Source organism: Gordonia sp. w5E2, assembly GCF_036540975.1.
In the GTDB taxonomy this organism is placed as follows: Bacteria; Actinomycetota; Actinomycetes; order Mycobacteriales; family Mycobacteriaceae; genus Gordonia; species Gordonia jacobaea.
The window spans coordinates 2,994,179-3,109,521 of record NZ_CP144213.1; the positions used below are offsets into that span (position 1 = coordinate 2,994,179).

Sequence of the window (115,343 nt, forward strand, 5' to 3'; positions counted from 1 at the left end):
GGGGTACATGGTTGCCGCAGGCGACTTCATCGAACCCGTCGGACCCGCATTCTGGGAGCGCAAGTCATGAGCAATCGTCTCGCGAAGCAGGCCGAAGAGGTCGATTCCCGGTACCACCTCGCCGCAGGAATGCGGCGCCAGATCAACAAGGTGTTCCCGACACACTGGTCGTTCATGCTCGGTGAGGTCGCGCTCTACAGCTTCGTCATCCTGCTGATCTCCGGTGTGTACCTGACCTTCTTCTTCGACCCGTCGATGGCCGAGGTCACCTACCACGGCGCATATCAGCCGCTCAACGGCGTGATGATGACGCGCGCATACGAGACCACCCTGAACATCTCCTTCGAGGTGCGCGGCGGTCTGTTCGTCCGTCAGATCCACCACTGGGCAGCACTGCTGTTCGCGGCGTCGATCATCATCCACATGGCCCGCATCTTCTTCACCGGCGCGTTCCGTCGCCCGCGTGAGGCCAACTGGATCATCGGCTGCCTGCTGCTGGTCCTGGCCATGTTCGAGGGCTTCTTCGGCTACTCACTGCCCGACGACCTGCTCTCGGGCACGGGCGTCCGCGCCGCGATGAGCGGCATCGTGCTGGGAATCCCGCTGGTCGGTACCTGGATCCACTGGGCGCTCTTCGGTGGGCAGTTCCCCGGCGACATCATCATCCCGCGCCTCTACGTGCTGCACATCCTGCTGTTCCCGGGCATCATCCTCGCGCTGATCGGTGCCCACCTGGCGCTGGTGTGGTACCAGAAGCACACCCAGTTCCCCGGCCCGGGACGCACCGAGAAGAACGTCGTCGGTGTCCGAATCCTGCCGGTGTTCGCCGCCAAGGGTGGAGCGATGTTCGCTTTCACCGCGGGCATCCTCGCGATCATGGCCGGCATCTTCCAGATCAACCCGGTGTGGGTGATCGGTCCGTACAACCCCGCACACGTGTCGGCCGGTTCTCAGCCCGACATCTACATGATGTGGACCGACGGCTTGGCCCGTCTGATGCCTGCGTGGGAGCTGTACCTCGGTAACTACACGATTCCCGCGATCTTCTGGGTCGTCGTGATCATCACGATCATGTTCGCTGTGATGTTCGCCTACCCGTGGATCGAGAAGAAGTTCACCGGCGACGACGCCCATCACAACCTGCTGCAGCGTCCGCGTGACACCCCCGTGCGCACGGGCATCGGCGCGATGGCGTTCTCGTTCTACATCATCCTGACGTTGAGCTGTATGAACGACATCATCGCTTTGAAGTTCCACATCTCGCTCAACGCGACGACGTGGATGGGTCGCATCGGTCTGATCATCGTGCCGCCGATCGCCTACTTCATCGCCTACCGCTGGGCCATCGGCCTGCAGCGCAGCGACCGCGCGGTCCTCGAGCACGGCATCGAGACAGGCATCATCAAGCGTCTGCCTCAGGGCGAGTACATCGAGATCCACCAGCCGCTCGGCCCGGTCGACGATCACGGTCACGCGATCCCGCTGCCGTACGAGGGTGCCGCGGTCCCGAAACGGATGAACAAACTCGGGTCGTCGGGTGCACCCGGCACCGGTTCGATCATGGTGGCCGACCCGCCCGAGCAGCAGAAGCGCAACGTCGAGTTCGAGCACGAGCAGGAACGCGAAGAAATCGATGCCCTGCGCGAGCTGCAGGCCAAGGGCGGCAACCCGCTCGACTGACCGGCTCTCGAATCAGCAGTCACACACGGCTGCCGTCGCACTCCGCGACGGCAGCCGTGTGTTGTTGTGGGCCGTGTGTGATGTGGGCCGTGTGTTGTTGTGGGACAAGCACTCCCCTCCCCCGCCGACCGCTACGGTTGAACGATGACACGAGTGCGACACATCGGACATCGCGACAAAGACCCACTACATCAGCTGACGAAGGAGCTCGGCACACTCGACGCCAACCTCTTCCAGGCGATCGCTCGTTCACCGAGCCCGTTGCTCGATGAGACAATGCCCAAACTCACCGCGGCAGCCGACTATTCGAAGCTGTGGATGGGCATCGGAGCCGGACTCATACTCAGTGGGCGCCCTCGCTGGCAGCGAGCCGCGGTCCGTGGCCTGGCATCGCTCGCAGTGTCCAGTCTCGTCACCAACCAGGGCGCGAAACGAATCCGGCAACGCAAGCGACCCTCACCGTCGGTCGTGCCATTGGTGCGGCGGGCGGCGCACCAGCCGACGTCGAATTCGCTGCCGTCGGGCCATTCAGCAAGCGCCGCAGCCTTTTCCGTCGGCGTGGCGCTCGAGTCGCCGCCACTGGGCCTGGTGATGTCTGCGCTCGCAGGCCTTGTCGGATTGTCCCGCGTCGCGACCGGAGCGCACTATCCGGGCGACGTGTTCATCGGGTTCGGGATCGGCGCCGCCGTCGCCACGCTGGGCGGCAAGATCGCTCCGCCGATCATCCCGCACAACATCGCGGTTCCCGCACCCACCACCGAGGCCGCACCGCTACCCGTCGACGGTTCGGGTCTCGTGGTCCTCGGAAACCCGGCGTCGGGAGACGGCAACAGCGAGAAGGTCCTTGCGGCCGTCCGGACAGAGCTTCCGGGCGCCGAGATCATCGAACTCGGGCCGGACGACGACTACGCGTCGGTCGCCGATGACGCGGCCCGACGGGCCACCGCGCTCGGGGTCTGTGGCGGAGACGGCACGGTGGCCACCGTCGCAGCGGCAGCGCACGCCGCGGACCTCCCGCTCGCCGTCTTCCCCGGTGGCACGTTCAACCACTTCGCACGCGACATCGGGTGCGACACCGTCGACGCGGCGCTCGCCAAGATACGGGCAGGCGTCACCACCTCGGTCGACGCGGCGACACTCAACGAGGAACGGCTCATCCTCAACACGGCGAGCATCGGTGCATACCCCCATTACGTACGCGCCAGGACCAAATGGGAGCACCGCGTGGGCAAGGGTGCTGCCAGTGCACTGGCGATGCTCCAGGTCGCACGACACTCCACACCGGTCGAGATCACCATCGACGGTAAGACCGTCAAGACATCGCTGTTCCTGGTGGGGACGTCGATGTACGGTTCGGCAGGGTTTGCACCGGCACGACGCGAGCGGCTCGACGACGGGCTGCTCGACGTCCGCTTCCTCGAGGCCGGCAAGCGGTTGGCGACGCTGCGAGTACTGGGAAGCCTCGTGACAGGGCTCCTACAGCGATCGAAGCTGTACCACGAGATGCAGGTACCCGAGTTCACCTTCACCACAGCCGAACCCACCACCATCGCCCACGACGGCGAGGTCGGCGAGTCGTATACATCCGCCCGTTTTCGCGCTGAATACCGGACGCTGAAGGTCTACGGCCACAGCATCGTCGGCGACGACTGAGCTCTGGTCGCAGCACCGGACCAAGCGCTCAACCGCAGGATCACCAGACGTCGCCGGCTCTCCAATCGCAGGAGAGCCGGGCGACGGCTGAATCGAGTCCTCCTATGTTGCGAACCAGGACAGCGCCTTCGTCGTCGGGGGTCGGCGCCCATCCGTCCGGGCTGAGCACACCGAGCGTGCCGACCCACGGAATCCAGCCCCGCGACTCGTACAAGCGCATGCCCGCGTCCGACGCGCCGAGTGCGCCCAGGTCGTAGGCGTTGTCGATGACGTCCTCGATGGCAGCCATCAGCGCACCTCCCAGCCCCTCACGTTGATGTGTTGGCGAGACGGCGACGGCCTCGACGTAGCCGCATCGTCGTGGTTGGTCGTCGACGAGGACCGACCGGGCGACGACGGCCGCGTGGCCGATGAGTTCGTCGGATTCGTCGACGATGAGTGCGTGCATTCCGCCGAGCGCGTGGTCGAGGTCGGTGTCGTCGAAGTCACCGTCGAACGCGGCGTCGAGCAGGCGCATCAACTGGGGCATTCGTCCCGGCTCGAGGTGCGCGGTATGACAAAGCCGCACCCGGTGGTCGGATGCGGCTGTCATGGGATGCGAAGGGTTGTCCAGCGTGAAAGGGCTGCTATGTCAGTGCTTCTCGGGTCCGACGATGTACTCGAAGACCATTCCGGCAGCACCACCGATGATGCACGCCGCCGCGAAGATCGCGAGCCAGAGGTTGCCGGTGGCGAATGCGACGGCAAACAGCGCTGCGCACCCGGCGATCACGATCGGCCACCACGAGCCCGGGCTGAAGAAGCCGAGTTCGCCGGCGCCGTCCTCGATCTCGGCGTCCTCGTAGTCCTCGGGACGGATCTCGACGCGTCGTGAGACGAACCGGAAGTAGGTACCGGCGATCAGCGTCAGTCCGGCGCTGAAGAACATGCCGGTGACACCGACCCATTCGACGCCGTTATTGGTGAGTGCGGTCAGCACGGTGTAGACGACACCGCAACCTGCGAAGAAGAGCGTGAGCAGTTCGAAGAGTCTCGCTTCGATTTTCACTGGAGTGCTCCGATCGTGCAGTTCGCAATCTTCGTGTTGCCGGCGTCACCGGACGCTCCGACGGACCCGTCAGTCGCCCGACGCGTATCGAACGGAACCGTCACAACCGACTCGGGCTGCTGGCAGATGTGCTGCAGCGCTTGCGCGTTCGTCTTGCCGGGGTTCTCCTGCCGGTACTTGATGTACGCGTCGAAGTCCTGTGGCGACACTGCACGAACCTCGAAGTTCATCATCGAGTGGTACGTGCCGCACATCTCGGCGCAGCGTCCGACAAAGGCGCCTTCACGGTCGATCGAGGAGATCTGGAAGCGGTTGTCGGTGTGGTTCTGCTTCGGGAACGGCATGACGTCGCGCTTGAAGAGGAACTCCGGAACCCAGAACGAGTGGATGACGTCGGCCGAGGCGAGGTCGAACTCGATCCGCTTGGTTGTCGGGAGCACCAGCACCGGGATGGTCGCAGACGATCCGACAGTCTCGATCTGGTTGAACTTCAGGTAGTCGCGCACGTCGTTGCTGCGGCCGCCGTCGGGACCGGGCAGCTCGATGGTCTCGCCGCCGTGGATCTCACGCGTGTTCTCGGTCTCGAGATCGAACGGGTTTCCGTCGCGGACGAAGCCGTTGTACTTGGTGCCGTCGTCGAACGTGACGTCGCGGTAGCCGAACTTCCAGTTCCACTGGAACGCGGTGACATCGACGACGACCTTCGAGTCGTCGGTCTTCTTCTCGACGTTGGTCTGCACGATGACCGTGAAGTAGAAGAGCACCGCGATGATCACGAACGGGATGGCCGTATATGCCAACTCGAGCGGCACGTTGTACGCAGTCTGACGAGGGAACTCGTCTTTGCCCTTGCCGGGCTTGTAGCGGTGGAAGGTGATCGTCCAGAAGATCAGCGCCCAGACGATGATGCCCATCACGAGTGCGGCGATGACCGACCAGCTCCACAGGTCGCCCATGTCCTTGGCCTCGGGGGTCACGCCATGCGGCCAGCCGAACCGCATCGCGGTTCTCCCGTCGCAACCCGACATCAACAGTGCGCCGACGCCAAGCGCCGCGACAGCTCCGACCCGCTTGAGGCCGACCCGGTTGGCCATCCGCGACGTCGACGCGACACGCCGTACGCGGGGCCGTTCACCGTGTGCCAATTTCACGCCTTCCTGCCAGCTCGGAACCGTCGATCCGACGTCCGAGTCGCATCCCACCTGACCTGCAATGACACGGTCGGCGACATCGGACCCGCAGGCAACTCTCACCGTGCAGCGGGCACCGAAGCGCAGCCTTCGCGCCATGTACTACGCAGCGTAGACCAACTCGCGGGAACTTTTTCGGTTGGGGTGACTTCGCGCGTCGAAATCGTTTCCCGGCCCAGGTAATACCCTCCCGACCGCGTGTTTCGACGACCCGCGAGCCCTATCCGAGGGGTCGCGCCCACCCCGCATACGGCATACTCGTGACCGCGGCGATGACGTCATCGCCGACCATCGTCCCCGCGTCGAAAGAGGCTTTACTGGTGTGTGGCTTGCTCGGTCTGCTGACCTCCGATGAGACGGCGACTGATGCCGTCGATCTCGTCGCCAACGCCTCGCACTGCATGCGCCACCGCGGCCCGGACGAGCCCGGCACGTGGAATGACGCCGACATCGTGCTCGGCTTCAATCGACTGTCGATCATCGACATCGATCATTCGCATCAGCCACTTCGGTGGGGACCGCCGGAGAACCCCGACAGGTACGCCCTCGTCTTCAACGGCGAGATCTACAACTACCTGGAGATCCGCGCGCAACTCGCCGCTGACGAGGGCGCGACGTTCCGCACCGAGGGCGACGGTGAGGCGATCGTCGCGGCCTTCCATCACTGGGGACCCGACGCGGTCCGACGTCTTCGTGGCATGTTCGCCTTCGCCATCTGGGACACCGAGACGCGCTCACTGTTCCTGGCCCGCGATCCGTTCGGCATCAAGCCGATGTTCATCGCGACCGGACCCGGCGGCACCGCGTTCGGCAGCGAGAAGAAGAGCCTCCTGGAGCTGATCGGACGCCTCGGCCTGCCCGACACTCTCGACGAGCGCGCTCTCGAGCACTACGTCGTGCTGCAGTACGTTCCGGAGCCCGAGTCGCTGCACTCGTCGATCCGCCGTCTCGAATCGGGTTCGTACGCGACGGTCCGTCCCGGCAGCGCGCCGTCGGTCACCCGCTACTTCAGCCCGCAGTTCTCGGTCCGTCCCTTCACCGACGCCACACGTCAGAAGCGCTACGACGAGATCGCCGACGTCCTCTCCGACTCCGTCGCCAAGCACATGCGCGCCGACGTCACCGTCGGGTCGTTCCTGTCCGGCGGTATCGATTCGACGGCCATCGCGGCGCTCGCGATCCAGCACAACCCCGACCTGATCACCTTCACCGCGGCGTTCGAGCGTGAAGGCTATTCGGAGGCCGACGTCGCGGCGGAGTCCGCGGCAGCCATCGGCGCCAGGCACATCGTGCGGACGGTCACCCCCGAGGAGTACATCGCCGCGATCCCGGAGATCATCTGGTACCTCGACGATCCGGTCGCCGACCCCGCGCTCGTCCCGCTGTACTTCGTCGCGCAGACCGCCCGCGAACACGTGAAGGTGGTGCTCTCGGGCGAGGGCGCCGACGAACTCTTCGGCGGCTACACCATCTACAAGGAGCCTCTCTCGTTGAAGGGGTTCGACCGCCTGCCCTCCACTCTTCGACGCCTCGCGGGCAAGGTCTCCGACCGCATCCCCGAGGGGACCCGCGGCAAGAGCTTGCTGCATCGCGGGTCGCTGACCCTCGAGGAGCGCTACTACGGCAACGCACGCAGCTTCGACGACGCCCGGCTGCGCGCGGTGCTGCGCGACTACCGACCCGAGTGGACTCACACCGACGTCACCGAACCGATCTACGCGCGCAGCGATGGCTGGGACCCTGTGGCACGGATGCAGCACATCGATCTCTACACGTGGCTGCGCGGCGACATCCTGGTCAAGGCCGACAAGATGACGATGGCCAATTCATTGGAACTGCGAGTGCCGTTCTTGGACAACGAGGTGTTCAAGGTCGCCGAGGCGCTGCCGTTCGACGAGAAGATCAGCCACGGCACCACCAAATACGCGCTACGCAAGGCACTCGAGCAGATCGTTCCGCCGCACGTGCTGCATCGCAAGAAGCTCGGTTTCCCCGTCCCCATCCGCCACTGGCTCGCCGGGCCGGAGATGTACGACTGGGCACGCGAGACGATCGAGAAGTCGCAGACCGAGTACCTGCTGAACAAGCAGCCGATCCTCGACATGCTCGACGAGCACCGCGCGGGCACCGTCGACAACAGCCGACGCCTCTGGACGCTCCTGATGTTCATGATCTGGCACGCGATCTTCGTCGAGAAGACCCTCGTACCCGACATCACCGACCACAGCTACCCCGTGCGGCTGTAGATCCCAACCGCTGGTTGAGCAGGCCGCGAGCGCAGCGAGCAGCCGTAGTCGAAACCACCCCACCCCCACTGTTGAGCCGGCGTTGGCTGAAGTGATCTCGACAAGCTCGATCAGCGGAGGTGGCTCGATCAGCGGAGGTGGCTCGAGCAGCCGCCCCCACCGCTGGTTGAGCAGGCCGCGAGCGCAGCGAGCAGCCGTCCGTCGAAACCACCCGCCGCGCGGCCGCGCTCAGATCGCTGCGGCGATCTCCTTCGCGGCGGCGGGGCCGTACGCGCCCTCGATGCGACTGAGCGCGGAGTCGCGGTCCCACGACCAATCCTGCGTCGACACGGTTTCGAGGACCAGCACGGCAACCATCGAGCCGACCTGTGCGGCGCGCTCGAATCCGAGGCCTGCGGACAGCGACGAAAGGAATCCCGCGCGGAAGCCGTCGCCGACGCCGGTCGGGTCGACCTTCTCCGTCTCCGGCACGACGTCGACGCGCGTGCGCGTGCCCTCGCGGTCGATGATCTCGACGCCGCCGGCACCGAGTGTGGTGACGCGCACGCCGATCAGCTCGGCGACCTGCGCCTCCGACAGCCCGGTCTTCTGACGCAGGAGACCCCACTCGTACTCGTTGGTGAACAGGTAGGCGGCACCATCGATCAGCTCCCGCGCCTGCTCGCCGTCGAGTCGCGCGAGCTGCTGCGACGGGTCGGCGGCGAACGGGATGCCGAGGCGTCGACATTCCTTGGTGTGCCGCAGCATCGCTGCGGGATCGTCGGCGCCGATCAGCACGATCTCCGGTGCACCGACGCGTTCGACGACCTCACCGAGATCGATCTCGCGCGCCTCACTCATCGCTCCCGCGTAGAACGTCGCGAGCTGCGCCATCGTCTGGTCAGTGGTGCACATGAAGCGAGCAGTGTGCTGTGTCTCGGAGATGCGCACGCCACGGCAGTCGACGCCGTGCGCCTCGAGCCACTGACGATAGTCGTGAAAGTCCGAGCCAACCGAACCGACGAGCACCGGCGACTGCCCCAGCTCGCCCATCGCGTACGTGATGTTGCCCGCGACGCCGCCACGTCGGACCACGAGATCTTCCACCAGGAAGCTGAGCGAGATGTGCTCGAGATGATCGGCGAGGATCTGCTCCGAAAACTTCCCCGGAAACTTCATCAGATGATCTGTCGCGATGGAACCACATACAACGATTGCCACGTACTCCCCCAGCCTCTCAGCGTTTTGTGATGACCGCTGCGCGTGTCAGCGCCTTTACCGGCCCGCCGCACGAGCCGACCATGAACCGCATCACACGCTACCGAAAGCCCCGGAAATGACTGACCGCACCCCGGCATGGCCGAGGTGCGGTCAGAAAATCTGGTGCGCCGACGTATCAGTTGAACGAGTCGCCGCAGGCGCAGCTACCCGTCGCGTTCGGGTTGTCGATCGTGAAACCCTGCTTCTCGATGGTGTCGACGAAGTCGATCGTCGCGCCCTGCACGTACGGCGAGCTCATCCGGTCGACAGCCAGCTTCACGCCACCGAAGTCTGCGGTGAGGTCGCCGTCGAGCGAGCGGTCGTCGAAGAAGAGCTGGTAGCGCAGGCCTGCGCAGCCACCGGGCTGCACGGCGATACGCAGCGCGAGGTCGTCGCGGCCCTCTTGGTCGAGCAGCGCCTTGGCCTTGGCGGCTGCAGCGTCGGTCAGGATGACGCCGGTGGTGGTGGCGGTTCCGGATTCGTTCTGAACGGTCATCGATGCTCCTCGTACTGTGATGGTGCCGTTGGTGCTCGGCCTCGGTCGTGCTGCCATGTGTCACACAGCTCTGATGTACGCCGCGCTGTGGCAGCGACTCGAACGCGTCGGCTGACGATGCAGGCCTTTTGTTCGTCTGTTGTCAACGGTACCCCCTATGTGCGTATTCCCGGAGTGTGCACATATCTGCGTGCCGTCAACCGCAGGTTTTCTCACCCGGTCGGGAGCCACGATGCCGCGGCGCGGGCAGCGAGAGCGGTGAGTTGGTTGCGCGCGTCGCTCATCGCGAGTTCGACCGATCCCGCCTGTTCGACGATCGAGTGGGCACCGGCGATCCCGGCCTCGGCGATCTCGTCCGGGGTCAACGCCACCTGACCCGCGAAGACGACGGTCGGCGCACCAACCTCGGTCGCCGCGGCGTTCAGCGCCGACACGACTTTTCCGCGCAGCGTCTGGGAATCGAACTTCCCCTCGCCGGTCAGCACGAGATCGGTGCGCGCGATCTCCGCGGCCTGATCGGTGGCCTCGCCGACGATCGTCGCACCGGACACCCGGCGTGCGCCCAGTGCGAGCAATGCCGCCCCGAGCCCACCGGCGGCTCCGGCTCCCGGCTCACCACTGACGTCACGACCAGCAATCGATGCCAGCACTCGCGACCACTGCGTGAGTCGCTCCTCGAGACGGCCGACGGTCTCGGCGTCGGCACCCTTTTGCGGACCGAACACGGATGCGGCACCCAGCGGTCCCAGCAGGGGATTCTCGACGTCGGACGCCGCGATCAGCGCGACGTCGGCGAAACGCTCCGCAGCCTTCGCCGACCCGCCCAGGGCGTCGATCAACCCGTGGCCGCCGTCGGTGGTGGCACTCCCGCCGAGACCTACGACCACCTCGCGTGCTCCGGCCTTCAACGCGGCGTCGACGAGCAGGCCGACCCCGTACGTGTCGGCCGACTGGGCGGTGCGCGGCGTCGGCCCACCACCGAGTTGGTGCAGACCGCACGCCTGCGCACACTCAATGTAGGCGACGAGCCTCTCGGAGTCCCTGTCGTCGAGCAGCCATCGCGCCGTGACCGCGGCACCGAGCGGACCGACGACGCGCTCGGTCACGGTGCGCCCGAAACGCGCGGCGAGGACGTCGACGAATCCCGGTCCCCCGTCGGACTGCGGCGCGAGCGTGATCTCGTCGTCCGGTCGGCCCGCCGACCATCCCTCGCCGATGGCGTTCGCGGCCTCGACCGCCGTCAGCGTGTCGCCGAACGAATCCGGCGCTATCAGGACCCGCATTCGCCCCACCTCTGTTCGCTCGACACCCTGGCGTCGACGCAGGTGCGCGCGGTTGTCTCCCACACGTGACTGCTCGGGCCCATGCCCGGGAAGTATAGGGAGGTCGGCGAACCGCGGCAGCGCTAGATCACCTACCCTCGAAGGCGTGAGACTGCCATGGAACAAGGACGACGACACCGCCGACGAGGGCACGGTGTCACTCGACAAAGCGACGACGACCGTCGACGAAGCCGAGACCACCTCCGAGACCAAAGGCAGCGCATACACAGCGGGCAAGGGGCGCCCGACACCGTCGCGTCGTGAGGCCGAAGGCCGTCGTCGTGGCCCGGTCGCACCTCCGCCGACCACCCGCGCCGAGGCACGCGCCCGGAAGAAGCAGCTCAAGAGCTCGATGTCGCGTGAGGATCGTCGCAAACTCAGCGATGAACGCCGCAACCAGCGCGCAGAGCAGCGCGAGAAGATGATGGCGGGCGACGAGCGCTATCTGATGCCCCGCGACAAGGGTCCTGTCCGGCGCTACGCCCGCGATCTCGTCGATTCGCGACGCAACTTCGCCGGCCTGTTCATGCCGTTCGCGGTGGTGCTGATCGTGGTGATGTTCCTTCCGTCGATCGCCGCGTACGCGAACTTCGTGTTGCTGGCGTTCGTGGTCCTGATGGCCATCGATGCCGTGATCCTGGGCAGGCTGGTCAACAAGCGCGTTCGCGAGCGCTTCCCCGACACCGACGACACCGGCTTCCGCCTCGGTTGGTACGCATTCACCCGCGCCATGCAGCTCCGCCGCATGCGCGCACCCAAGCCACAGGTCTCTGCGGGCGACGAGGTCTGATCCGACGATGACCACGAGGGGCACCCGCACACTGGTGCTCGGGGGCGTGCGGTCGGGCAAATCGGGGGTGGGCGAGGCACTGCTCGCCGAGCACACCGAGGTCCGCTACATCGCAACCGGGCCGACGCTGACCTCCGATGCGGAGTGGGTCGCGCGAGTCGAGGAACATCGACGACGCCGCGACGAGCGATACACGACCGTCGAGACGACCGATCTCACCACCGAACTGTCGACCACGCCCGACGTCGCCACACTGGTCGACGACCTCGGCAACTGGTTGGCCGCCGACATCGACGCCACCAACGGCTGGGAATCGCCGATCGACCGCTCCGATCGCACGAAGCAATTGTGCGCGGCGATCAGTGCCGTCACCGCGGACCTCGTCATCATCAGCCCCGAGGTCGGGCTGGCACCGGTCCCCTCGACCGCCGTCGGCCGCACGTTCCAGGACGAACTCGGTGCCCTGAATTCGGCCGTCGCAGCCGTCTGCGACCGCGTCCTGCTCGTCGTAGCCGGCCGCGTCGTCGAACTCCCCGCCGACTTCCCGGCCCCGGAGGCGCAGACGGCACAGCAGCAAAGGTCACCACAGAAACCGGCGGCACCCGACGTCGCACCGGCGGCGGCCGTTACTGCAGCCGCTACTGAACCGGCGGCTCCGCACACCGCACCGGCAGCGTCCGGCAGCATGTCGGAGCCTCACGAAGTCGTCGCGACCGATGCCGAGGTTTTCGACCACATCGACCGTCCGGACGAGTCCGTCGCGCAGGCCGCGCGCGACCGTCAGCTCACCTTGACCAAGCCCGCTGGTTCGCTCGGCAGGCTCGAAGACCTCAGCGCATGGATCGCCGCGTGTCAGGGCGAGTGTCCGCCCCGCTCGATCGAGCAGGCGAACGTGGTGGTGTTCGCGGGCGATCACGGCGTCGCGCAGGCCGGTGTCTCCGCGTACCCGCCCGAGGTGACCGCGCAGATGGTCGCGAACATCGCCTCGGGAGGCGCAGCGGTCAACGTCCTCGCCCGCCAGAGCGGCGCGACGTTGCACGTCGTCGACATGTCGGTCGACGCCGACACCCCACCCGAGGTCTCGCGCTACAAGGTTCGACGCGGCAGCGGCGACCTCCGCGTCACCGATGCGTTGACCATCGCCGAGGCTCGCGCGTCCATCGCCGCAGGACGTGCCATCGTCGACGACTTGGTTGACTCTGGTGCAGACCTTCTCATCGCGGGTGAGATGGGCATCGGAAACACCACTCCCGCAGCGATTCTCGTCGGTACCCTGACCCGCCACGAGCCGGTCGAAGTAGTCGGCCGCGGCACCGGCATCGACGACCTCGGCTGGATGCGGAAGACTGCGGCCATCCGCGACGGCATGCGGCGCGGACGACGCTACATCCACGATCCCCTCGCACTCGTGGCTGCTGTCGGCGGCGCCGACATCGCCGCGATGGCCGGGTTCCTGGCACAGGCCGCCGTGCGTCGCACACCGGTGATACTCGACGGTGTGGTGGTCACGGCGGCGGCGCTCGTCGCGGCCGAACTGGCGCCCGGCGCCGTGAGCTGGTGGGTTGCCGGTCACCGGTCGGTCGAACCCGCGCACACCTTCGCGCTCGAACACCTCGACCTCGAGCCCATCCTCGAGCTGCGGATGCGCCTAGGCGAAGGCAGCGGTGCGCTGATGGCGCTACCCGTCGTCTCCTCGTCCGTGGAGATTCTGCGAGGCATGTCGACGTTCGACGAGGCAGGGATCAGCGATGCCGACTCGTCGGCGGCCCTGACCACCAGCGACGCGGGGGTCTGACCCGGGCGTGGGCGGCAGGATGTCGCCGGTCGACGCTCTCGCGGGCGCGTTCTCATGGCTGACCGTCGTGCCTATCCCGTTGCGCAACAACACTTTTGATCGACGATTCGGCGCCGCGGCGATCGCCGCGGTTCCGGTTGTCGGCCTCGCCCTCGGCACTCTTGTCGCGGTCCTTGCGTGGGCGTTGAGTCTGACCGACCTCCCCACCACCCTGATCGGCATCCTGCTCGTCGTCGTCCTCGGTGTGGGGACACGGGGCATGCATCTCGACGGCTTGGCCGACACCGCGGACGGCCTCGGATGCTACGGTCCACCCGAACGGGTCGCCGAGGTCATGCGCAGCGGATCAGCGGGACCGTTCGGGGTGGCGACCATTGCGGCGGTGATGATCGTCGACACAGCGGGATTCGCTGCGCTGACCGGTGATTCGCGATGGCCGGCCATTGCCGCGGCGGTTTTCGTCGGGCGCGTGGCCGCCGTGATCGCCTGTCGACGGTCACTACCGCCGGCACGCTCCACCGGGTTCGGCGCACTCGTCGCGGGTACCCAACGGGCATCAATCGTCGTGTGGTCGGTGTTGGCGATCGTCGCGATGGTGGTCGCGGGCGGTTGGCAATCGTTGTCGCCCAACGTGTTCGACGTCGGATCGGCGTTGGGTGCGGCCGTCACAGCCGTGATCGTGCTCGGCTTCGCGTGGTTGTTCACCCGACACTGCGCGCGCCGTATGGGTGGGATCAACGGCGACGTGCTCGGCGCGGTGATCGAGCTGTCGACGGCCATAGCCCTTGTGGGACTACTGATCTGAGTGCCGCTAGCTGACTACAGACTCCGACGATTCTGACCCGGATACGCCGCGGGCCCCCGAGGCCGGAGCGTCGGGGACCCGTCGGACGTCTGGATCAGGGGATTCGGATCAGGCCGGATACAGCGTCGTCATCCACCCGTGGGTGTCGGCGAATGTACCGCGCTGAATGCCGGTGAGTGTGTCGCGAAGCGCCTGGGTGACCTCACCCGTGGTGCCGTTGCCGATCGTGTAGTCGTCGGTCTCGCTCTTCACGTGGCCGACCGGTGTGATGACCGCGGCTGTGCCGCAAGCGAAGACCTCGGTGATGTCGCCCGACGTGACACCCTTGCGGAGTTCCTCGGTGGAGATGCGTCGTTCCTCGACGGAGAACCCGGCGTCGATCGCAAGGGTGAGCAGCGATTCACGCGTGATACCCGGCAGCAACGAACCCGACAGTTCCGGAGTCACCAGCCGCGCGTCGGCTCCCGAGCCGAACACGAAGAACAGGTTCATGCCGCCCATCTCCTCGATGAAGCGACGCTCCACGGCGTCGAGCCAGACCACCTGGTCGCAGCCCTGTGCGGTGGCCTGCGCCTGCGCGAGGAAGGCCGCGGCGTAGTTGCCGCCGCACTTCGCAGCGCCGGTACCACCGGGTGCCGCGCGCACATATTCGGTCGACAGCCACACGCTGACCGGCTTGATCCCGCCGGAGAAGTAGGCGCCTGCGGGCGAGCCGATCACCGAATAGACGTACTGCGACGACGGCGCGTTGACTCCCAGCCCCGCCTGCGAGGCGAACATGAACGGGCGCAGGTACAGCGATTCCTCACCGCCGGCGGGCGGAACCCATGCGTTGTCGGCAGCCAGCAGTGCCCGCAGCGATTCGATGAAGTCGTCGACGGGCAGAGGCGGCATCGCGAGGCGTTCAGCGGAACGCTGCAGCCGCAGTGCGTTGGCCTCCGGACGGAACGCGGCGATCGAGCCGTCGGGCTGCCGATACGCCTTCAGACCCTCGAAGACTTCCTGTCCGTAATGCAGAACCATCGCCGACGGATCGAGCGCGATCGGTCCGTATGGCGTGACCTTCGCACTGTGCCAACCGCGATCTATGTCGTAGTCCACCAGCACCATGTTGTCGGTGAAGTACTTGCCGAATCCTGGAGCGGAGAGGATCTCCGCCCGACGGGATTCCGACACCGGATGGGGATGCTCGGTACGGGTGAACTGCAAGGTCATTGGCCTATGGTAACGCCGCGAAGAAAACCTACCCTCACCGACCACCCACGCTGATCAAGACGGCCCCACCCGCCGATCGAGACCCTGCCTTCGCTGATCGAGACGCCGCCTTCGCTGATCGAGACGCCCCACCGCTGATCGAGCTTGTCGAGATCACCCGCCGATCGAGACGCCCCACCGCTGATCGAGACGCCCACCCGCTGATCGAGCCGCCCCACCGCTGATCGAGCTTGTCGAGATCACACATGCGACTCGACGAACGGCGGGATCACCACCTCGCAGGTCAGCTCACGCCCGCGGACGTCGATCACGACCTCCGCACCCTTCTTGATGCCCGACGCCGTGTCGATCAGTGCGAGCGCGATGCCCTGCTTGAGGGTCGGAGAGAACGTCCCGGACGTCGTCTCGCCGACGGTCTCGCCACCCGGACCGGCAAGCACCGTCAGTCCCGCGCGCGGAACGCCGCGGCCCGTGGCCTTGAGTCCGTAGAGGCGTCGGGCAGGTCCGGCCTCCTTCTCCGCCACGAGGGCGTCGCGACCGAAGAACGTCGGCTTGTCCCACCCGACCGCCCATCCACTGCGTGCCTGGTTGGGCGTGATCTGCTCGGTGAGTTCGTGACCATGCAGCGCGTAGCCCATCTCGGTGCGCAGGGTGTCGCGAGCACCGAGTCCGGCGGGCTGGCCCCCGGCGTTGGTCACCTCGGTCAGCAGCGCGTCGAAGACCGGCCCGGCATCGCTCCATCGCGGGAGGATCTCGTACCCCCGCTCGCCGGTGTATCCGGTACGGCATACTCGCACCGGATACGACGCGTCGTCGGTCTCGAGGTCGGCATCCGCGTACGCCATGTACTCCATGTCGGTCGGAAGGCCAACGGCGGCAAGCACATCCGGACTCTTCGGTCCCTGGACGGCGAAGACGGCATAGTCACGATGCGCGTCGGTGATCTCGATACCGTCGGGCGCGACCGCCTGCAACGCGGCGACGACCTTCGCGGTGTTCGCGGCGTTGGGAACCAGGAACACTTCGTCGTCGGAGACGAGGTAGGCGATGAGGTCGTCGACCACTCCCCCGGACTCGTTGCAGCACAGGGTGTACTGCGCCTTGCCGGCGTGGATCTTCCCCAGGTCGTTCGTGAGCGTCGAGTTGACGAAATCTGCTGCGCCAGAACCCTTCACGAGCGCCTTGCCGAGATGACTGACATCGAAGATCCCGACGGCCTCGCGGACGGCGTTGTGTTCTGCGACGGTGCCTGCATACGAGACGGGCATGTGCCATCCACCGAATTCGGCGAAGGTGGCACCGAGTGCGTAGTGGCGGTCGGCGATGGGTCCGGCGAGCAATTCGGTCATGCGGGCAGATTACCGATCGACGTCGAGCCCGCGCACCTCGCACGACACAGCGGCCGACTCAGGGGACGCCGTAGCCCTGCACGCCCTCGACCGTCCGCAGATCGAAGTGGTCGACCGTGATCCCCTGCGCTTCGGCGCCGCCCACTGTCGTCACGACGTTGCCGTCGCGGACGGCCAGGCGCGCCTCTTCGAACTCACGCTCACCGGGTCACCGTAGGCAACGTTGCCGGTGTCGGACCCGCTCGGCGGAGATCGTGTCGGTCCGCGGAATGACGTGGCAGAGTTGAGCGGGTGAGTAAGAACGAGAGCGTCGACCGGACACGCGGTCCCAAGATCCAACTGGCAACCTCCCTCGACAAGAACGACGAGGTACTCGTCATCGGGCTCGTGTCACCCGAGAGTTCTGAACCCGAGGACTCCACGAAAACGGACTCCGACGCGGCGCCCACCCTGTTCATCGGCGACGGACTCCTCGACGACGCGCAGGCGTCGGCCATCAGCGACGCGCTCGTCGCGGTCGGTGCCAGCGGCGCACACGGGGATGTCTCGACCGTTCCCGCCCCCGAGTCGCTCGGCGTCGACGCCGTGGTGGCCGTCGGCCTCGGCTCGTCCGACGACGTCGAGAATCCCGAGAAGCTTCGCCAAGCCGCGGGCATCGTGGCTCGAGCACTGAACGGTCACGAGCAGGTCGCCACCACTCTCGCGGCGGGAGGCATCGAGCCCGTAGCCGAGGGCTTCTTCCTCGGCGCCTATCGGTTCGACGAATTCCGTTCTGCCAAAACGCTTCCCACGAAGACTCCGCCGACCTCGGTGCGCCTGCTCGTGGAGAACACCGGCAAAGCTGCGACCGCGCAGCTCGAGCACGCCGTCTCCGTCGCCGATGCCACCGCGATCGCCCGCGACTTCGTGAACACCCCGCCGAGCCACCTCTATCCGGAGGAGTTCGCCGAGCGCGCCCGCTACCTCGGTAGCAAAGTCGGCCTGAAGGTCGAGATCCTCGACGACACCGAGCTGGAGAAGGGCGGGTACGGCGGGATCATCGGCGTCGGCAAGGGCAGTTCACGCCTGCCGCGACTGGTCCGGCTGACGCACACGGGAAAGAAGGACGCCAAGAAGGTGGCGCTCGTCGGCAAGGGCATCACCTTCGACACCGGCGGCATCTCGATCAAACCCGCAGCCAACATGGACCACATGACCTCCGACATGGGTGGTGCCGCCGCCGTCATCGCGGCCACCATCCTCGCCGCTCGTCTCGACGTCGACGTCTCGGTCACCGCCACCGTGCCGATGGCCGAGAACATGCCGTCGGGCACCGCCCAGCGCCCCGGCGACGTACTCACGCAATATGGCGGAACCACGGTCGAGGTCTTGAACACCGACGCCGAGGGTCGCCTTGTTCTTGCCGACGCGATCGTGCGCGCATGCGAGGACGACCCCGACTACCTCATCGACACCGCGACGCTCACCGGCGCCCAGATGGTCGCGCTCGGGGCGCGCACGCCGGGTGTCATGGGCACCGAGGAGTTCCGCGACCGCGTCGCCGAGCTCTCGCAAGAGGTGGGCGAGAACGCGTGGCCGATGCCGCTTGCCGCCGAGTTGCGCGCAGATCTGAAGTCGCGAGTCGCCGATCTCGCCAACGTCACCAATCACCGCAACGGCGGCATGCTCGCCGCGGGCCTGTTCCTCAAGGAGTTCGTCGCCGACGGCGTGCAGTGGGCCCACATCGACGTCGCCGGACCGGCTTTCAACTCCGGAGCGCCGTGGGGTTACACCCCCAAGGGCGGAACCGGCGTTCCGGTCCGCACCATCGCGCGCGTGATCGAAGACATCGCCGAGAACGGCTGAGCGCACCCCTATCCGCCACCATCCCCGACTCGCCAACGCAGTTGCGTCGACACGCCACATGGCGCGGGCCGGTGGCGGGTAGGGTTTAGCGCGTGGGCATCGGCCACCCGCCGACGCCCGTGTCTCGGAGGCGCACACACCACCGCGACAGACCACACATAACCCAGACACATACGTCGAGTCGAGGAGTCAACAACGATGGCCTTCTCCGTCCAGATGCCAGCCCTTGGTGAAAGCGTCACAGAGGGGACAGTCACCCGGTGGCTGAAGGAGGAGGGAGACACCGTCGAGGCCGACGAGCCATTGCTCGAAGTCTCCACCGACAAGGTCGACACCGAAATCCCCGCTCCGACATCCGGTGTGCTGACGAAGATCGTCGCCCATGAGGACGACGTCGTCGAGATCGGCGGCGAGCTCGCGGTCATCGGCGAGGAGGGTGAAGCAGCCCCGTCCGACGATTCGGATTCGGATTCGGCAGGCGGCACCGAGCCGGAGCAGGCCGCCGAACCCGAGCCGGAGCCCGAGGCACCGTCCACCGACGCCGACGCCCCCGCCGAGAAGCCCGCAGCGCAGGCTGCGCCCAGCGGATCGGCATCCGGAACCGACGTCCTGATGCCGGAACTCGGAGAGTCCGTCACCGAGGGCACCGTCACCAACTGGCTCAAGCAGGTCGGCGACGAGGTCGCCGAGGACGAGCCACTCCTCGAGGTCTCGACCGACAAGGTCGACACCGAGATCCCGTCGCCCGTCGCAGGCACACTGATCGAAATCGTCGCCAACGAAGACGATGTCGTCGAGATCGGCGGCAAGCTCGCGGTGATCGGCGACAAGTCTGCGGCCGGCGCGGCGCCAGAACCCGAGCCGGAGCCAGAGCCCGAGCCGGCAAAGGCAGAACCCGAGCCAGAGCCGGAACCCGAGCCAGAGCCAGAGCCAGAGCCAGAGCCCGCCAAGGCTGCTCCGGAACCCGAACCCGCGAAGGCCAGCACTGCGCCAGCGGCCAAGGAATCCTCTGATCCGCCGACCGTCGAATCCACGCCGTACGTGACCCCGCTGGTCCGTAAGTTGGCCTCCGACAACGACATCGACCTCAACTCCATCAAGGGAACCGGTGTCGGTGGCCGTATCCGCAAGCAGGACGTGCTCGCGGCGGCAGAGGCCAAGAAGGCACCCGCGCCCGCTGCTGCACCGGCGGCATCGTCGGCTCCGGCCGCTGCCGCATCGGCGCCGGCCGCACACGGACCCGAGGTCCGCCCCGAACTCGCCAAGCTGCGTGGAACCACGCAGAAGATCAACCGCATCCGGCAGATCACGGCGAAGAAGACGCGCGAGTCCCTGCAGGAGAGCGCACAGCTGACCCAGGTCTTCGAGATCGACATGTCGAAGGTCGCGACGCTGCGCAAGGCCGCCAAGGAGTCGTTCAAGGCCGCCGAGGGTGTGAACCTCACCTACCTGCCGTTCATCGCGAAGGCCGTCGTCGAGGCGCTCAAGGCGCACCCGAACGTCAACGCGTCGATCAACGAGGAGAAGAAGGAGATCACCTACTACGACAAGGTGCATCTCGGAATCGCCGTCGACACCGAGAACGGACTGCTGTCCCCGGTGATCCACAACGCCGACGACCTCTCGCTCGCCGGTCTGGCACGTGCCATCGCCGACATCGCGGCACGGGCTCGCTCGAACGGCCTCAAGCCCGACGAGCTCGCGGGTGGCACCTTCACCATCACCAACATCGGCAGCCAGGGCGCGCTCTTCGACACACCGATCCTCGTTCCGCCGCAGGCAGCGATGCTCGGCACGGGCGCGATCGTCAAGCGTCCGGTCGTGATCACCGGCGACGACGGTTCGGAGTCGATCGCGGTGCGCTCGATGTCGTTCTTCCCGCTGACCTACGATCACCGCCTCATCGACGGCGCCGACGCGGGCCGCTTCCTGACGACCATCAAGAAGCGCCTCGAAGAGGGCGAGTTCGCAGCGGAACTGGGGCTGTAAGGCTCGCATGCTGATTGCCGTCGCGGGTTCCCACGGGCTGATCGGTTCGGCTCTGGTCGCCTCGCTGACCGACGCCGGCCACACTGTCCGACGCCTGGTTCGTCACGAACCACTGTCCGACGACGAATTCGGTTGGGACCCCGAGACCCTCGGGGTCCCGGCCGAAGCCCTCGACGGTGTCGACGCCGTGGTCAGTCTCGGCGGCGTCGGGGTGGGCAACCAGTTGTGGACGGGTCGGTTCAAACAGGAGCTGCGCGACACCCGGATCACTCCGACCGAGGTGATCGCCGAAGCCGTGCGGAAGGCGGGAGTCCCGACCTTCCTCAGCGCCAGTGCGTCGGGTTACTACGGCGACACCGGCGAACACGCGGCGATCGAGTCCGACGGCCCGGGAAGCGGTTTCCTCGCCGACCTCGTCGTCGACTGGGAGGACGCAGCGGTGCGCAATGCGGGCGAGAACACTCGCGTTGTCTTGTTGCGCACAGCTCCGGTGCTCTCCGGCTCCGGCGGCCTGCTCGCCAAGCTCCGCCCCCTGTTCAAACTCGGCCTCGGCGGCACCATCGGCAGTGGGCGCCAATACTTTTCGTGGATCACGCTCGTCGACGAGATCCGCGCCATCGAGTTCCTTCTCTCGTCGACGATCAGCGGACCGGTGAACCTCGCCGCTCCCGACGCGGTACCGTTCGCCGACTTCGTGTCGGCGTTCGGTCGGGCCGTACACCGTCCGACGATCGCGCGGGTGCCCGGTTTCGCCGCGAAGTTCGTCGGCGGCGAGATGGCGCAGGAAATGATTCTGTTCAGTCAGCGCGTTGCCCCCGGAGTGCTCACCGACAACGACTTCACCTTCACCCACCCGGACATCGACTCCGGGCTGGCCCACGCGAACCGGTAGGGATCCCCATGCCACGCGAATCCATCCGTACCGATCCTGAGACCCCTTTCGAGGTACGCACCCTCGGCGTCGTCGACTATCAGGACGCCTACGACACCCAACACTCCCTCGCTGCCGAGCGCGCCGACGGCACGCTCGATCACGATCTCCTCCTGCTCCTCGAACACCCCTCCACATACACGGCGGGCAAGCGCACCGAGCCGTCCGACCTTCCGACCAACGGCGCGAACGTCGTCGACGTCGACCGTGGTGGACGCATCACCTGGCATGGTCCCGGCCAGCTCGTGGGCTACCCGATCGTCGCTCTCGCCCAGCCGCTCGACGTCGTCGATTACGTACGACGCATCGAGTCGGCGCTCATCGCGGTCTGTGCGCGGTTCGGCGTCACGGCCGGACGCGTCGACGGCAGGTCGGGAGTGTGGGTCTGCGACGACGCGGGCGAACGCAAACTCGGCCAGATCGGCATCCGGGTTGCACGCGGAATCACCCTGCACGGGTTCGCACTGAACGTGAACCCCGACATGAGCGCATTCGACGCCATCGTCCCGTGCGGCATCGCCGACGCAGGCGTCACCTCGCTCGCACTCGAAGCGGGCCACGAGATCACCGTCGACGAGGTGCTCGTCGACATCGTCGACGCGGTGCGCTCGGCGTTCGACCACCGTGAGGTCGGCGCCGATGTGATCGGGGTAACGGACCCGCAGGCGAGCGTCGAGCCGGGCGTAGCATCGGTGCGGTGACCGTGTCTGATTCACAAGCCTCCACTCCCACCGCCCCCGATGGCCGCAAGCTGCTGCGTCTCGAGGTCCGCAACGCGCAGACCCCGATCGAACGCAAACCCAAGTGGATCAAGACGCGCGCAACGATGGGTCCCGAGTATTCAGAGCTCAAGGGACTCGTGAAACGCGAAGGGCTGCACACGGTCTGCGAAGAAGCGGGATGCCCCAACATCTACGAGTGCTGGGAAGACCGCGAGGCCACCTTCCTGATCGGTGGCGAACAGTGCACTCGACGCTGCGACTTCTGCCAGATCGACACCGGTAAGCCGGCCGATCTCGACCGCGACGAACCACGACGTGTCGCCGAGAGCGTGCAGGCGATGGGTCTGCGCTACTCGACGATCACCGGCGTCGCACGCGACGACCTCCCCGACGAGGGTGCGTGGCTCTACGCCGAGACGGTGCGAGCAATCCACCGACTCAACCCCGGCACCGGTGTCGAGAACCTGATTCCCGACTTCCACGCCAAGCCCGACCTTCTCGACGAGGTCTTCGACGCACGTCCCGAGGTGCTGGCGCACAATCTCGAGACGGTCCCCCGCATCTTCAAGCGCATCCGGCCTGCGTTCCGATACGAGCGGTCGCTCGACGTCCTCACCCAGGCACGCGACTTCGGACTCGTCACCAAGTCGAATCTGATCCTCGGAATGGGCGAGACACCCGAAGAGGTCCGCGAGTCCATCGTCGACCTGCACGAGGCGGGCTGCGACATCCTCACGATCACGCAGTACCTGCGGCCGTCTCCGCGGCACCATCCCGTCGAGCGCTGGGTCAAGCCCGAGGAGTTCGTCGAGCATTCCGACTTCGCGCGTGAGGTCGGGTTCGCCGGTGTGATGGCCGGACCGCTGGTTCGTTCGTCGTATCGTGCCGGGCGCCTCTATGCACAGGCGATGGCCCATCACGGTCGCGAAATCCCCGCCGCGATGGCTCATCTCGCCAACGAGGGGTCGGCGAGCCAGGAAGCGTCGAGCGTCCTCTCACGCCTCGCGCACTGATTTCCGACGAACCCTCAGGCGTCGGCTCAAAAAGCCCTGACGCCTGAGAGCTCGGCCAACCCCCGGCGTGCCGGTCGGCGGTCGGACGTATCCTAGAGGGCATGGCAAAGGCGTCTGCAGCAAGCAAAGAGGAAAAGGCCGCGGCGAAGAAGGCTCGTCGTAAGGCCTCGCGCGAGCGTTACACGCAGCTCTGGCAGGCGTTCCAGATGCAGCGTAAAGAAGACAAGCGGCTCATCCCGTACATGGTCGGTGTCTTCTTGCTGGTCGTGGCGGTGTTCGTCGTTCTCGGATTCGTGTTCGGCAGTCCGTGGCTGTTCATCCCGGTCGGCGTCATCCTCGGCCTCCTCGCGGCGTTCGTCCTGTTCGGTCGTCGTGTCCAGAAGACGGTGTACACGCGGGCCGAGGGACAACCGGGCGCAGCCGGTTGGGCGCTGGGCAACATGCGCGGCCAGTGGCGGGTCAGCCAGGCCGTCGCGGGCACCAGCCACCTCGACGCCGTGCATCGCGTGATCGGCAAGCCCGGGGTGATCCTCGTCGCCGAGGGCTCCCCCACCCGAGTGCGCTCGTTGGTGGCACAGGAGAAGAAGAAGGCCGCACGCGTCGTCGGCGACACACCCATCTACGAGGTGTACGTCGGCAACGACGACGACCAGGTGCCGCTCTCCAAGCTCGAACGCCACCTCAACAAGCTGCCCCGCAACATCGACGGCAAGCGCATCGACGCCCTCGAGGGTCGGCTCAGCGCGCTGAGCAGCCGCGGCTCCGGACCTGCGATGCCGAAGGGCCCCCTGCCCGCGAACGCGAAGACGCGCAGCATGCAGCGCACCGCGCGTCGTCGTAGCTGACCTCGCGGCACCCCGATGCGTGAATTCAGAGAAGCGGTCGAGCGCGGCGACGAAGCCGCGATGGCCGCATGCCTCGCCGACAATGTCGTCTTCACCAGCCCGGTCGCCTTCACGCCGTACGAGGGCAAGGCCATCACGGCGGCGATTCTGCGCGGCGTGATGCGGGTCTTCGAGGACTTTCACTACGTGCGAGAGATCGGCGAGCCCGACGGGCGCGACCATGCGCTGCTGTTCGAGGCAAAGGTGTCGGGTAAGACCGTGTCCGGTTGCGACTTCCTCCACCTCGATGACGACGGCAGGATTGTCGACTTCACGGTGATGGTGCGGCCGTTGTCGGCCGCGATGGCCCTCTCCGAAGCGATGGGCGCCCAGTTCGACCAGATTCGCGCAGAGGCGACGGCAGAGCTCAGCGGGTCCTGATCATCGCTGTGCCGGTAGCGCGATCATGCAGCGCGCGGCCGTTGTAGTCGTTCATCAGCGCGGGCACGATGAACACGATCAGCACCTGGCGCGCAAGCGCGCGGATCGGGCCGACCGCTGCGAAGTGCTCGGAGCCGCTCACCTCTGCGGAGGTGCGATCGGCGCCGTAGTCGACGCGGGCCACGCGGGTACCCACGGCGAATTGCCCCGGCGTGAAGCCGAACAACGTCACGGTGACGACACCGACGACGAACCACACCGCCAGAATGACCGTGCCCATGTCGGGTGAACCGAAGCGGACGAACAGCAACGAGAGCCCGCCTGCGATCAGCCAGTCGACCATCAATCCGGCGACGCGATGCCAGCCACCCGCGAGCGAGCCGGGACCGGTCTCGGGGAGCCCGAGGTCGGCGCCACGGTATTCGACGTCGACGTCGACGTCGTGCCCAGCCTGAGGCCCCGACAGCCATGATCCGGTAGCGCGGCCCATCGCAGGCACCCTCTCTCCTCGACCCCCGACAGGTGAACCGCCGGCGGAATGTACGCCCGACGAGCCCGTGCAGAGCGCTCGTCCTTGCACGTCAGTGTATGCCCCGCACATGAGAGCACCGGCAGCCCCGCACAGGTCGGCATCGGCACTCGTCGTCGAGCTTCCGTACGTATCGCCGATGAGTGGTCAGATTCACCACGCGCGCAAGGCCGGAATCAGGAATAGTTATGGTGTCCCACGTCCGCGGTGTGTAACACAGGAGAAACACGTCCTTGACGCGCGGGCAACGTCCGATCCATACGGTCTGAGCTGAGATCCGCTGCTGTCTCTCGGTGGCGGACGAGCGTGTCGGGTGACCGTCTCGTGGCCACCCGCCGGCGAAATAGTGAAGGAGTCACCGCACGGTGTACAGCAGCAAAGAAGAACTACTCGAGGGCATCAAGAAGGAAGGTGTCGAGTACGTCGACATCCGATTCTGCGACCTGCCCGGCGTGATGCAGCACTTCTCCATCCCGGCAACGGCGTTCGACGAGAGCGTCTTCGAAGAGGGCCTCGCCTTCGACGGTTCGTCTGTCCGTGGATTCCAGTCCATCAACGAGTCGGACATGATGCTGCTGCCGGATCCGGCAACCGCTCAGATCGATCCCTTCCGCAAGGCCAAGACGATGAACGTCAGCTTCTTCGTCCACGACCCGTTCACCCGTGAGGCCTACAGCCGCGACCCGCGCAACGTCGCCCGTAAGGCCGAGGACTACCTGGCCTCTACCGGTATCGCCGACACCTGCTTCTTCGGTGCCGAGGCCGAGTTCTACATCTTCGACGGCGTGTCCTACGGCTCGGAGATGAATGGTACCTACTACGAGGTCGAGTCCGAGTCGGGCTGGTGGAACGCCGGTTCGCCCGTCGACCCCGACGGTTCGCCGAACCTCGGTTACAAGGTCCGCCCCAAGGGTGGCTACTTCCCGGTGGCGCCGTACGACCACTACGTCGACCTGCGCGACGAGATGTCGACCAACCTGACCAACGCGGGCTTCGAGCTCGAGCGTGGCCACCACGAGGTGGGCACCGGCGGCCAGGCCGAGATCAACTACAAGTTCAACACGCTGCTCCATGCGGCCGACGACGTGCTGCTGTTCAAGTACATCATCAAGAACACGGCGTGGGCGAACGGCAAGTCGGTCACCTTCATGCCGAAGCCGCTCTTCGGCGACAACGGCTCGGGCATGCACGCTCACCAGTCGCTGTGGAAGGACGGCAAGCCGCTGTTCCACGACGAGGCCGGCTACGCGGGGCTGTCGGATCTGGCTCGCTACTACATCGGCGGCATCCTGCACCACGCGCCGTCGCTGCTGGCGTTCACCAACCCGACCGTGAACTCGTACAAGCGTCTGGTGCCGGGCTACGAGGCTCCGATCAACCTGGTGTACAGCCAGCGCAACCGGTCGGCCTGTGTGCGTATCCCGATCACGGGCAACAACCCGAAGGCCAAGCGCCTCGAGTTCCGCTGCCCCGACAGCTCGGGCAACCCGTACCTCGCCTTCGCCGCGATGATGATGGCCGGACTCGACGGCATCAAGAACAAGATCGAGCCGCACGAGCCCGTCGACAAGGATCTCTACGAGCTTCCCCCGGAGGAGGCCAAGAACATCCCGCAGGCACCGACCTCGCTGAGCGCCGTCATCGACAAGCTCGAAGAGGATCACGAATACCTCACCGCCGGTGGAGTGTTCACCGAGGACCTGATCGAGACCTGGATCGCGCTCAAGCGTGAGAACGAGATCGAGCCGGTTCAGATCCGCCCGCACCCGTACGAATTCGCGCTGTACTACGACTGCTGAGTCGCAGCACAACAGCACCACACGCCGCCCGCCCGACCACTTGGTCTGGCGGGCGGTGTGCGTCGGGCGTCATCCACACGGCAGACCCTGACGCCGACAACAGAACTCGACTCCGACCCGCATCCGACCCCATGCGATGCTGTTCCCATGACCTACCCAGGATCGGGACAAAACGGACCGTGGCCCCCGCAAGGACCTCCACCGCAGGGCCCCTATCCCTCCTACCCTGGCGGTCCGGGACCAGGAGGATACGGAGGCGGAGGATACGGAGGTGGAGGGTTCGGAGGACCCCCACAGCCGCCCCGACGCGGCAACGGCGGGCTCGTCGCCATCCTTGCGGCCGTGGGAGTGCTCGTCGTACTCGCGATCGTCGCGGTGGTCGGTGTGGTGATCTGGGCGTCCAATCGCTCCGACGACTCGTCGACCGTTGCGTCGTCGAGCACGACGACCACGACGACGACCGATGACTACAGCGCACCGACGACCCGCGACTTGGATTCGACTGCTACTCCCGGCCTTCCTCCCGCGGCCCCGGCCCCTGCTCCTGTCGACTACTACGGCGCCATCGCGGTCTCGACGCAAACCAGCGACGTCGGCTATGCCGTCAACTCACTGTCGCGGGCGGAGGCCGAGCGTAGCGCGCTCTCTCAGTGCGGGGTGTCGAGTTGTCAGGCTGCGATCTGGTGGCGCAACGCCTGCGGCGCCATCGTTCAGTCCCAGGCCGACCTGTCGTGGGGATGGGCATGGGCAACGACCGAACGGGCCGCGAGCGACGCGGCAGCCACGCGACTGACCGGCGGTTCACCGAAGGTGATCTTCAGTCGTTGCACCTCCAACGCGGGCTGACTCCACGCTGGTGATGCACTTCACAGGGGCCAATGGGGCCTTCGTACCCTCACACGACATGCCAACAACACGTAATCTCTTGGTCATGACCCGCATGCTCTTTGTTGAAGATCTCGTGCCAGGTGACCGCATCAGCATCGACGGGATCAAGGCCGTCGTCCGCAAGCAGGTGCCCCACGGGGAGACTCAGCGACTCATCGAACTCGCACACAGCTCCGACAGTCGCACCGACATGATCGTCGACGTCGGCGTCAAGATCGAAGTCTTCTGAGTTCAGCACTCTCCTGACGATCGGCCACGTCCGACGTCCTCGTCATCCACACCACCAGTAGCGCCGTGGACACGAGCACCCCGACGCCGACCCAGGCCGCGACCGACGCCCCTTCGACAAATGCTCTGCGGGCAGCGTCGAGCACATTCGACGCCTGAACGTTGTCGAGATGTCGTGCGGTCGCCGCTGCACCCGCAAGGCTCGTACCCGCCTGCCCCACCGCCAGATCCGCGGGAAAAGCCATGCGGTACACCAGGTTCAACACACTACCGAGCACCGCGATACCGACCGCCCCGCCGAGTTCGCTCGAGGTCTCCAAGAGTCCCGACGTCGCACCCGCGCGTTCGGCAGGCGCCACACCGATCACATGGTCGGCGATCACCGACGACGCCGAGACGATTCCCGTCGCGATCAACGTCGACCCGATCAGCGCAACGAGAAGCGTGTGCACTCCCAGCAATCCCGCGAGCACACCGAATCCTGCTGCCCCTGTCAGCAATCCGGCGATCATCACCATCGGTCTGCCCCATCGCACCGAGGCGACGGCTGCGAGTGGTGCGGCCACAGCGACCAGCGCGCTGGGCGCGATACTCCACAGCGCGGCCTTCAGCGGCGAGTAGCCGAGGACCGACTGCAGGTACTGCGTCACGATGATCGAATTCCCGAGCAACGCGAACATACACACGACGTTGGTCCAGATCGACACCGAGAAGCGCCGATCGTCGAACAGCCCGAGGTCGATCATCGGATCGCTGAGTCGTTTTTGGCGCGCGACGAAGACCGTCCCGAGCGTGAACCCGACCACGAGTGCGACCCCACGCTCCACCGACCATCCTTCCGCGGCGAATTCCTTGATCGCGTAGATCGTCGGCAGTATCGCTCCGAGGACGAGCAGCGCACTGAGGATGTCGACGCGCCGATCGACGACCGCGGTATCGGCCGGTAGGAGCAGGGGCGCGACAACGAGCAGCACGGCCATCACCGGAACGTTGATCAAGAACACCGATCCCCACCAGAAGTGTTCGAGCAGCAGGCCGGAGACGATAGGGCCCACCGCGACCCCGCCCGCGAGCACCGCGTTCCACGCCGCGATCGCCTTGGCCCGATCGGCGTCGTCGAGGAAGATGTGGCGGATCAACGCCAGCGTCGACGGCATGAGCGTCGCACCGGACACCGCCAGCACCGCTCGTGCCAGGATCAGCAGCGAAGCCGTCGGGGCAAAAGCGGCAAGAATCGACGCGCCGCTGAATCCGACGGCACCGATCATCAGCAAGCGCCGATGCCCGACGCGATCAGCGAGCGAGCCCATCGTCAACAGCAGGCCAGCCAACACGAATCCGTAGATGTCGAAGATCCAGAGCTGTTGTGTTGCAGATGGATTCAGGTCCGAAGCGATAAAGGGAACCGCAAAGAACAGCACCGAGACATCCATCGAGACGATCAGCATGGGCATGCACAGCGCCGCTAGCGCTGCCCACGGTGAACGAGGGGACATGACACCACCTCTTTCTGCGTATTGCATAGACTGTTTATGTAGTACGCAGATACTAAGCGGATAACTGTGTACAGCACAAGCAGTTTGTAGGATGGCGGCATGAGCACCACGGAAGATTCGACGCCCTCGCAGCTCCCCCGCTCGGTCGCGCAACTGTGGGGACGCGAACCCGTCGCCGTCCGACGGGGGCCCAAACCATCGCTGACGATCCGCGAGATCGCACGCGCCGCGGTCGCCATCGCTGACGAGCGCGGCTGGGAGTCGGTGTCGATGAAAGCCATCGCCGACTCGCTGGGTCTCTCCACGATGTCGCTCTATCGCTACGTCGACGGCAAGGACGACGTCGTCGACCTCCTCGTCGATGAGGCTTACGGCCTTCCGGACCCCGAACTGACCGCATCGGGGCCGTGGCGCGACCGGGTCGGTGCGTGGGCACGGTCGGCGGCAACGGTACTGCGGGCCCGGCCGTGGATCACCGAGATCCCGATGTCCCGCCCGCCGATGGGTCCCAACACCGTGTCGTGGACAGAAGCGGGTGTGCGAGCGTTCGACGACGTCGAACTGTCGGGTCAGGAGAAGCTCAACGCGCTGCTACTCGTCGACGGATTCGTGCGCCACCATGTACGCCAGGCGACTCAGATGGGACTGCTCGGACAGCCAAACGACACCGATACGTCCGGGAGTGGCAACGACTACGAGACGACGATGCTTGCCCTGGTCGACGCGGAGCGGTTTCCAGCGCTCACGGCGGCGGTATCTCAGATGCACGATGGTGATGACGACTACTTCACCGAACAGTTCGACTTCGGGCTGCGAGTGCTCCTCGACGGACTCGAGGCAATGATCTCTCGCGCTCAGGCCGGTCTGGCACCCACGCGCGCGGCGTCGAGATCCGCGAACAGCTCCTGATTCAACTCGAACGCCGAGATCGCTTCTGCCACAAGGTTGTCGACGCCGCTCTCGCCGATGTCGAGCGCGTCGATCCGATCCCGGTAGGCATCCTTGTAGCGCTTGAGCTTGTCGATACCGTCGAACGTGTAGAAGCTCAGCGTCGACGCGTCGAGACCGTAGTGCTCACGCATCCGATGAGCGACAACTTGCCCGCCCGACAGGTCGCCGAGATAGCGCGTGTAGTGATGCGCGATGTAGCGTGCCGGCTCGTGGACCGTCGCCTCGATCGCGGCGACGTACCGGTCGACAGCGGGCAGCGGCGTGATGGTCTCCGGGTCGATGCCGAGCGCGACGAGATCGGAGCGGAGCCGCTCCGTCCGACGCAGCCGGTCGTCGAGTACGGCGCCGGCAATCGGATCTCCGGACAACGCGGTGCCGACCTCTTCCAGCGCGCGGTACACGAAGTACAACTGAGCGGCCAGCCGTCCGTACTGATCGGCGTCGAGGCGGCCGGACAGCAGATCGTCGATGAAGGTGGCGCTTTCGGCCTGCTGGTGGGCGACGGCGGTCGCCTCGCGCAATCGTTGGGAGATGGTCGTCATGATGCAACCAGTGATACCACCACGCCGCGGTGATCGGAACCGCGGAGATCGAAGGTATCGACCGACGACGCGGTGAAGCCACGAACGACGACGTGATCGAGCGCGAGGAACGGCATGCCACCCCACTTGTCCGTCGGATAGGTGGGCACGAAACCCGCGCCGGATTGCTCGGCGGTGTCGGCGAATCCGTTCTGGAGGAAATCGCGATAACGAATCTGATCCCACGTCGCGTTGAAATCACCGGCCATGATCGCCCGCCCAGCCGGAATCGACTGCATCCGAGCGTGTAAGAGGTCCATGTCGCGTACCCAGACGTCCGTCCGGCCCCGCAATGGAGCTCCGGGATGCATCGCGAACACCTGGGTGTCGCGCGCTCCCGGCAGGTCGGTCCGTGCCTTCAGATTGTGCAGAACCGTGTTCGGATCTATCTCGCCCTGCCCGCTCAGCGGCGTACGACTGAAGATCGCGGTGCCCATCGCGAACGTGCCGGGCACGGCGTAGGAGTACGGGAGTTCCCTCGCGACACCGCTGGCGTTCAGCCGCGCGAGCGATTCGGGTGTGACCTCCTGCAACGACGCGAGGTCGACGCCTTCGCGCGTCACCACATCGGCGAGCTGGTCGACGTCGGCCTGGCCGAACAGCAGATTGGCCGTCAGCACGGTGAACCTCTCCCCCGCAGGCGGCGTCTGTGCGACCCACAACGGCAACTGGGTGAAACACAGCGCCAGCACCGCGGCAATGGCCACCGGCAGGATCAACCAGCGTCGGAACACGACGAACACGACGACAGCGAGCACACCGGGAACGATCGCGAACGGCACAGCGCTGGTGAGGAAGATGGTCAGCTCGCCGCGCGAGCGCGAGTAGTGCAGCCAGACCGCAACACCGACCGCGACCACCATCGCCCAGCCGACGAGCAGCAGTGCGAACCCGAAAAGCCGTCGCATCAAACCCCGAATACTCTCATCACGCGCCAAAGACCTTGAGCACAACGGCTTTCGCGCGGCGGGTGACCCGGAGGTAGTGGTCGAGGAACTCCGCGGCCTGATCCTCCGGCCAGCCTGCAGCAAACGCTATCTGCCGCAACTGCTTTCCCGGGCCGGGGAGCTGATCGACGGGTTTGCCGCGCACCAGGACGAGGCAGTTACGCGCCTTGGTCGCGGTGATCCACGCGTCCTTGAGTAGCGCGACGTCGTCTTCGGCGAGCAGCTCTGCCGACCCGATCGCGTCGAGCGACTGCAGCGTCGACGTGTTGTGCAGCGACTGATAGCGGTGCCCGTACTTGAGTTGCAGCAACTGGACGGTCCACTCGATGTCGGCGAGTCCGCCGCGGCCGAGCTTGGTGTGGGTGGCCGGATCCGCTCCGCGCGGCAACCGCTCGGCGTCGACACGTGCCTTGATTCGACGGATCTCCTTGACCGCGTCGGCGGAGACGCCGCCTTCGGGGTAGCGGATGCGATCGGCCATGTGCAGGAACTCGATACCGAGATCCTCATCGCCCGCGACCTGGTGGGCGCGCAGCAACGCCTGCACTTCCCACGCCTGCGCCCACTGCTCGTAGTACGCGGCGTACGCGGCGAGCGTACGCACCACGGGACCGTTGCGTCCTTCGGGACGCAACCCCGTATCGACGATCAGCGGCGGGTCGTCGCTGGGCGTTCCGAGCATCGAGCGGACCACCTCGGCGATAGTCTGCGCCCACCGCACGGCCTTGGTCTCGTCCTCGCCGGGGTTCGGTTGGCACACGAAGAGCACGTCGGCGTCGGAACCGTAGCCGAGTTCGCCACCGCCGAGCCGGCCCATACCGATCACCGCGATCCGCGCGGGCGCGGGGCGACCCTCGTCGCGCTCGGAGTCCTGGATCGCAAACGTCAACGCGGCGTTGAGAACTGCGGCCCACACGCTCGACAGCGCCTCACAGACCTGCGGCACGTCGAGCAGGCCGAGAACATCCGCGGACGCGATGCGGGCGAGTTCGGCGCGCCGGTGCGACCGCGCCGCCGCAACCGCACGACGCAGGTCGGGCTGTCGGACCGTCGACGCGACGAGTCCCTTGGCCACGTCCTCTGGACGTACCTCGCACAGTCGTGGGCCGTCGGCTCCGTCGGTGTAGAGATTGATCACCTCGGGTGAACGCATCAACAGGTTGGCGATGTACTCCGACGTGCCCAGCACATGCATCAGGCGAGCCGCGACGACGCCGTCGTCACGCAGCAGACGCAGGAACCAGTCGTTGTCCATCACGTCGCACAGCCTGCGGTAGTTCAGCAGACCGGCGTCGGGATCCGGTGTGTCGCCGATGTATTCGAGTAGCTGCGGCAGGATCAACCGCTGCACCTGGCCACGTCGCCCCGACGCGGATGCGAGCGCACGGATATGACTGAGTGCCCGCTCGGGCTGCGCGTAGCCGAGCGCGGAGAGGCGCCGCTGCGCCGACTCGTCGGTCAGCGTCAGCTCTGTGGTGTCCAGACGCACCGCCGCCTCGAGCAGCGGACGGTAGAACAGCTTCTGGTGCAGTCGTCGCACCCGCAGGCTCTGATGCTTGATCTGCCTGCGCAACACCGACGTGGCGTCGAGGTCGCCCTCGCGCCTGATGTGGGCGGCGCGTGCCAGCCACCGCATGTTGTCGTCGTCGTCGAACTCCGGGAGCAGGTGGGTCCGCGACATGCGCTGCAACTGCAGGCGGTGTTCGAGCAGTCGCAGGAACTGATACGACGCGTTGAGGTTGGCGCCGTCATCGCGGCCGACGTATCCGCCTGCCGTCAGCGCATCGAGTGCCTCGACGGTCGAGCGAACCCGCAACGTCTCATCGACGCGGCCGTGCACCATCTGCAGCATCTGCACGGCGAACTCGACGTCGCGGATGCTACCGCTGCTGAGCTTGAGGTTGCGGTCGCGTTCTTCTTCGGGCACAAGCGATTCCACACGACGTCGCATGGCCTGGACCTCGGGCACGAAGTCGTCGCGCTCGGAGGCCTGCCACACCATCGGGTTGATGGCGTCGTGATAGCGCTGACCGAGCTCCATGTCGCCGGTCATCGGTCGCGCCTTCAACTGCGCCTGGAACTCCCACGTCTTGGCCCACCGGTTGTAGTACGCGACGTGGGAATCGAGCGTCCGGGTGAGGGCCCCGGACTTGCCCTCCGGGCGCAGCGCGGCGTCGACCTCGAAGAAGGCCAACGACCCGACGCGCATCATCTCCCCCGCGATACGCGCCGACGTCCCGTCTGCCGGCTCACTCACGAACACCACGTCGACGTCGCTGACGTAGTTCAGTTCTCGCGCACCGCATTTGCCCATCGCGATCACCGCGAGTCGCACCGGGATCGGCTTGTCGCCACACACCTCGCGGAACGCGACAGCGAGCGCCGAGGTCAGCGCGGCGTCGGCGAGGTCGGCGAGCAGCGCTCCGATCTCGGGAAACCAGATGACCGGTTCATCCTCGACCGTCGAGGCCACGTCGTGCGCCGCGACCTGCAAGACGAGGTTGCGGTAGGCAGCCCGCAGCGCGACCACTGCCTTCGGGCCGCTGAAGCCGGCCCGATAAACCTTGTTGCCGCGCTCGATCTCTCCGGGTTCGGCGACCGCGTCGACGGCCGCGAGCATCTGCCGATTGATCTCCGCGGTGTCGGGGAGCTCCGCCGGAATCAGACGTCGCCACGCCTCCGGCTCGGCAACCATGTGGTCGCCGAGGGCGTCCGACGAGCCGAGAACTGCCAGGAAGCGCCCCCGAAATCCCTTGTCGGTGCGCAGCAGCGTGTCGATCTCCGACCAGTCGTCGCCCAACTGCGACCGCATCCGGACTATCGCGCGCAGCGCGAGGTCGGCGTCGGGAGAACGCGACAGCGACCACAGGAGTTCGATGGACTCCTCGTTGTTCCAGCCGAGGTCGGAGAGATTCTTCTCGGCGTCGGGGTCAAGCAGACCCAGACGCCCTACTGCCGGTACGCCGCCCCGACCTCGAAGTGTTGTCACACCTAGAAAATAGCGTCCCGCACCCCGATACCGGACACGGGTTGCCAACAAGCAGTTAGAGCGGGAGGTAGTTCTTCAGCTCGAACGGCGTGACCAGGCTGCGATAGTTGTCCCACTCAGCCCACTTGTTGCGCAGGAAGTAGTCGAAGACATGCTCGCCGAGTGTCTCCGCCAGCAACTCCGACTTCTCCATCTGGTGCAGCGCGTCGGCGAGGCTGCCCGGCAATTCCTTGTAGCCCATTGCGCGACGCTCGGCGGGCGTGAGCGCCCACACGTCGTCTTCGGCCTCATCGGGCAGTTCATAGTCCTCGACGATCCCCTTCAGCCCGGCGGCGAGCAGCACCGCGAAGGTCAGGTAGGGGTTGCAGGCAGAATCGGGGCTGCGGACCTCGACGCGGCGCGACGACGCCTTGTTCGGCGTGTAGAGCGGCAGACGCACGAGCGCCGAGCGGTTCGCGCCACCCCAGGTGGCCGCTGTCGGGGCCTCACCACCGTAGATGAGCCGCTTGTAGCTGTTCACCCACTGGTTGGTGACCGCGCTGATCTCGTTGGCGTGGTGCAGGATTCCCGCGATGAACTTCTTGCCGGTCTCCGACAACTGCATGGGATCGTCGGGGTTGTGGAACGCGTTGGCGTCACCCTCGAACAGGCTCATGTGGGTGTGCATCGCCGATCCGGGGTGATCGCTGAAGGGCTTGGGCATGAACGTCGCCCACACTCCTTCGCCGATCGCGACCTCCTTGATCAGGTACCGGAAGGTCATCACGTTGTCGGCCATCGAGAGCGCATCCGCGTAGCGCAGGTCGATCTCCTGCTGGCCTGGCGCGCCTTCATGATGCGAGAACTCGACGGAGATGCCCATCGACTCGAGCGCCTCGATCGCGTGCCTGCGGAAGTTGGGAGCGGCGTCGTGAACAGCCTGATCGAAGTAGCCACCGCTGTCGGCGGGCGTCGGCACGCTGCCGTCGAGGGGTGCGTCCTTGAGGAGGAAGAACTCGATCTCGGGGTGGACGTAGCAGCTGAATCCCTGGTCGGCGGCCTTGTTCAGCTGGCGACGCAGCACGTGTCGCGAGTCGGCCCAGCTCGGTGTGCCGTCGGGCATCACGATGTCGCAGAACATGCGGGCCGAATGGTGCCTGCCCGACGACGTGGTCCACGGCAGGATCTGGAACGTCGACGGATCGGGCTTGGCAACGGTGTCGGCTTCGGAGACACGCGAGAAACCTTCGATGGCCGAGCCGTCGAAACCTATACCCTCTGAGAACGCGCCTTCGAGTTCTGCGGGCGCGATCGCCACGGATTTCAGATATCCCAGGACGTCGGTGAACCAGAGACGAACGAATCGGATGTCGCGCTCTTCGAGGGTCCGCAGCACGAATTCCTTTTGGCGATCCATGACCGCCGACATTAGAAGTAGCCTGTTAAATCGGTGTTACGTTCATAATTCAAACTCGACAACCTGCACATTTGGCGCAGTCATCTCAACATGCGAGAGGCCCGTTCAACCCATCGAGATTTAAAAGGTAATCATCGACGGCTTCGTCAACGCACCGATTACCCTCTAGCGCCGCGGTATGGCTGTATCCGTCGACGGTGATCAGCGTGCCGTGTGTCCGCCGAGCGATCTCCTCACCCACGGAGTAGGGCGTCGCCGGATCGTGCGTCACGGCGACGATGAGCGGCGCGGGAGTCGGCACACTCGGCGCCGCCCCCGGCCCCGACCGAGGCACGGCAACGCGCTCCGGCGGCCAGAAGGCGCACGGATCAAGCGGGGCATGCCCGGTCCCGCGACCGTCATCGGTGTAGGGCGCGGCGGCGCGCAGTCTGCGATCGAGGTCGTCGTTCGCGGCACGGTCGGCGATGCGCAGCCCATCTGCACACCCGATCGCGAGATAGGCATCGGCCGAGTTGTCGTAGGTTCCGCCGGGTCCCCGACCTTCCAACAGGTCGGCGAGTGACATCAGCGTCGCTCCGCCGCGCCCGGCAGCGAGGTCGGCGAGTCCCGAGCGCAGCGTCGGCCACAGGTCGGTGCGATACAGCGCCATACTCGTTCCGTCGACGGCCGACTGAAAGTCGAGTGTGCGGCCAGACCCGGCGGGCGCGGGGCTCCGCGTCAACGACCGCACGAGGCGTTGGTACTGCGCCAGCGCTCCCGCGGGGTCGGCGCCGAGCGCGCACCCGGGCGTCCGCGTGCAGTCGCGCGCAAAGGCGTCGAATACCTCCTGGAACGATGTCGCCTGCGCCACGGAGGTGTCGGCCGGATTCGCGGCGGGGTCGACTGCGCCGTCGATGACCATCCGGAACAGTCGATCCGGGTAGCGCTGCTCGTACTCGAGCGCGATCTTCGAGCCGGACGAGAATCCGATGAAGTCAATCCGCGAGCGGCCGAGCGCGGCGCGGAGTCGGTCGACGTCGTCGACGACCTGCGACGTGCCGACGAGTCCGAGGAACTCGTCGCCGGTTCGCGTCGAACACTTCCGCGCGATGCCACGATTGGTCGCCTCGGCGGCGGCGATTCCCTGCGGCGAACGATCCCCGCTGTCGGCCTCGCGCTCGGCGTCGAGTTCGGTTGCCGTCCGACACCGCACCGTCGGCGCCGACGCACCGACACCGCGAGGATCGAACGTGACCACGTCGCTGTGCGTCGTGAATCGCTGCGCCGCAAGACGATCCGCCGCTCCCAGCAGATAGTCGACACCCGACGCACCGGGTCCTCCAGGATTGACCACCACCGTCGAGTCACTGCGCTCCGATGCCCGTAGCCGGGCGACGGCGAGCGTGATCGTGCGGCCCTGCGGCTTTGCCGGGTCGAGTGGCACCGCGAGCGTCCCGCACTCCACCCGCGCGGCGGACGGGCCTGTGCCCACACCCTGTGTACACACTCCCCACTCGATTGCCCCGGTGTCGGCGGCGTGCTCGGTCGACGCGCAACCCGCGCACACCAGCAGACCCACCATCACCACGGTCAGCAGCCGCACGCGACGCCGGCCTGACACACGCCGAGACCGCACAGGCCGCCGCGCACGAAAAGAGCAGGTCACCCCGGTGATGGTACGGGCGCGAGCATCGCCGCCCCGACAACACCCGCACTCCAGATGTGAGCAATCACACGTCTATCGAGGGTTTTCGCGGAGCGCTTCGGTGGGACCATGGAGGCGTCCGAACACAGCCCGGGTACCCGCCATGCGGGACTCGAGGAAGAAAAGAGACAACGATGTCCCACGAGGCAGCTCATTCCGACGCGCCCATCTACGGTGGCGCTCCAACATCCGGCGAAGCCGCTCCGCGTCGACGCACCACCCGCATCCATCATCTGGCACAGATGAAAGAGCAAGGCGAGAAGTGGTCGATGCTCACCGCATACGACTATTCGACGGCCCGCATCTTCGACGAGGCCGAGATCCCTGTTCTGCTGGTCGGCGATTCCGCCGCCAACGTCGTCCTCGGCTACGACACCACCATCCCCGTCTCGATCGACGAGCTGATCCCGCTCGCGCGTGCCGTCGTCCGCGGCGCACCCCACGCGCTGGTCGTCGCCGACCTCCCGTTCGGTAGCTACGAAGCAGGTCCGCAGCAGGCACTCGAGACGGCCGTCCGCTTCTTCAAGGAGACCGGGGCACACGCGGTCAAACTCGAAGGCGGAGAACGCGTTGCCGACCAGATCGCCTCGCTGACCGCAGCCGGAATCCCCGTGATGGCGCACATCGGTTTCACCCCGCAGAGCGTCAACGGACTCGGCGGCTTCCGCGTCCAGGGTCGCGGCGACGCGGCGGACCAGCTCATCGCCGACGCGATCGCCGTCCAGGAAGCCGGTGCATTCGCTGTCGTCATGGAAATGGTCCCCGCAGAACTCGCGGCACAGATCACGCGCAAACTCACCATCCCGACGGTCGGCATCGGAGCGGGCAACGAAACCGATGCCCAGGTGCTCGTCTGGCAGGACATGGCAGGCTTCACGCACGGCAAGACCGCACGGTTCGTCAAGCGGTACGCCGACGTCGGCGGCGAATTGCGCACCGCCGCAGCGACTTACGCCGACGAGGTGCGCCGCGGAGTGTTCCCCGCTCCCGAGCACAGCTACTGACCGACAGATCTGATCCACACCCGGCGCGGCCGGTCTGATTCGCATCGGCGCGGCCGATCCGAATCAGGTCGGCATAGCGTTCGGCATAGGGTGAGGGCATGCGAAGCCTCTACCCGCCCATCGAGCCCTACGCGTCGGGACATCTGGCTGTCGACGACGGCCAGGAGATCTATTGGGAGACCTCCGGCAATCCCGAGGGGAAGCCGGCGGTGTTCGTCCACGGCGGTCCCGGCGGAGGCACCTCCCCCGATCAACGTCGCTTCTTCGACCCCGCGCGCTATCGGATCGTCTTGTTCGACCAACGCGGCTGCGGAAAGTCGCGTCCCCACATCGCCGACGGCGCCGACCTCTCGGTGAACACCACTCCCAAGTTGATCGCCGACATGGAGTCGTTGCGCACACACCTCGGCATCGAGCGCTGGCAGGTGTTCGGCGGTTCGTGGGGTTCGACGCTCGGGCTCGCCTACGCGCAGGCACACCCCGACCGCGTCACCGAGTTGGTGCTCCGCGGCATCTTCCTGCTGCGTCGCAGTGAAATCGACTGGTACTACAACGGCGGTGCCGCGCATATCTACCCCGACGTGTGGGAGTCGTATCTCGCACCGATACCCGAAGACGAACGCGACGGCGACCTCGTCGCCGCCTATCACCGACTACTCACCTCCGATGACCCCGACGTCGCGGTTGCCGCCGCACGTGCCTGGACCGGCTGGGAGCAGGCGACGAGCTACCTCATCCCCAAGCCCGAAGAGGCAGCGGCGTCGAAGGAAGACGCGGGACCGCGGTTCGACCTCGCGTTCGCCTCGATCGAGAATCACTACTTCGTGAATCACGGCTTCCTCGAGGATGGCCAGCTACTCCGCGACATCGACCGCATCGCACACATACCGGCGGTGATCGTGCAGGGCCGATACGACGTCGTGTGTCCGATGCGCAGCGCCTGGGATCTCCACCGCGCGTGGCCGTCGGCGACACTGCACGTCGTCGCCGACGCAGGCCACGCATCGTTCGAGCCGGGCATCGCACATCACCTCGTCGAAGCGACCGATGTCTTCGCCGATCGCTGACCCGGTCGCCTAGACTCAAATCACCTAATACCGACAGGAGAACGAGTTGCCCGCAAGCGAGCAGGTCGAGGTGGAACTCAAATTCGATGTCGATCCGGGCATCACACCGCCCGACCTTCGCGTCCTCCCGGGCGTGGTGGCGGCCACGGAGCCGGAGACGTTCACTCTCGACGCAACGTACTTCGACACAGAGAACCTCGACCTGGCGTCGAACCGAATCACCATGCGGCGCAGGCGCGGTGGGCATGACGAGGGGTGGCACCTCAAGCGGCCCGCCGATGTGCCGGGAGCGCGACGCGAACTGCAGGTGACCTTCGACGACGCGCCCGCCGACGGCGACATCCCCGACGCACTCGTCGACCCGGTACTCGTCTACACCCGGCATCGGCCACTGATGCCCGTGGCGGCGATCTCGACCGTCCGCACGATCACGACGCTGCTGGGAACCGACGGCGTGAAGCTCGCCGAGTTCGCCGACGACCGCGTGACCGCGCAGTCGCTGCTACCGGGCGGGTCGTCGCAGCAGTGGTCCGAGTGGGAGATCGAACTCCTCGAGGGCGGCACCCCGAAACTGCTCAAGGCCGCACACAAATTGCTCCGTGGCGCGGGCGGTCGGGAACCGTCGAGTGCGTCGAAACTCGCACGAGCCATCGGTTCGACGCCCGCGGTGACACCGCCTGCCACACTGGGTCGTCACCCGTCGGCGCTCGAATTGGTGATCGCCGACGTCACCCGGCACCGGAACTCGCTCATCGCCTGGGATCCACTGGTTCGTGAGGACGCCGACGACGCCGTGCACCAGATGCGCGTGACCGCACGCCGCATGCGCAGTGTGTTCTCCGGCTTTCCGACGGTGCTCGACGCCGCGCGCACCGACCACATCGCAGGCGAACTGAAACTGCTGGCACGCATTCTCGGCGACGCACGCGATTCCGAGGTGCAACTGGAGATCGACAGCGCTCTGCTGCGCGACGAGGTCGCGTCGGAGACGCTGGTGAACGCGTTGGCGGGCAAGGAATCCGCGGCACACGACCGCGCCGTCGCCGCGACCCACGCGGCGATGAATTCGGAACGCTACTTCCGACTACTCGACGCCATCGACGAACTGATCGCCGATCCGCCTGCCGGACCAGACGCCGACCTGCCCGCGACGACCGCAGTCGACAAGGCGATCACCAAGAGCCGCAAGCACATTCGGAAATCCCAACGCGAACTCGCAGAGCTGACCGAGGGATCGCACGAGTGGTCGGAGCAGTTGCACACCATCCGCAAGCGCGCAAAACGACTGCGCTACAGCACCGATGCCGCCGAGCCCCTGCAGAAGAAGAAGTACAAGAAGATCTCGCAGACGGCCAAAGAACTCCAGTCGGCGTTGGGCGACTACAACGACTCGCGGATCAACCGCGCGCGGCTGGCCGAGCTGGCGGCGTCGGGCGAGTTGTCGGGCTTGGACCTGTTCGTGCTCGGCCGGATCGACGCTCGTGAACAGGCCAACGGCGAGCAGGCGATTGCCGCATACCGCAAGGCATCCAAGGATCTCTGACGCCCAAGCGTCCGATGCGGGCGACCGCTAGACGTCCGATGGCGCGAAGCGGACCGTCCGCGACGTCGGGTCGGCTGCGGTCAGGGTGACCTCGATGTTGGAGGCCGCGGTCGGAGAGCCTTCGGATTCGGCGAGGATCGGCGGTTGCTCGATGAAGATCTTCGCGCGCTTCTTCGCTGTCGCCTCGGAGAGGACCACGGCGTCGAAGCGCTCGCCGACGCGGTCGGTGAGTATCACCGATTCGGCGAGATCGGTGCTCGCCCGGTCGGCAGAAGACCCGAGCGAATCGGCGGATCGTAGGATGCCCGGCAGCGTCGGCAATGCACGTAACACCCAGTCGGGCACAGGGTTTCCCGATGTCACGGCCAGGCACACCTCGGTGGCGAATCGATCGCCGAGGCGTCGCAGTGGCGCTGTCACGTGTGCGTAGACACCGCCGATGGCCGAGTGCACCATCTCGTCGCGGGTTGCGGGGGCCGTGTTCGCCTCGCCGGTCTGCACGCCGAGCGGGAGATACCCCGCGCCGCGCATGAGCGAACTCGCCTGCGACATCAGGGCGAGGGTCGACGGCTCGTCGACCGGAAGTCCGGCGAGGAACTGTCCGGGAGTCGCGCCGTCGGGCCACGCCACATCGAGAGCGTCTGCTGTCGCCCTGAGCTTGTCGACGGCGTCGGCGGGTGCCGGCGGCAGCGTGCGGAGCAGCCCGATGCCCGCGTCGGCCATGATCTGTCCGGCGCAGGTGCCGGTGAGTAACGACAACTGCGAATTCCACATGTCGGCGGGCGTGCGGGCTGCGAGGGAGAGCGTCCACCCGTCGTCGACACGGGTCACCTCCTGGTCGGGTAGATCGAGCTCGATTGCCCCGCGCGCCAGCGCAACTCGACGTCGGAGCTCACCGAAGGCGGGCAGCGCGCTGATCGAAGGGTGCAGGGTGCGCGCGTCGGCGTCCGCGGTCACTCCCGCGTAGTCGAGTCGAGCGACCGATTCCACGAGTGCACGCTCGAGGTGCACTCCGGCCACCTCACCGTCGGGTGCGACGCGGATAGTCCACAGCACCGCGGGACGCGTCACGCCGGGGAGCAGCGATCCCGATCCCTCCGACAGCACCCTCGGATGCAATGGCACCGACCCGTCGGGGAAGTAAATGGTCGCGCCGCGACGTCGACTCTCGGCATCGAGCGCATGCTCTGGCCGAACGAGCGCGGCGACGTCGGCTATCGCGTAGTGGACCTCGAAACCGTCTGCGTCGAACGACATCGCAACCGCCTGGTCGAGGTCCATCGACCCCGGCGGGTCGATCGTGACCAGCGGAATGTCGCGGCGGTCAACACGCTCGGCGGCGTGTGCGTCGACCGCGTGCTCCGCCTCGTCGAGCGCGGCTTCGCCGTAGTCCTCGCAGATCCCCAGCTCGGTGCGGATCGACTCGAAGTCGATATCGGGGGCGGAGAATCTGCGCTGCACACACTCGACACTATCGCCGACCGTGCGCTCCAGACTGCCGACTGTGCGCCTCGTACCGTCGACTGGGCGCCTCTGACCGTCGACTGGGCGCTCCAGACCGTCGACTGTGCGCTCCAGAGTGCCGACTGTGCGCCTCACACCGTCGACTGGGCGCTCCACACCGTCGACTGTGCGTGCTGGATGCCCGTGCCAGCGGGCTAAGCTGTACGGGCGAACGAGTCGGCCGGGCGGCCGCGGCGAGCGGAACGGCCAGGTCACTGGCAATGCCGCGCGCCGAGGAAAGTCCGGACTCCGCAGAGCAGGGTGGTTGTCAACGGCAACCCGGGGTGACCCGCGGGACAGTGCCACAGAGAACAGACCGCCGACCGCGAGGTCGGTAAGGGTGAAACGGTGCGGTAAGAGCGCACCAGCGGCGCGGGTGACCGCGTCGGCTTGGTAAACCCCACCCGGAGCAAGGCCGAAGCACGGACCGTGAGGTGCGTGTGCACGGATGATCGAGGGCTGCTCGCCCGAGTCCGTGGGTTGGCCGCTCGAGGCACCCGGCAACGGTGTGTCCAGATGGATGGTCGCCGCCGACTTCGTGTCGGCACAGGATCCGGCTTACACGCCGACTCGTTCGCCCCCGGTCCTGATATACCCACTCGGCCGTATGTGACGCCCACTCGGCGGTATACGACGCCCGGTCGGCAGGGTCAGTTCAGGTGCGCGGTCTCGTTAACCGAGCGCACCACCGAGCCGCCGTCCGGGTAGAACTCGGTGACCGATACGGACGCGAGGTCGAGGTGGAGGTGGAACAGCAGCTCCGGCCCGACTGTCAGCGCGTGTTGGAGCAGCGTCTTGATCGGTGTCACGTGCGACACCACCACAACGGTCTGCCCCGAATACTCCTGGACCAGTTGGTCTTTCGCGGCGATCACCCGCTCGGCCACCTGCGCGAAGCTTTCGCCGTCCGGTGCCGGGGCGGTGTGATCGCCGAGCCAGCGGGCGTGCACCTGCGGGTCGCGGGCAGCGGCCTCGGAAAACGTCAGCCCTTCCCAGCCACCGAAGTCGTTCTCGATGAAGCCGGCATCCTCGATCACCTCGCCACCGATGCGGTCGACGACGGCCTGCGCGGTCTGGCGTGCGCGGTCGAGTGGCGAACTGACGACGGCGGCGACGTCGACCTCCGCGGCGATTCTCGACGCCGCGGCGAGTGCCTGCTGCTCCCCCAGCTCGGTCAGCCGGGGGTTACCGCGCCCCGAATAACGTCGTTCGATCGACAGCGGCGTCTGGCCGTGACGTAGTAGCACGAGGCGCGTCGGTTCTGCGCGCTGTCCCTGCCACGACGGTGTGGCCACGGAGCCAGAGCTCACGGTTACGCCTACAGACCGGACTCGTTGGTGCGGACGAGAACCGCGCCGCACTCCTCGCAGCGGACCACGTCGTCTGCGGCGGCAGCGGCGATCGACGCGAGGGTCCCGCGGTCGAGCTCCATCCGGCACGCTCCGCAGCGTCGTGCCCGCAACAGACCCGCGCCAACCTTGCCCGCGGCGCGCTGACGGTCGTAGATCGCGAGAAGGTCAGCGGGAATGTCACCGGCGATCGCCTCGCGGCGCGTCGTCGCGACCTCACGATCAGCGTCGATGGTCGCTTTGGCCTCGTCGCGTCGTTTCTCGGCGTCGGCGAGCTGGGTCTGCAGATGTTCGACGGTCGCCGACGCGCGCTGCCGTTCTGCTTCGACGGCTTCCTGCCGTTCCATGACGCCGAGGAGGTCGTCTTCGAGGACTGAGCGGCGGCGGGCGAGACTGCCGAGCTCGTGCTGCAACTCCGACAATGCCTTGGGCGCCAGGCCCCCGCCGGCGAGCAGCGCGGAGTCCTTGCGCTCGCGGTCGGCCATCCCGGTCACCTCGCTGTCGACGCGTCGATACTCGCGGGTGAGGTCTTCAGCGGAGATGTCGGCGCGCACGAGGTCGTCGCGAGTCGAGTCGATCCGGGTGGTGAGCTCGGCGATCTCGGCTACCTCTGGAAGTGATCTGCCGCGATGGTCGACGCGCGCCACGACGGCATCGGCGTCGGCAAGGTCGAGCAACTGCCGCTGCGCGGACGGGTCGGCCTTCACTCGGCATCGACTTTCATGGGGCCTCCTCGGTTCACACGTTCGGTCAACGGTACGCGGTACCCGCTGTGGCTCAGCAATCCGCATGCACCGTGAACGGGTCCGTCGGCGTCGCGAAGACCTCGACGTCGAGCGCGAGCCTGTCCGCCAGCAGTTCGGCAACCTGTGTGCACCACGGGAATTCGGTGGCCCAGTGCCCCGCGTCGACCAGCACCGGTCCGCCGGCGCGCAGCGCCTCGTCGACCGGATGGTGCCGCAGGTCGCCGGTCAGATACAGGTCGACGCCGAGGCCACGCACCGTATCGAGCAGCGAGTCGCCGGCCCCACCGCACACCGCAACGGTCTCGACGACGCGGTCGGGCTCACCGGTTGCACGCACTCCCCACGGCGAGCGCAGCGCGCCGGCGGCTCGCGTCACGAACTCCCCGACTGTCGACGGCGATGCGAGCCGCCCGATTCTGCCGAGACCGGTATCTGAGTCGATGGCTTCCTCGGCGAGGATGTCGAACGCGGGCTCCTCGTAGGGATGAGCAGCGCGCAACGCGGCAAGCACTGAGCGGCGCAGTCCGCGCGCCGCGACCATTTCCACCCGCGCTTCGTCGACATGAGTCCGTTCTCCCAGCGACCCGATCGTCGGGTTGGCCGCACCTCGCGCCTCGAACTGGCCGACGCCGACCACCGACCACGCGCAGTCGCGGTATTCACCGATCGCCCCGGCTCCCGCGGCGAACATCGCCTCGCTGACCTGCTCGGCGCTGCCCTCGGGCACCATCACGACCCACTTGTCCATCGGCGCCAGCGGCGCGGGCTGCAGCGGTGATGTCTCGACGACGCCGAGCACGTCCGCGAGCGCGTCCGACACTCCCGGACGCGCGCTGTCGGCGTTGGTGTGCGCGGTGAACAACGCCGTGTGCGAGCGGATCAGCCGATGCAGCACAGAGCCTTTCGCGGTGTCGGCGGCAACCGAATCGACGCCGCGCAACAGCAGCGGATGGTGCGCGACGATGATGTCGACGTCGCCTGCGACCGCCGCGTCGACGACGGCATCGGTGACGTCGACGCAGATCAGCGCCCGCGCAACGGCTTCCGTGCGATCCCCGCACACGAGTCCCACCGAGTCCCACGCTTCCGCCAGTCTCGGCGGGTAGGCGCGATCGAGTAGATCGGCAACCGACCCCACTGATGTCTCAACCCCTGATGTCCCCGTTGCGAACTCATCCTCATGCGTCATCGTCGACGTCCTTTCGTGCGCGGGCGAGTGCGTCGATCATCGCGGTGACAGTGGCGTTGTCGCGTACCGCGAGCCGTAGGTGATCGCCGTCGAGGCCGACGAAGTTGGCGCAGCTCCGCACTCCGAAACCCGCTGCGCGAAGGGCATTCTTGACCGCGATTCCATTCGGCATCTCGATGAGGATGAACGGCGCGGTGGGTGGTGTGCACACCCTGATCCCCGCGAGTGCGAGTCGCTCCAGCATGAGTTCTCGCTCGGCAGCGACGGCGCGAGCGGCGTCGTCGCAGAAGCGTTGGCCTGCGGGACCGACGCACTCCGCCAGCGCGGCGAGCGCGGGCGTCGACAACGGCCATGGTCGACGCCCCAGGCTCAACCGTTCGACGATCTCGGGTGACGCCAGGAGGTACCCCGCGCGCAGGCCGGCAAGTCCGAAGGTCTTTGTCACACTGCGGATCACGACGACGTCGTCGGCTCGCATCGACGCGAGGGACTCCGGCTCACGCTCTCCGGTAACCGCGTCGACGGTGAGGTCGGCGAACGCCTCGTCGACGACGAGTATCCGACCCGGCCTGCGCATGGCATCGAGCGCGGCTCTGCTGTGCAACACCGACGTCGGGTTGGTCGGGTTGCCGACGACGACGAGGTCGGCATCGTCGGGGATGCGGTCGGCGATGTCGTCGGGGTCGATGCGCCACGGCGGCGGCAATTCCACCTGGGTGATGGGGATTCCGGCTGCCCGCAGCGCGATCTCCGGCTCGGTGAACGACGGCTGGACGAGCGCGGCGTGCCGGGAGCCGAGCCGCGGCAGCATCTCGAACCCGTCCGCGGCACCCGCGAGCAGCATGACCTCGCTCGGATCCCGTTGGTGTAGCGCACAGATCGCGGCGATCGCGGTATCGGCGAACGCGGCGCTTGGATACGACGCGAGGTGTGCACAGGCGTCGACGATCGCTGCGCGGACGAACTCGGGCGCCTCGCCGCGGACGTTGACGGCGAAATCGACGACGCCGGGCTCAACGTCGACGTCGCCGTGTCGGCTGAGCCGGTACACGCTGTCCTGCGGAATCGAGCCTGCTGTCATAACCGTCGAGCCTAACGGTCGAGAGCCGACGGACACCCCGACCGCACCACGCTATTCGGACACCCACGGCGGTACATGTCACGATGGAGCCGTGACTTCTCCGGCAGATCCGCGTGATCCGCGGACAGCACTGTTGTTCGACCTCGACGGCACGATCACCGACAGCTTCTCCGGCATCGTCAACAGCTTCCGGTACGCCCTCGCCGAGGTCGGCGCGCCCGAGCCACCCGACGACGTGGTCGCGGGAGTCGCGGGACCGCCGATGATCGACACGCTCACCGGCCTCGGACTCGATCAGGAGACCGCCGACGAGGCGATGCGCGCCTATCGCAAGCGCTACACCGACGTCGGATGGCTCGAGAATTCGGTGTTCCCGCAGATCCGCGAACTTGTCGAGGATCTGGCGGCCCGAGGCCGGAAGATGACGATCGCGACGTCGAAGAACGAGAACACGGCGCGAGCGATCCTCGAACATTTTGCGCTCGCCGACCACTTCGAGGCGATCTGCGGTGCCAGTGACGACGGTTCACGTCGCAGCAAGGCCGACGTGATCGCGTGGGCCCTGAGGCAATCGGGCATCGCGCCCGACCCGGACACCGGACTTCCAGATCACCCCGTCGTGATGATCGGCGACCGTTCGCACGATGTCGAGGGGGCCGAGAGCTTCGGAATCCCGACGGTCTTTGTCTCGTGGGGTTACGCTCGGGCCGGGGAAGGGGACGCTGCCTCGTGGCGCGTCGATTCTGTTGTCGATCTGCGTGAGGTCCTAGGTGTCTGATCAACTACACGTCTGTTTCGTGTGCACGGGCAACATCTGCCGGTCGCCGATGGCGCAGAACATTTTCCGCTCCGCCATCGACGACGCCGGGCTCTCCGACAGGGTCCGCGTGACCAGTCGGGGTACCAGTAGCTGGCACGTCGGCGAACCCGCCGACAATCGCGCACGCACCGAACTGCTCGCCCACGGCTACTCCGACGCCCACACCGCGGCACACCTGGCCCCCGACGACTTCGATGCGGACCTGCTCGTCGCGATGGATTCCGGCCACGCCAAGGATCTCGAACGCAAACGGCTCGGCGACCGCGTGCGGCTGCTGCGCAGCTTCGACCCCGACGCAGGCGACGACCTCGACGTCGCCGACCCGTACTACGGAACACAGGGAGACTTCGCGCTCACCCGTCAACAGATCGAAGCGGCCGTTCCGGGCATGTTGGCCTGGGTCAACGACCGCCTGGGCAACAGATAGCCGCCGCGGCGTCGAACGGCGCCCCGCACAGCCGACGTCTGCGGGCACCTCGGTACCGTTGAGGCATGCGTGTGCTGCGAACCTTCCTCCGACCTGGGTGGATTGCCCTGGCCGTGGTGGTCGTGGCATTCGCGGCGTTGTGTTTTTCCATCCTCGCTCCGTGGCAACTGGGTAAGAACAGCAAAACCAGCGACCGCAACCACCTCATCGAGCAGGCGGTGTCGATCGCGCCCGTTCCCCTGGCGTCCGTGGCGCCTGCCGGTAGCGGATTCCGATCCGACACCGAGTGGCGCGAGGTTCACATCACCGGCACCTTCCTGACCGACAAGCAGGCCCTCGTGCGACTGCGTTCGGTCGGCGAGCGCCCGGCCGTCGAGGTCCTGACGCCATTCCGGGTCGCGGGTTCAGACCGGGTACTGGTCGTCGACCGTGGGTACGTGCGACCCGAGCAGGGCCAAACTCCGGTCGTTCCCCCACCGCCACAGGGTGAGGTGACCATCGACGGTCGAATCAGGGCCAGCGAGGGCACGTCGCCGGGTCGAGGCGCGGCGGTCGTCGACGGCGCGCTGTCGGTGTACACGATCGACCCCGGTGAACTGTCGCGCGCGACGTCCACCGCAATGGACCCCTTCTATATCCAGATTTCGCCGAACCAGCCGGGGGCGCTCGGCGAGATCCCGCTTCCCCAACTCGATTCCGGCCCCTATCTCTCCTACGGGCTGCAGTGGCTCGCGTTCGGAATCATGGCGCCGCTCGGGGCCGGGTACTTCATCTATGCCGAGATCAAGCAGCGTCGCCGGACCCGCGGCACGGCGTCGACGGATTCCGCTGCGGTGACCACGGATTCGCAGGCGCCCGCCACCGCGACCTCTGCGAGTGCCACCTCCGAACGCGCCGCGCGCCGCAAACGATTGCGCGCAGAACTGCGTGGCGACACCGCCGTCGACGACTCCGACCACTCCGAGACGACTCGGATCGGCCTCGGTCCGGACACCGAACACGCGCCCGACGACGTCCGCGACAAACTCACCCAGCGCTACGGCGGCTGAGCAGCCGACGCTGTCGAACTGCGCCGAGCACGTAGGCGATCAACGCACTCGACGCCAGAGCTCCGAGCTGTACCCGCCGCGACAGGTGCGTCGTCGAATACAGATCCGCAACCTCCGGCGGGTGACCATCCCCGAGCGCGGGACGCTCTTCGACGCCGTGCGGGTACACCGTGCGACCGCCCAGACGAAGCCCGAGCGCTCCCGCGAACGACGATTCGACGACGCCCGCGTTCGGACTCGGATGCGCCGCGGCATCGCGTCGCCACGCGCGCAGAGCGCCTGCGCGGTCGTCTCCGAGCACAACGACCAGCACCCCGGCGAGCCGTGCCGGCACGAGGTTTGCGACGTCGTCGAGTCGCGCCGAAGCCCATCCGAACCGTCGGTACCGGTCGTTGCGGTAGCCGACCATCGAATCGAGGGTGTTGACGGTTCGGTACGCGATCAGCCCCGGCACACCCGCGACGCCACCCCAGAACAGCGGGGCCACAGCAGCATCCGAGGTGTTCTCGGCGATCGATTCGACTGCGGCACGCACGATCCCGGCAGCGTCGAGGTGTTCGGGGTCACGACCACACAGGCTGGGTACCAGTGCGCGGGCGGCGTCGATGTCGTCGACGGAGAGACTGTCCGCCACCTCGCGCCCGACCCGGTTGAGCGTGGTGCCACCGAGTACTGCCCAGGTCACCGCGGCAATGGTCGCAATCCGCACAGGGGAGAAATCGACGCGCCTGGTGGCGCTGTCGACTCCGACGCCGACGCCGATCGTCGCACAGACCGACGTCGCGGCGAAACCTACGCCAGCCGAGCGCGAGTCGGCGTAGACGCTGCGCTCGAGTCGGCCGATCGCGCGCCCGATGCCCGCGACGGGATGCCACCGGCGTGGGTCGCCCAGTGCGCGATCGAGGAGGTAGCCGACGCACAGCCCGACGGGGACGTCGAGTGCTCGACCCGCCGGACCGAACGCGCGCGGACTGGTACTGGATGGGGCTCGACGCACCGCGCGATCGTATCGTCACCTCATGGCCAAACCCCGTCCCGCACCCGTCCCGGGTAGCCACCCGATCGACAGCGGCACCGCCGAGGTGGTTGCCGATCCCATCTCCGGCGGCTGGCTGCTCCTCATCAACGGGACACACAGTTCGCACATCCACCCCGACGATCCGTCGGCACTCGATTTCGAATACCTCCGGCAGATGGCGGCGGTCATCGACGACCGATATCCCGATACGTCGACGCCGCTACGGGTTCTCCACCTCGGCGGGGCGGCGTGCGCGCTTCCCCGGAACCTGGCCGATCGCTACCCGCGGGCGAGGCAGGTTGCGGTCGAGATCGACGCGGAGCTCGCCCGATTGGTGCGGGAGTGGTTCGACCTGCCGCGCGCACCGCTGTTACGTATTCGCGTCGGCGATGCGCGGGCCGTGACCGAGTCGCTGACCGAGGGGTCGCGGGACGTGGTGATCCGCGATGCCTTCGCCGACGCACGTACGCCGTCGCATTTGACGACCGTCGAGTTCGTACAGGCGGTCAAACGAGTGTTGGCTCCCGGCGGGCTCTATCTCGCCAACTGCGGCGATGCGCGAACTCTCGACCTGGTGCGCGCCGACGCCGCAGCAGTCGCGGAGGTCTTCGCCAATGTCATGCTGATCGCCGATCCCGCGATGCTCAAGGGACGTCGAACCGGCAACGTCGTCGTCGTGGGCAGCGACGACGACCTCGGTCCGTCGTCGACCTTGGTGCGCACCCTGCTGAGCGATCCTCTCCCCGCCCGCACGATTGCAGGAAGCGAAGCGCGAGCGTTCGGGCGTGGAAAACAACTTCGCGATCCCGAACAAGGTGTGCGATAGGGGTATTTAATACCCCCCGATACTCCTGGTATCGATCGTTCAGATGACACTTTCTTGGGCAACTAAAATTGATCGATGCGATATCTCAAAACCCGATAGAAAGCCCGTTCGAGGTTTCAGATCACATAGTCGAGCCGAGCGAGCACGTCCTTCGCCAGCCCCTCGTCACCGGTGACGGTCACCGTGCTCGGATCCGCATCACGCCGACCGCCGACCAGGCGGGCCAGATCGACTCCGTCGACCCGCAGGGTGACGTCCGCGGCGTCGTCGCCACCGTCGAATGACTCGACGAGCCCGGCACGCCCCTCCACCGCGACCCTGGCGTCACGAGGTGCGACACCACCGATCTCGAACCGAACCCTGCTACCTTCCGGCGCCGACGCACGCTTGCCCACCACGAACGGCAACGACGAGCAGATCTCGTCGAGTGCGACACCCGCGGTGACAGGATCGGACGGCAAGCCGTCGGCAAGGGCGTCACGCAGATCGATCTCGTGAATCCAGCAGTCGAAGACGCGGATGCGCATGAATCGCCCGTAGGTGTCGGGCCCGGCCGGAGTGGCCGTCTGCGCGTCGAACTCGTCCTGCGTCATCGCCGTGAGTGCTGCGGTGCGCACGTCGATGATCTCGTCGAGTGCGGCGAGCACCTCTTCGCGAGGCTTGTCACGGAAGTGATCGGCCCATCGCTCGTTGAGTTCGCCGATCGGATTCTTCACGTGCGTTCGCGAGGCGATGTCGTCGGCAGCCTCGACATCCCGGCCGGCGAGCATGCTCTCCGTGCCGATGATGTGCGCAACGATGTCGGCGTTGGTCCAGCCCGGGAGCACAGATGGCGCCGACCACTGCTCGTCGCTCAGTTGCGCCGCGAGTGACCGCACAGTGGACCACTCGGCGAAAAGTGCCGCGGTGATCGAGTCCTTGTCGACGACGGTGAGTGGCATGTTCTCGTCCTTCGTGTCCTGCGGCGCTGTGCGCCTACGCGCGGGGCTGTCAGTGCACCGCTGACACTAGCGGTTCTCGAGGGCTCCGAGGTGCGTTTGGCGGTCGCCGAAATGGCGAAAGTGCGCGCGCTCAACGGCTTTGGCACCGAGAAACTCGAGGTAGCGTTCGCCGACCGGCGTTTTGCCGATGATGCGGTGGTTCACCGTATTGCGCAGCCACGCGGAACCGATTGCCCACGGAAGTGCCTGCCGCTGCCCCAGATCTCGCATTCCTCGAGGGCCGAGGAAAGCTTGCAGCATGCTGAGCAGTCGGAGCCGGGTGTAGATTGCCGACGCAGCGGGAAACCACCTGTAGTTCAGATCTTTCTGCGAATCGACCAAAGCTGTCGTGAGCTGGGCTCCGGCGTCGGTGACGTCACCCTGTGCCAACAGCACCGCGTAGCTGAACTGATGCTGGGCTACCTCCTCGTCGAACAACCAGTCGTCGTCGACGCCGACCAGCCACCCCACGTACTTCCACAGATGCATCAACGCGCGAGAGTCCTCGCGACTGACAGGCACTCCCAGCGCCCGCACACCCATCAGGAGCGTCCCGCTGAACAGGCTCAGCGTTCCGGCCAGGTCGGCTTGATTGATCGGTAGCCCGTGACGGGCGACGTCCCATCGGCCGTTGTTCTCGAACGAGTGGTTGACCAGTGCGTGCATGAGTCGCACGTGAACCGTGAGTTTCCAGCCTTCGCCCCCACGCTGCATGCCGCCACGGCGGCCGACCTCGATCCCCCAGGCCTGGGTTTCGCCGAGCCTGCGCATGACGGTTGATCCGGTGAGGCCTCCGGTGGCGACAAGGAGATCGGGAGGCCCACCGAATCGATAGCCTCCGATCAACGACAGTTGCAGGAGGACATCGTTGGCGTTCTGTCCCAGCCGTCTGTACACGCCGGCGCCACGCTCGAGGAGGTCGGAATCGACCCACTCGGGCGTGTTCTCGACGGTGGCGAAGAACTCGCGCAGAGCCGGGGGTGCATCGGCAGGAACTTCCTCGAGCGCGTCCCGGAACTGCTGCATGCTGACCCGATCGGCCGAATCCCGTGGTGCGCGCATCGCCTGGACCAGAGCGGCAGCAGGTTCGTCGCGCATCATCATGCGCCGACCGATGATGTCGAGTTCAGCGGTGGTCGGCTCGCGCAGGCGCATGGAGACCTTCAGCAGCCGTCCGATTCGTCGGCCGCGGCGCTCAGCCGAGTGAAATCGCACTGGCGGACGTTTCGCCGAACCCTCGGGCCGTTCCATGACCGACATGAGACTAAACTAACAATCTGTCTCACTCACCGCAATGACCACTTCTCCGACACACGGATCGCTGCGGGTCAGCGCACCGGCTGGTCGCAACTCGCGGGAGCGGCGACCAGCGAGCACCACTGGGCGGGGCGAGTCGGACGATACGTCGACCCCACCCCGTTGCGCGCGGTGATGTCGCGATAGGCCGCCACCGCGTCGGTCGGCTGTCTGCGCAGCGTCGGATCTGTCTTGACGTCGACTGTGTACAGCCCGAATCGTGGTGTGTACGAACCCCATTCGTAGTTGTCGGTCAGGCTCCAGTAGTTGAATCCGATGACCGGTATGTGGTCTGCGCGCGCCCGTCCGACCCAGTAGACGAGGTCACGCAGGTGATCGCCGCGCCGGTAGCCGTCGGCGCGCGGTGCGCCGTTCTCGGTCGGCATGCCCGTCTCGACGACGTAGAGGGGCGTGCCGGGATAGCGCCGCGCGAGATCACGGAGGGCGTAGTAAATGCCGTCGGCCGATACCGTTGCGTTCCAGTTCTTTCCGGTGGCCGCGTTGATCGCGCTCAGATCGGTGACCGATGCCGAGTAGTAATAGTCGACGCCGATGAAGTCGAGCGAATCGCGCACCCGATCGACGAACGCGGCGTCGACGATCGGCTCGACGGTCGGGACGTATGCGATGTTCGACGACACCATGGCGCCGGGCTGGCGTTGGTGAATGTATCGGTAGATCGAGGTGTGCACGTCGACGAGCCGATCGCGCATCGTCGCGCTCGCGGACACGGGAAGCCCACCCATGCGCAACTCGTTGACGGCGTAGATCGTCGGCTCGTTGATCGTGATCCACAGCGGATTGGCACGTGCGTACCTGTCGACGACGAATCGCGCGTTCCGCAGCCACGCCCGCGGAGTCGACGCATCTGCCCACCCACCGCGTGCCGCGACCCATCCCGGGTAGACCCAGTGGTCGAGGGTGATCATCGGCCGCATCCCCGCGCTCACGATCGCTGCGATGAGGTCGTCGTAGTAGGCGAGCTCACGACGGTCGACGACTCCGGGCTTCGGCTCGATGCGGGCCCACTCGACGCTGACCCGAAAGCCCGTGACACCGAGCGACTTCGCGAGCGCGATATCCGAGCGATACCGATGACGGAAGTCGACGGCCGACCCCACCTTGTCGTCGGTTTTTCCCGCCGCGACATATCGTGTCCAGTTGCTGTCCGGAGACGACCCTTCGGACTGGAAACCCGACGACGACACTCCCCAGAGGAATCCCGGAGGCAGGGTTCCCGGTCCACCTGCCGACGAATGTGCTCCCGGCGGTTGCGCTCCTGCCTGGGCGGGAAGTGCACACACCGCCGCGAGCAAGGCGACCACCAGCAACATCAGCGGTGTGCCAGCGCATTTCCGACGAAGAACCCCACAGACTCCCCTGCCGGTCGGTGTGTGGGCCGGGCGACGCACCATCATGGCGCTCAGCATCGCAAACAAGACGCTGCGGTCGTGCCGAATCGGCACGACTGCACCGTGAGGCTGCGCCGGCACGTGAATCCCCCGGACGGATCACACCGTTGTTTGCGCCGACCCACTATTCTTGCCGGGTGCCGCGATCCGCCCGACGCCGTGCCTGGCGCACTGCACTCTCACTCGTCCTCGGCGTTCTCACCGCCGTTGCTGTTGCCTCGGTTGCCGAGACCGTCCCGGCGGCGAACGCCGTCGAACCACGTCATCACGTGGCCGACCTCTCCGGTTGCGCCGGACCGCACCGTCTCGCACCAGGGACGTCGAAGCATACGACGACCGTCGGCGGCGTCGAGCGCACCTACAGCGTCAACGTGCCCGCCGGTTACAGCGGGCAGTCGACGTACCCGTTGATCCTGGCGTTTCACGGGCACGCCGAACCCGCAGCGACCTTTGCACGGTTCACCGGCCTCGCGCAGCTCCCCGCGATCGTCGTCTATCCGGAGGGGCTGCGCGGCACCGACGGGCTCGTCTCGTGGCAAGGGGCGCCGTACTCCTCGCCGCGCGCCGACGACATAGCCTTCACCAGGACGATCCTGCGTGAGATGCGGGCGGCGGCGTGTATCGACTCGAGCCGCACGTACGCGGCGGGCCGGTCGAACGGTGGCGGACTCGTCGCGATGCTCGCGTGCAGGCTGCCCTCCGAGTTCGCCGCCTACGCGGTGGTGAGCGGGGCCTTCTACGACGTCGGGCGCCCGAATTGTCCCGGTGCCCCGCCCGCGTCCATCATCGATTTCCACGGCACGGCCGACCGAACGATCCACTACGACGGCGGCGTTCGCCACGGCGGCGCCTACGCGCCGGTGATGGATTGGCTGTCGGGGTGGGCGGCACGCGACGGTTGCCTGCCGCAGCCGCTCAAGTTTCCGGTCAATCGCTACGTCACCCGTATCGACTGGCCGTTCTGTGCAGCGTCGGGTCACGAAATCACCCACTACCGCGTCAATGGCGGCGCGCACGTGTGGCCAGGCTCCACCGGCAGCCCGTCGCGGGCCGGGCAGATGAGCAACTCGATCTCGGCAACGTCGCTGATCTGGCAGTTCTTCACCCGCCACACAAAGTGACACGATCAGCGCATTGCGGACCACAATTGTCCGCAATGCGCGCGAGAATGAGCGCATGCTCGATTCGTCTGCACGACTTCTCCAGCTCCTGTCTCTGCTCCAGATGCGCCAGGAGTGGTCGGGCGACGACCTCGCCACGAGGCTGAACATCACCAAGCGCACGGTGCGTCGCGACGTCGACAAGCTGCGCGACCTCGGCTATCCCGTCGACTCGACGGTCGGCGTCGGGGGCGGCTATCGGTTGGGCGCGGGCGCCGAGATGCCTCCGCTGTTACTCGACGACCAAGAGGTGCTCGCCGTCGCGCTCGGACTCAACGCCATCAGCAGTGCCGCCGTCAGCGACATGACCGAGGCTTCTACCGGTGCACTCGCCAAGTTGCGACAGGTGATGCCCTCACGGTTGCGGCATCGACTCGACGCCCTCACGCTCGATACCCTTCCGCAGGGACGCCGCGACACCGAAGTCGCCGCAGACGTGCTGTCCGACATCGCGACCGCATGCCATCGCTCCGAGCACCTGCGATTCGACTATCGACGTCACGACGGAACCGAGAGTCGACGCGAGGTCGAGCCGTACAGACTGGTGCGCAAGGGATCTCGGTGGTATCTGGTGTCGTGGGATCCCGACCGCGACGACTGGCGCTCGTTTCGCGTCGACCGCATGACGGTGAAGTCCCCCAACGGACGACGCTTCGTCCCTCGTGAACTCCCCGAAGGTGGTGCCGCCGCATTTCTGGCGCGCAGCCTCGGCGCGGCGTATCGGTCGGCCACAGCGCGGGTGCGCATTCACGCACCACTGGCCGTAGTCGAGAAGATGGTCGACGATGCTTGGGGCACAATCGAATTCGGCGATAGTTCGAGCTGCGAGCTCACGATCTACAGCACATCGCTCACCTCGATCGCACGCTGGCTACACGCCTTCGACGCCGACTTCTCGGTTCTCGAACCCGCAGCGCTGCGCGACGAATGTCGGGCCGTCGCGGAACGCCATGTGCAAATCGCCGAACGATACCGCCGCGCCTGACCTCGACGCGATGTCGCCAAGTGATGTTGCCGTGATGATTCCGTGATGCCGTAATCACGAGTGGGCCACGCGCTCGTGCGCTGGCTATGGTGGCGCCAATGCGGCTCATGGTCACCGGTGCAACCGGCTACGTCGGCTCACGACTCGTCGACGCCCTTCTCGCTTCCGACAACGAGGTCGTCGTCGCGTCACGATCACCAAAGCGGTTGTCGCGGTACGGATGGTCCGACGACGTGACCGCGGTCGAGATGGATGTCGACGACGCCGACTCGGTACATGCCGCCATCGAGGCGGCAAGTCCCGACGAGCACCCGGTGGACGCCCTGTACTACCTCGTCCACGGCATCGGGCAGGCCGACTTCGCCGACGGCGACCGCGCCGCCGCACGGGCCGTCGCCCAGGCGGCGCGCAGTCGAGGCATCCCCCGCATCATCTACCTCGGCGGTTTCGTGCCAGATGGCGACGAGATGTCGGCGCACCTGCAGAGCCGTGCCGACGTCGGTGAGGGCCTCGCGATCGACGGCGGCGCCGAACTCGTCTGGTTGCGTGCGGCGGTGATCCTCGGCGCGGGCTCGACGTCGTTCGAGATCTTGCGCTACCTCGCCGACCGCTTCCCGGTGATCCCCGAGCCCGGCTGGATCGACAATCCGATGGACCCGATCTCCATCCGCGACGTCATCCACTACCTCGTCGCGGCCGCCGACCCGTCCCTCCCCGCGGGTTCCTACGACATCGCCGGCCCCGACACCGGCGTCTACCGATCGATCCTCGACGAGTATCTCCGCGCCGTGCGCATGCCTCGACTGCGCGTGCGTGTGCCATCGATCAGCACCCGGCTCGCGGGTAAGGTCGGGGGCATCATCACTCCAGCCCCCGCAGCATTGACCGAAGAGTTGGTCACGTCGCTGCAGTATCCGATGCGCGCCTCCGAGCACCGCATCACCGAGTTCGTGTCCCCACCGACCGGAGGTCTCACCACTATGCGAGACGCCATCCGCGCATCGGTCGACTCGCCGTATCCCCGACCGGTGTCCGAGCTCGACGATCTGCATCACCTCGCCGATACCGACCCCGACTGGGCGGGCGGCGACCTCCTGCGTGCCCGTCGCGCAGCACTGGGTGCGGTGGTCGGCGTGATCGGTACCGTCGCGGGCGTGACGCTTGTCGCACGGCGTGTTCTCGGGCAATTTCTGCCCTGATGTCGACCGCCTCCCTGCCCCGGTCGGTGACCCGGCTCCTCGACGCTGTCGCCGTCGACCGCAACACAGATCAGCCCGTCTATTCGACGCCTCGTCGGCTCGCCGTGGTCGGATTCCTGCTCATCGGCGCCGTCGTGCTGGGGGTATCGCTATCGGTGACACCCGGCGACACCGCGTTCTACCCGCTGACGCTTGGCCTCGCGGCCACCTGGATCATCGGGGCGATAGCCACCAGCCGGCTGCCTGCCGGAAGGTTCTCCCTCGACGGCGAGGGCTCGACGTCGGGAGCCGTTGCGCTCGGAGTGGTCGCAGGCGTCGCGATGGGCGCGGTGTTCGTCATCGGCGCGTTCCTCACCAAACTGATCGGACCGCTCAGCGACCTCGTCAGCAGCGTGCTCGCCTTCGCCGACTACGGCAGCATCGCGGTCGTCACCGCGATCACCTTGATCAACGGCGCCGCCGAGGAACTGTTCTTCCGGGGCGCGGTGTACTCGGCGGTGCGCCCGCATCACCCGGTCGTCGTGTCCACCATCGTCTACACCATCGCGACGCTGGCCAGCGGAAACGTGATGCTCGGATTCGCCGCGATCCTCCTCGGCGCGGTGTGCGCGATCCTGCGCCGCTGCACCGGCGGCGTCGTGGCACCGATCTGCACCCACGTGGTCTGGTCGACGATCGTCCTGTTCGCCCTGCCGCCGATTTTCGGCTGACTCCGGAGCTTCCGGCCTCCACCGCCGACACGGGCCCTAAATGTGTGTCGTATCGAAGGATGTGTGTGCTGCAGCATCCACATCCTTCGATTCGACACACATCCTTGGTGCCACCGGCCGTCGGGGACCCGCAGTTTGGGTTCCGACCGGCGGACCGGCTAGATTCGTGTGTTGACGCGCGAGGCCTCCGGCCCGACGACGCGTCGAGCGCGTATAGCTCAGCGGTAGAGCTCTGGTCTTACACACCAGCGGTCAGGGGTTCGAATCCCTTTGCGCGCACCACATAACAGCAGGCGGCTGGCTCACGTCGGCGTCACCGCCCGTCGTCGGCCTCGAGTGACCGTCGACGCCGCTCAGCTTCCCGTCGGCGATACGCGGCGAACACCCGCCGGGCAGTCTCCCGATTTTCCTATCGCCCACACCTGCCCGAGCACCCGGGTGTCGGCATACGGATTGCCGGCACCCGGCCGCGACGCCCGCCCCTCGGCCAGCGCCCGCCGCGCCTCATCCGGCGTCGGCATCGGCAGCGCCCTTCGCGCGATCTCCCGACGAGTAATCACGTGCTTCGAAGCCCAGTAGGCAATCGGTCATCCACTCATCGATGGTCGCACGATCGCGCACCGCGCCTTGCGCTTTCCACTCGCGCCGGAATCGCTGTCGGTGCCGGCTGATACGTTTCCGCCATGCTGATCAACGACCGGCCGCTCGACGATAGGCAGTACGACGACGCGCGGAACGTTCGCGCGTCCCGACGTGCCGACATCGTCTGGCCCATCGCGGTGACCGTGCTCGCCGCGGGCGCGCTTGTCCCCGCCGCGACGGCACACGCCGCGCCCGCGCCGGTCACCCCATCTCAGGTGGCGGAGTCGAGTGCACGCACGGTGCTCGAGTCGCTGGCAGTGAAGGGCCGCGCACCGAAGACCGGTTACGAGCGGTCACAGTTCGGACAGGCATGGTCCGACGACGTCTCGGTCGCCGACGGCCACAATGGGTGCGACACGCGCAACGACATCCTCCGACGCGATCTGTCCGACTTGACTCTCAAACCCGGCACCAACGGATGTGTGGTGCTGTCGGGCACGCTCGACGACCCGTACACGCGAACGTCGATCGCGTTCACGCGTGGCTCGGCGACGTCGTCAAAGGTCCAGATCGACCACGTCGTCGCGCTGTCCGACGCGTGGCAGAAAGGCGCGCAACAGCTTTCGGCCGAGCAGCGCCGCAACTTCGCCAACGATCCGCGCAATCTGCAGGCCACCGATGGCCGCACGAACCAGGCCAAGGGTGCGGGCGACGCCGCGACGTGGCTGCCGCCCAACAAGTCGTATCGATGCACCTACGTCGAGCGGCAGATCGCGGTCAAAGCCAACTACCACCTGTGGGTGACGGCTGCGGAGAAGCAGGCCATGATCCGCATCCTGTCGAATTGCGCTGCACCCGAGGCTGATTCACCCCAGCCCGCGCCGGCCCCGACCGCGCCCCCGCAGGCCGGCCCATCACAGACCGCACCGTCGAGCACCACCTACGCCAACTGCACCCAGGCCCGCGCGGCGGGCGCCGCACCCCTGTACCGCGGGCAGCCCGGCTACTCCGCGAAGCTAGATCGCGACGGCGACGGTGTCGCGTGCGAATGAGCTAGGTTTCGTCGTCGGGATCAGTCGGGCGCGCCCAGGTTCATCTCGTCGGGGTGGATCCCTACCCGCTTCCCGTCGTCGAGAGCAGCGATCCGGGCGACGTCCTCGTCGTCGAGTTCGAAATCGAAGACGTCGATGTTCTGCTTGATGCGATCGTCGTGCACCGACTTCGGGATCACGATCAGTCCGAGCTTGATGTGCCAGGCGAGAACCACCTGGGCGGGTGACCGTCCGTGCTTGATCGCGATGTCGCCGATCGTCGGGTCGGTCAAGACGGTGTTGGGCTTGGAGTTCGGACCCCACCCCGACCCCGACGTCCCGCCGAGCGGGCTCCACGACTCGATCGCGATTCCGTGCTCCCCCGCGAACTCCCGCAGTTCGCGTTGCTGGAGGTGCGGATGCAGTTCCACCTGGTCGACGGCGGGCAGCACTCCCCCGCGATCGATGAGCCATTGCAGGTGATGTGGCTCGAAGTTGCACACACCGATCGAGTGCGCCTTCCCGTCGGCGAGGATCTTCTCCATTGCGTCCCATGTGCGCAGCAGTCGGTCGCGATCCTGCAGCGGCCAGTGGATCAGGTACAGGTCGACGTAGTCGGTTCCCAGCGCACGCAGACTGGTGTCGATCGCCGCGAGAGCCCGCTCGTATCCGTGATCGGAGTTCCAGAGCTTCGTCGTCACGAACACCTCTGAGCGCAGCACCGACGCGGCGGCAATACCTTCGCCGACGCCCGACTCGTTGCCGTAGGCCGCAGCTGTGTCGATGTGTCGGTAACGGGCCTCGTCGATCGCGAACCGGACGGCGCGCTGCGCCTCCTCCGGAGTCGACTGCCACACCCCCAGTCCGAGCTGTGGGATCTCGATGCCTGAATTCAGTTCGATGAGGGGAGCACTCATCTCTCCGGTCTACCAGAGGCGCAGGCCCGGTCGGCACGGCTGCCGCACCCGCTCTGCTCCCGTATCGTCACCGTCAGCGTCGCGCGATCGCATAGCCGCGGTCGTCTCGCCGCTCTCACTCGACGAGAAGGGGCGTTGATGACCGGGACCATCTCCCCTGGAGACCCGTCGATCCTCGGAGCAACCGTCACCGACCACGGAACCAACTTCGCCGTCAGTTCGGGCGGGGATGCGGTGTGGCTCTGCCTTTTCGACGATGCAGGCACCGAGACCAGACTTCTGCTCCCCGGACGCGAGATCGACGTATGGCACGGCGTCGTCGACGGCGTGGGTGCCGGAACCCGTTACGGGTTCAGGGTCGACGGCCGCTTCGCACCGGAGCGCGGTCGGCGCTACAACCCGGCCAAGCTCCTCCTCGACCCCTACGCGCGACGCATCGTCGGCGACGTGGAGTACTGCGACGCGCTCCTCGACCACGACGTCGACGATCCCGCACGTCCCAGCGCCCTCGACTCCGCTCCGTTCGTGCCGCGCAGCGTCGTCGTCGAGCAACCGCCGCAGGCAACGACCGCCACCGCACCGGGTCCACGCCGTGCCGCGTCGGAGCTGGTGATCTACGAGGTGCACGTCCGCGGGTTCACGCAGTCCCACCCCGACATTCCCGCCGAGCTCCGAGGCACATTCGCCGGACTCGCCCATCCGGCGGCCATCAACTACCTGACGTCACTCGGGGTCAACGCCGTCGAGCTGCTTCCGGTGCACCGCAGCGTGGCCGAACGCGAACTCGCCCAGCAGCACCTGACGAATTACTGGGGTTACAACACCATCGGCTTCTTCGCCCCGCACAACGCCTACAGCGCCGCTGACCGCGCCGGCCGGGGCGCGGATTCCATCGCCGAGTTCCGCCACATGGTCGACGCTCTGCACGGTGCCGGGATCGAGGTGATCCTCGACGTCGTCTACAACCACACCGCGGAAGGCGACGACTCCGGCCCCACCCTGTGCCACCGCGGCCTGAACAATCGCGCCTACTACGTGCTCGACCCGGACGACGGCTCGTACGTCGACACCACCGGATGCGGTAATTCCGTTGCCGTTGCCCATCCGACGACGCTGCGCATGGTCACCGACTCCCTGCGCTACTGGGCGTCGCTGGGCGTCGACGGATTCCGCTTCGATCTCGCGCCCACCCTTGCCCGCCAGGGCACCGACAGCACCCGAAACGACTGGGGCGGTGAACCTTTCGACCCCACGGCGACCTTCCTCCGGGTACTCGGCCAGGACGACGTACTGTCGCGGGTGCGGCTGATCGCCGAACCCTGGGACGTCGGACGAAACGACAGTCACCAACTCGGCGCATTCGGTCCGGAATGGGGCGAGTGGAACGACCGCTACCGCGACTGCGTCCGCGACTTCTGGCGCAGCCACGAGGGCCTGCTCGCGCCGATGGCGCGACGCCTGACCGGCTCGGCCGACATCTTCGGCGGCCGTCATCACGACCCTGCGACGGTCATCCGACGCCGCGCCGCGTCGATCAACTACGTCACATCCCACGACGGTTTCACGTTGCACGACCTCGTGTCCTATGAACGTAAACACAACGACAACAACGGTTTTCACAATTCGGACGGAACCGACGACAATCGGTCGTGGAACTGCGGCGTCGAAGGACCAACCGACGACCCGGCAATCGTCGCGCTGCGTCGACGTCAGATGCGCGCCATGCTCACGACGCTGTTGCTCTCTGCGGGGACACCGATGCTGCTCGGCGGGGACGAACGGGGCCGCACGCAGCGCGGCAACAACAATCCCTACTGCCAGGACAACGAGATCAGCTGGTTCGACTGGACCTCGGGCGACGACGCGCTCGTCGCATTCACCAGCAGTCTCATCTCACTGCGACGCGGCCACGCCGCCCTGAGCCGATCGGCCGTCGAACGATCCGGCGTGACCGACTGGTTCACGCCGGACGGCACGCCGATGTCCGACGAACACTGGCAGGACCAGGGTGCGCGCAGCATCGCCTGGTTGCTCACACCACCGCGATCCGCCAGCGCCCGAACACATCTGGCCGCCAATGATTTCGTGGTGCTACTGAACTCGTGGTGGCACGGAATCGACTTTGTCCTGGCACCTGTTCTCGCAGAACAGAAATGGGACGTGGTGGTCGACACGTTCGCACCCGACGCGCCGTCGCCGATCGTCGGCTCCACATGTCACGTGCGGGCGCGATCGATCGTCGTCCTACGTTCTACGGTTCCACGCTCCGACGGGTAACGCCCGTCCGCAAAGTCACGCGGCGCCGCTCACTGCGTGGCTGCCGCGGCGAGCGCGATCTCCCAATGGGTTTCAGTACGCGCCTCACCGGGCCCGACGATGTCGCGAAAGACAACCCGGCCGTCACGTCCGACGAGGAAGGTCCCGCGCTGAGCAAAGCCGCGGCTCTCGTCGAACACCCCGTAGCTGCGTGCAACCTCACCGTGCGGCCAGAAGTCGGAGAGAATCGGGAAGAGGAAGCCCTGCGCCGATGACCACACCTTGTGCGTGGGCGGCGGTCCGACCGAAACAGCAACTGCCGCAACCTCATCGTTGACGAACCGATGGTAGTGGTCGCGAATGAAACCGAGCTCTCCCTGACACGTTCCGGTGAAGGCGAGCGGGAAGAACACGATCAGCACCTGGCGCTCCTCGAGCAGCCGCGACAGCTTCACCCGCTGATTGTTCTGATCACGCAGCTCGAAGTCGGGTGCGACGTCGCCGACCGACAACACGGTCTGCGACTGGGTCGGAGCAACATCGGTCGTCGCCACATCGGTGGCACGAGCAACCGAATCGGCCCCGGAGGTCGAGTCGCTCATGCTCGCTTTCCGGACCGCGCCTTCGGCTGCACCAGGCGCGAACCCGACCACTCACCAAGACTCACGACGTTGGTCTGAGTGAGCCCGGCCGTCGGTGCGGCCTCGGCGATCTCACTGGGATCGACGTACCCGGGGTTGCCGGTCTTGGGCGATACGACCCAGACGTACCCGTCGTCGGCGAGCGGTGTGATGGCGTCCATGAGGCGATCGACAAGATCGCCGTCGTCGTCGCGCCACCACAGCCATACGACGTCGACCACGTCGATCGCATCCTCGTCGAGCATCTCGGCGTCGATCGCGTCCTCGATGTCGGCGCGCAGGTTGTCGTCGGTGTCCTCGTCCCAACCGAGTTCCTGCACCACCATTCCGGGTGCGAACCCGAGTTTCTGGGCGTTGCTGCCCTCGGAGCCGTTGCCCCCGCTGCCCTCGGAGCCATTGCTCCCTGTGGCGGCTACCACCGCGTGTCGACCTCCTACCGGTACGTTTTCAGATTTCATTGCGCTTCTCAGCTTACGAGACAGCGTAATGGACCTCAGTGCAACACGAGGAGACTCCACGCGCCAACTATCGACACGAACTGCGACCGTGCATGAACGGACGACAAGGCATGAACGGACGACAAGGCATGAACGGACGACAGCGCATTGACCAAGGGCAAGGCACGAACACCCAACCCGTCAGCCCGTCGGTCGTGGCGCGGTCGTGGCGGGTGTCGACGAGGCCGGTGTCGACGAGTCCGGACTCGGCTGGGGCGTCGTGGTGGCCGACGTCGCGGGCAGCGCGGGGAGGTAGGTGCGGCACACGTCGAGAACCGCTCGCCTGTCGCCGGTCCACCGGGTCGATGCCGCGTTGAGTTGAGCCGTCTGTCGGCGGCCGATCACGTCGCCCAGCGCGCTGCTGCTACTCACGAACGATGCGACGACGGTCCCGAGGTCACCGGGAACCTCGGCTGTCTGTTTGGGCTTGACCATGTCGGTGCCCGCAATCATCGCGGCGCGGGCTTTGTCTCCGAGGTCCCCGACCTTGTCGTAGGACTGCACATCGTTGAGCCGCGTGATGAACGCGTTGTACCCGCGCAGCATCACGACCATCGACTTCGTCGACGCCTCGCAGAGCTCTGCTCCGGCCTTCGCCGACTGCGCCTGTCGGGACGTCGACAAGTCAGAACGATAGGCCGCGGCCTCGCCCGGGGCAGGTCCCGCGCTGCCCCCGACCGCCGAACAGCCCTGCAGAGCGAACGTCGCAATTGCTGCGCCGAGCAGCATCAGACGCGTGCCCGATACACGGCACATCGCTCGTCTTGTCATGTCTCCCCCACGGCTGTTTCCCCGACGGCCGTTTGCCCAGATCTGGCACCAAACACCGAAACGCTACCGCAGGCGGGGTCGACGATCCGGGGCAAGACCGCCCAGACCGGTGCCAAGCGACGTGACATGGGGCACGATATGGATGGACGACGGAGTCCGCACACCAACGCGACCCGTCGCCAAATTGTCGTCATGCCGGGCACCACCGTGCCCAGGCCAAACGAGGGAGTGGGCATCACCGTGACCGAAGAGGCAGCCAGCACCAACACCGGAACCACCGACGTTGGAAGCGGGACCGCAGACGCGTCGAAGAACGCGGCCGCGTCGAATCAGGTCGGCAGCCAGCAGAGCCAGCGAGTACGCGTCATCCGCGAGGGCGTGGCGTCGTATCTCCCCGACATCGACCCGGAGGAGACCAGCGAGTGGCTTGAGTCCTTCGACAAGCTCGTGGAATCCGAAGGGCCCCAACGTGCCCGGTACCTGATGCTGCGTCTCCTCGAGCGCGCGGGCGAGAAGCGGGTCGCCATCCCATCACTGACGTCGACCGACTACGTCAACACGATTCCCACCGAGGGTGAGCCGTGGTTCCCCGGCGACGAGGACGTCGAACGTCGGTTCCGTAACTTCCTCCGCTGGAACGCCGCGATCATGGTTCACCGGGCGCAGCGGCCAGGCGTCGGAGTGGGCGGGCACATCTCCACGTATGCGTCGTCGGCAGCGCTCTACGAGGTCGGCTTCAACCACTTCTTCCGCGGCACCGACCATTCGGGCGGTGGCGACCAGATCTTCATCCAGGGCCACGCGTCGCCCGGAATCTATGCACGCGCATTCCTCGAAGGTCGAATCAGCGCCGACCGCATGGACGGGTTCCGTCAGGAACACAGCCACGCAGGCGAGGGTGGCGGCCTGCCCTCGTACCCGCACCCACGGTTGATGCCGGAGTTCTGGCAGTTCCCGACGGTCTCGATGGGCCTCGGACCGATGAATGCGATCTACCAGGCGCGATTCAACCACTACCTGCACGATCGAGGAATCAAGGACACCTCCGACCAGCACGTCTGGGCATTCCTCGGCGACGGCGAGATGGACGAGACAGAGTCGCGCGGATTCGCCAGCTTCGCCGCAACAGAGGCCCTCGACAACCTGACCTTCGTCATCAACTGCAACCTGCAACGTCTCGACGGGCCGGTCCGCGGCAACGGAAAGATCATCCAAGAACTCGAGTCGTTCTTCCGTGGAGCCGGATGGAACGTCATCAAGGTGATCTGGGGTCGCGAGTGGGATGCACTGCTGCAGGCCGACCGCGACGGCGCGCTGGTCAACCTCATGAACACCACGCCGGACGGCGACTTCCAGACCTACAAGGCCAACGACGGCGCCTTTGTTCGCGAACACTTCTTCAATCGCGATCCGCGGACCAAGGAACTCGTCAAGAACATGTCCGACGCGGAGATCTGGCGACTACGCCGCGGCGGCCACGACTACCGCAAGATCCACGCGGCATATGCCGCAGCGCTCGCACACAAGGGTCAGCCGACGGTGATCCTCGCGCACACCATCAAGGGCTACACACTGGGCAAGCACTTCGAGGGTCGCAACGCGACGCACCAGATGAAGAAGCTGACTCTCGACGACCTCAAGGCGTTCCGCGATTCCGTCCGCATCCCGGTCAGCGACGCCGAACTCGAGAAGGATCCCTACCTCCCGCCCTACTACCACCCCGGAATGGATGCGCCGGAGATCCAGTACATGCTCGATCGGCGCAAGCAGCTCGGCGGCTTCCTCCCGACCCGCAGCTCGGCGTCGAAGGCACTCAAACCCGATCTCAGCGGCGCGATCAAAGCGACGGCCAAGGGGTCGGGCAAGCAGCAGGTCGCGACGACGATGGCACTGGTGCGCGTCTTCAAAGAACTGTTGCGCGACAAGGAGGTCGGCAAGCGGATCGTGCCGATCATCCCCGACGAGGCGCGCACATTCGGCATGGACTCCTGGTTCCCGACGCTCAAGATCTACAACCGCAACGGGCAGCTCTACACCTCGGTCGACGCCGAGTTGATGCTCGCGTACAAGGAGAGCGCGCAGGGACAGATTCTCCATGAGGGCATCAATGAGGCCGGATCGGCGGGTTCGTTCACCGCAGTCGGCACGTCGTACGCCACCCACGGCGAACCGATGATTCCGCTCTACATCTTCTATTCGATGTTCGGCTTCCAGCGCACCGGCGACAGTTTCTGGGCTGCGGCAGACCAGATGGCACGCGGGTTCGTGATCGGGGCGACGGCGGGCCGCACCACGCTGACAGGCGAAGGTCTCCAGCACGCCGACGGCCACTCGCCACTGCTCGCAGCGACCAACCCCGCGGTGGTGTCCTACGACCCCGCGTTCGCATACGAACTCGCACACATCATCCAGGACGGGCTTCGTCGCATGTACGGCGACGAGCCGGAGAACGTCTACTACTACCTCACCGTCTACAACGAGCCGATCAGCCAGCCCGCACAGCCGGAGAACCTCGACGTCGCCGGCGTGCTCAAGGGCATGTATCTCTACCAGCAGGCCCCGTCGAACAAGGAGCTCTACGCCAACATCCTCGTCTCCGGCGTGACGATGCCCGACGCACTCAAGGCCGCGGCGATGCTCGCCGACGACTGGAACGTCGGGGCCAACGTCTACTCGGTCACCTCGTGGAACGAACTGGCTCGTGACGGCATCGCGTTCGACCGCGCCGCCGTACGGGAACCAGGTGTGACGCACCCCCAGCCGTACGTGACCGAGGTGCTCGCGCAGACCTACGGCCCGTCGATAGCGGTCAGCGACTACATGCGTGGAGTACAGGAACAGATCCGCGCATACGTGCCCGGGACATACCTGACCCTCGGCACGGACGGATTCGGGTTCTCCGACACGCGTCCCGCTGCGCGTCGAGTATTCAACGTCGACGCCGAGTCGATCGTCGTCGCGACACTTGTCGGCTTGGCACGCGACGGCAACATCCCCTTCACCACCGCGGCTCAAGCGGCGGAGAAGTATCGGATCACCGACGTCAACGCCGCCGAGGTGTCCTACGCCGATACCGGCAGCGCGTAGGGACGTCGGGTCCGTCGACTCAGGGTCCGTCCGCTAATCGGGACCCTGAGCTAGTCGGACCATGCCCTAGTCGGACCCTGAGCGCATCGAGCCCGACTACATTGAGGATGTGTCCGAGCCCAACATGACGCCCCCGCCCGTCGACGTCTTCGGCGCGCGGGGCGCTCATGTGCCCGCACCGGCAACCGTCCACGATGCATTGCCCGACACTCTGCTGCGCCGCGTCAAGCAGTACAGCGGACGACTCGCGACCGAGGCCGTGCATTCGATGGCCGATCAGCTGCCGTACTTCTCCGACCTCGACGCGGCGCAGCGCGCGAGTGTGCAGTTGGTCGTCCAGACCGCCGTGGTGAATTTCGTGGAGTGGATTCAAGATCCCGAGGGCAACGTCAAGTTCACGGTCCAGGCGTTCCAGGTGGTTCCGCAAGATCTCGCACGACGCATCTCGCTGCTGCAGACGGTCGAGATGGTTCGCGTCGCCATGGAGTTCTTCGAGAAGTGGCTACCGTTGCTCGCGCGCAACGACACACAGCTGCGCGCCCTCACCGAATCGGTGCTGCGCTACGGCCGCGAGATCGGATTCGCGGCGGCATCGATCTACGCGTCAGCCGCGGAATCGCGCGGAGCCTGGGATTCGCGACTCGAAGCCCTCGTCGTCGACGCCGTGGTCCGCGGCGACAGCGGGCCGCAGTTGATGTCGCGCGCTGCAGCCCTGAACTGGGACTCTGATGCGCCTGCGACCGTGATCATCGGGGCGCCGCCGCCCGAACAGAACGTGTCGGTGCCCCTCGCCATCCACAACACGGCCAAACAGCATGATCGCGCAGCGCTGTCGGTCGTACAGGGCTCGACGCTCGTGGCCATCGTCAGCGGCCCGATCGTCACGAGCGACGCTTTCAGCGCCGCGCTGCTCAATCACTTCGCCGATGCTCCCGTGGTCATCGGACCGACGATGCCCAATCTGACCGCCGCGCATACGAGCGCCAATGAGGCGATGGCCGCGATGGCTGCCGTCGACGGCTGGCCGAATGCCCCACGTCCGGTGCACAGCGTCGAATTGCTCCCCGAACGCGCCCTCAACGGAGACCAGTCGGCAATCACTGCACTCATCGACACACTCGTTCGACCTCTCGCCAAGGGTGGTCCGACTTTGGCGACGACGCTCGAGACCTATCTCGACACCGGAGGGTCCGTTGAGGCGTGCGCACGCGAACTGTTCATTCATCCAAATACTGTTCGGTATCGCCTGAAGAAGATCGCCGAACTGACAGGACGTGACCCAACACACTCCCGTGATGGCTATGTCCTACGAATCGCCGCGACAGTAGGTCGTTTGACACACTTCAGGAACGAATCATCGTCACGAGCCACATGAGAAACACTGTTAACAGGACCCCCGTACCGTTTTCCCAGGCAGACGCTTTATGGGCACATTTGTGTAACGAATCTCAGAGTGGTGACGATGGGGTAGCCACTGAGGTCACCATTGTAGGAACTCCACAAAAACTCTCGTGAAGGTTCATCGACCTCAACACCCACAATTTCGTGCCAGAGGGTGTTCTCTGGTCACGTGCTTTCCTTGCTAGCGCCCGGACAGGGCTCACAGACACCCGGCATGCTCGCTCCATGGCTAGAGCTTCCCGGCGCGCGTGACCAGCTGGCCATCTGGTCCAAACTCGCGGGACTCGACCTCGAACGGCTCGGGACGACCGCCACCGCGGACGAGATAACCGACACCGCGATCACCCAGCCGCTTGTCGTGGCGAGTGCGCTGCTGTCGTTCAACGAGTACGCCAAGAACCACGAGCTGCCCGCTGATGCCGTCGTTGCGGGCCACTCGGTCGGCGAGCTGACCGCGGCAGCCATCACCGGTGTCATCAGCTTCGACGAGGCTGTCACGCTCGCAGCTGTACGAGGCGCTCAGATGGCCAAGGCATGCTCACTGCAGCCGACAACGATGGCCGCTGTCCTCGGAGGCGACGAGCAGGAAGTCCTCGCACGTCTCGACGAGCTCGACCTTGTCCCCGCGAACCGCAACGCCGTGGGCCAGATCGTCGCTGCCGGCGACGTCGAGGCCATCGACGAGCTGATCGCCAATCCACCCGAGAAGGCACGCACCCGCAAGCTGGCTGTCGCGGGCGCCTTCCACACGCGCTTCATGGCACCGGCACGCGACGCCGTCGCCCAGGCGGCCGCGTCGATCACACCCGCCGACCCCACGCGCACGTTGCTGTCCAACTCCGACGGCCAGCCCGTCACGACGGGCACCGAAGCGTTGAGCAAGCTCGTCGAGCAGGTGACCTCGCCGGTACGCTGGGATCTCTGCTCGGCCTACATGCGCGACGCGGGCACCGACAGCATCATCGAGCTGACACCGGCCGGGACTCTGGTCGGAATCGCCAAACGCGAACTGAAGGGCGTCGGGTCGGTGGCCCTCAAGGTCCCCGCCGACATCGAAAAGATCTGACCGCGAAGGTCGACAGGCTTGGATAGCGGTCGCGCTCATCCGCGACCCCCGGAAACCGGATGAACCGGTTGTCCAAACATCAGTGAGCACTACGTGCCCGCGATGTTCCGGAGTTCACATTCACAGCACAACGAAGGGAACCACACAGTGGCTGCCACCCAGGAACAACTCATCGCCGGCATCGCCGAGATCATCGAAGAGGTCACCGGCATCGAGCCGTCCGAGGTGACCATGGAGAAGTCGTTCGTCGACGACCTCGACATCGACTCGCTGTCGATGGTGGAAATCGCAGTGCAGACCGAGGACAAGTACGGCGTCAAGATCCCCGACGAGGACCTCGCCGGACTGCGCACCGTCGGCGACGCCGTCTCCTACATCCAGAAGCTCGAAGCTGAGAACCCCGAGGCCGCGGCCGCGATCCAGGCACAGGTCGCGTCCGATCAGAAAGCCGGCTCGTGACCCCATCGCTACGCGATTACTCCACGCTGGGGGGCAACTTCCCCAGCGTGGTGGTCACGTCGATGGTCGCTTCGACCTCCCTCGGTGAGGACCTCGATTCGACCTGGAAGGGTCTTCTCGCAGGCGAAACCGGCATTCGTGAGCTGACCGACGACTTCGTCACGAAGTACGGTGAGCTCCCCTGCCGCGTCGGTGGCCGCATGGTCAAAGACCCCGCAGAAGAGGTGACCCGCATCGAGGCACGCCGCATGGCGTACGTCGAGCGCGTCGCCCACGTCATGAGCAAGCGCCTCTGGGCGCAGGCAGGCGAGCCCGAGGTCGATCCCGACCGGTTGGCCGTTGTCATCGGCACCGGACAGGGTGGCGGCGACGCGATGGTCGACGCCGTCAAGGCAATCGAGGAGTCGGGCAACTACCGCAAGGTGTCGCCGCTGGCCGTCTCGATGGCCATGCCCAACGGCCCCGCAGCGGTCGTCGGACTGAACATCGGTGCCCGTGCGGGCGTCATCACCCCGGTCTCGGCGTGCTCGTCGGGCGCTGAGGCGATCGCCCACGCATGGCGACACATCGTGCTCGGCGACGCCGACATGGTGGTCGCCGGCGGCGTCGAAGGACACATCGACGCGATTCCGATCGCGGCGTTCTCGATGATGCGTGCCATGAGCACCCGCAACGACGACCCGGCAGGCGCTTCGCGCCCGTTCGACAAGGATCGTGACGGCTTCGTCTTCGGCGAGGCCGCGGCGATGCTGATCGTCGAACGCGAAGACCACGCCAAAGCACGCGGCGCGCATATCCACGCACGCATCCTCGGTGCGGGCATCACGTCGGACGGCTTCCATCTGGTCGCACCTGATCCCAGTGGTCAGGGCAACTCGCGGGCCATGACCCGCGCGATCCAGACGGCAGGCCTGCAGCCCTCCGACATCACCCACATCAACGCTCACGCCACCTCGACCCCCATCGGCGACACCGCCGAGGCAGCGGGTATCGCGGCGGCGGTCGGCACTCACGCCGCCATCTACGCACCCAAGTCCGCTCTCGGTCACTCGATCGGCGCGGTCGGTGCGCTCGAGTCGGTGCTGACCATCAAGAGCGTCGAAGAGGGCGTGATCCCGCCGACGCTGAATCTGGAGAACCTCGACCCCGAGTGCGGCGACATCGACGTCGTACACGGCGAGTCGCGGTATGGGCAGATCGACTACGCCCTGAACAACTCGTTCGGATTCGGTGGACACAACGTGGCGCTGGCCATCGGGCGCTACTGAGCCGCAACCCGACTGGGCCGGTTTCGACCGACCGCGACGTCGACGACTCCGATGTTCTCCATGACATCGGATCGTCGACGTCGCGGCCAGCGGCATCACACCGCGCCAACTCGCACCGCAGCAGTAGGAGGACAGCGATGACCACAATGGCCCCCGTCACCGGCCACGAGGACTCGGTCGATCCCCGCGATCCGCTACTGCGGTTGACCAACTTCTTCGACGAGGGCACGGTCACTCTCCTCCACCCTCGTGATTCCTCGGGCGTGCAGGCAGCGATCGGACTCGTCCACGGCGTGCGCACCGTCGCCTACTGCACAGACGGCACCGTCATGGGCGGCGCGATGGGCATCGTCGGATGCGCACACATCGTCAACGCCATCGACACCGCGATCGCCGAACAGGCCCCGGTCGTCGGAATCTGGCACTCGGGCGGAGCCCGCCTCGCCGAAGGCGTCGAAGCACTCCACGCCGTCGGCGGAGTGTTCGAAGCGATGGTCAGGGCGTCCGGCTACATCCCGCAGATCTCCGTGGTCGTCGGCTTCGCCGCAGGTGGCGCAGCGTACGGGCCAGCACTGACCGACGTCGTGATCATGGCGCCCGCCGGACGTGTCTTCGTGACCGGTCCCGACGTCGTCCGCAGCGTGACCGGCGAATCCGTCGACATGGAGTCGCTCGGTGGGCCCCACACCCACGGCAAGAAATCCGGCGTCAGCCACATCACCGCCGACTCCGAGCCCGACGCGTACTGGCGCGCACGACGACTCGTCTCGACGTTCGGCAAGCAAGGCCATTTCAACCGCGAGCAGGCCGAGGCAGGCGACTCGGACCTACAGGCACTGCTGCCCGAATCACCACGACGCGCCTACGACGTACACCCCATCGTCGCGAAGCTCCTCGACACACAGCTCGCCGCCGACGGCGAGACCGAGGTCTCGAGTTTTGAAGAGCTGCAAGCGAAGTGGGCCCCGAACATCGTCGTCGGCTTCGGCCGACTCTCCGGCCGCAGCGTCGGCGTCGTCGCCAACAACCCACTGCGCATGGGCGGCTGCCTGAACTCCGAGAGCGCCGAGAAGGCCGCCCGATTCGTGCGCCTCTGCGACGCCTTCGGCATCCCACTCATCGTCGTCACCGACGTCCCCGGCTACCTGCCCGGCGTCGACCAGGAGTGGAACGGCGTTGTTCGACGCGGCGCAAAACTGTTGCACGCCTTCGCCGAATGCACCGTCCCACGTGTGACGCTGGTGACCCGCAAGATCTACGGCGGCGCCTACATCGCGATGAACTCACGCTCACTCGGCGCGACGGCCGTATTCGCCTGGCCCGGCTCAGAAGTCGCCGTCATGGGCGCCAAGGCCGCCGTCGGCATCCTCCACAAGAAGGCACTCGCCGCCGCGCCCGAAGACGAACGCGACGCACTCCACGATCGCCTCGCCGTCGAGCACGAACAGATCGCTGGCGGACTCGACCGTGCACAGTCGATCGGCGTCGTCGACGAGGTCATCGACCCCGCCAAAACCCGCAGCATCATCGCCGAAGCACTCGCGTCAGCCCCCGCGCGGCGCGGCAGGCACAAGAACATACCGCTGTGATCTGCGGCGACTCCGTCGCCAAACCCAGACCGACACGATTCGGCCCCGGCAGTATTCTGCCGGGGCCGAATCAGTGTGTCGGGTCGGTGATCGGAGGTTGGTCACCAACTCCGATGTGGTTCAACCGACGCGTTGCGTCAGCCAGGTCACCTCGGCGCCCGCGCCGCCCATGCGGTACGCCTCGAGGGCGTCGTCCCAGGCCGTACCGAGCGCGGCTTCGAGTTCGCCTGCGAGTCCAGCGCTGTCCGGCTGAGCCTCGATCAGGGAGCGCAGTTGCATCTCGCCGATGATCACGTCGCCGTTGGCGCTCGTCGATCCGCGCCACAAGCCAAGTCCCGGAACATAGCTGAACCGCTCACCGTCGACGCCCTCGCTGGCATTCTCGGTCACCTCGAAGCGCAGCGACGACCATTCGCGCAGCGCATTCGCCAGCCGCGCAGCAGTACCTACCGGACCTGTCCAATCAACAGTTGCCCGTTGCATGCCGGGTTCGGCATCCTGGGCGGACCACTTCAGGTTGGCCCGCGCATTAAGGGTCGACGACAGAGCCCACTCCACATGCGGGCACAGCGCAGCCTGCGCTGAGTGGATGTACACCACTCCGGTCGTCATGTCCGCAAACTGATTCAGGTTGCGCACCTTGTTCACCTCCGTTGTCGACGAGGAACGTCTTCCCCAACACACCTCGCGACAGCGGATATCACACTCGTGTTGTTTATTGTGCCTGATGTTGTACGTGTTGCGCTAGTCTCCGAAGGTGATTGGTGTGAATTACTGATTCACCCGCCCGCCCGTCGCGTCAGTCGTCTGCGACGAGCGTGTCGACGACGGCGTCGTTGAACTCGGTCCACAGCGGCTTGGCCCAGGCACCGAATGGCCGGTCCGTCAGCACGACGCAGGCTGCGGCGAGCTCCGGGTCGACCCAGAGATAGGTTCCCGACTGTCCGAAGTGCCCGAACGTCGACGGCGAGTTACGTGTGCCCGTCCAGTGCGGCGACTTGTGCGATCGGATCTCGAATCCGAGTCCCCAGTCGTTGGGCTTGTGCTTGCCGTAGCCGGGCACAAAGCCGTCGAGACCCGGAAACCACACCGAGTGCGCAGAGTCGGCGAGGTCGGACGAGAGCAGTCGTGGTTGCAGCATCTCCGCAGCGAAAACGGCAAGATCGTCGACGCTCGATCGTGCTCCGTGGCCGGCGGGTCCGTCGAGCGTCGTCGACGAGAGCCCCAGCGGCGCACAGACTCCCTCGGCGAGGTAGTCGGCGAACGCGATCTCCGTTGCGGCCTCGACGGTCTCGGCGAGTACCTCGAATCCGGCGCTCGAGTAGATCCGCTTCTCCCCCACCGGCGCCTCGACTTCTCGTTTGTCGAACGCGAGTCCCGACGCGTGTGCGAGTAGATGAGCGATGGTCGCGCCGGGCGGCCCGGCCGCGTCGTCGAGTTCGACGGCGCCCTCCTCCACCGCAACGAGAACCGCCTCGGCCACCAGAAGCTTGGTGACCGAGGCGAGCTCGTAGATGCGGGCGGTGTCGCCGTGCGCGACGACCCCCTCGGTGGTGACGATTGCCGCGGCGACGTTGTCGACCGGCCAGGAGTCGAGGGCCTCGAGAACACTCACGGGGACCTACGTTACCGGTCGACGATGATCAGTGATCGTCGTCGGTGTAGCGGATGACTCCGCGAATGTTCTTGCCGTCGAGCATGTCCTGGTAGCCCTGGTTGATCTGATCAAGCCGGTACTGCCGGGTGATCATGTCGTCGATGTTGAGTTTGCCGATCTTGTACATCGAAAGCAGTTGCGGGATATCGAGCTTGGGGTTGGCACCGCCAAAGATGCTGCCCTGCAGGTTCTTCTGCAGCAGGGTGAGCATCGACAGATTGAGCGTCACCTCGGTGTCGAGCATGTTGCCCATACCGGTCAGCACGCAGGTGCCCGCCTTGGCGGTGATGCCCATCCAACTGTCTACGTCCTTGCCGTGCACCTCTCCGACCGTCACGATGACCTTGCGGCACATCGCACCGTGAGTCGTCTCGGCGATGGCTCCCGCGGCCTCGTCGATCGACGCAAATGCCGCCGTCGCACCGAATTTCAGTGCCTGCTCACGCTTCCACTCGACCGGGTCGATCGCGAAGATGTTGCGCGCTCCCGCGATCACCGCCCCCTGCAGCGCCGCGGTTCCGACGCCGCCGACACCGACGATCGCGACGTCTTCGCCCGGTCGGACATCGCCACTACGCGTCGACGACCCGTAGCCGGTGGGAATGCCACAACCGACGAGCGCGGCGACCTCGAACGGAATGTCCTTGTCGATCTTCACCACCGATGCCTCGTGCACCACCATGTACGGCGAGAAGGTACCGAGCAGCGTCATCGGATAGACGTTCTCACCCTTCGCGGTGTGAATACGGAAGGTGTGGTCCGACACCGCTTCTCCCTGGAGGAGCATCGCGCCGAAGTCGCAGAGGTTCGCCAGCCCCGACCGACACGACGGACACTTGCCGCACGACGGGATGAACGACAGCACCACGTGATCGCCGACCTCGAAATCGGTGACCCCCTCGCCGAGTTCTTCGATGACACCCGCACCCTCGTGACCACCGAGAATCGGGAAGCCCGCCATCGGGATGCCGCCGGTCATCAGGTGATGGTCGGAGTGGCACATCCCGGCGGCTTCCATCCGGATCTTGATCTCGTGCGCTTTGGGCTCGCCGATCTCGATTTCCTCAATCTCCCACGGCGAGTTCAGTTCTCGCAGCAGGGCACCCTTGGTCTTCATCATGTCCTCCGCTTGTCGTCGTACACGCCGAGCGCGCCGCATGTGACGGCACGGGCCTGGCGTCCTACTGAGACGATAGTCACTTTTAGTCGAAAATGGAACGTGTTCTACTTCTTGTGGCGCGATCAGTTCGCGAGACCCGCGTCCTTGCTGCCGTAGCTTTCGCGCAAACGCGGCTTGACGACCTTGCCGCCCGCATTGCGGGGCAGTTCTTCGACGAGAACGATGTCCTTGGGCTGCTTGAACCGCGCGAGGTTCTCGTTGAGGTACGGCTCCATCTGCTCGAGGGTGAGGTCGGCACCGTCGACGGTCACCACCACGGCGACCGGCACCTCGCCCCACTTCGCATCGGCCCGTCCGATCACAGCCGCCTCGGAAATCCTCGGATGGCCGTAGAGGACGTTCTCGACCTCGGCGCAATAGATGTTCTCGCCGCCCGAGATGATCATGTCCTTCGCGCGGTCGACCACGTAGAGGAAACCCTCGTCGTCGCGGCGCACGAGGTCGCCCGAGTGGAACCAGCCCCCGCGGAAGGCATCCTGGGTGCCCTGCGGGTTCTGCCAGTACCCGAGCATCATGTTCGACCCGCGCTACACGATCTCCCCGACCTCGCCGTCGGCGACGTCGTTCATCATCGGGTCGACGACGCGCGCGGTGACCGCCGGAACCACCTTGCCGATCGATCCGATCTTGCGCAGCGCGTCGGCGCCGTCGAGAACGCATGTGATGGGCGACATCTCGGTCTGTCCGAAAACCGCGACGTTGAGCGCATCGGGAAAGGTCTCGTTCATCGCGTTCAGCACGGTGTCCGAGGCGGGCGCTGCGCCCCAACTGATCACGCGGAACTTCACGTCGCGTGGTTGTGCCTGCTGCGCCGCGCAGACAGCCTGCCACTGGGCGGGCACCAAGAAGATCGACGTGATGGCCTCACGTTCGCACATGTCGAGCATCTGCTCGGGGTCGAACGCCCCGAGCGGATGAATGACCGATGTCGCGCCCATGTAGAACAGCGGCGCCATCGCTCCGATTCCGGCGATGTGGAACATCGGCGCCACACCGGCACCGATGTCGTCACGGCTGGTATGCAGCGCCTGCAGGCAGGTGAGTGCCTGGGACTGCATATTTGTGTGAGTCAGCATGGCGCCCTTGGGTTTTCCCGTGGTGCCCGATGTGTACATGATGAGTGCGACGGTCTCTTCCGGAATGTCGATCTCCGGGAGGTCGGATGCGTCCTCGGCGACGAGGGCGGCGTAGTCGAGGTGGGCCTCGTTGTCCGAGCCGCCCACCACGATCACCTGATCGACGTCTCCGGTCGCAGCCACAACTGCATCGGCAAGTGGGGCGAGCAACGTCTCGGTGACGATTGTCCGCGCACCACTGTCGGTCACCAGATAGGCGATCTCGGCGGGGCTCATCCGCACGTTCACCGGCACCGGGATGGCGCCGATGATGTTGGCCCCCAAGATCGCTTCGACGTACTCGGTCCTGTTGAGCAGGACCATCAGCACCCTGTCGCCGAACCCCACGCCACGACGACTCAGTGCCGCCGCGAACGCAGTGGTGCGCTCGTCGAGTTGCTTCCACGTCGTCGTCTCACCCAGGAACTTGAGCGCTGGAGCATCTGGCTGCATCAGGGCATGCCTGCGGACCTGGTTGTTCCAGTGGTTGCGGCGGGACCGCAGCGGTTCTGTGTTGAGATCTTGCCCCGAGTCGACGGTCGCGGTCATGGAACTCTCCTTGAATTTCTCGACGTTGATTTCGAAACGTCAGTGTCGGCGTGCGGTGGTGAATGCGGCGATGGCCGCCTGGAACTCGTCGGATTGCAGCAGTTGAGTCTGTCCGCTGGTCTCCCGTTCGAGGGTCGACTCGAATCCCGCGAGCGTGTTGGCGTCGAGCGCAGCCTTCGCCAGACGCAACGCCTGCGTCGAACTCTGCGCGAATCGTTTGGCGACGCCGGCGATCTCGGCGTCGAGTGCGACTCTGTCGTCGACGAGTCCGCTGATCAGGCCCGCGTCGAATGCCTCTGCCGCAGGAAGCTTTTCGCCGAGGAGGACCATCCGATTGGCGCGCGGCCGCCCGATCGCGGCCGAAACCGTCGCGGTCGCACCGCCGTCCGGCATGAGACCGATGTTGGTGAACGCCAAGAGAAAGTAGGAGCGTCGGGTAGCGAAGATGAGGTCGGAGGCGAACGCAAGCGATGCCCCGATCCCGACCGCGGCGCCATCGATTGAGGCGACAACCGGAACTTCGACGGAACGAACGGCACGAGCCAACGCCGAACCCCCACCGATCACGGAGGCGGCACTCCGTTCGTCGATGCCTCCGTTCTCCGACGCCCGGGCCGCAATGTCGCGAATATCGGCGCCGGTGCTGAAGTTTCCTCCTGCGCCGTCGATGATCACCGCGCGTATATCGGCCTCGGCGCATCGGGTGGTGAGGAAGTCGATCAGCGCACTCGAGGCGTCGCCGTTGAGCGCATTCATCCGCTCCGGGCGATCGATCGTGATCCGGGCGATCCCGCGGTCGTCGACCTCGGTCCTGATTCCGGTGCTGACCGACGTGCCAGACGCCGCGCCGCCGATCACCCGACTGTCAGACCCAGTCACCCGACTACCAGACACGGCCTGCCCCATCGCTTGCCCGTCACGTGATTCATGCCGCAACCATACATGTCGATGAGACGTACAACATAGGAATCGGGATTAACTTAGTGAACTGCCACACCGCTACTACCACCAGTTTTAGACGATTTGGCAATTTCTTCTCTGGCGAAGACGATCACGCCCTACTCTGGACCGATGAGCAGTCAGCCCTCGACTGACAACCGCCTGACCGACGGAGGCGCACCCCCACGTCGACGACCCGCCGACCGGCGAGCGTTGATTCTGCGAACCGCGGCTCAGGAGTTCAGCGACCGCGGGTACCACGCGGTACGCCTCGAGGAGATCGCCGTGATCGTCGGAATCTCCACTCCCGCGCTCTACCGTCATTTCCCGACAAAGTACGCACTCTTCGCCGAGGCCACAGGGTTACTCGCCGACGCGCTGACCGCGGCGCTCGAGACGTCGGCGAGCGATCTCGAGTCGGCATTGACCGCCCTTGCACAGTCGGCCATCGACCACCGCAGGACCGGTGGCCTCTATCGCTGGGATCAGCGCTACCTTGACGGCGACGACGCCACGAAGGTGAAAACCGTTTTGGTGAACCAGCATCGGCGAATCCGCGCAGCACTTCTCGATACGCGTCCGAGCATCCCCCGTCCCCACGCCGACCTTCTCGTCGCGGCGATGATCAGTGTGGTGGCGAGTCCCACCACACACCGAACGACGTTGGCAGACCGCGACATTCGCCGACTTCTCGTCACCAGCGCGCTCTCGTTGGCCGACATCGTGCAGACAGGCGTGACCGACTCACCCGACCATCCCCCGCAGCGCGGGCTGGCACCGGCTTCCAAACGCGAACTCGTACTCTCCGAATCGATCTCGCTGTTCGCCACCAAAGGCTTCCGAGACGTCACGATCGACGAGATCGCTTCTGCTGCAGGCATTCCCGCATCCGGCGTCTACCGCCACTTCGAGAGCAAGGCCGCGATCCTCTCGGCAGCATTCTGGCGAGCTTCCGACCGCGTCAGCGCCGCCAATTCCGACGCACTTGCGGCCTCGACGACCAATCGCGCCGCGCTCGAGTCGCTCGTCGCACGGTATGTCCGACTCTTCGTGCACGACAACGCACTTCTGACGGTGTACCTGAGCGAATTCGGACACCTGGCCCCGGCCGAGCGCAGCGCGTTGCGCCGCCAACAACGCGCCAACGTCGACGAGTGGGCCGCTTGGGTCACGCGCGATCGCGGCGATGCGATCACTCGCGGGCAGGCGCGCTTCCTCGTGCACGCGGCGCTGAGTGTCATCTCGGATCTGCTTCGACTACGCCGCCCGCCAACCGCCGAGCAGGTCACCGCGATCGGCTGCGCCATCCTCGTCGGCTCCCATTAGCGGCGCTGACGTGCCGGCTGCCTGATGTCAGACGGTCGCTAGATCGTCGAGCAACCAGGTGCCGTTCCTCTTGGCGAGCGTGACCTCGACACGCGATTGGTACGGGATGCCGTCGGGAACCTGCGCGGCGATTTCCGACGACTTCACCGTCTGGTCCAACGCCACGAGAACCACCGCACGGTCGGCGGTCATGGATTCGATCCCTGCGCGCTGCGCCTTCGCCGTCGACACTCCCTTGGCGTTTGCGTTGCCCTTACGCGCGTCCTGCGACGACGCGATGTAGGTCTTACTGAACTCGGGAGTGGATATCTTGCTGATCCGACGATCGAGATCGGCGTAGTCGGCGGGATCGTAGGTGGTCAGCTCCACGGCGTAGCGACGCGCGGTGTCGAGCACCGTGGTGCGATCGGCCTCCGACGGCCCAGCGTCGGACACTCGGCGATCTGCCTGCGCGTACAGGTACGCGAGAACTCCGGTCGAGATCGCGAGAACCACCACGAGCGCTGCCAGCACCCCGACGAGTACCCGTCCACGACCCGGTCGCTTCACTCGTCCGGCGGCCTCCTCTGCATCGGCTCGCGCGCCGCCGCTCTTCGTGGTGTCGAGTTTGCGCGGCACCCGGTCGGCGGCCTCGGCGCGCAACTGCTCACGCCTACTGCGATTCGCCGCGAGGAACTCATCGCCGTCGAGCGGCGAAACGTCGGCGCCCGACGTGCGCGCCACGTCGGTCTGCACGCCGTCGTCGGACGGGATACGCGATTTGGGCATGGCAACCAATCTAGCCATCGATTGTGTGGTCCAGACCACGACCCGACATATCACATATATGATCTTGGCCAGGCCGCCTACAGGCTTCGCCAATCGAGAGGACAGCAGTGGACTTCACTGAGGAACAGCGCGCATTCGCAACGTCGGTCGCCGATTTCTGCCAGCGCGAGGTCGGGACCCGCGACCAGCGCAATCGCTACACCAAGGACGGGACGGAGCTGCACTCGCGCGAGCTCTACCAGAAGATGGCCGACCTCGGCTGGGCCGGCATCATGCTGCCCGAAACCTACGGCGGGTCGGGCGCGGGCAACGTCGAGATGTGCATCCTGCTCGAAGAAGCGATGCGTGGCATGGCACCCATCGGCGGGATCGGCCCCACCTTCATCACCGCCCTGGCCTACAACCGGTTCGCCGACGACCAGCTCAAGAAGGAAGTCCTGACCGGCGTCGTCAACGGTGACGCCCTCTCGATCTCGATGTCGGAGCCCGAGGCGGGTTCCGACGTCGCCAACCTCACCTGCCGTGCCGAGAAGGTCGACGGCGGGTGGGTCATCAACGGACAGAAGACCTGGTGCTCCAATGCGCACTTCGCGCGATCGATCTTGCTGATTGCCCGCACGTCGACCACCGGCAAGAAGCACGAGGGAATCACGCAGTTCCACATCCCCGCCAACACACCGGGTTTGGAGATCAAGGGCATCGACACGCTCGGCGGTCGCGAGGTCAACGATCTCTACTTCACAGACTGTCGGGTGCCCGACTCCGCGGTCGTCGGCGAGGTCGGCAATGGCTGGAATCAATTGATGGCCGGACTCAACACCGAGCGACTCATCCTCGCAGCCATGCAACTCGGTGTGGCCGAGCGCTCATTCGCCGACACTCTGGCGTTCATCACCGAGCGCAAACAGTTCGGACGTCCCATCGGGTCGTTCCAGGTTCTGCGGCATCGCATGGCCGATCTCGCGACCGAGATCGAGTGCACCAAGCAACTCGTCTATTCGGTGGCTCAACTCGCGGACGACAACCCCACAAAACTCTTCCCCCGCGAGGCGTCGATGGCGAAACTCAAAGCCACCGAAACCTCCAAGCGCATGACCATCGATGCCATGCAGATGATGGGCGGCTACGGCTACGCAACAGAATTCGACGCCGAGCGCTTGATGCGTGGTGCGATCATCTCGACGGTCTACGGTGGCACGAATGAGATCCAGCGCGACATCATCGGCAAGACCTTCGGACTCTGACGGGTCGAGGGCGCCGCGGCGGATTCCTCGGCGCCCTCAACTGTCCGAAGAGGTCGCCGCACACCTGCGACACCGCATCATGACGGCCGACATCAGGCCGGGTGAGTTCATCAGACTCGACGACGTCGCGGCCGAGTTGGGTGTCAGCGTGACCCCCGTGCGCGAGGCGCTGCTGACCCTGCGTGGCGAGGGCATGGTCGACCTCGAGCCGCACCGCGGATACCGCGTGGGTCCGCTGGACCGCGTCGACGTCGACGACCTGTTCTGGTTGCAGGGCGAGATTGCGGTGCGGCTCGCGCTGCGCACCGCATCCGCCGTGACATCCGACGATCTCGACGAATTGCAGTGGTGGACCCGACGACTGCGCGCGGCTGTCGCAAGTGGCGACGACGACGGCGTCATCGAGGCCGAGTTCGAATTCCACCGCGCTCACAACGTCATCGCGGGAGGCACGAAGTTGGCATGGTTCCTCCTCGCGGCCACTCGTTACACACCGGCGCGGCTCTATGCCAACGACCCCGAGTGGGGCCACACCGCGGTCGACAGCCATGAACGGCTGATCGACGCCTACCGTTCGGGCGACATCGACGAGGCAGTGGTGCAGACGCGTCGCCAGTTCATTGATGGCGCAGCACGTTTGACGCACCACCTCGAACAGAGCGGCATCTGGGGTACGACCGACTCAGATCGAACCCAGGTCTGAAGCGACCCACTGCTGCGGCCGCACAACGACTTTCGTTTGTGAACCGTCCTCGAAGGAGGCGGACTCAACGTAGCCCGCGACTTTGTCGGCAGGCAGATACCGCGCGGCCATCTCGGTGAGCTCGTCCTTGGTTCCGTCGACGATATCGATCACCGGACCCGACGCCGCGGCGTACGCGATCGTCGGAGACAGCACCTCGGCCATCACAGTGCAGCGCCCCGCAGCACGCAGTAGCGAGATCTTGCGTGACTCCGTATCTGTCAGGAACCACAGGTCGCCGCCGGGACTGTACTGGTACCAGATCGGCACCACCAGAGGCGCACGGTCGGCACCCGCCTCTATCGAGAGCGCGCCGATGTGCGGCTGCGCGAGAAATGCTTGCCGTTCTTCTTTGTTCATCGCCATGAAGCCGAGGCTAGTGAATTCCTTCGCCGAGCGTCGGCACCCAGCTGTGCGGACCAGCAATCAGTGAGCGAGCTTGAGCCCGACCACTGCGACGATGATGAGAAAGATCAAGCCCGCCTTGACAAGTGACGCCGATTCCGCGCCGGTCACCATCGCGTATGTCACGGTCAACGCGGCACCGATACCCACCCAGATCGCGTAGGCGGTGCCAGTTGGCAACTCCCGCAACGCATAAGCCAGACCAGCCATCGATCCGATCAGCGCAACGGCAAAAGTAATTGTGGGAACAATTTGGGTGAACCCCTGGGACTTGCCGAGAGCAGTAGCCCAGACAGCTTCCAGCACACCAGAAATGATCAACACGATCCACGACACGAGACGTCGAACCTCCGAGCGCCGTCTTGTCGCTGGCCGGGTACGGCGCGCCTCGTCCGGGTGTCAGCATTGACTATGTCAATAGTAGCAAATCGGACACCCGCAAAATTCCCGCCGGGCGGGACGCTACTCCGACGAACCGCCCTTGCCGACTGCGACCACGCCGGCCCCGACGACCACGACCGCCAAGCCGAAGATCGTGTACAGCCATGCGGCAACCCCGCCACCGTAGTTGGCGATGTCGCCGATACCTGCCGCGGCGAAGATGAGTCCCATTGCGATTGCCAAACCGGGAAGGACATAGAAGAGCGGTGAATGCGCTGACATGGCGTTGACCTCCTCGACAGTTCCGTCGCGCTTCGACGGAAGCTTGGTCGCGATCTACGTTAGAACGAGCACAACGCCGGTGCCAGGGTCTTTGGTCGAATCCCGCGGTGCCGGGGGACAAAAACAGGGGTTATGGCCCCAAAAACAAGAAAGGCCCGGCGGACACCGGGCCTGACCTGCTCTAACTCTGCTCCCCCAACTGGACTCGAACCAGTAACCGTTCGATTAACAGTCGAATGCTCTGCCAATTGAGCTATGGGGGATTGCTCGTGATCCGGGCGCCGCGAACAGCACCAGAACCGAACGCTGACTCTAGCGTATCGACTCGCGTCAGGACAAAACGACTGGTCACAGGGGTGCCGTGCAGGGCCGCCTCGCCACGCCTCAGGGCGTTTGCGGGTGCTTGAGCGAGGCGAGATGCTCGCTCACCGCGGCGCTGGTCTGATCTCGGGAATCGGTGCCCGCGAGCAGGAGGTGCATGGCAAGGCCATCGATGAGGGCGTGCAGTCGTAGGGCTTCGGCGTCCAGATCGCGATCGCCGTCGACGAGACCATGTTCGCGCAGATCTGAGAGCACCCGCACGCAGAGTGCGCGCAGACCCTGGTGTGCCTCCACCGCCGCAGTCGCCAGGCCGGGATGGGCCACAGACTCCGTCACCATCGCGAGGTTCACATGCATCTCGACGCGCCGATTGTCGTCGAACGGCAGTAGCTCGGCCAGGATGGCATCGGCACGGCGCAGCGGATCACGGATGCGTGCCCGCTCCTGAATCCGTGCGGCGACACGGTCGTAGATCAACCGCATGGAGAATTCGAGCAACTCCTCCTTGTCGGCGAATACATGACGCAGCGAACCCGCAGAGATGCCCGCTTCGGCGGCAACCTCGCGAATCGAAACGCCAGATACCCCTTCCCGCAACGCAATCCGCCATAGCGCTTCAGCTATTTCGGAGCGCCTCTCGGTGTGGTCGATCAGCTTGGGCATTGACTTATGCTAGCTCACTCGTGTTAGCTTAGCCACTAAGCCTTGGTAGCACACTCGTATCACCTACTCCGACGACTGGAGCACAGCATGGGCGACACACGACGACACGTCTCCCTCGATGTCCTGCGCGGCATCGCAATCCTGGGAACCCTCGGCACGAACATCTGGATCTTCACCAATGTCGACGGCCTGATCGGCTACATCCTGGGCGCCAACGAGGCGTCGGGCACCTGGGGCACCGTGCAGTCCGTGCTGCAGCAGATCACCCAGGGCAAGTTCTTGGGATTACTCACCATCATGTTCGGCGTCGGGCTCGCCATCCAGCAACGCTCCGCGGCCAGACGCGGGCACAGGTGGCCCGGCAAGTACTACTGGCGCGCCATCCTGCTCTTCATCGACGGCACCGTGAACTACTTCCTCTTCACCGAGTTCGACGTGCTGACGGGATACGCGGTCACCGGGCTCATCGTCGCCTATCTCCTCGCGATGAGCATTCGTCGGCAACGGGTCGCGCTCTTCACCGCAGCGGGCATACACGTTGTGCTGCTGACGCTAGTGGTGTGGGCGCTCGCCACCACTACTCCTACTACCGTTGCGCAACAACAACTCTCACCGAATCCGTATGCCGATGGCTCCTTCTTCGAACTCGTCGCCTTCCGTGCCGAACACCTGGTGCTGTTCAGAAGTGAAGTCATCTTCATCCTGCCGATGTCCATCGCGCTGTTCCTTGCGGGAGCGGCACTACTGCGCGCAGGTGTGCTCGAACCGCACGGTGCCGCGCTCCGGAGTCGACTGATGATCGCAGGGGCGATCGCGTTACCACTGGACTTTGCGGCAGGCCTTTTCGGAGGCGATGCCGGGCTCGTCCTCGGCCGCTACGGATTTGCCCCGATCGTTGCGTTCGGCATCCTGGCATGGTTGGCACAGTTCTACGTCGACGGACGCGCACCCGGTGCTATTGGTCGTGCACTCGCTCCCGTAGGACGCACCGCCCTGACGTGTTACGTCCTGCAGAACGCGCTCGCAGGCGCGGTCTGCTACGGATGGGGACTCGGCCTTGCGTCCAGACTCGACTCCACCACCGTTGTCCCGGTCACCGTGATGCTGTTCCTCGTGATCGCCGGACTGCTGATGGTGGGATCGCGCCTGTGGCTGGCACATCACGACCGAGGGCCGCTCGAGTGGATGTGGCATCGCGGGTATGACGTTCTCAGTGGTGCGTCGCGGGAACGGGTACACAGCTGAATTTGCGGCGACGTTCATTCTCTAGCTTTACGGTCGGCAGACCAGGCCAAATGACCTGAGTCGACCTTCCACACGGTAACTGGCACGGCTCGCGTCGCTGCGGTGGGGCGGGCGCGCGACCTGCGACCTACGAATGACAGGTGACCGGGTAGGCTCGTTCGGTGCTAGCCCAGGTAGCTCAGTTGGTTAGAGCCTCCGACTCATAATCGGCCGGTCGCGGGTTCAAGCCCCGCCCTGGGCACACGAGAGGCCCCCACCATGTAGGTGGGGGCCTCCTTCGATCTAGCGGAGATCGTCGTCGAGCGGCGATCCCGAGGCGCAGGAACTCGGGGAAGCGTTTTTTCCGCGGGTCTCTTCAGTTTCCCCGCGCAACTTCTGGCGGAAGGGTCAGCAACCCGAGGAACGACTCCTTCCCCTACTTTCTGCCGGGGCGCCCCAGCCCGAGAAGCCGTGCAGTTCGACGTCGCGCCGCGCGGCGCGGCGTCGAGCAGCTGCGGTCCCGGGGCGCAGAAACTAGGGGAAGCGTTCTTTCCTCGGGTCTCTTCGGTTTCCCCGCGCAACTTCCGGGGAAAGGGTCAGCAACTGCGGGAAGAGTCCTTTCCCCTACTTTCCGCGAGCCCCCGGCCCCGAGCAGCCGCCCCGGCCCCGAACACCCCAACCGCCCGCCCGGTGACACGACCCACATTCGCGCAACCACGAGTGAAACCTCGCGTCAACTGGCCGACCGGTCAGGTGTCGCCCCATACTTTCGGTAGGCCATCGAGCCGAGAATCCCGGTCGCTTCGCTGTCGCAGCGCCGCCGTCGCCCACTGTCCGAGCCCGAGGAGGCGAGCCGATGAGTGCAGACCATATCTGGGGACGCCCGCGCCCCACGCCCGACCGCTGCGAAGGCACCCACACGTACTCCGGTGGCTGCCGATACAACTCCGAGGACCCGCACCGGCCGATGTTCCCCGAGGAACTGCGACCCGGCGGCAGGCTCAACGCCGCCTGACCACCGTCATCCGACGTCGACGACAGGGTCTACGGCCTGCTCGAGCAGACTGCGTCGATACGCCTCCAACGCCACGAGGTCGCCGAATACCGCGTGATAGCCGTCGGGGTCATCGCCCGGGGCCATGCGTCGCAGGCGCGACTTGATGTCGGCGATCTGCGCGCCGACCCAGACCTCCTGCAGTCGGGCGAGCACGCTGCCGATGTAGCGCGAGATGTTCTGCTCGCTGACCGGCATCGGTTCGACGGCGAGTTCGGTCACCATCGGCCCGACGACCGGGTTGTCGACCTCGTGATTGACGGCGTCGATCCACTCGGTGCCACCCATCCCCGACGACGTGCCGCCCAACGCCGACATCGCATTTCGGACGACGGTGTACGCGGGTTCGGTGAAGCACTCCTCGGGCAGCGAATCGAAAACGGTGCCCGCGATGGCCGGGTATTGCAGTGCGGCCTTGAGCGCCTCGCGCTGCGGCCACAGGCGGGGGTCATCCGGGTTGGGTCGCCCGGGTCCCGGCGCCTTCTCCGCTTCGGGCCGATCCCGACGCATCTGCCGTCCACGCCCGGATGCCGACGCACGTCCGTTCACCCGGGCGACTCGCGCGCCCTCCTCACGGACTCGCGCGAGCACCTGTCCGACTTCTTCCCAGCCGACCCAACCCGCGAGCTGACGTGCGTACTCGTCGCGCAGCGCCACGTCTTTGATTCGGGCCACCACCGGCACCGTGTCGCGCAGGGCGTGAACGCGACCCTCCGCGGTGTTCAGATCGAACCCGGCCAGCAGTGCCTTGATCGCGAACTCGAACATCGGCACCCGACGCGCGATCAGATCACGGACTGCGGCGTCTCCCCTGTTCTGCCGCAACTCGCACGGGTCCATCCCCTCCGGCGCGATGGCGACGAAGGTCTGGCCGGCGATGGACTGCTCGCCTTCAAAAGCTTTGAGCGCCGCGGCTTTTCCGGCCGCGTCGCCGTCGAAGGTGTAGATCACCTCACCGCGAAAGTACGAGTCGTCCATCATCAGTCGACGGATCAGCGCCAGGTGATCCTCACCGAAGGCGGTGCCACACGACGCGACCGCCGTCGTCACCCCTGACAGATGCATCGCCATCACGTCGGTATATCCCTCGACCACGACGACCTGGTGACTCTTGGCGATGTTCTTCTTGGCGTGATCGAGTCCGAACAACACCTGAGACTTCTTGTACAGCATGGTCTCTGGCGTGTTCATGTACTTGCCGAGGTTGTCGTCGTCGAACAGCTTGCGCGCGCCGAAACCGATGATGTCTCCGCCGAGATTGCGGATCGGCCACAGCAGACGGCGGTGGAATCTATCGATGGGACCCTTGCGTCCCTGCTTGGACAGGCCGGCCGCCTCCAGCTCGGCGAACTCGAAGCCCTGCGCCAACAACGCCTTGGTCATCGTGTCCCAGCCTGCGGGTGCGTACCCGCAACCGAAGGTCGACGCCGCAGCGGCGTCGAAGTTCCGTTCGGTGAGGTAGTCGCGCGCGATCTGGGCGTCGGGGGTTCGCAACTGCTCGGCGTAGTACTTCTGCGCGGCGGCGTTGGCGGCCACCAGACGGGCACGGGTACCGCGATCACGTGCGACCGACGTCCCGCCACCCTCGTAGTGGATCTGATACCCGAGCCGGTCGGCGAGTTGCTCGACGGCCTCGACAAAGCTGACGTGCTCCTGCTTCTGCAAGAAGCTGTAGACGTCGCCCCCTTCGCCGCAGCCGAAGCAGTGGAAGTGACCGTGATGCGGACGGACGTGGAACGACGGCGTCTTCTCGTCGTGGAAGGGACACAACCCCTTGAGCCGGTCCGCACCTGCCGGACGCAACGCTACGTAGTCGCCGATGATCTCCTCGATGCGTGTCTGTTCACGGATTGCCGTGATGTCACGATCGGGAATTCGGCCTGCCACGTCCCCAGTGTAGTGACCTCAGCGGTTCGGTCGTCCGCTACATCCACAAGCACGCGCACGGCGCCAACCCGCCCGGCTTGCGACGACGGATCGGCTACGGTCGAGACCGGGGGGCACGAGTCGTCGCACCGAGGAGTACCTATGGCTACATCGTCGTTGTCCACCGCAGAGCAGGCCCGACTCACCAGCGGCAAGAACTTCTGGCAGACCAAGTCCGAAGGCGGCCTGCCGTCGATCGCGATGACCGACGGCCCGAACGGACTGCGCAAACAAGAGGGCTCGTCGGACGCCCTCGGCTTGTCGGAGAGCGTTCCCGCGACCTGCTTCCCGCCGGCTGTCGGGCTCTCCCAGACCTGGAACCCCGACCTCGCCGCCCGGATCGGCAAAGCCATCGGCGCCGAGGCACTCGCCCGCCAGGTGTCGGTCGTTCTCGGCCCCGGCATCAATCTCAAACGTTCCCCACTCGGCGGCCGCAATTTCGAGTACTACTCCGAGGATCCTGTTCTCTCGGCAGCATTCGGCGAAGCGTGGGTACGCGGCGTGCAGAGCGTCGACGTGGGTGCGTCGCTCAAGCACTTCGCGGCCAACAACCAGGAGACCGATCGCATGCGGGTGAGCGCCGCGATCGACGAGCGCACACTGCACGAGCTGTACCTTCGAGCGTTCGGCCACATCGTCCGCACCGCACGACCGTGGACGGTGATGTGCTCGTACAACCGCATCAACGGCGTCCACGCGAGCGAGAGCCGCGAATTGCTGACCGACATCCTGCGAGACACATGGGGATTCGACGGCGTGGTGGTCAGCGACTGGGGCGCAGTTGTCGACCGTGTCCGCTCGGTGGCCGCCGGACTCGACCTGATGATGCCGTTCGGGGGCGACGAACTCGACGACGACGTCGCGGCTGCCGCAGACGACGGCCGCCTCGACCCGCAGGCACTGCAGGAGTCTGCCGACCGGATGATCGCGCTCGTCGAACGAGCAGCACCGCACATCCGTTCGGAGAACGGCACATTCGACGTCGACGCCCATCACGCGCTGGCACGCGAGACCGCTGCCCAGGCAATCGTGTTGTTGCGCAACGACGACAACCTCCTCCCCTTCGACACTTCCGAATCGCTTGCTGTCATCGGCACGATGGCCTCGCAACCGCGCTATCAGGGCGGCGGGTCGTCGAAGGTCAACGCCACCAAGGTCGACATCCCGCTCGACGAGATCAAGAGCCATGCAGGCTCGGAAGTCGTCTACGCCGCCGGCTACACCACCGACGACAACGATTCCCAGAACCGCAGCGACCTCATTTCCGATGCCGTCGCCGCAGCGCGATCGGCCACCAACGTCGTGCTGTTCCTCGGGCTCGCCGAGCACCAGGAGTCAGAGGGATTCGACAGGACCACCATCGACCTTCCCGCCGATCAACTCGAACTCGCCGAGGCGGTTCTGGCCGTGAATCCCCGCACGGCCGTTGTGCTCTCACGCGGCGGAGTGCTCCGCGTCGCGCCGCTCCTCGCACCCGCGATCCTCGACGGAGCGCTTCTCGGCCAGGCAGGCGGAGGCGCCATCGCCGACGTTCTGTTCGGTAGCGTCAATCCGTCCGGGCGCCTGTCGGAAACCATCCCGCTGCGCCTCGAGGACAACCCGAGCTACCTGAACTTTCCCGGCGAATTCCAGCACGTCACCTACGGCGAGGGACTGTTCATCGGCTACCGCTGGTACGACGCACGCAAGATGAACCTCTCCTATCCGTTCGGACATGGCTTGTCCTACACCGACTTCGACTACCGCGACCTAACGGTCACCGAAACCGCCGACGGCCTCGCCGTCGAGCTCACAGTCGCGAACGTCGGGAGGGTCGACGGACGCGAGGTCGTGCAGGTCTACTCCGGCATCGAGACCTCGTCTGTCTCGCGACCGGTGCGCGAACTGAAGGCCTTCGCCAGCGTTGACGTCAAGGCCGGCGAAGAGCAGCGCGTCACCATCAGCGTGCCGCGGGATGTATTGGCGTACTGGGATGTTCGCGTCCACGATTTCGTCGTCGAAGGCGCGACGTATCGGATCGACGTCGGAGCGTCGAGTCGCGATATCCGCCTGCACGCCGATGTCGAGGTCAAGGGAGACGAGATCACCATCCCACTGACCACCAATTCGACCATCGCCGAGGTGGTTTCGGTCCCCAGCGGCAAGGATGCGTTGACCGACCTGGTCAAAAGCTCCTTCCCCGACGTCACCGAGGCCGACGGACCGGGACTGCTGGCCATGATCGGCTCTGTTCCTGTCGACAGACTGCCCGAATTCACCACGGGCGCGGTCACCAAGAGGGCGCTGGCCGAGAAGCTCGACGCCGTCAACGTCGACGCCGGAAACTCATCCGACGAGTAGTCGCCGATCGACGGCTACTCGCCACCTGTCGCTGAGGCATCCGCCGCACGGGCAGGAGCTTCGGACGGCGCCCCTGTCGTCGCGCCGCCCTCAGTCGTCCCACCCTCGGAGCCGGCCGACCCCTCCGTTCCGTTCGGCACGGTCGGACTGCTCTGCCCTATGGGTTCGGTGGGCACCGTGGGTTCGGTGGGCACCGGTGACGCGGGCGGCGACTCCACGACGCTCGATTCGGTTGCAGCTTCGGATGTTCCAGAGCTGTCCGAGGATTCAGGCGTGCTCGAGGATTCGGTCGTGACAGCGGATTCGGTCGTGGCAGCGGATTCGGGGGCAGTCGCTCGCGGTTCGGATGTGGCTGCGGCTCTCGACAGACCCGTGGTCGTGCGTGCCGCCGCAGTCGCGGCGCCAGAGTCCGCCGCCTCGGCCGCCGTGGCGGAAGGCGTTTGGGCTGCGACGTCGGAGGCGCTCTGCGGATGGTCGTAAGCGCTGTCGACGATCTTTTTGAGCGGATCGTTGAGCGCGTCTGCGACAAACCCGAGTCCGATGAATCGCAGCGGCTGCAGCAGCGGGAGGTCGTGGGACGGAATCATCACGTAGGTGGTGTTGCCGTCGGTCCACCTGACATTGTTCGGATCGTCGGGATCGGCGTCCACATAGGCGAACGGGTGGACGTACAACATGCCTGCGATGGCGTTCGCGTAGGCGATGAGGTTGAAGTGCGTCGGCCAATCCGCCCACCCGTCGTACTGCCGCCACAACTCGGTTACCTGGTAGCCGGTGTCAGTTGGTGTCTTCGGCAACCAGGGCGGGCTGTAGGTGTTCTCCGGGTTGCCAACGAGCAGAAACGACGTCGTCGACGGCGGCGCGTACGAGGATGCGTTCTGGCTCAGGTTGCGCAGCCAGAATGCCGCGACCTGTCCACCCTGTGAGTACCCGAGAACCACGACGTTCTTGTCGCCGTCGCTACGGAATGCAGCGTCGAGCGCAAAGGCGCCGATCGAGATCGGACCAACCTCGCCGATGACTCCCCGCAGATGCGACGGGTCAAGCGCTGCCGGAGTCCAGATCTTCGTGCAGTTCGGTCCAGCTTTCAGACACGCTCCCCGCAACAGCGTTTTCATCACGGGAAAAAGGTTGTAGTCGAGTGGTTCGAGCGTGTAAATCGATGTGTCCGACGACGGGGCGGGCAGTACCGCCGCAGTCGCTCGCGGACTACCACTGAACAACGCGAGACTGACCATGCTGCAGGCGAAGAATGCAATGATTCCAGTGTGGCTCAATCGACTCCGGAGGCGGGCCATCCGCGTCATTCCTTTCGACGGCCCCCGAAGGTCTCCCAGAACAAACTGTACGCATAGATAGCGAACCAGACGCGCGTTAATCCGAATTGGATTTGCCTTTTACGTCAAATAGATTTGCCAAAATCAGATACCGTAAGAATCCGCTTGTACAAACCGCGGCGAATCACAATGCACACGCAACTAGTCGATACATTCTGAAACCCTGGCGTATCCCGATTCTGGGCGCATCCGAGTCCTGCGCGCTCCCGGGTGCCGGTGCACGCCAAGGCCCGGCCAGTCTGAACCTCAGCCCAGGTGCGCCTGGGCTCCGGAGTTCTGCTTGTCCATGCGCTCGAGGCGCCCCTCGGTCATCGACGCGATCTGATCGACGATGACGCGCAATCGCGCGGCGTCGGTCTCGGCGGCCTGCCAGGTCGGGACGAAGATCGGATCGAGTCCGCCAGGAGCCGCGGCCATCAACCATCCCGCAACTCGATGGATACGCTCGCGTTGGCGGGCCTGGTGCGACTTGTGGCGTTCGTTGGAGAAGATGAATCGCAGCGCCAAGGTCTTGAGGATCGCAACCTCGGCAGCGATCAGCGGCGGCACCGTCAGATCGGCGTCGTACCGAGCGATCGAGCGCCCACCGACCTGCTCGCGGGTACCCGTGATGGCGGCGGACGCAAACCTGCCGATGAGTTCGCTCGTGAGTCTCTTGAGCCGCACCGACGCGTCGAGGCTGCCGTCGAACACCCCGACTGCACGCACGATGTCCATTTGCGAGAGCCTGCCCGCGGCGTCGATCAGCGGTTCCGGTTCCAGCTCGGGAAACTCCGCGACGCCAATCTCCGCCAGCGTGCGTTGATCGTCAGGGTCGCCGAGTGACCGGAGATCGATACGGTTGGCGATGACCCCGTCTTCAAGGTCGTGCACCGAGTATGCGACGTCGTCCGACCAGTCCATGACCTGTGCTTCGATGCACTGCCGATCGCCCGGCGCACCCCTGCGAACCCACGCCAGGGTGTCAGCGTCGTCGTCGTACGCACCGAACTTGCGGGCCGGTGGCCGGCGCAGCCACGGGTACTTGAGCGTTGCGTCCAGAGACGCGCGGGTCAGGTTCAACCCCGCAGAAGCACCATCGGCGTCGAGCAATTTCGGTTCGAGTCGAGTCAGGATGCGCAGGTTCTGCGCGTTGCCCTCGAACCCGCCGATATCGACGGCTACCTCGTCGAGTGCTCGTTCGCCGTTGTGCCCGTACGGCGGATGCCCGATGTCGTGAGCGAGACCGGCGAGTTCGACGAGATCGGGCTCGCAGCCGAGACCGATCGCGATCCCGCGTCCGATCTGCCCCACCTCGAGCGAATGCGTGAGGCGGGTGCGCGGTGTATCACCCTCGCGTGGTCCGACGACCTGGGTCTTGTCCGCAAGCCGACGCAATGCGGCCGAATGGAGTACGCGCGCACGGTCGCGCGCGTACTCACTGCGGTGATCTGTCCTGGTACCGGGCAGGCTGGCTGTCTTCGCGCCCTCACGAACGATGCGCTCGACAGCCTCCTCGCCGTACTCAGCAGTCGGAGGTATACCGGTCAGGCCAGAGAGCGGGGTACTAGTCAAGCACCCAGCCCCGACCGACCGCGAAGTCGGTGACGCGCTGACGGATGGCGACGATCTGCTTGGCAGTCAGGTCACCGGAGGCGTCGAGGAGCAGTTCGGTGATCTCCTCGGTGAATGCCGCTGCATCGAGTGACCCGCCGCCTCCACGGGGACGTCGACGGTCGGCTCCGTGTGAGCGGTCGGAACCGTGCGACCGACCGTGGTGATCGTGTGAATCGCGACGATGTGGGCGCCCCGATCCCGACTCGTCGGAAGGCGCTTCTTCGGTGACCGCGACGTTGACCGCCTTGGCTCCGCGGTCGGTTTCCTCGATATCGAACGAGACCTTGGCGCCCGGCTTCAGCGAATCCTCGTCGATGTCGATGTCATTGATGTGCAAGAACACATCGGCACCGCCGGACTCCGGAGCCAAGAATCCGAATCCTCTGTTCGTGTCGTAATGAACAACTTTCCCGCTGACCGCCACGACTCCACTCACTCTCCTCGCCGCCCGGTCGGACCCCGTGTCCGACCGCGCACGGCAACTCTTCTCAATTGTGACAGACCACCGCAGGTCAGGCCTACCCAACGACCGACTGGCGAACCGCAGACGTCACGCCCCGAGCAGTTTGCTCCCCAGATATTCGACGACGCGGTCGAGCGCGATCCGCTCCTGGCTCATCGTGTCGCGTTCGCGAATCGTCACGGCCTGATCGTCGAGGGTGTCGAAATCGACGGTCACACAGAACGGCGTTCCGACCTCGTCCTGCCTGCGGTAACGCTTACCGATCCCCTGGGCGTCGTCGAAGTCGACGTTCCAGTACTTGCGCAGCTCCGCGGCGAGGTCCTTGGCCTTCGGCGACAGCTTCTCGTTGCGCGAGAGCGGAAGCACCGCCACCTTCACCGGAGCGAGTCGACGATCGAGGCGGAGCACAGTACGAGTATCGGTGCCGCCCTTGGCATTCGGCACCTCTTCCTCGGTCAGCGCGTCACAGAGGAACGCCATCACCGAACGGGTCAGCCCGGCGGCGGGCTCGATCACGTAGGGGGTGTACCGCTCGCCGGTCGCCTGGTCGAAGAAGGACAGGTCTTCACCCGAATGCTTGGCGTGGGTGGACAGATCGAAGTCGGTGCGATTGGCAACGCCTTCGAGTTCGCCCCACGGGTTACCCGAGAAGCCGAACTTGTACTCGACGTCGACGGTGCGCTTGGAATAGTGCGACAGCTTTTCCTTGGGATGGTCGTAGAGCCGCAGGTTCTCCGGATTGATACCGAGATCGGTGTACCAGGCGAAGCGTTGATCGATCCAGTACTGGTGCCATTCCTCGTCTTCACCCGGCTTGACGAAGAATTCCATCTCCATCTGCTCGAATTCGCGAGTACGGAAGATGAAGTTGCCCGGGGTGATCTCGTTACGGAAGCTCTTGCCGATCTGTGCGATGCCGAACGGCGGCTTCTTGCGCGAGGTCGTCATGACGTTCTTGAAGTTGACGAAGATTCCCTGAGCGGTCTCCGGACGGAGGTAGTGCAGCCCCTCCTCGTCGTCGACCGGCCCCAGGTAGGTCTTCATCAATCCGCTGAACGCACGCGGCTCGGTCCAGTTGCCCGGCTGACCCGTCTCCGGGTCGTTGATGTCGGCAAGCCCGTTCTCCGGAGGATGTCCGTGCTTGAGTTCGTACGCCTCGATCAGGTGGTCGGCGCGGTAGCGCTTGTGGGTGTACAGCGATTCGACGAGCGGATCGGTGAACACCTCGACGTGACCACTGGCTTCCCACACGGGCCGCGGGAGGATGACGGACGAATCGAGTCCGACGACGTCGTCGCGACTGGTGACCATGCTCCGCCACCACTGCCGCTTGATGTTCTCCTTGAGCTCCACGCCGAGCGGCCCGTAATCCCATGCCGACCGTGTTCCGCCGTAGATCTCGCCGCTCGGGTACACAAGACCCCGACGCTTGGCGAGGTTGACGACGGCTTCGACTCTGGCAGGGGCAGCATTCGACGGGCGGGAGGCCACAGGGATCTTTCTCCACGGACGTTGGGACAGGTCACGAACTTCTCGCCGGCACGCTGGCCGGCAACCCTTACAGCCTAGCCGTCCGCTGACGACGCCTGACCAGCGCCGTCGAGCATCCTCCGGTTCGAGCAGCGCGACCAGTGGGGCGTCGACCACAAATGACAACCACTTCCCTTAAGATGGAGTGATGGGAACTCGCGGCCAGTGTTCAGACGGCCTCGGCTCGCGCGGCGTCGGTGCCCGCGACGTCGCTGCGCGTGAGGCTGCCAGCGACCTGCTCCGGGCACTCGCATCGCCCATGCGGATCGCCATCGTGTTGGCACTGCAGGAAGACGCCCGCTGCGTGCACGAACTGGTGGGCTCACTCGGCGTGAGCCAGCCATTGGTCAGCCAACACCTGCGCGTTTTGAAGGACGCCGGCGTCGTGAGTGGCGAACGCAATGGTCGCGAGATCATGTACTCGCTGATCGACGACCACCTTGCACACATCGTCACCGACGCCCTCACACACGCAACCGAGCCTCGTCCGACGCCGCAGACACGTGGCCCCGACGCGCCCGCCACGAACACCACGGCCGCAGCGACCACACACCGATCGACCGCGCACAGCGACGAAACGAAACGATGAGCAGCACCGACACCACTGACAACGCCGCGACCACCGACACCACGGGCCGCGAGCGTCCCGTCACCGGAATCCGTTCCACGCGACAACGCGCGGCAATCGCCGACGCACTGTCGGAGGGCGACGACTTCCGCTCGGCACAGGAGCTTCACGAGCAACTCAAGGCCCGTGGCGAATCGATCGGTTTAACCACCGTCTACCGCAACCTGCAGGCGCTGAGCCAGGCCGGACAGATCGACGCACTCTGGGACGGTTCGGGCGAGATGCGTTACCGCAACTGTTCGTCGGTGCATCACCACCACCTGGTGTGCCGGGTGTGCGGCACGACGGTCGAGGTGCAGGCAGATCCGGTGGAGCGCTGGGCGTCGAAGATCGCGGCAGAACACGGCTTCAGCGACATCCACCACACCGTCGAGGTGTTCGGGGTGTGTGCCGACTGCCGCGCCGCGCGCTGACTTGAGTCGGCGCGAGTATGTTCGGCGGGGTTCAGCTCGCGTCGACGAGCTTACGGGCGATGTCGTCGCCGCCGGACAGTACGATGTGCAGCACCGTCAGCAATGGGATGTCGGTGAGGCCGTCGGCCGGAAATGTGTAGTACTGCAACACATCTGTGGTCACGCCGGTCAGATCGGAACGTCGTAGGTTACCGAAGCTCAGCGTCGCGTCGAGTTCTTCGACGTCGGAACGGAGCGCGTCGGTGTTGGGAAGGTTGAGCGCGAGCAACTGTGTCACCGAGACCACCTGAAGGTCGTCGGCCAGCGCGATGACCCGAACCGACGCCCGCGTCGAGCCGACAGCGACGACCACTGATTCGGCGTCGACGTCGGTGACGTCGCCGATCTCGGTCAGGAGCGTGGCCACCCTTTCGAGTAGAACCTGTTGCGCGGCAGAGGAATCCGGGCCCGACTCATTGCTCATCGACTCATCGCCCACAGACTCATTACTCATCGACTCATCGCTCACCGACCACTCACGCTCACTCCGTCGTCATCACGCCGCCGAAGCGGCGGTCGCGTGATGCGTACTCGACGCACGCTGCCCACAGGTCGCGGCGATCGAAGTCGGGAAACAGCTTCTCCTGATAGACCATCTCGGCGTAGGCCGACTGCCAGAGCAGGAAGTTCGAGATGCGCTGCTCCCCCGACGGACGCAGGAACAGGTCGACGTCGGGCATGTCCGGCTCGTCGAGATACTTTGCGAACGACGCCTCGGTGATCCGCTCGGGATCGAGCTCGCCCGCCGCGGCGCGTCGAGCGATCTCCTTTGCCGCGTCGGCGATTTCGGCCCGCCCACCATAGTTCACACACATGGTGAGGGTCATGACCGTGTTGTCCTTGGTCAGTTCCTCCGCGACCTCGAGTTCTTTGATCACGCTGCGCCACAGGCGTGGTCGGCGTCCGGCCCAGCGCACGCGCACGCCCATCTCGTTCATCTCATCACGACGGCGACGGATCACGTCGCGGTTGAAGCCCATCAGGAACCGGACCTCGTCGGGGCTGCGAGACCAGTTCTCCGTCGAGAACGCGTACGCCGAGAGCCACGTGACGCCCATCTCGATGCAGCCGCAGACGGTGTCCATGAGCACCGCCTCGCCACGCTTGTGCCCCTCGGTGCGTGGCAGCCCGCGCTCGGTGGCCCACCGGCCGTTGCCGTCCATCACGAGCGCGACGTGGCGAGGGATCAGTTCGGCGGGCAATGCGGGTGGTGTGGCTCCGCTCGGATGCGGGTCGGGTGGACGAACCGCGCGTCGCTCCTGTGCTGCGGCTTGCTTTGCCCGTTCATCCCGAGCCGCGGACCGCGACCGTAGCGCCATCGCCGGCTCCTCTCACATTCGGTGAAACCAGACTATGAGGGGTTGCGCGTTCGATGAGCGGCAGGGTGCGCAATTGGCGCTCGAGATGCCATTGCAGATGCGCGGCGACCAATCCGCTGGCTTGACGTCGTAGCGACTCGGTCGCGTCCGTGGTGTGCTCCCACTGCCCTCGGTACAGCGAGTCCATGAGATCGAGGACTCCGGGCGACGGGGTCGCGGCTCCCGGCGGACGACAGTGCAGGCATACCGCACCGCCGGCAGCGACGTGGAACGCCCGATGCGGGCCAGGCGAAGCGCAGCGTGCACAGACATCCAAGGCGGGCATCCAGCCGGCGCAGTGCATCGCCCTGAGCAGGAAGGCGTCGAGGATCAGCCCTCCCGGGCGCCGATCATCTGCCAGCGCCTCGAGGGCACCGACGGTGAGCCGGTGCAACTGTGGGGCGGGAGCACGTTCCTCACCGGCAAGGCGTTCCGCGGTCTCGAGGACGGCGCACGCCGTGGTGTAGCGGGCGTAGTCGGCGACGATCGCGTCGGCGAACGCGTGGATCGAATGAACCTGTGTGACGACGTCGAGGTTGCGTCCCGGATAGAGGTGGATGTCGACGTGGGCGAACGGTTCCAGCCGGGCACCGAACTTCGACCTCGTCCGACGCACACCCTTGGCGACCGCACGCACCAATCCGTGCTCCGCGGTCAGCAATGTGATGATGCGGTCGGCCTCGCCGAGCTTGTGCTGACGCAGCACAACCGCTTCATCCTGGTAGAACCTCACCGTGCCATTGTTCCACCGGGCACCGACATGGTCCGTCGAGACATGCCGCTAACCGCTGCCACTTCCGGAGTCGCCCGGTTCGCGCTCGTGGGCACCGACGTGAGTACCGGTCGACGCCTCGCGCTTGCGGACGCTGGCGCCCGCGACCCCGGCCACATGCTGTGGTGCCGGCGTGGTGATCGTCGGGAGGCTGCCGCTACCGCCGTCGAAGATCTTGGCCATCCGCGGCGAGAGCCGCATGCCTCCGGGGAAGCGGTGCCAGCCCTTGTGGTCGTAGTACTTGGTTCCCACCCAGCCCAGCAGTCCGCCCACGATCAGCCCGACGATCGTCTGGATCACGGCACGGCCGAGGCCCGCATCCCAGTCGGCATCGAAGTACAGGATCGACCGAACGCCGAGGTACACCAGATGCATCGGCTCGACGGACGCTATCCAGGCGAACAGTCGCGGGCTGGCCTCCAGCGGCACGGTGCCACCCGACGACGGCAGGCCGAGAATCACGAAGAACACCAGATTCAGGATCAAACCCGGGTTTCCGAAGACGGCCATCGCCGACGCCGCCGACACACCGACGGCGAAGATCACCAACACCGAATACGTCCACAACACAAACGCATTCGGTAACGAGGTCCCCACCGCCGTACACACCCCGACATACAGTGCCGACTGGATGAACGCGATCAGCAACATGATCGTCCACTTGGCGGCGAGAGTTCCCCAGCGCGAGATCGGCAGTCGCAGACGCAGTTGGTAGAACGGGCCGAACTCGATGGGCGTCTGGCCGAGCGCGGCGTCGACCACGATGCTCACCATCATCGCGCCGGTGAAGCCTGCGAGAATCAGCAGCAGTGTGTAGTAGAAGGCCGACAAGCCGTTTCCGGAGCCCTCGGGCAGCGGATTGGGTTCGACGGTCCGCACGTCCACCGGCTGCGAGAGCGCGAGCTGGGCTGCGCCGCTGAACGGTACGTTGGCCTTGGCGAGTTGCTCCCTGACCGACTGCGTGAGTTGGTCGCCCACCTGCTTGTTGACCTGTGTCGACACCCGCTCAGAGAATGTCGTCGTGATAGCCGAGGCGAAGGTTCCCGAGCCGCGATTGATGTAGATGTCGATCGGCAGCTTCTCGGGCTTGGCCTGCAGCACCGCCGATTGGCCGAGTGCCACAGCCTTATTGGTGAAGTTCGGGCTGATGATCACGACGCCGTAGACCTTGCCCGTGTTCAACTCGTTCAGCGCGGTGGTGCGGTCGGTCTTGTGCACCGCGATCCCGCTTTTCGCCGCCTCGTCGATGATGCCCTTGGCGATCTGGTCGCCGTAGTTCTGCTTGTCCGTCCCGCCGTCGGCGTTGGGAACCTCGCCACCGTTGTCCTGGTTGGCCAATGCGATCGGGAAGTCGTGCAGATTGCGTTCCGGATCGGCGATAGCGCCCATGTACAACGCCGCCATGAACGACATGATGACGACGACGAGCAACACCGGTAGGACCCAGAACTTGGGCGCACCCAGCACCTCTGAGATCGTGCTGACCGCCTGCTCCTCGTGCGGGTATCCGTCAGCGCCGGTCTGCACGGTGCTGCTCTCGTCGGTGAGAGTCTCCGTGTTGTGACCGTCGTTGTCGTGACCGTCTTGATCGTGACTGTCGTGATCGTGACCGTCTTGATCGTGACTGTCTTGCGTCGAATCGACCGCGTCGGCTGGTGCCGATTCGTCCGATCCCTCGTGCTTGCCCACCGTCGTACCTCCTGAAGAGATCGGCCGTCAGAAGCCCATTCGTCCCAGCTGTTTGGGGTCTCGCTGCCAGTCCTTTGCCACTTTCACGTGCAGATCCAGGTAGACCTTCACGCCGAGCAGGTTCTCGATCTGCGCCCGAGCAGTGGTACCCACCTGCTTGAGACGCGAGCCCTTGTGTCCGATGATGATGCCCTTCTGGCTGTCGCGCTCCACGTAGAGAATCGCGTGGACGTCGACCATCGGTGCCTGATCGGGGCGTCGGTCCTCGCGCGGGATGACCTCCTCGATCACGACCGCCAGCGAATGCGGCAACTCGTCGTGCACGCCCTCGAGCGCGGCCTCCCGGATGAACTCCGCCATCAGGACCTGCTCGGGTTCGTCGGTCAGCTCGCCGTCGGGGTAGAACGCGGGGCCCGGTTCCATCAGCGAGACGAGGACGTCTGTGAGTACGTCGAGCTGCGCGCCGCTGGTCGCCGACACCGGAACCACCTCGGACTCGCTGCCGAGCAGGTTGCTCAGTGCGAGCAGTTGGGCCGCGACCTTGTCGGGTGTGACACGGTCGATCTTTGTCACGACGCCGAGCACCGTCGTCTTGGGCGCCATCTGTCGCACCTGTGACACGATCCACCGGTCACCGGGACCGATCGCCTCGTCGGCCGGGATGCAGATCCCGATGACGTCGACCTCCGAGTAGGTGTCGCGGACGAGATCGTTGAGTCGTTGCCCGAGAAGTGTGCGCGGTCGGTGCAGACCGGGGGTGTCGACGATGATCAGCTGGGCGTCCGGCCGGTTCACGATTCCACGAATGGTGTGCCGTGTGGTCTGTGGACGATTCGACGTGATCGCGATCTTCTCGCCGACGAGGGCGTTCGTGAGCGTCGACTTTCCCGTGTTTGGCCTGCCGACGAAACAGACGAATCCTGAGCGGAACTCGTCGCTCATGAGTCGACGCGATCGACGACGGCGCCGCTTCCGTCGGCGACGATCAGAGGCGCCGACGGGCTGATCTCGTGCAGGGTCGCCAGGCCGGGATCGTCGGCCCGGCCGCCGACGACGACGGCAGCCTCGAACTCGGCTGCTCCGCTGCCGAGGGCCGTCGCGAGCGCGACCTGAAGACCCGTCAACCGCAGCGAGCGCGTCTCGACGTCTGCCCCGGCGTAGGTACGCCCGTCACCGTCGCGGACTGCCGCGCCCGATGCGGTCTCCGCGCGGGCGCGCGCCCCCCGGGCGAGCACGACGAGTTTGTTGTCCTCGTCGTCGAGTGTCTGGGTCACCTGTGATCCTTGCCGTTGCGTGCGTGAACCGACGTGCCGCGGTCCGAGCCGTTCCGCTCAGAGTATTCCCCATCGGTGTCGGTGTCGGCGTCACGCACTCGGCGCAGCGCGCCCGCGTCGGAATCCGCACGGGTGTCACCGCGTCGTCGGTCACGCCGTGCGTCGTCGTCATCCCGCGACGTAGCGTCTGCGTCGTCATCATCGGCAGATTCCAACTTGGTCACCAACACAGTGGTGATACGTTGGCGCCCTTGCTGATTGGGGCCTCCCTCTGCGACAAGCCGCAGTCCGTGGGATTCGACGTCTGCACCTGGCAGCGGCACACGGCCCAACTCCAGCCCGACGAGTCCACCGACGGTTTCCACCTCGTCGTCGTCGATCTCGATGTCGAACAGTTCGCCGAGATCCTCGACGGGCAGCCGTGCCGACACCCGAACGCGGCCATCACCCAGATCCTCGATCGGCGCGACCTCGTCGGTGTCGTACTCGTCGGTGATCTCACCCACGATCTCCTCGAGTACGTCCTCAATGGTGACCAGGCCCGCGATGCCCCCGTACTCGTCGACCAGGAGCGCCATGTGGTTGCGGGTGCGCTGCATGTCGGCGAGGACCTTGTCCAGTGGCTTCGAGTCGGGCATGAACTCGGCCGGACGCATGAGGTCTCGCACCCGGATGACCGTGATCGGTTCTCCCGCATTCAATGTCGACGCGAGATCTTTGAGGTAGACGACGCCGAGCACGTCGTCGGGATTCTCACCGATCACGGGTATTCGCGAATGCCCGGACCGCAGTGCCAGATTCAGCGCCTGCGCGACGGTTTTATCGTCTTCGATCCAGATCATCTCGGTGCGCGGGACCATCACCTCACGGGCATTGGTGTCTCCGAGGTCGAACACGGATTGAATCATCCGCCGCTCATCTGCCGCGACCACACCGCTTGCCTCCGCGAGGTCGACGACCTCTCGCAACTCGACCTCGGTGGCGAACGGCCCGTTGCGGTAACCGCGCCCTGGGGTCAACGCGTTGCCGATGAGGATGAGGAGTCGGGTGACCGGTGTCAGCAGCACCCCGAGGGCCTGCAGGAACACCGCTGAGGCCAGCGCGACGCTGTAGGCGTGTTGCCTGCCCAGCGTGCGAGGCCCGACCCCTGCCGCGATGTAGGAGAGCACGGTCATGCCCGCGATCGTGACGACGAGCCCCCAGCCGACCCCGAGCGCATCGACCGCCGCGACAGCGGCGAGTGCGACCGCCGCGGTCTCGCAGGCGACGCGAAGGAACACGGCGAGCCCGACGTAGGTGGCGCGCGCATCCAACACCGACACGAGCCTGCGCGCACCGGCACGCTGCTCTTTGACCATGTCTTCGACACGAGCGATGGACACCGTCGACACCGCGGTGTCGACCGCGGCGAACACGCCTGCGAAAGCGAGCAGTACCAGAGCGACGATGAGGAACCAGATGTCTTGCGACAAGGTCACGTGTCCTTGGCCGGGGTCTGACCCGAGTCGGGGGCGTCGGGGGCCGCGTCGACCGACGCGACGTCGGAGAAGCCGATGTTGGTCAACAGCTTGGTGTCACGATCGGACTGTCGCTGCACCTGCGCGACGCGGTGACGTTCGGCGTAGAACTCTTCGAGGATGCTGTTCTGCAGCCCGAACATCTCCTTTTCCTCCTCCGGCTCGGCGTGGTCGTAGCCGAGCAGGTGCAGGACACCGTGGATCGTGAGCATCGCGAGTTCATGGTCGAAGGAGCGTCGTGCCTCCTTGGCTTGACGCTTCGCGAATGCGGGACAGATCACGATGTCCCCGAGGATCGCCGGACCGGGTTCCGCGGCGTCGGGGCGGCCGCCGGGTACGAGTTCGTCCATCGGGAAGCTCATGACGTCGGTCGGGCCGGGCAGGTCCATCCACTGGACGTGCATGTCGGCCATCGTGTCCTCGTCGACGAGAAGCAGCGAGAGCTCGGCTGCCGGATTGACATCCATCGCCCCCACGGCGAACCGCGCCGCGCCGATGATCAGTTCCGCCGGGGCCTCGACGCCCGACTCGTTGGCGAGTTCGATACTCATGAGCGTCGTCCCTGTCCCGCGGCGCGTCGAGCCGCACGATTGCCACCCTGGGCGCCGGCGTCACGTAGCCGACCCGACGAACGGTGTGCCTCGTCGTCGCGACCGTATGCATCGACGATGTCGGCCACCAGCCGATGACGCACGACATCGGAGCTGTTCAGATGCGAGAAGTGGATGTCGTCGATGCCCTCGAGAATGCGCGTCGCGGCGTTGAGGCCGCTCTGCGCTCCGCCGGGCAGGTCGACCTGCGTGACGTCGCCGGTGACGACGACCTTCGACCCGAACCCGAGACGGGTCAGGAACATCTTCATCTGCTCGCTGGTCGTGTTCTGCGCCTCGTCGAGAATGATGAAGGCGTCGTTCAACGTGCGCCCACGCATGTATGCCAACGGCGCGACCTCGATGACGCCCGCCGCCATGAGTTTCGGTATCGACTCCGGGTCGATCATGTCGTGCAGGGCGTCGTACAGCGGCCGCAGGTACGGGTCGATCTTCTCGCTGAGGGTTCCCGGAAGGAAGCCGAGCCGCTCCCCTGCCTCGACTGCCGGGCGCGTGAGGATGATGCGGTTGACCGCTTTGCCCTGCAGCGCCTGGACCGCCTTGGCCATCGCGAGGTACGTCTTGCCGGTTCCCGCTGGTCCGAGCCCGAACACAATGGTGTTGTTGTCGATGGCGTCGACATACTTCTTCTGGTTGAGCGTCTTGGGCCGGATCGTCTTTCCGCGGCGGGAGATGATGTCGAGCGACAGCACCTCTGCCGGCGACTCCGACGATCCTTCGCTCAACATCGACACGCTGTGCCGCACGAGATCGGGGGTGAGCGGAGTTCCGCGTCCCACCAGGTCGACCAGTTCGGCCACAACTCTTTCCGACGCCGCGACGTCGGCCTGCTGACCGCTGAGCGTCACCTGGTTGCCGCGAACATGGATATCGGCGGGGAGCAGCTTCTCCAGGGTGCGCAGGTTGATGTCACTTGCCCCGAGCAGGCCAAAAACCACCTCGGGAGAGATTTCCACGTTGGAGGTGACCACAGGTCTGCCCCCTGATGTTCCGCTGCTCGGCGCGTTCACGTCGGGGGTGCCGTCACTCACGTATGCAATCACTCCTGGTGTCTGGGGCTTTGGGCTCTATGCGTGCACTCGGATTCGGATCGAATCCGTGTCCGATACGAGTCTATCGCGCCACAACGGCCGATCAGCAGGCAATATTCCGGGCACGGTGGTGCCACGCCACACCTCCCCCGGCACTCAGATCCCGAGAACGCGCAGTGTCTGCCGGTTACACACGCTTCGCGGATCGACGAAGGCATCGTGTCCCTCGTCGGGCACCACGATGAGCTCCGCGGATTGCCCTCGCGCACAGACTGTTTCGACGTAATGCCTGCTGACGTCAACGGGGATCGCGGTGTCGAGGGTGCCGTGAATGGCGACGACGTGCGCGTCGAACGGTTCCTGTTCGATCGGCGACGCCTGCCGGTAGCGCTCTGGCATGGCGTCGTACGGGCCTCCCATCAACCCCTCGACGGAGGGTCGCGCGGCACGACCGGCTCCCACGAGATCCAGTGCCGATGCCTGCGCGACGACCGTGGTGATGGACGTCGACGCTGTCTTCGCTCGGAGCTGCGCCACCGACCAGAGCGCGAGTTGCCCACCTGCGGAATGTCCGACGACGGCCACGTCGGTCCAGTCGACGCACGCGCGCAGGTCGGGTTCGAGTGCGTCGGGAATCTCGGTATCGAATGCCTCGATCGCGGAGCGGACGTCGGTTCCCGTCGCGGGCCACCCGGCACCCGCTTCACCGATACGTCGATACTCGACGTTCCACACCAGGGCGCCCCGCTCGGCGTACTGCCGCGCGATCGCCGATTCGATGGTCAGGCTGAACTCGGTTGTCCAGTAGCCACCGTGCACGAGGACTACCGGACGCATCCGGTCCGGACGGTCGTCGGCGCTTGCGACGTGGTAGAGGTGACCGAACTGCGACGGCTCGGGTCCGTACGCGATCTTCGTGCGGTGCACCGCGCACCGCTTCACCGCTCCCACCTATCGGTGAGAACGCCGATCGCTCCGAGCGCGACGGCGGCGGCGGCCGACGTCCGCAGTACCTCGGGACCCAGGACCACCGAGGTCGCCCCCAGCGCCGTCAGATCGGCGATCTCGGCGTCGTCGAGTCCACCTTCCGGCCCCACCACGAGGGCGATCTCGGAGGCACCTGCCAGCGGTAGCGACCGCAGCGGCACTGCTCCGTCCTCGTGCAGCACCGCGACCACACCACCGTCTGCGGCGACGCCCGCGCAGATCGCGCGCACATCCATCGTCGTCGCGAGGTCGCCGATGTCGGGGATCCACGGGCGTCGACTCTGCTTTGCCGCCGCGGACGCTGCAGCCTTCCACTTCGCAATTCCCTTGTCCGCCTTGCCAGTCCATCGCGCGACGCACCGCGCGGACTGCCAGGGCACGATGCGATCCGCGCCCGCCTCCGTGGCAAGGTCGACGGCGAGCTCCGAACGCTCGGCTTTCGGAAGCGCCTGGATGACCGTGACGGTCGGGCGCGGACGGTCGATGAAGGTGTACCCGTGAGCGCGCGCGACAAGCGTGTCCTTCGAGCGGATCGCCTCGACGGCGCAGTCGGCGACAGAACCCCGGCCATCACCGACGAGAAGTTGCTCGCCGACTCCGAGGCGGGTGACGGTGACGGCGTGCCTTCCCTCGCTACCGGCGAGCACGACTTCACCGCCCACGCGAGGCACCTCGTCGACCCAGAACAGCGGAGGACTCACCGACGTCGACCCTTCAGCTCACGATCCACTCGTCGCGCCACTCCGCTGTGACCTGTCAGCGTCCGGCGAAGGCGTTACGAAGCCGCGAGAACAGACCGCCGGGCGCTGCGGCGGCAGTGGTGGTGACCAGATCGATCTGCTCCCCCGACGTCTCGCGATACGCCGAAAGCGCCGCCGACTGTCCGGCGTCGAGCTTGGTCGGTACATGCACGTCGAGATGCACGTGCAGGGTGCCGCGCACGCCGCTGTTGACGTGCGGCATACCCTGCCCGCGGACCTTGACCACCTGGCCGGGCTGAGTACCCGGCTCGATGGCGACGGTGATGTCGTCGCCGAGGATCGATGCAACCGTGAACTCAGCACCGAGCGCGGCGTCGGCCATCGGCACCCGCAGCGTGCAGTGCAGATCGTCCTTGTCGCGGATGAAGACGTCGTGCGGACGCTCGGAGACCTCGACGTACAGGTCGCCTGCGGGTCCACCACCCATGCCGACCTCGCCCTGGCCTGCCAGGCGGACCCGCATACCGCTCTCGATACCCGCGGGGATGCGCACGGTCATGGTGCGTCGCGAACGCACGCGGCCGTCGCCGCCGCACTTGTGACACGGATCCGGGATGACCTCGCCCGTGCCGTGGCAGGTCGGGCATTCGCGGACGGTCATGACCTGGCCGAGGATCGAGCGCTGCACGGCCTGGATCTCGCCCGCACCCCTACAGGTGTCGCACGTGACGGGCTTGGAGTCGCCATTGGTGCCAGAACCCTGGCACACGTCGCAGAGGATGGCCGTGTCGACGGTGATCTCTTTGTTGACACCGGACGCGCACTCTTCGAGCGTCAGCTCCACCGATACGAGGGCCGGTTCGCCGGGCTGCACGCGTCCCTTGGGTCCGCGACTTCCGCCGAATCCGCCGCCCCCACCGAAGAACGCCTCGAAGACGTCGCCGAGGCCGCCCCCACCGAAGCCTCCGGCGAATCCACCGGCGCCGGGCCCGGCCAACGGATCGCCGCCCGCGTCGACGATTCGACGCTTCTCCGGGTCACTGAGCACCTCGTAGGCTGTGGTGACCTCTTTGAAGCGCTCCTCCTCGTTGGGGTTCACGTCGGGATGCAGTTCTCGGGCCTTCTTGCGATATGCCCGCTTGATCTCCTGGTCGCTGGCACCCTTCGCCACGCCAAGAACTCCGTAGTAGTCAGTTGCCACGCTGTCGTCCGGTCCTCTGTGTCCGGGCCGGTCTATCCGGCCCCGCTATGTACGGTCTCGATTCCCAGCATGCGCCGGGCTTGGGCAGTCCGGCTCGGTGCCGGGAATGTGACGGGATGGTTCGCTGCGCGTCGCGCCGATCAGCGCTCGGCGAGGACCTCACCCACATACTTCGCAACGGCCGCCACCGAGGCGATTGTTCCCGGGTAGTCCATGCGGGTCGGGCCCACCACGCCAACGCTGCCGAATATCGTTCCCGATGCACCGTACCCTGTGGAGACCACCGAGGTTCCACGGAGGTTCTCGGTTTGCGTCTCCTCGCCGATCTGCACGGTGACGCGGCCCATCCGCTGTGTCGTCGCCAACAACTTGAGCACGACGACCTGCTCCTCGAGCGCTTCGAGCACCGTGTCCATGCCGCCGTTCATCGGAGCAAAATCGGCGGCAGAGCGCGCCAGATTCGACGTTCCGCCGAGCACAAGACGGTCGACGCCGCGTTCGACGAGGGTCTCGACCAGGACGGTCGCGAGCCGGATGACCTCGTCGCGAATATCGCCGGGGGCCTCGTTGGCGAGTTCGGCGACTGCCGCGGACGCCTCCTCGAGACGCTTGCCGTGGAGTGCCGCCGAGAACATGTCACGCAGCCGTGAGATGTCGTCCTCGGAACGGTCGGCACCGAGCGCCACCATCCGCTGCTCGACGCGACCGGTATCGGTGATGACCACCAGCAGCAGACGCGACGGCGACAACGTGACCACCTCGAGGTGGCGGACCGTCGCCGTCGACAACACGGGATATTGGATGACCGCGACCTGCCTGGTCAACTGTGCGAGCAGGCGCACAGACCTCCGCAGCACGTCGTCGAGGTCGACGCCGCGGTCGAGAACGGACAGGATGGCCCGACGTTCCGCCGCCGACAGCGGCTTGACCTCGCTGATCCGGTCGACGAACATCCGGTAGCCCTTGTCGGTGGGAACACGACCCGAGCTGGTGTGCGGCTGCGCGATGTAGCCCTCCGCCTCGAGCACGGCCATGTCGTTTCGGACCGTCGCACTCGACACACCGAGATGGTGTCGTTCGACCAAGGCCTTGGAACCGATGGGTTCCTGCGTGTCCACGTAGTCGGTCACGATGGCACGCAGCACCTCGAACCGCCGATCGTCGGTCGCCGACACGTCCGCCACACCTCCTCGGGGCCTACTGTGCAATAAGCTTCAGGGCAAATGAGCTCTGGGCAATAAACTCAGGGCACATACAGTCTGGTCAATCCAGTTCGCAGACTCCATCCTAAGCGACGGCCGACGACGAACCGGGGCCATCGCGCGGGCGTAAGTCGCCGTGAGCCGGCCCGGACTACTCAGGAGCCGGGACGACTCGAAAGAGAAAGACAGTGAGAGCGTCGGGATGATTTTCAAGGGTGTGCGGGAGGGGAAGCCCTACCCCGACCACGGATTGTCGGTCCGCGGGTGGGCCAAGATTCCTCCTCGCCAGCTCCGACTCGACGAACTCGTCACCGTCACCACAGTGCTGGCTCTCGACAAACTCCTCAGCGAGGACTCCACGTTCTACGGCGACCTGTTCTCCCATGTCGTGCGCTGGCAGGGCGACCTCTATCTCGAGGACGGCCTGCACCGCGCGGTGCGTTCGGCGCTCCGGAACCGGCACATCATCCACGCGCGGCTACTCGACCTCGATGCCTACGACCTCTCACCTGGCGCTCTGCCCCTCGAGGAACAACTCGACGACACCGCCGAGATTCCGACGACGTCGAGCCGTCCGACCCGACCGGTCGAGCCACCTCGAAGCCCCTCCGGCCAGGGCGGCGCGCATCGTCGACCGACCCGCGGCACGGGCTGGTCGACGCCGCCGCGCCGGCCCTGATCCGACGCTCCCCTACCTACCAGCCCTCACACCTCCATCGTCTTCTCGGTCGGCAGGTCGTAGACGGGACACTCCGCGACTCCGATCGTGTCGCGGGTGATCGCCTCCACGGCCGCCTGCGTTGCCTCGGCGTCGTTGACCCAGTTCTTGTAGAAGTCGAACGGGCAGTCGGCAACCCCCTTGTCGCCGTCACCACCGGCGAGCACACCGGTGTAGCCGCGATGGAGAAGTTTGAAGAGGTGATTCTGCGACTGGTCGTATTTGCGGGCATCCCGGATGGTCGACAGTGACAGTTGCGCGAACTGGATGCCGTAGTCCTCCTCGCCGCACTCGCCGAGTGTCCGACCGTCGAATCCGATGATCGAGCTGTGACCGAAGTAGGTGTAGACGCCGTCCCATCCGGTGGCGTTTGCGACCGCGACATAGCAGTTGTTCGCCCACGCCATCGCCTTCGCCATCAGTACCTGCTGATCTTTGGCTGGGTACATGTATCCCTGCGGACGCACGATGAGTTCCGCACCCTTCATCGCGCAATCGCGCCAGATCTCCGGGTAGTTGCCGTCGTCGCAGATGATCAACGAGATCTTCATGCCCTTGGGACCGTCGGTCACATACGTCTGACCACCGGGGTACCAGCCCTCGATGGGCGTCCACGGCAGGATCTTTCGATACTTCTGCACGATCTCACCCTCGTCATTGATCAGGACGAGGGTGTTGTACGGCGGCTTGTTCGGGTGGTCTTCGTGGCGCTCACCGGTGATCGAGAAGACACCCCAGGTCTTCGCGTCACGACACGCCTTGGCGAAGATGTCGGTCTCGTCGCCCGGGATGCTCGCCGCCGTTGCGTACATCTCGTCGTTGTCGTACATGATGCCCATCGTCGAATACTCCGGGAACACAACGAGATCCATGCCCGGGAGGCCGGTCTTCATCCCGACCACCATGTCGGCGATCTTGTGTGCGTTCTCGAGAACCTCGGCCTTCGTGTGTAGGCGCGGCATCTTGTAGTTCACCACCGCGACGCCGACCGTGTCCGGACTCGATGAGATGTCTCCGTGCCGCATTGTTGCCTCCTCCAGCCTCGTGGGCTTCGACTTTTCTCTTCCACTTGGAAGTACTATCACCGCCAGAGTAGGAGGCAGGGCATTACCGTCGGATTGCGTCGATGTTCGAAGATGGTTACCCAGCAACAGTTGTGGGCTGTCTTCGACAGCAACACACTGCACGACGCCCGCACATCTGCTTTCATTCGAAAGTAGGTGTGGATCTACGAGACCGAGCGAAGCGACGAACGACGAAGGGACCAACAGTGTCGGGATACCTGTCGCAGAAGGTCGACGACCTCAACTCCGGCCACCTCACCGCGGGACGCGCGCGATCGTTCCGCATGGGCCGAGCGTCGTCGCCCGAGCAACTCTCGGCGTCGCTGCGAGCCGCGATCATCGGCCAGGATCACGCCATCGACGCCGTCGTCCGTGGATTGACGATCGCCGCCGCGGGAATCCGGGATCCCCACCGGCCCATCGCCTCCCTGCTCTTCGTCGGACCGACGGGAGTCGGGAAGACAGAGCTCGCCCGCAGGCTTGCCGCCGAGATAGCAGGCGATCCGGACCGACTGTGCCGCATCGACATGAATTCGCTTGCCCAGGAGCACTATGCCGCGTCGCTGTCGGGCGCACCGCCCGGATACGCGGGCGCCAAGGAGGGTTTCACGCTCTTCGATCGAGAGCTGGTGGAGGGCAACATCTCCCGACCGGGCATCGTGTTGTTCGACGAGGTCGAGAAGGCGCACACCACCGTGCTGCGCTCGCTACTGCAGATACTCGACAGCGGCACACTGCGATTGACCGCGGGCACGTCGAGCATCAGCTTTCGCAACAGCGTGGTGCTGCTGACGTCCAATCTCGGATCCGCGGAACTCGCAGCGAAGACCCGCACCCAGAATCCCTCGACATTGCGACGTTTCCTGTCCGGCGTCGGCCGGTCTCCCGACACGACGCACTCCGACGGTGAGCTCGTCGATCGAGCCGTCGAGGAGTTCTTCGATCCCGAGCTCTACAACCGATTCGACGAGATCGTCCGGTTCACACCGCTCGACGAAGACAACGCAGGAGCCATCGTCGACCTCGAGCTGCGGCGACTGACCGAGACCCTCGGCGACCGCGGAATCACCTGGGCGGCAGATGATTCCGTGCGCCGCTACCTGCTCGCGCACGGCTTCGACAGGGTGTACGGCGCGCGCAATCTCAAGCGCGTCATCCGACGTGAACTGCACGCGTCGGTCGCGCAGGTCATCGTTCATCACGACGCCGACGGCCCACTCTCGATGAGCAGTACGGTTCGTGGCGGCTCGATTGTCACGTCGCAGCAATGACGATGCAGAGACGACAACGCGGGAATCACGCAACGTGGATACGTTCGAGCACGTCGAGGTCGAGATGACGCGCCGCGGCCACGTAGACGTCCTGATCCGTATGACCGGCGCCGAGCCGCAGGGCACCACGCGAGCCGTCGATCGTCGCACCGCGAGCCGCGGCCTCGAGCGCCGGAACCGCGAGCGAGCCGGCGCGCGTGGCGATTTCGCCGAGCACGTTGATCGCCTCGTAGCAGGACTGACCAATGCTGTTGAGCATCGGTGCGTCGACACCGTGGAATCGGTGGTAGCGGGCACCGAAGTCGAGCGTCGACGTGGTGGCAAGCGAATCGAAATAACCTGCGGCAGAGTACATGTTGGCAGTCGCCGACGCCCCCATGCCGAGTACCTGGTTCTCCTCGAGGATGGGACTGAATCGCAGACTGATCTCGTCGAGGCCGCGACGGGCGAACGCGCGGCCGAACCGGACGGCGTCGTCGCCGATCAGCAGTACGAGCACCGCGTCGGGACCATGCACCTCCAGCCAGTCGAGTGTCTCGGTGAAGTCCGACGTACCCAGCGGCGTGAAGGTCGATCCCAGGTGCGACATGCCCGCACCGGCCAGGTGCGCCTCGGCGCGCGCCGCGATCTGCCTCGGCCACACGTAGTCGTTGCCGACGACGCACCACGTGTGCGCTCCGAATTGGCGGCGCAACCAGTCGAGTGCCGGCAATACCTGTGCGCCCGGCGACTCGCCGGTCATGAACAAACCCGGTGTGCGAAACTCGCCTTCATGCAGTGCCGCATACACGTAGGGCAACTCGCCGCCGACGTAC

The 115,343-nt window shown here is 65.8% G+C and carries 105 protein-coding genes, 3 tRNA genes, 1 other RNA gene, 1 pseudogene and 1 riboswitch (2 of these 111 running past the window's edge); of the genes and pseudogenes, 50 read left to right on the forward strand and 60 right to left on the reverse strand.

What is annotated here, in order from left to right; all coding sequences use genetic code 11:
- The 3 genes from qcrA to RND64_RS13445 all read left to right on the forward strand — a co-directional run.
- Positions 1 to 70: the 3' end of a cytochrome bc1 complex Rieske iron-sulfur subunit gene (gene qcrA, locus RND64_RS13435; protein WP_049698260.1), read on the forward strand. It extends 1,091 nt beyond the left edge of the window; only the last 70 of its 1,161 coding nucleotides appear in the window; its start codon lies off the left edge, out of view; the stop codon is at positions 68 to 70.
- Complete coding sequence (gene qcrB, locus RND64_RS13440) at positions 67 to 1,680, forward strand: cytochrome bc1 complex cytochrome b subunit (RefSeq protein ID WP_049698261.1); 1,614 nt, start codon at positions 67 to 69, stop codon at positions 1,678 to 1,680. The genes qcrA and qcrB overlap by 4 nt, the downstream gene beginning before the upstream one ends.
- A gap of 144 nt (positions 1,681 to 1,824) precedes the next feature.
- The gene (locus tag RND64_RS13445) at positions 1,825 to 3,333 is read left to right on the forward strand and encodes a bifunctional phosphatase PAP2/diacylglycerol kinase family protein (protein WP_049698262.1); all 1,509 of its coding nucleotides are present in this window, start codon (positions 1,825 to 1,827) and stop codon (positions 3,331 to 3,333) included.
- 40 nt (positions 3,334 to 3,373) lie between these two features.
- Here RND64_RS13445 and RND64_RS13450 read toward each other — a convergent pair whose 3' ends face one another.
- From RND64_RS13450 to ctaC, 3 genes are read right to left on the reverse strand one after another with little or no spacing between them, the layout of a single operon-like run.
- Positions 3,374 to 3,925, reverse strand: coding sequence for a GNAT family N-acetyltransferase (locus RND64_RS13450; protein WP_049698263.1), 552 nt, complete (start codon positions 3,923 to 3,925; stop codon positions 3,374 to 3,376).
- A gap of 39 nt (positions 3,926 to 3,964) precedes the next feature.
- On the reverse strand, positions 3,965 to 4,381 hold the full coding sequence (locus RND64_RS13455; protein WP_049698264.1) for a cytochrome c oxidase subunit 4: 417 nt from the start codon (positions 4,379 to 4,381) through the stop codon (positions 3,965 to 3,967).
- Positions 4,378 to 5,475 (reverse strand): aa3-type cytochrome oxidase subunit II, encoded by a 1,098-nt coding sequence (gene ctaC / locus RND64_RS13460; protein WP_049698589.1) that lies wholly within the window; start codon positions 5,473 to 5,475, stop codon positions 4,378 to 4,380. The genes RND64_RS13455 and ctaC overlap by 4 nt, the downstream gene beginning before the upstream one ends.
- A 416-nt stretch (positions 5,476 to 5,891) precedes the next feature.
- Between ctaC and asnB the strand changes: the two genes are divergently transcribed.
- On the forward strand, positions 5,892 to 7,817 hold the full coding sequence (asnB, locus tag RND64_RS13465; RefSeq protein WP_049698590.1) for an asparagine synthase (glutamine-hydrolyzing): 1,926 nt from the start codon (positions 5,892 to 5,894) through the stop codon (positions 7,815 to 7,817).
- Positions 7,818 to 8,045: 228 nt separating this feature from the next.
- Here asnB and RND64_RS13470 read toward each other — a convergent pair whose 3' ends face one another.
- From RND64_RS13470 to RND64_RS13480, 3 genes are all read right to left on the reverse strand, one after another.
- Positions 8,046 to 9,017 (reverse strand): carbohydrate kinase family protein, encoded by a 972-nt coding sequence (locus RND64_RS13470; protein ID WP_200903225.1) that lies wholly within the window; start codon positions 9,015 to 9,017, stop codon positions 8,046 to 8,048.
- A 175-nt stretch (positions 9,018 to 9,192) separates the two neighbouring features.
- Positions 9,193 to 9,552 (reverse strand): HesB/IscA family protein, encoded by a 360-nt coding sequence (locus RND64_RS13475; RefSeq protein ID WP_005209017.1) that lies wholly within the window; start codon positions 9,550 to 9,552, stop codon positions 9,193 to 9,195.
- A 212-nt stretch (positions 9,553 to 9,764) separates the two neighbouring features.
- Positions 9,765 to 10,835 (reverse strand): glycerate kinase family protein, encoded by a 1,071-nt coding sequence (locus tag RND64_RS13480; RefSeq protein WP_049698266.1) that lies wholly within the window; start codon positions 10,833 to 10,835, stop codon positions 9,765 to 9,767.
- A gap of 145 nt (positions 10,836 to 10,980) precedes the next feature.
- Between RND64_RS13480 and RND64_RS13485 the strand changes: the two genes are divergently transcribed.
- Genes RND64_RS13485 through RND64_RS13495 form a run of 3 tightly spaced genes read left to right on the forward strand, consistent with a single transcriptional unit; the run spans position 10,981 to position 14,264 of the window.
- Positions 10,981 to 11,664 carry a DUF3043 domain-containing protein gene (locus RND64_RS13485; RefSeq protein WP_049698267.1) on the forward strand — a complete coding sequence of 228 codons (684 nt, stop codon included), beginning with the start codon at positions 10,981 to 10,983 and terminating at the stop codon, positions 11,662 to 11,664.
- Between the two features lie 7 nt (positions 11,665 to 11,671).
- Positions 11,672 to 13,459 carry a nicotinate-nucleotide--dimethylbenzimidazole phosphoribosyltransferase gene (gene cobT / locus RND64_RS13490; RefSeq protein WP_049698268.1) on the forward strand — a complete coding sequence of 596 codons (1,788 nt, stop codon included), beginning with the start codon at positions 11,672 to 11,674 and terminating at the stop codon, positions 13,457 to 13,459.
- A gap of 19 nt (positions 13,460 to 13,478) precedes the next feature.
- Positions 13,479 to 14,264 (forward strand): adenosylcobinamide-GDP ribazoletransferase, encoded by a 786-nt coding sequence (locus RND64_RS13495; RefSeq protein ID WP_049698269.1) that lies wholly within the window; start codon positions 13,479 to 13,481, stop codon positions 14,262 to 14,264.
- Positions 14,265 to 14,372: 108 nt separating this feature from the next.
- On the opposite strand, the gene RND64_RS13500 is transcribed toward RND64_RS13495, so the two are convergent.
- Positions 14,373 to 15,479 (reverse strand): branched-chain amino acid aminotransferase, encoded by a 1,107-nt coding sequence (locus tag RND64_RS13500; protein WP_049698270.1) that lies wholly within the window; start codon positions 15,477 to 15,479, stop codon positions 14,373 to 14,375.
- Between the two features lie 239 nt (positions 15,480 to 15,718).
- Complete coding sequence (gene gcvT, locus RND64_RS13505; RefSeq protein WP_049698271.1) at positions 15,719 to 16,828, reverse strand: glycine cleavage system aminomethyltransferase GcvT; 1,110 nt, start codon at positions 16,826 to 16,828, stop codon at positions 15,719 to 15,721.
- 291 nt (positions 16,829 to 17,119) lie between these two features.
- Between gcvT and RND64_RS13510 the strand changes: the two genes are divergently transcribed.
- The 7 genes from RND64_RS13510 to RND64_RS13540 all read left to right on the forward strand — a co-directional run bounded on the left by RND64_RS13510 (position 17,120) and on the right by RND64_RS13540 (position 24,593).
- Positions 17,120 to 18,673: a leucyl aminopeptidase gene (locus tag RND64_RS13510; protein ID WP_049698273.1), complete on the forward strand. Its 1,554-nt coding sequence runs from the start codon at positions 17,120 to 17,122 to the stop codon at positions 18,671 to 18,673.
- A gap of 198 nt (positions 18,674 to 18,871) precedes the next feature.
- Complete coding sequence (gene sucB / locus RND64_RS13515; protein ID WP_290725922.1) at positions 18,872 to 20,662, forward strand: 2-oxoglutarate dehydrogenase, E2 component, dihydrolipoamide succinyltransferase; 1,791 nt, start codon at positions 18,872 to 18,874, stop codon at positions 20,660 to 20,662.
- Between the two features lie 7 nt (positions 20,663 to 20,669).
- Positions 20,670 to 21,554: a TIGR01777 family oxidoreductase gene (locus tag RND64_RS13520; protein WP_049698275.1), complete on the forward strand. Its 885-nt coding sequence runs from the start codon at positions 20,670 to 20,672 to the stop codon at positions 21,552 to 21,554.
- A gap of 8 nt (positions 21,555 to 21,562) precedes the next feature.
- Positions 21,563 to 22,294, forward strand: coding sequence for a lipoyl(octanoyl) transferase LipB (gene lipB / locus RND64_RS13525; protein ID WP_049698276.1), 732 nt, complete (start codon positions 21,563 to 21,565; stop codon positions 22,292 to 22,294).
- Positions 22,291 to 23,328, forward strand: a complete 1,038-nt coding sequence (gene lipA, locus RND64_RS13530) for a lipoyl synthase (RefSeq protein ID WP_049698277.1) — start codon at positions 22,291 to 22,293, stop codon at positions 23,326 to 23,328. Before lipB ends, lipA begins: the two co-directional genes overlap by 4 nt.
- Positions 23,329 to 23,429: 101 nt before the next feature.
- Positions 23,430 to 24,173, forward strand: a complete 744-nt coding sequence (locus RND64_RS13535) for a DUF4191 domain-containing protein (RefSeq protein WP_049698278.1) — start codon at positions 23,430 to 23,432, stop codon at positions 24,171 to 24,173.
- A 15-nt stretch (positions 24,174 to 24,188) separates the two neighbouring features.
- Entirely contained in the window at positions 24,189 to 24,593 is a 405-nt protein-coding gene (locus RND64_RS13540) for a nuclear transport factor 2 family protein (protein WP_049698279.1), read from the forward strand.
- On the opposite strand, the gene RND64_RS13545 is transcribed toward RND64_RS13540, so the two are convergent.
- Positions 24,580 to 25,083 (reverse strand): transporter, encoded by a 504-nt coding sequence (locus RND64_RS13545; RefSeq protein WP_049698280.1) that lies wholly within the window; start codon positions 25,081 to 25,083, stop codon positions 24,580 to 24,582. The genes RND64_RS13540 and RND64_RS13545 overlap by 14 nt on opposite strands.
- A 404-nt stretch (positions 25,084 to 25,487) precedes the next feature.
- Between RND64_RS13545 and glnA (RND64_RS13550) the strand changes: the two genes are divergently transcribed.
- From glnA (RND64_RS13550) to RND64_RS13560, 3 genes are all read left to right on the forward strand, one after another.
- Positions 25,488 to 26,921: a type I glutamate--ammonia ligase gene (gene glnA, locus RND64_RS13550; RefSeq protein ID WP_049698281.1), complete on the forward strand. Its 1,434-nt coding sequence runs from the start codon at positions 25,488 to 25,490 to the stop codon at positions 26,919 to 26,921.
- A gap of 342 nt (positions 26,922 to 27,263) precedes the next feature.
- On the forward strand, positions 27,264 to 27,767 hold the full coding sequence (locus RND64_RS13555) for a DUF4189 domain-containing protein (protein ID WP_235434304.1): 504 nt from the start codon (positions 27,264 to 27,266) through the stop codon (positions 27,765 to 27,767).
- Between the two features lie 58 nt (positions 27,768 to 27,825).
- Positions 27,826 to 28,038 (forward strand): hypothetical protein, encoded by a 213-nt coding sequence (locus tag RND64_RS13560; RefSeq protein ID WP_152930030.1) that lies wholly within the window; start codon positions 27,826 to 27,828, stop codon positions 28,036 to 28,038.
- Here RND64_RS13560 and RND64_RS13565 read toward each other — a convergent pair.
- Positions 28,019 to 29,533 (reverse strand): MFS transporter, encoded by a 1,515-nt coding sequence (locus tag RND64_RS13565; protein WP_049698284.1) that lies wholly within the window; start codon positions 29,531 to 29,533, stop codon positions 28,019 to 28,021. The genes RND64_RS13560 and RND64_RS13565 overlap by 20 nt on opposite strands.
- 99 nt (positions 29,534 to 29,632) lie before the next feature.
- Between RND64_RS13565 and RND64_RS13570 the strand changes: the two genes are divergently transcribed.
- On the forward strand, positions 29,633 to 30,442 hold the full coding sequence (locus RND64_RS13570; protein WP_049698285.1) for a TetR/AcrR family transcriptional regulator: 810 nt from the start codon (positions 29,633 to 29,635) through the stop codon (positions 30,440 to 30,442).
- Here the strand turns inward: RND64_RS13570 and RND64_RS13575 are convergent.
- The 5 genes from RND64_RS13575 to RND64_RS13595 all read right to left on the reverse strand — a co-directional run bounded on the left by RND64_RS13575 (position 30,388) and on the right by RND64_RS13595 (position 37,997).
- The gene (locus RND64_RS13575; RefSeq protein ID WP_049698286.1) at positions 30,388 to 31,026 is read right to left on the reverse strand and encodes a biliverdin-producing heme oxygenase; all 639 of its coding nucleotides are present in this window, start codon (positions 31,024 to 31,026) and stop codon (positions 30,388 to 30,390) included. The two genes, RND64_RS13570 and RND64_RS13575, sit on opposite strands and share 55 nt — an antisense overlap.
- The gene (locus RND64_RS13580; RefSeq protein WP_049698287.1) at positions 31,023 to 31,973 is read right to left on the reverse strand and encodes an endonuclease/exonuclease/phosphatase family protein; all 951 of its coding nucleotides are present in this window, start codon (positions 31,971 to 31,973) and stop codon (positions 31,023 to 31,025) included. The genes RND64_RS13575 and RND64_RS13580 overlap by 4 nt, the downstream gene beginning before the upstream one ends.
- A gap of 19 nt (positions 31,974 to 31,992) precedes the next feature.
- Complete coding sequence (locus RND64_RS13585; RefSeq protein ID WP_083444326.1) at positions 31,993 to 35,001, reverse strand: bifunctional [glutamine synthetase] adenylyltransferase/[glutamine synthetase]-adenylyl-L-tyrosine phosphorylase; 3,009 nt, start codon at positions 34,999 to 35,001, stop codon at positions 31,993 to 31,995.
- A 55-nt stretch (positions 35,002 to 35,056) separates the two neighbouring features.
- The gene (gene glnA / locus RND64_RS13590) at positions 35,057 to 36,397 is read right to left on the reverse strand and encodes a type I glutamate--ammonia ligase (RefSeq protein ID WP_049698592.1); all 1,341 of its coding nucleotides are present in this window, start codon (positions 36,395 to 36,397) and stop codon (positions 35,057 to 35,059) included.
- Positions 36,398 to 36,482: 85 nt separating this feature from the next.
- Entirely contained in the window at positions 36,483 to 37,997 is a 1,515-nt protein-coding gene (locus RND64_RS13595; RefSeq protein ID WP_235434305.1) for an alpha/beta hydrolase, read from the reverse strand.
- Between the two features lie 218 nt (positions 37,998 to 38,215).
- Here RND64_RS13595 and panB point away from each other — a divergent pair, with 218 nt between their 5' ends.
- The 3 genes from panB to RND64_RS13610 all read left to right on the forward strand — a co-directional run bounded on the left by panB (position 38,216) and on the right by RND64_RS13610 (position 41,695).
- Positions 38,216 to 39,085, forward strand: coding sequence for a 3-methyl-2-oxobutanoate hydroxymethyltransferase (gene panB, locus RND64_RS13600; RefSeq protein WP_049698288.1), 870 nt, complete (start codon positions 38,216 to 38,218; stop codon positions 39,083 to 39,085).
- Positions 39,086 to 39,183: 98 nt separating this feature from the next.
- Positions 39,184 to 40,152 carry a prolyl aminopeptidase gene (gene pip / locus RND64_RS13605; RefSeq protein ID WP_049698289.1) on the forward strand — a complete coding sequence of 323 codons (969 nt, stop codon included), beginning with the start codon at positions 39,184 to 39,186 and terminating at the stop codon, positions 40,150 to 40,152.
- A 46-nt stretch (positions 40,153 to 40,198) separates the two neighbouring features.
- Positions 40,199 to 41,695, forward strand: coding sequence for a CYTH and CHAD domain-containing protein (locus tag RND64_RS13610; RefSeq protein ID WP_049698290.1), 1,497 nt, complete (start codon positions 40,199 to 40,201; stop codon positions 41,693 to 41,695).
- A gap of 27 nt (positions 41,696 to 41,722) precedes the next feature.
- Here RND64_RS13610 and RND64_RS13615 read toward each other — a convergent pair whose 3' ends face one another.
- The gene (locus RND64_RS13615) at positions 41,723 to 43,156 is read right to left on the reverse strand and encodes an RNB domain-containing ribonuclease (RefSeq protein WP_049698594.1); all 1,434 of its coding nucleotides are present in this window, start codon (positions 43,154 to 43,156) and stop codon (positions 41,723 to 41,725) included.
- A 215-nt stretch (positions 43,157 to 43,371) separates the two neighbouring features.
- Here RND64_RS13615 and rnpB point away from each other — a divergent pair.
- Positions 43,372 to 43,775, forward strand: an RNA gene (rnpB, locus tag RND64_RS13620) — RNase P RNA component class A.
- A 73-nt stretch (positions 43,776 to 43,848) separates the two neighbouring features.
- Here the strand turns inward: rnpB and RND64_RS13625 are convergent.
- The 4 genes from RND64_RS13625 to cobC form a co-directional block, all read right to left on the reverse strand.
- Positions 43,849 to 44,508, reverse strand: a complete 660-nt coding sequence (locus RND64_RS13625; RefSeq protein WP_049698291.1) for a histidine phosphatase family protein — start codon at positions 44,506 to 44,508, stop codon at positions 43,849 to 43,851.
- Between the two features lie 8 nt (positions 44,509 to 44,516).
- Positions 44,517 to 45,254, reverse strand: a complete 738-nt coding sequence (locus tag RND64_RS13630) for a zinc ribbon domain-containing protein (RefSeq protein ID WP_049698292.1) — start codon at positions 45,252 to 45,254, stop codon at positions 44,517 to 44,519.
- Between the two features lie 70 nt (positions 45,255 to 45,324).
- The gene (locus tag RND64_RS13635) at positions 45,325 to 46,482 is read right to left on the reverse strand and encodes a Nif3-like dinuclear metal center hexameric protein (RefSeq protein ID WP_049698293.1); all 1,158 of its coding nucleotides are present in this window, start codon (positions 46,480 to 46,482) and stop codon (positions 45,325 to 45,327) included.
- Positions 46,472 to 47,563, reverse strand: coding sequence for an Rv2231c family pyridoxal phosphate-dependent protein CobC (cobC, locus tag RND64_RS13640; RefSeq protein WP_049698294.1), 1,092 nt, complete (start codon positions 47,561 to 47,563; stop codon positions 46,472 to 46,474). The genes RND64_RS13635 and cobC overlap by 11 nt, the downstream gene beginning before the upstream one ends.
- 91 nt (positions 47,564 to 47,654) lie before the next feature.
- Between cobC and RND64_RS13645 the strand changes: the two genes are divergently transcribed.
- The 3 genes from RND64_RS13645 (at position 47,655) to RND64_RS13655 (ending at position 49,859) form a co-directional block, all read left to right on the forward strand.
- Positions 47,655 to 48,341, forward strand: a complete 687-nt coding sequence (locus RND64_RS13645) for an HAD hydrolase-like protein (RefSeq protein ID WP_049698295.1) — start codon at positions 47,655 to 47,657, stop codon at positions 48,339 to 48,341.
- On the forward strand, positions 48,334 to 48,810 hold the full coding sequence (locus RND64_RS13650; protein WP_049698296.1) for a low molecular weight protein-tyrosine-phosphatase: 477 nt from the start codon (positions 48,334 to 48,336) through the stop codon (positions 48,808 to 48,810). Before RND64_RS13645 ends, RND64_RS13650 begins: the two co-directional genes overlap by 8 nt.
- A gap of 65 nt (positions 48,811 to 48,875) precedes the next feature.
- On the forward strand, positions 48,876 to 49,859 hold the full coding sequence (locus RND64_RS13655) for an SURF1 family cytochrome oxidase biogenesis protein (protein WP_049698297.1): 984 nt from the start codon (positions 48,876 to 48,878) through the stop codon (positions 49,857 to 49,859).
- Here the strand turns inward: RND64_RS13655 and RND64_RS13660 are convergent.
- A complete protein-coding gene (locus tag RND64_RS13660; RefSeq protein WP_049698298.1) occupies positions 49,837 to 50,856 on the reverse strand; it encodes a cobalamin biosynthesis protein in 1,020 nt (339 codons plus the stop codon). The two genes, RND64_RS13655 and RND64_RS13660, sit on opposite strands and share 23 nt — an antisense overlap.
- 22 nt (positions 50,857 to 50,878) lie before the next feature.
- Between RND64_RS13660 and RND64_RS13665 the strand changes: the two genes are divergently transcribed.
- A complete protein-coding gene (locus RND64_RS13665) occupies positions 50,879 to 51,703 on the forward strand; it encodes a spermidine synthase (protein ID WP_049698299.1) in 825 nt (274 codons plus the stop codon).
- A gap of 116 nt (positions 51,704 to 51,819) precedes the next feature.
- Here the strand turns inward: RND64_RS13665 and RND64_RS13670 are convergent, their stop codons facing one another.
- The 3 genes from RND64_RS13670 to RND64_RS13680 form a co-directional block, all read right to left on the reverse strand.
- Positions 51,820 to 52,644: a maleylpyruvate isomerase family mycothiol-dependent enzyme gene (locus RND64_RS13670; RefSeq protein ID WP_049698300.1), complete on the reverse strand. Its 825-nt coding sequence runs from the start codon at positions 52,642 to 52,644 to the stop codon at positions 51,820 to 51,822.
- Between the two features lie 66 nt (positions 52,645 to 52,710).
- Entirely contained in the window at positions 52,711 to 53,943 is a 1,233-nt protein-coding gene (locus tag RND64_RS13675) for an oxygenase MpaB family protein (RefSeq protein ID WP_083444328.1), read from the reverse strand.
- 68 nt (positions 53,944 to 54,011) lie between these two features.
- Positions 54,012 to 55,313, reverse strand: a complete 1,302-nt coding sequence (locus RND64_RS13680) for a family 1 glycosylhydrolase (RefSeq protein WP_049698301.1) — start codon at positions 55,311 to 55,313, stop codon at positions 54,012 to 54,014.
- Between the two features lie 215 nt (positions 55,314 to 55,528).
- Here RND64_RS13680 and RND64_RS13685 point away from each other — a divergent pair, with 215 nt between their 5' ends.
- The 5 genes from RND64_RS13685 (at position 55,529) to RND64_RS13705 (ending at position 59,727) form a co-directional block, all read left to right on the forward strand.
- The gene (locus RND64_RS13685) at positions 55,529 to 56,512 is read left to right on the forward strand and encodes an alpha/beta hydrolase family esterase (RefSeq protein ID WP_235434306.1); all 984 of its coding nucleotides are present in this window, start codon (positions 55,529 to 55,531) and stop codon (positions 56,510 to 56,512) included.
- 55 nt (positions 56,513 to 56,567) lie between these two features.
- Positions 56,568 to 57,536: a helix-turn-helix transcriptional regulator gene (locus RND64_RS13690; RefSeq protein ID WP_049698302.1), complete on the forward strand. Its 969-nt coding sequence runs from the start codon at positions 56,568 to 56,570 to the stop codon at positions 57,534 to 57,536.
- Between the two features lie 98 nt (positions 57,537 to 57,634).
- Complete coding sequence (locus RND64_RS13695) at positions 57,635 to 58,735, forward strand: NAD(P)H-binding protein (RefSeq protein WP_049698303.1); 1,101 nt, start codon at positions 57,635 to 57,637, stop codon at positions 58,733 to 58,735.
- On the forward strand, positions 58,735 to 59,445 hold the full coding sequence (locus tag RND64_RS13700; RefSeq protein WP_049698304.1) for a CPBP family intramembrane glutamic endopeptidase: 711 nt from the start codon (positions 58,735 to 58,737) through the stop codon (positions 59,443 to 59,445). Before RND64_RS13695 ends, RND64_RS13700 begins: the two co-directional genes overlap by 1 nt.
- A 207-nt stretch (positions 59,446 to 59,652) precedes the next feature.
- Positions 59,653 to 59,727: transfer RNA gene (locus tag RND64_RS13705), tRNA-Val, on the forward strand.
- Positions 59,728 to 59,798: 71 nt separating this feature from the next.
- On the opposite strand, the gene RND64_RS13710 is transcribed toward RND64_RS13705, so the two are convergent.
- Positions 59,799 to 59,966 carry a ribosome modulation factor gene (locus RND64_RS13710; RefSeq protein ID WP_160318042.1) on the reverse strand — a complete coding sequence of 56 codons (168 nt, stop codon included), beginning with the start codon at positions 59,964 to 59,966 and terminating at the stop codon, positions 59,799 to 59,801.
- A 162-nt stretch (positions 59,967 to 60,128) separates the two neighbouring features.
- On the opposite strand from RND64_RS13710, the gene RND64_RS13715 reads away from it, so the two are divergent.
- The gene (locus tag RND64_RS13715) at positions 60,129 to 61,079 is read left to right on the forward strand and encodes a GmrSD restriction endonuclease domain-containing protein (protein ID WP_049698305.1); all 951 of its coding nucleotides are present in this window, start codon (positions 60,129 to 60,131) and stop codon (positions 61,077 to 61,079) included.
- A 20-nt stretch (positions 61,080 to 61,099) separates the two neighbouring features.
- On the opposite strand, the gene RND64_RS13720 is transcribed toward RND64_RS13715, so the two are convergent.
- Entirely contained in the window at positions 61,100 to 61,975 is an 876-nt protein-coding gene (locus tag RND64_RS13720; RefSeq protein ID WP_049698306.1) for an aldo/keto reductase, read from the reverse strand.
- 138 nt (positions 61,976 to 62,113) lie between these two features.
- On the opposite strand from RND64_RS13720, the gene glgX reads away from it, so the two are divergent.
- Positions 62,114 to 64,252 (forward strand): glycogen debranching protein GlgX, encoded by a 2,139-nt coding sequence (gene glgX, locus RND64_RS13725; RefSeq protein ID WP_049698307.1) that lies wholly within the window; start codon positions 62,114 to 62,116, stop codon positions 64,250 to 64,252.
- Between the two features lie 29 nt (positions 64,253 to 64,281).
- On the opposite strand, the gene RND64_RS13730 is transcribed toward glgX, so the two are convergent.
- The 3 genes from RND64_RS13730 to RND64_RS13740 all read right to left on the reverse strand — a co-directional run bounded on the left by RND64_RS13730 (position 64,282) and on the right by RND64_RS13740 (position 66,140).
- Positions 64,282 to 64,833 (reverse strand): peroxiredoxin, encoded by a 552-nt coding sequence (locus RND64_RS13730; protein WP_270485665.1) that lies wholly within the window; start codon positions 64,831 to 64,833, stop codon positions 64,282 to 64,284.
- The gene (locus tag RND64_RS13735; RefSeq protein WP_049698308.1) at positions 64,830 to 65,291 is read right to left on the reverse strand and encodes a DUF3052 domain-containing protein; all 462 of its coding nucleotides are present in this window, start codon (positions 65,289 to 65,291) and stop codon (positions 64,830 to 64,832) included. Before RND64_RS13735 ends, RND64_RS13730 begins: the two co-directional genes overlap by 4 nt.
- A 219-nt stretch (positions 65,292 to 65,510) precedes the next feature.
- Positions 65,511 to 66,140 carry a hypothetical protein gene (locus RND64_RS13740; protein WP_235434307.1) on the reverse strand — a complete coding sequence of 210 codons (630 nt, stop codon included), beginning with the start codon at positions 66,138 to 66,140 and terminating at the stop codon, positions 65,511 to 65,513.
- A 192-nt stretch (positions 66,141 to 66,332) separates the two neighbouring features.
- Here RND64_RS13740 and aceE point away from each other — a divergent pair, with 192 nt between their 5' ends.
- The 6 genes from aceE to RND64_RS13770 all read left to right on the forward strand — a co-directional run bounded on the left by aceE (position 66,333) and on the right by RND64_RS13770 (position 75,010).
- Positions 66,333 to 69,227, forward strand: coding sequence for a pyruvate dehydrogenase (acetyl-transferring), homodimeric type (aceE, locus tag RND64_RS13745; protein ID WP_049698598.1), 2,895 nt, complete (start codon positions 66,333 to 66,335; stop codon positions 69,225 to 69,227).
- 124 nt (positions 69,228 to 69,351) lie between these two features.
- Positions 69,352 to 70,602 (forward strand): PucR family transcriptional regulator, encoded by a 1,251-nt coding sequence (locus RND64_RS13750; RefSeq protein WP_200903236.1) that lies wholly within the window; start codon positions 69,352 to 69,354, stop codon positions 70,600 to 70,602.
- A 195-nt stretch (positions 70,603 to 70,797) separates the two neighbouring features.
- Complete coding sequence (locus RND64_RS13755) at positions 70,798 to 71,694, forward strand: ACP S-malonyltransferase (RefSeq protein ID WP_049698599.1); 897 nt, start codon at positions 70,798 to 70,800, stop codon at positions 71,692 to 71,694.
- A 147-nt stretch (positions 71,695 to 71,841) separates the two neighbouring features.
- A complete protein-coding gene (acpM, locus tag RND64_RS13760) occupies positions 71,842 to 72,153 on the forward strand; it encodes a meromycolate extension acyl carrier protein AcpM (RefSeq protein WP_005206424.1) in 312 nt (103 codons plus the stop codon).
- Positions 72,150 to 73,421, forward strand: a complete 1,272-nt coding sequence (locus tag RND64_RS13765; RefSeq protein ID WP_049698311.1) for a KasA/KasB family beta-ketoacyl-ACP synthase — start codon at positions 72,150 to 72,152, stop codon at positions 73,419 to 73,421. Before acpM ends, RND64_RS13765 begins: the two co-directional genes overlap by 4 nt.
- A 137-nt stretch (positions 73,422 to 73,558) precedes the next feature.
- Positions 73,559 to 75,010, forward strand: a complete 1,452-nt coding sequence (locus RND64_RS13770) for an acyl-CoA carboxylase subunit beta (protein WP_049698312.1) — start codon at positions 73,559 to 73,561, stop codon at positions 75,008 to 75,010.
- A gap of 120 nt (positions 75,011 to 75,130) precedes the next feature.
- Here the strand turns inward: RND64_RS13770 and RND64_RS13775 are convergent, their stop codons facing one another.
- From RND64_RS13775 to RND64_RS13795, 5 genes and pseudogenes are all read right to left on the reverse strand, one after another.
- Complete coding sequence (locus RND64_RS13775; RefSeq protein WP_005206476.1) at positions 75,131 to 75,649, reverse strand: DUF3145 domain-containing protein; 519 nt, start codon at positions 75,647 to 75,649, stop codon at positions 75,131 to 75,133.
- Positions 75,650 to 75,809: 160 nt separating this feature from the next.
- The gene (locus RND64_RS13780) at positions 75,810 to 76,625 is read right to left on the reverse strand and encodes a serine hydrolase domain-containing protein (RefSeq protein WP_049698313.1); all 816 of its coding nucleotides are present in this window, start codon (positions 76,623 to 76,625) and stop codon (positions 75,810 to 75,812) included.
- A gap of 28 nt (positions 76,626 to 76,653) precedes the next feature.
- On the reverse strand, positions 76,654 to 77,784 hold the full coding sequence (locus tag RND64_RS13785; RefSeq protein ID WP_049698600.1) for an NDMA-dependent alcohol dehydrogenase: 1,131 nt from the start codon (positions 77,782 to 77,784) through the stop codon (positions 76,654 to 76,656).
- 125 nt (positions 77,785 to 77,909) lie between these two features.
- Positions 77,910 to 79,511: pseudogene (gene fadD5, locus RND64_RS13790) on the reverse strand (fatty-acid--CoA ligase FadD5).
- 39 nt (positions 79,512 to 79,550) lie between these two features.
- Positions 79,551 to 80,390, reverse strand: a complete 840-nt coding sequence (locus tag RND64_RS13795; protein ID WP_235434308.1) for an enoyl-CoA hydratase-related protein — start codon at positions 80,388 to 80,390, stop codon at positions 79,551 to 79,553.
- A gap of 192 nt (positions 80,391 to 80,582) precedes the next feature.
- Between RND64_RS13795 and RND64_RS13800 the strand changes: the two genes are divergently transcribed.
- Complete coding sequence (locus tag RND64_RS13800; protein WP_049698316.1) at positions 80,583 to 81,776, forward strand: TetR/AcrR family transcriptional regulator; 1,194 nt, start codon at positions 80,583 to 80,585, stop codon at positions 81,774 to 81,776.
- A 27-nt stretch (positions 81,777 to 81,803) separates the two neighbouring features.
- On the opposite strand, the gene RND64_RS13805 is transcribed toward RND64_RS13800, so the two are convergent.
- Positions 81,804 to 82,544, reverse strand: a complete 741-nt coding sequence (locus RND64_RS13805) for a hypothetical protein (RefSeq protein ID WP_049698317.1) — start codon at positions 82,542 to 82,544, stop codon at positions 81,804 to 81,806.
- A gap of 107 nt (positions 82,545 to 82,651) precedes the next feature.
- Between RND64_RS13805 and RND64_RS13810 the strand changes: the two genes are divergently transcribed.
- The gene (locus RND64_RS13810) at positions 82,652 to 83,788 is read left to right on the forward strand and encodes an acyl-CoA dehydrogenase family protein (RefSeq protein WP_049698318.1); all 1,137 of its coding nucleotides are present in this window, start codon (positions 82,652 to 82,654) and stop codon (positions 83,786 to 83,788) included.
- Positions 83,745 to 84,491: a GntR family transcriptional regulator gene (locus RND64_RS13815; RefSeq protein ID WP_083444330.1), complete on the forward strand. Its 747-nt coding sequence runs from the start codon at positions 83,745 to 83,747 to the stop codon at positions 84,489 to 84,491. Before RND64_RS13810 ends, RND64_RS13815 begins: the two co-directional genes overlap by 44 nt.
- Here the strand turns inward: RND64_RS13815 and RND64_RS13820 are convergent.
- The 5 genes from RND64_RS13820 to RND64_RS13840 form a co-directional block, all read right to left on the reverse strand.
- Positions 84,471 to 84,896 (reverse strand): pyridoxamine 5'-phosphate oxidase family protein, encoded by a 426-nt coding sequence (locus RND64_RS13820; protein ID WP_049698320.1) that lies wholly within the window; start codon positions 84,894 to 84,896, stop codon positions 84,471 to 84,473. The genes RND64_RS13815 and RND64_RS13820 overlap by 21 nt on opposite strands.
- Before the next feature lie 60 nt (positions 84,897 to 84,956).
- Positions 84,957 to 85,271, reverse strand: coding sequence for a DMT family transporter (locus RND64_RS13825; protein WP_049698321.1), 315 nt, complete (start codon positions 85,269 to 85,271; stop codon positions 84,957 to 84,959).
- Positions 85,272 to 85,286: 15 nt separating this feature from the next.
- A riboswitch (guanidine-III (ykkC-III) riboswitch) is annotated at positions 85,287 to 85,350 on the reverse strand.
- Between the two features lie 47 nt (positions 85,351 to 85,397).
- Positions 85,398 to 85,598, reverse strand: a complete 201-nt coding sequence (locus RND64_RS13830; protein ID WP_049698322.1) for a hypothetical protein — start codon at positions 85,596 to 85,598, stop codon at positions 85,398 to 85,400.
- 190 nt (positions 85,599 to 85,788) lie between these two features.
- Positions 85,789 to 85,861: transfer RNA gene (locus RND64_RS13835), tRNA-Asn, on the reverse strand.
- Between the two features lie 121 nt (positions 85,862 to 85,982).
- Complete coding sequence (locus tag RND64_RS13840; protein WP_049698323.1) at positions 85,983 to 86,582, reverse strand: TetR/AcrR family transcriptional regulator; 600 nt, start codon at positions 86,580 to 86,582, stop codon at positions 85,983 to 85,985.
- 87 nt (positions 86,583 to 86,669) lie between these two features.
- On the opposite strand from RND64_RS13840, the gene RND64_RS13845 reads away from it, so the two are divergent.
- The 3 genes from RND64_RS13845 to RND64_RS13855 all read left to right on the forward strand — a co-directional run bounded on the left by RND64_RS13845 (position 86,670) and on the right by RND64_RS13855 (position 88,821).
- Positions 86,670 to 87,827: a DUF418 domain-containing protein gene (locus tag RND64_RS13845; protein WP_049698324.1), complete on the forward strand. Its 1,158-nt coding sequence runs from the start codon at positions 86,670 to 86,672 to the stop codon at positions 87,825 to 87,827.
- Positions 87,828 to 87,994: 167 nt separating this feature from the next.
- Positions 87,995 to 88,068 (forward strand) — tRNA-Ile (locus RND64_RS13850).
- Positions 88,069 to 88,662: 594 nt separating this feature from the next.
- Positions 88,663 to 88,821, forward strand: coding sequence for a hypothetical protein (locus tag RND64_RS13855; protein ID WP_197494609.1), 159 nt, complete (start codon positions 88,663 to 88,665; stop codon positions 88,819 to 88,821).
- A gap of 6 nt (positions 88,822 to 88,827) precedes the next feature.
- Here RND64_RS13855 and dnaG read toward each other — a convergent pair whose 3' ends face one another.
- A complete protein-coding gene (gene dnaG / locus RND64_RS13860; RefSeq protein ID WP_049698325.1) occupies positions 88,828 to 90,747 on the reverse strand; it encodes a DNA primase in 1,920 nt (639 codons plus the stop codon).
- 141 nt (positions 90,748 to 90,888) lie between these two features.
- On the opposite strand from dnaG, the gene RND64_RS13865 reads away from it, so the two are divergent.
- Positions 90,889 to 93,126: a glycoside hydrolase family 3 C-terminal domain-containing protein gene (locus RND64_RS13865; RefSeq protein WP_049698326.1), complete on the forward strand. Its 2,238-nt coding sequence runs from the start codon at positions 90,889 to 90,891 to the stop codon at positions 93,124 to 93,126.
- A 14-nt stretch (positions 93,127 to 93,140) separates the two neighbouring features.
- Here the strand turns inward: RND64_RS13865 and RND64_RS13870 are convergent, their stop codons facing one another.
- The 4 genes from RND64_RS13870 to RND64_RS13885 all read right to left on the reverse strand — a co-directional run bounded on the left by RND64_RS13870 (position 93,141) and on the right by RND64_RS13885 (position 98,013).
- Complete coding sequence (locus RND64_RS13870; protein WP_160318043.1) at positions 93,141 to 94,403, reverse strand: PE-PPE domain-containing protein; 1,263 nt, start codon at positions 94,401 to 94,403, stop codon at positions 93,141 to 93,143.
- A gap of 306 nt (positions 94,404 to 94,709) precedes the next feature.
- On the reverse strand, positions 94,710 to 96,017 hold the full coding sequence (locus tag RND64_RS13875) for a deoxyguanosinetriphosphate triphosphohydrolase (protein WP_049698327.1): 1,308 nt from the start codon (positions 96,015 to 96,017) through the stop codon (positions 94,710 to 94,712).
- Positions 96,010 to 96,483 carry a cold-shock protein gene (locus RND64_RS13880; RefSeq protein ID WP_049698328.1) on the reverse strand — a complete coding sequence of 158 codons (474 nt, stop codon included), beginning with the start codon at positions 96,481 to 96,483 and terminating at the stop codon, positions 96,010 to 96,012. The genes RND64_RS13875 and RND64_RS13880 overlap by 8 nt, the downstream gene beginning before the upstream one ends.
- Positions 96,484 to 96,609: 126 nt before the next feature.
- A complete protein-coding gene (locus tag RND64_RS13885) occupies positions 96,610 to 98,013 on the reverse strand; it encodes a glycine--tRNA ligase (RefSeq protein WP_049698329.1) in 1,404 nt (467 codons plus the stop codon).
- A 187-nt stretch (positions 98,014 to 98,200) separates the two neighbouring features.
- Here RND64_RS13885 and RND64_RS13890 point away from each other — a divergent pair, with 187 nt between their 5' ends.
- Together RND64_RS13890 and RND64_RS13895 are read left to right on the forward strand one after the other, a co-directional pair.
- On the forward strand, positions 98,201 to 98,641 hold the full coding sequence (locus tag RND64_RS13890; protein ID WP_049698330.1) for an ArsR/SmtB family transcription factor: 441 nt from the start codon (positions 98,201 to 98,203) through the stop codon (positions 98,639 to 98,641).
- Positions 98,638 to 99,093 (forward strand): Fur family transcriptional regulator, encoded by a 456-nt coding sequence (locus RND64_RS13895; RefSeq protein WP_049698331.1) that lies wholly within the window; start codon positions 98,638 to 98,640, stop codon positions 99,091 to 99,093. The genes RND64_RS13890 and RND64_RS13895 overlap by 4 nt, the downstream gene beginning before the upstream one ends.
- 31 nt (positions 99,094 to 99,124) lie before the next feature.
- Here RND64_RS13895 and RND64_RS13900 read toward each other — a convergent pair whose 3' ends face one another.
- The 13 genes from RND64_RS13900 to hrcA form a co-directional block, all read right to left on the reverse strand.
- Complete coding sequence (locus tag RND64_RS13900) at positions 99,125 to 99,556, reverse strand: hypothetical protein (protein WP_049698602.1); 432 nt, start codon at positions 99,554 to 99,556, stop codon at positions 99,125 to 99,127.
- Between the two features lie 58 nt (positions 99,557 to 99,614).
- Complete coding sequence (locus RND64_RS13905) at positions 99,615 to 100,451, reverse strand: isoprenyl transferase (protein ID WP_005206497.1); 837 nt, start codon at positions 100,449 to 100,451, stop codon at positions 99,615 to 99,617.
- Positions 100,417 to 101,223: a DNA repair protein RecO gene (recO, locus tag RND64_RS13910; protein ID WP_049698332.1), complete on the reverse strand. Its 807-nt coding sequence runs from the start codon at positions 101,221 to 101,223 to the stop codon at positions 100,417 to 100,419. The genes RND64_RS13905 and recO overlap by 35 nt, the downstream gene beginning before the upstream one ends.
- Before the next feature lie 48 nt (positions 101,224 to 101,271).
- Positions 101,272 to 102,789 (reverse strand): YhgE/Pip domain-containing protein, encoded by a 1,518-nt coding sequence (locus RND64_RS13915; RefSeq protein ID WP_235434331.1) that lies wholly within the window; start codon positions 102,787 to 102,789, stop codon positions 101,272 to 101,274.
- Between the two features lie 189 nt (positions 102,790 to 102,978).
- Entirely contained in the window at positions 102,979 to 103,893 is a 915-nt protein-coding gene (gene era / locus RND64_RS13920) for a GTPase Era (protein WP_049698334.1), read from the reverse strand.
- Positions 103,890 to 104,225 (reverse strand): cytidine deaminase, encoded by a 336-nt coding sequence (locus RND64_RS13925; protein WP_049698335.1) that lies wholly within the window; start codon positions 104,223 to 104,225, stop codon positions 103,890 to 103,892. The genes era and RND64_RS13925 overlap by 4 nt, the downstream gene beginning before the upstream one ends.
- Positions 104,222 to 105,697: a hemolysin family protein gene (locus RND64_RS13930; protein ID WP_200903238.1), complete on the reverse strand. Its 1,476-nt coding sequence runs from the start codon at positions 105,695 to 105,697 to the stop codon at positions 104,222 to 104,224. Before RND64_RS13930 ends, RND64_RS13925 begins: the two co-directional genes overlap by 4 nt.
- A gap of 2 nt (positions 105,698 to 105,699) precedes the next feature.
- Positions 105,700 to 106,293, reverse strand: coding sequence for an rRNA maturation RNase YbeY (gene ybeY / locus RND64_RS13935; protein WP_049698337.1), 594 nt, complete (start codon positions 106,291 to 106,293; stop codon positions 105,700 to 105,702).
- Entirely contained in the window at positions 106,290 to 107,384 is a 1,095-nt protein-coding gene (locus tag RND64_RS13940; RefSeq protein ID WP_049698603.1) for a PhoH family protein, read from the reverse strand. The genes ybeY and RND64_RS13940 overlap by 4 nt, the downstream gene beginning before the upstream one ends.
- Before the next feature lie 156 nt (positions 107,385 to 107,540).
- Positions 107,541 to 108,311 carry an alpha/beta hydrolase family protein gene (locus tag RND64_RS13945; RefSeq protein ID WP_049698604.1) on the reverse strand — a complete coding sequence of 257 codons (771 nt, stop codon included), beginning with the start codon at positions 108,309 to 108,311 and terminating at the stop codon, positions 107,541 to 107,543.
- Between the two features lie 11 nt (positions 108,312 to 108,322).
- Entirely contained in the window at positions 108,323 to 109,072 is a 750-nt protein-coding gene (locus RND64_RS13950) for a 16S rRNA (uracil(1498)-N(3))-methyltransferase (protein ID WP_049698338.1), read from the reverse strand.
- Between the two features lie 55 nt (positions 109,073 to 109,127).
- On the reverse strand, positions 109,128 to 110,273 hold the full coding sequence (dnaJ, locus tag RND64_RS13955; protein ID WP_049698339.1) for a molecular chaperone DnaJ: 1,146 nt from the start codon (positions 110,271 to 110,273) through the stop codon (positions 109,128 to 109,130).
- 140 nt (positions 110,274 to 110,413) lie between these two features.
- Complete coding sequence (hrcA, locus tag RND64_RS13960; protein WP_049698605.1) at positions 110,414 to 111,448, reverse strand: heat-inducible transcriptional repressor HrcA; 1,035 nt, start codon at positions 111,446 to 111,448, stop codon at positions 110,414 to 110,416.
- A 229-nt stretch (positions 111,449 to 111,677) separates the two neighbouring features.
- Between hrcA and RND64_RS13965 the strand changes: the two genes are divergently transcribed.
- On the forward strand, positions 111,678 to 112,154 hold the full coding sequence (locus RND64_RS13965; protein WP_049698340.1) for a type II toxin-antitoxin system VapB family antitoxin: 477 nt from the start codon (positions 111,678 to 111,680) through the stop codon (positions 112,152 to 112,154).
- A gap of 26 nt (positions 112,155 to 112,180) precedes the next feature.
- Here RND64_RS13965 and RND64_RS13970 read toward each other — a convergent pair whose 3' ends face one another.
- Complete coding sequence (locus RND64_RS13970) at positions 112,181 to 113,218, reverse strand: aliphatic amidase (protein WP_049698341.1); 1,038 nt, start codon at positions 113,216 to 113,218, stop codon at positions 112,181 to 112,183.
- A 245-nt stretch (positions 113,219 to 113,463) separates the two neighbouring features.
- Between RND64_RS13970 and RND64_RS13975 the strand changes: the two genes are divergently transcribed.
- Positions 113,464 to 114,528, forward strand: coding sequence for an AAA family ATPase (locus tag RND64_RS13975; protein WP_049698342.1), 1,065 nt, complete (start codon positions 113,464 to 113,466; stop codon positions 114,526 to 114,528).
- 25 nt (positions 114,529 to 114,553) lie between these two features.
- Here RND64_RS13975 and RND64_RS13980 read toward each other — a convergent pair whose 3' ends face one another.
- A protein-coding gene (locus RND64_RS13980; protein ID WP_049698343.1) for a substrate-binding domain-containing protein crosses the window boundary here: on the reverse strand, positions 114,554 to 115,343 show its 3' portion. It continues 278 nt past the right edge of the window; only the last 790 of its 1,068 coding nucleotides appear in the window; its start codon lies off the right edge, out of view; it ends in the stop codon at positions 114,554 to 114,556.

Coding starts and splice junctions, on each gene's coding strand:
- RND64_RS13670 (WP_049698300.1), bottom strand. CDS start 52,644: ATGCCACTCACCGTCGTCGACAAGGACTCGATCACCGCGGCACTTTTC.
- glgX (WP_049698307.1), top strand. CDS start 62,114: ATGACCGGGACCATCTCCCCTGGAGACCCGTCGATCCTCGGAGCAACC.
- RND64_RS13740 (WP_235434307.1), bottom strand. CDS start 66,140: ATGACAAGACGAGCGATGTGCCGTGTATCGGGCACGCGTCTGATGCTG.
- RND64_RS13495 (WP_049698269.1), top strand. CDS start 13,479: ATGTCGCCGGTCGACGCTCTCGCGGGCGCGTTCTCATGGCTGACCGTC.
- RND64_RS13820 (WP_049698320.1), bottom strand. CDS start 84,896: ATGGCGATGAACAAAGAAGAACGGCAAGCATTTCTCGCGCAGCCGCAC.
- cobC (WP_049698294.1), bottom strand. CDS start 47,563: ATGACAGCAGGCTCGATTCCGCAGGACAGCGTGTACCGGCTCAGCCGA.
- RND64_RS13445 (WP_049698262.1), top strand. CDS start 1,825: ATGACACGAGTGCGACACATCGGACATCGCGACAAAGACCCACTACAT.
- RND64_RS13520 (WP_049698275.1), top strand. CDS start 20,670: ATGCTGATTGCCGTCGCGGGTTCCCACGGGCTGATCGGTTCGGCTCTG.
- RND64_RS13545 (WP_049698280.1), bottom strand. CDS start 25,083: ATGGGCCGCGCTACCGGATCATGGCTGTCGGGGCCTCAGGCTGGGCAC.
- RND64_RS13450 (WP_049698263.1), bottom strand. CDS start 3,925: ATGACAGCCGCATCCGACCACCGGGTGCGGCTTTGTCATACCGCGCAC.
- RND64_RS13890 (WP_049698330.1), top strand. CDS start 98,201: ATGGGAACTCGCGGCCAGTGTTCAGACGGCCTCGGCTCGCGCGGCGTC.
- pip (WP_049698289.1), top strand. CDS start 39,184: ATGCGAAGCCTCTACCCGCCCATCGAGCCCTACGCGTCGGGACATCTG.
- RND64_RS13720 (WP_049698306.1), bottom strand. CDS start 61,975: ATGAGTGCTCCCCTCATCGAACTGAATTCAGGCATCGAGATCCCACAG.
- ybeY (WP_049698337.1), bottom strand. CDS start 106,293: ATGAGTATCGAACTCGCCAACGAGTCGGGCGTCGAGGCCCCGGCGGAA.
- RND64_RS13865 (WP_049698326.1), top strand. CDS start 90,889: ATGGCTACATCGTCGTTGTCCACCGCAGAGCAGGCCCGACTCACCAGC.
- RND64_RS13970 (WP_049698341.1), bottom strand. CDS start 113,218: ATGCGGCACGGAGACATCTCATCGAGTCCGGACACGGTCGGCGTCGCG.
- RND64_RS13655 (WP_049698297.1), top strand. CDS start 48,876: ATGCGTGTGCTGCGAACCTTCCTCCGACCTGGGTGGATTGCCCTGGCC.
- RND64_RS13730 (WP_270485665.1), bottom strand. CDS start 64,833: ATGAGCGACTCGACCTCCGGGGCCGATTCGGTTGCTCGTGCCACCGAT.
- RND64_RS13905 (WP_005206497.1), bottom strand. CDS start 100,451: ATGGCGCTACGGTCGCGGTCCGCGGCTCGGGATGAACGGGCAAAGCAA.
- RND64_RS13575 (WP_049698286.1), bottom strand. CDS start 31,026: ATGACGACCATCTCCCAACGATTGCGCGAGGCGACCGCCGTCGCCCAC.
- lipB (WP_049698276.1), top strand. CDS start 21,563: ATGCCACGCGAATCCATCCGTACCGATCCTGAGACCCCTTTCGAGGTA.
- RND64_RS13855 (WP_197494609.1), top strand. CDS start 88,663: ATGAGTGCAGACCATATCTGGGGACGCCCGCGCCCCACGCCCGACCGC.
- RND64_RS13560 (WP_152930030.1), top strand. CDS start 27,826: ATGCCAACAACACGTAATCTCTTGGTCATGACCCGCATGCTCTTTGTT.
- RND64_RS13965 (WP_049698340.1), top strand. CDS start 111,678: ATGATTTTCAAGGGTGTGCGGGAGGGGAAGCCCTACCCCGACCACGGA.
- RND64_RS13895 (WP_049698331.1), top strand. CDS start 98,638: ATGAGCAGCACCGACACCACTGACAACGCCGCGACCACCGACACCACG.
- RND64_RS13635 (WP_049698293.1), bottom strand. CDS start 46,482: ATGACGCATGAGGATGAGTTCGCAACGGGGACATCAGGGGTTGAGACA.
- RND64_RS13750 (WP_200903236.1), top strand. CDS start 69,352: ATGACGCCCCCGCCCGTCGACGTCTTCGGCGCGCGGGGCGCTCATGTG.
- cobT (WP_049698268.1), top strand. CDS start 11,672: ATGACCACGAGGGGCACCCGCACACTGGTGCTCGGGGGCGTGCGGTCG.
- RND64_RS13805 (WP_049698317.1), bottom strand. CDS start 82,544: ATGCCCAAATCGCGTATCCCGTCCGACGACGGCGTGCAGACCGACGTG.
- RND64_RS13535 (WP_049698278.1), top strand. CDS start 23,430: ATGGCAAAGGCGTCTGCAGCAAGCAAAGAGGAAAAGGCCGCGGCGAAG.
- RND64_RS13480 (WP_049698266.1), bottom strand. CDS start 10,835: ATGCGGGTCCTGATAGCGCCGGATTCGTTCGGCGACACGCTGACGGCG.
- aceE (WP_049698598.1), top strand. CDS start 66,333: ATGCCGGGCACCACCGTGCCCAGGCCAAACGAGGGAGTGGGCATCACC.
- era (WP_049698334.1), bottom strand. CDS start 103,893: ATGAGCGACGAGTTCCGCTCAGGATTCGTCTGTTTCGTCGGCAGGCCA.
- RND64_RS13785 (WP_049698600.1), bottom strand. CDS start 77,784: ATGAAGACCAAGGGTGCCCTGCTGCGAGAACTGAACTCGCCGTGGGAG.
- RND64_RS13695 (WP_049698303.1), top strand. CDS start 57,635: ATGCGGCTCATGGTCACCGGTGCAACCGGCTACGTCGGCTCACGACTC.
- ctaC (WP_049698589.1), bottom strand. CDS start 5,475: ATGGCCAACCGGGTCGGCCTCAAGCGGGTCGGAGCTGTCGCGGCGCTT.
- RND64_RS13570 (WP_049698285.1), top strand. CDS start 29,633: ATGAGCACCACGGAAGATTCGACGCCCTCGCAGCTCCCCCGCTCGGTC.
- RND64_RS13845 (WP_049698324.1), top strand. CDS start 86,670: ATGGGCGACACACGACGACACGTCTCCCTCGATGTCCTGCGCGGCATC.
- RND64_RS13475 (WP_005209017.1), bottom strand. CDS start 9,552: ATGACCGTTCAGAACGAATCCGGAACCGCCACCACCACCGGCGTCATC.
- RND64_RS13710 (WP_160318042.1), bottom strand. CDS start 59,966: ATGCCGACGCCGGATGAGGCGCGGCGGGCGCTGGCCGAGGGGCGGGCG.
- RND64_RS13675 (WP_083444328.1), bottom strand. CDS start 53,943: ATGTCGGTCATGGAACGGCCCGAGGGTTCGGCGAAACGTCCGCCAGTG.
- panB (WP_049698288.1), top strand. CDS start 38,216: ATGTCCCACGAGGCAGCTCATTCCGACGCGCCCATCTACGGTGGCGCT.
- RND64_RS13690 (WP_049698302.1), top strand. CDS start 56,568: ATGCTCGATTCGTCTGCACGACTTCTCCAGCTCCTGTCTCTGCTCCAG.
- sucB (WP_290725922.1), top strand. CDS start 18,872: ATGGCCTTCTCCGTCCAGATGCCAGCCCTTGGTGAAAGCGTCACAGAG.
- RND64_RS13800 (WP_049698316.1), top strand. CDS start 80,583: ATGAGCAGTCAGCCCTCGACTGACAACCGCCTGACCGACGGAGGCGCA.
- RND64_RS13500 (WP_049698270.1), bottom strand. CDS start 15,479: ATGACCTTGCAGTTCACCCGTACCGAGCATCCCCATCCGGTGTCGGAA.
- RND64_RS13680 (WP_049698301.1), bottom strand. CDS start 55,313: ATGTTGCTGGTGGTCGCCTTGCTCGCGGCGGTGTGTGCACTTCCCGCC.
- RND64_RS13665 (WP_049698299.1), top strand. CDS start 50,879: ATGGCCAAACCCCGTCCCGCACCCGTCCCGGGTAGCCACCCGATCGAC.
- gcvT (WP_049698271.1), bottom strand. CDS start 16,828: ATGACCGAATTGCTCGCCGGACCCATCGCCGACCGCCACTACGCACTC.
- RND64_RS13700 (WP_049698304.1), top strand. CDS start 58,735: ATGTCGACCGCCTCCCTGCCCCGGTCGGTGACCCGGCTCCTCGACGCT.
- RND64_RS13840 (WP_049698323.1), bottom strand. CDS start 86,582: ATGCCCAAGCTGATCGACCACACCGAGAGGCGCTCCGAAATAGCTGAA.
- RND64_RS13565 (WP_049698284.1), bottom strand. CDS start 29,533: ATGTCCCCTCGTTCACCGTGGGCAGCGCTAGCGGCGCTGTGCATGCCC.
- qcrB (WP_049698261.1), top strand. CDS start 67: ATGAGCAATCGTCTCGCGAAGCAGGCCGAAGAGGTCGATTCCCGGTAC.
- RND64_RS13540 (WP_049698279.1), top strand. CDS start 24,189: ATGCGTGAATTCAGAGAAGCGGTCGAGCGCGGCGACGAAGCCGCGATG.
- RND64_RS13770 (WP_049698312.1), top strand. CDS start 73,559: ATGACCACAATGGCCCCCGTCACCGGCCACGAGGACTCGGTCGATCCC.
- RND64_RS13830 (WP_049698322.1), bottom strand. CDS start 85,598: ATGTCAGCGCATTCACCGCTCTTCTATGTCCTTCCCGGTTTGGCAATC.
- RND64_RS13580 (WP_049698287.1), bottom strand. CDS start 31,973: ATGCGACGGCTTTTCGGGTTCGCACTGCTGCTCGTCGGCTGGGCGATG.
- RND64_RS13715 (WP_049698305.1), top strand. CDS start 60,129: ATGCTGATCAACGACCGGCCGCTCGACGATAGGCAGTACGACGACGCG.
- glnA (WP_049698592.1), bottom strand. CDS start 36,397: ATGGATCGCCAAAAGGAATTCGTGCTGCGGACCCTCGAAGAGCGCGAC.
- RND64_RS13815 (WP_083444330.1), top strand. CDS start 83,745: ATGAGATCCAGCGCGACATCATCGGCAAGACCTTCGGACTCTGACGGG.
- RND64_RS13900 (WP_049698602.1), bottom strand. CDS start 99,556: ATGAGCAATGAGTCGGGCCCGGATTCCTCTGCCGCGCAACAGGTTCTA.